Origin of the sequence: Klebsiella variicola (assembly GCF_000828055.2) — a bacterium.
Taxonomy (GTDB): Bacteria; Pseudomonadota; Gammaproteobacteria; order Enterobacterales; family Enterobacteriaceae; genus Klebsiella; species Klebsiella variicola.
Map to the genome: position 1 here is coordinate 1,362,154 of NZ_CP010523.2, position 111,839 is coordinate 1,473,992.

Genomic DNA, 111,839 nt, shown 5'->3' on the forward strand with positions numbered 1-111,839 from the left:
CATCTCATGCACCAGATCGTACTCGGCGTCACGGGTCATTTTCATCGAGTAGGCGTTCAGCGCATCGTAATCAAAGAAGCCTTTAAAGATATCATCCAGGCAGTAACGCAGGATGTTATCCAAGAGGATCATTGGCTTACGGCGGCGCGGCGCCTCCGGCGGCAGATTTACGAAGCGCGGCACTTTGTCTGACGGAATTTCCAGCAGGGCATAGTTGATGTTTTCCCCGCGGATAATCTCTACCGCCAGATAGGTGTAATCATCTTTCAGGAACTGCACGAGGTCCGTTTCGCGGTTAATCAGGATCGGCGAGATATGCTGACGCAAATACTGTTTGAAGTAGTTGCGCAGCCAGGCCTGCTGATTGACGGACAGCTGGCGCTCGTTGATGAGGAAGATCTGGTTGCGCGCCATCTCCAGCAGCAGTTCGTTATACAGACTATCGAATTCCTGATCGGCCTTCAGAACGCGGGCCTGGATTTTGCCTAACAGGTGGCGAGAATGGGCGGTACTGCCTTGTTCTTCACTGATAATAATCCGGCGCTTAAGCTCAGCGAAGCGCACTTTGTAAAACTCATCAAGGTTGTTGGAGTAGATCCCTAAGAAGCGCATGCGCTCAATCAGCGGGTTACTTTTGTCCGCCGCTTCCTGCAGCACGCGTTCGTTAAAAGACAACCAGCTGAGTTCTTTTTCGATGTATAGCTTTTCCTGGCCCATTACCGCTCACACTCCGTTTTACTCACAGGACGTAGACTATTATGACGAATTTTTCTGCATAGCGATTTACTGTGTCACAACAATATGACAGTAAGAAGAAATATTTCTGTGAGATGATTGATTAATAAACAATTTTAATTAAAAAAAAGCCCCGCGACAGGAAAAGGCGGGGCTGTTGTTCATTCTTCAGCGGCATAGCCCTGGGGCGGAAGTTGTCGTTCATCCAGCCAGGCGTGGTTGCCTGCCATGCGCAGACGCCCATCGACGAACCAGCTGATGACCAGCGGATAAATGGCATGTTCCTGGGCCTGAACCCGCGCCGTCACCTCATCTTCGCTGTCGCCAGCGAAGACCGGCACCTTGGCTTGCAGGATAACCGGACCGCCGTCCAGCTCATCAGTGACGAAGTGCACCGAGGTCCCATGTTCCTCATCACCGTTTTCCAGCACCTGACGATGAGTATGCAGGCCAGGATACTTCGGCAGTAACGAAGGATGGATGTTCAGCAGACGTCCCTGATAATGGCTGACGAACGCCGGGCTCAGGATACGCATATAGCCCGCCAGCACTACCAAATCCGGGGCGTAGGCGTCGATTTCATGCATCAGCTGACGATCGAATGCTTCCCGGTCAGCAAACTGACTTTGCGCCAGCGCGTGGGCCGGGATGCCGGCCGCGCGCGCGCGTTCAAGGCCGAACGCATCAGCCTTGTTACTGAATACCGCCCGCAGGGTGCCGTTTATCTGTTTCCGGCCGCAGGCGTCGATGATCGCCTGCAAATTGCTGCCGCTACCGGAAATCAGCACCACGATGTTTTTCATGCAATGACCACACGCTGTTCGGAATCGGAAGCTTTGATATACCCGATTTTCCACGCGTTTTCACCTTTCTCGTTCAGCAGGGCAATGGCCTTGTCTGCTTCTGCAGCCGGCAGGGCGATAACCATCCCCACGCCGCAGTTAAAGGTACGGTACATTTCATGCTGGCTGACGTTACCGGCGGTTTGCAGCCAGTTGAAGACGGACGGCCACTGCCAGGAGGACTCATCAATGATCGCCTGGGTGTTATCCGGCAGCACGCGCGGAATATTTTCCCAGAAACCGCCGCCGGTCAGGTGGGCGATAGCGTGGACGTCAACGCTGGCGATCAGATCGAGCACCGATTTCACATAGATGCGGGTTGGCGCCAGCAGATGGTCGGCCAGCGGTTTGCCGTCAAGGTTGGTGGTCTGCGGGTCAACGCCGCTAACCTCAATGATCTTACGCACCAGTGAATAGCCGTTAGAGTGCGGGCCGCTGGACGCCAGCGCCACCAGCACGTCGCCGTCGGCCACTTTGCTGCCGTCGATGATTTCTGATTTTTCCACCACCCCGACGCAGAAACCCGCTACGTCGTAATCTTCACCGTGATACATCCCCGGCATTTCTGCGGTTTCACCGCCCACCAGCGCGCAACCGGACTGCAGGCAGCCTTCGGCGATGCCGTTAATGACGCTGGCCGCGGTATCGACGTCCAGTTTACCGGTCGCGTAATAATCCAGGAAAAACAGCGGCTCAGCACCCTGAACCACCAGGTCGTTCACGCACATGGCGACCAGGTCGATGCCGATGGTGTCGTGACGCTTCAGATCCATTGCCAGACGCAGCTTGGTACCGACGCCGTCGGTGCCGGAGACCAGTACCGGCTCGCGGTATTTCTGCGGCAGTGCGCACAGCGCGCCGAATCCGCCCAGTCCCCCCATCACTTCCGGGCGACGGGTTTTCTTCACCACGCCCTTAATACGGTCGACGAGAGCGTTGCCTGCATCAATATCCACGCCGGCATCTTTATAGCTGAGAGAGGTTTTGTCGGTCACTGCGAAGTCTCCACGCGTTTGCGGTAAGCAAGAAAAATCGGCGCAATTCTAACAGGGAAAGCAAACGTTTGCGAGCCTGCTTTACAGTCGGCGTGAAACAGCGGATGGATGGTCAAATTTGATACTGCTCACGAAAATGAAACCGGGTACAGTCTTGTGCTTGCCTCAGCGTAAAGGAATCCTCATCATAAAACTGAAACCGGTTTCTGTGTTGGTTTGCCACGCATTTTGCCAGTGATTGACGCTGGTCAGGAGAGGGATGAATGAAAATTGCGGCATTTGATATCGGTGGCACCGCATTAAAGATGGGCGTGATGACCCGCGATGGCAGGCTACTGGAAAGCGCGAAGCAGTCGATCAATGACAGCGATGGCGATCATATCTTACAGGTAATGCTGTCATGGCTGGCGGCCCACCCGTCGTGTGAAGGGGTAGCCATCAGCGCGCCAGGCTATGTTGAGCCGCACAGCGGCTTTATCACCATGGGCGGCGCTATTCGTCGATTTGATAACTTCGCCATGAAAGCATGGCTTGAAGCCCGGACCGGACTGCCGGTCTCAGTTGAAAATGATGCCAACTGTGTGCTGCTGGCCGAGCGCTGGCAGGGCAAAGCGGCGGAAATGGCCAATTTTCTGGTACTCACCATTGGCACCGGCATTGGTGGGGCGATTTATTGCCATCATCAGTTGGTTCACGGGGCGCGTTTTCGCGCCGGTGAGTTCGGCTACATGCTCACCGACCGTCCCGGCGGACGCGATCCTCGTCGCTATTCGATGAATGAGAACTGCACCCTCAGAGTGCTGCGCCATCGCTATGCGGAACATATCGCTGCGCCGCTGGAGAGCGTGACAGGCGAAATGATTTTTGACCGCTATGACGCCGGCGACCCGGTTTGCCAGCGTCTGGTCGCCGAGTTCTTCAATGGCCTGGGCCATGGCCTTTATAACCTCGTTAATATCTTCGATCCGCAGACCATTTTTATCGGCGGCGGCATTGTGGAACGTCCAGGATTTCTGGCGCTGCTGCGCCAGCATCTGGCCTGGTTTGGCATTGCCGACTATCTCGATACCGTCAGTCACGGCAACGATGCCGGCCTGATTGGCGCGGTTTACCATTTCAATCAGCACTATCGTTCGCCTGGCGACGATCGACATTAGGGAGAGACTATGTCCGGATTTAAAGCAGATTTTCTGTGGGGCGGCGCGGTCGCCGCGCATCAGTTAGAGGGCGGCTGGCAGGAGGGCGGCAAGGGGATCAGCGTGGCGGATGTGATGACTGCCGGCGCCCACGGCGTGCCGCGTGAAATTACCGACGGCGTGGTGGCGGGGAAAAACTACCCGAACCATGAGGCGATCGATTTTTATCATCGTTATCCGGAGGACCTGGCGCTGTTTGCCGAGATGGGCTTCAAATGTTTTCGCACCTCGATTGCCTGGACGCGTATTTTCCCGCAGGGCGATGAGCTGGAGCCCAACGAGGCTGGCCTGCAGTTTTACGATGATCTGTTCGACGAATGCCTGAAGCACGGCATTGAGCCCGTGATTACGCTGTCGCATTTTGAAATGCCTTATCACCTGGTCACCGAGTATGGCGGCTGGCGCAACCGGAAGCTGATCGACTTTTTCGTGCGCTTTGCCAGGGTCGTCTTCACCCGCTATCAACATAAAGTGAAGTACTGGATGACCTTTAACGAGATCAACAACCAGGCCAACTTCCATGAGGACTTTGCCCCCTTCACCAACTCCGGTTTGAAATATTTGCCGGATGAAGACCGGGAACCGGTGATGTACCAGGCCGCGCACTATGAGCTGGTGGCCAGCGCCCTGGCGGTGAAAGCGGCGCGCGAGATCAACCCTGCACTGCAGATTGGCTGCATGATCGCTATGTGTCCGATCTATCCGCTGACCTGCGCGCCAGACGATATGATGATGGCGATGAACGCCATGCACCGCCGTTACTGGTTTACCGACGTTCATGTGCGCGGCCGCTATCCGCAGCATCTGCTCAACTATTTTGCCCGCCGCGGCTTTACCTTGGATATCACCGAAGCCGATCGTCAGGCGTTAACTGAGGGCTGTGTCGACTACATTGGCTTTAGCTACTATATGTCGTTCGCCACCAAAGCCACCGAAGATAACCCCTTGCTCGACTATGATGAAACCACCAGCCTGGTCTCCAACCCGTATGTGAAAAAGTCGGACTGGGGATGGCAGATTGACCCGGTTGGCCTGCGCTATTCGCTGAACTGGTTCTGGGATCACTACCAGTTGCCGCTGTTTATTGTCGAAAATGGTTTTGGCGCGATCGATGTCCGTGAAGCGGACGGCAGCGTCAATGACCAGTATCGTATCGATTATCTCTCCGCCCATATCGCGGAGATGAAAAAGGCGGTGGTCGAGGATGGCGTTGATCTGATGGGCTACACCCCGTGGGGCTGTATCGATCTGGTTTCCGCCGGCACAGGGGAAATGAAAAAACGCTACGGCTTCATTTATGTCGATAAAGATAATGAAGGCAATGGCTCGCTGGCTCGCAGCCGGAAAAAGTCCTTTGCCTGGTATCAACAGGTGATTGCCAGCAACGGGGAGAACCTGTCGTAGTCGGGTGGCGCTAACGCTTAACCGACCTACAATACACGTAGGCCCGCGTAAGCGTATGGACTGCACCCCGCACCCAAGCCGGAGCCTTGCCTCCGGTTTTTTTGTCTCTAAATCACTTTGCTTGATATACGTCAAGCAAGATGGGTATGGCACAATCCGCAAAAAGCGGTATAATCCCGCGATTTTTTTTGTGGCCGCCCCTCAGAGGAGAAAGAGAATGAAGATTGTGGAAGTCAAACACCCACTCGTCAAACACAAGCTGGGCCTGATGCGCGAGCACGACATCAGCACCAAACGCTTCCGTGAACTCGCCTCAGAAGTGGGCAGCTTACTGACTTATGAAGCCACCGCCGATCTGGCGACCGAGAAAGTGACCATCGAAGGCTGGAATGGCCCGGTGGAAGTTGAGCAGATCAAGGGCAAGAAAATTACCGTTGTGCCTATCCTCCGCGCAGGCCTTGGCATGATGGAAGGGGTACTGGAGCATGTCCCCAGCGCGCGTATCAGCGTGGTGGGTATCTATCGTAATGAAGAGACTCTCGAGCCGGTACCTTACTTCCAGAAGCTGGTGTCCAACATTGATGAGCGTATGGCGCTGGTGGTTGACCCGATGCTGGCCACCGGTGGGTCGATGATCGCCACTATCGATCTGCTGAAAAACGCTGGCTGCACCAGCATCAAGGTGCTGGTACTGGTGGCGGCGCCGGAAGGGATTGCCGCGCTGGAGAAAGCGCACCCGGACGTTGAGCTGTACACCGCCTCTGTCGATAAGGGGCTGAATGAACATGGGTACATCATTCCCGGTCTCGGCGATGCCGGCGACAAGATCTTTGGTACGAAATAATCGAATAACGATAAATAAGCCGACTTTGAAAGTCGGCTTTTTTTTGAATAAAACACACATAACTAACCATCTCAGAGGAAAACACTATGACGCGCCGTGCTATCGGGGTGAGTGAAAGACCGCCGCTTTTACAGACTATCCCGCTTAGTTTGCAGCACCTGTTTGCTATGTTTGGCGCAACGGTGCTGGTGCCAATCCTGTTCCACATCAACCCGGCCACCGTCCTGCTGTTTAACGGTATTGGTACGCTGTTGTACCTCTTTATCTGTAAAGGCAAAATCCCGGCGTATCTGGGATCGAGTTTCGCCTTTATTTCTCCAGTACTGCTGCTGTTGCCGCTGGGCTACGAAGTGGCGCTGGGTGGTTTTATTATGTGCGGCGTGCTGTTCTGCCTCGTCTCCTTTATTGTCAAAAAAGCCGGTACCGGCTGGCTGGATGTGATGTTCCCGCCGGCGGCGATGGGCGCCATCGTGGCGGTTATCGGCCTCGAACTGGCGGGTGTGGCGGCTAATATGGCCGGGCTGCTGCCAGCCGACGGTCAAGCCCCCGACAGCAAAACCATTATTATTTCGATGGTAACGCTGGCGGTGACGGTATTTGGTTCTGTGCTGTTCCGCGGCTTCCTGGCGATTATTCCAATCCTGATTGGCGTGCTGGTGGGCTATGCGTTGTCGTTTGTGATGGGCGTGGTCGATACCACCCCGATCGCCGAGGCGCACTGGTTCGCGCTGCCGACCTTCTACACGCCGCGCTTTGAGTGGTTTGCTATCTTCACCATTCTGCCCGCCGCGCTGGTGGTGATTGCTGAGCACGTCGGGCACCTGGTGGTGACCGCCAATATCGTTAAGCGCGATCTGATCCGCGACCCGGGTCTGCATCGTTCGATGTTTGCCAATGGCCTGTCGACGATCATCTCCGGCTTCTTCGGTTCGACGCCCAACACCACCTACGGTGAAAATATCGGCGTGATGGCGATTACCCGGGTTTACAGTACCTGGGTTATTGGCGGCGCGGCGATCATTGCGATTCTGCTCTCCTGCGTCGGCAAACTGGCGGCGGCTATCCAAATCATTCCGGTACCGGTGATGGGGGGCGTTTCGCTACTGCTGTACGGGGTGATCGGCGCCTCGGGGATCCGCGTACTGATTGAATCGAAGGTGGATTACAGTAAAGCGCAGAATCTGATCCTCACCTCCGTGATCCTGATCATCGGCGTCAGCGGCGCTAAAGTACACATTGGCGCCGCCGAGCTGAAAGGGATGGCGCTGGCGACCATCGTGGGCATCGCGCTGAGCCTGATTTTCAAGCTTATCAGCGTCCTGCGTCCGGAAGAGGTGGTCCTCGACGCGGCGGATAGCGAAGAGGTTAAATAACGATCTCCTGACCGGGCGGCGATCCCGCCCGGTTCTCTCCTGACCTAAATCTGTGGTAAACTCTCCGCGTTTTTCTGTAAGCCTATGTTGAGGTCCATCTGAACGCACCGGCACAGCTCTCTTTGCCACTGTATCTTCCTGACGACGAAACCTTCGCAAGTTTCTGGCCGGGTGATAATCCTTCCCTACTTGCTGCCCTCCAGAACGTACTGCGCCAGGAACACAGCGGGTACATTTATATCTGGTCACGTGAAGGGGCAGGTCGCAGCCACCTGTTACACGCCGCCTGCGCCGAGCTTTCCCAGCGCGGGGATGCGGTGGGCTACGTGCCGCTGGATAAACGGACGTGGTTTGTGCCCGAGGTACTGGAGGGGATGGAACAGCTGGCGCTGGTCTGCATTGATAATATTGAATGCGTCGCCGGGGATGAGCCCTGGGAAATGGCCATCTTTAATCTCTACAACCGGATCCTGGAATCAGGCAAAACCCGACTGCTGATCACCGGCGATCGGCCGCCGCGGCAGCTGAATCTTGGTCTGCCGGACCTCGCCTCACGGCTGGACTGGGGGCAGATCTATAAGCTGCAGCCGCTGTCGGATGAAGACAAACTGCAGGCGCTGCAGCTACGCGCCAGACTGCGCGGCTTCGAGATGCCGGAAGACGTGTGCCGCTTCCTGCTGAAGCGGCTGGATCGCGAGATGCGCTCGCTGTTTATGACCCTCGATCAGCTGGATCACGCCTCGATTACCGCCCAGCGCAAGCTGACGATCCCCTTCGTGAAAGAGATCCTTAAGCTCTAGTCCGCCAGTGGGGCCAGCTCCTGCTCCGTCAGTCCGGTCAGATGAGCGACCAGATCGCGCGCCAGGCCACTGTGTAGCATGGCGGCGGCGATACGCTGTGCCTCTTCTTTCCGGCCTTCCTGTCGCCCCTGCGCCAGTCCCCGCTCCAGTCCCTGTTGCTCGAGATATTCCGCAATCGTCATCAACGTCTCCTTATGTTGCGGCGTACGTAACGCCAGTTCGCGTATGAACTTGATCGGCTCGCGCGTATTGCCTGCCTGCACCAGATAGTGCATCAGGGCTTGTACCTGCGATTGTGTCGCCAGTCCAGTCAATAATAATTCGCTCAGCTTGTCGAGGAGCTGCGCCAGATCGCGTTGTCGAATATGTTTTTGCAGTAACTCCAGCGTTGCCATGCGCTGGTGAGTGGCAATGTCGTCATCCGGAATGATGGTAATGTCCGCCAGCGGAAACGCTTCGTGATAAAGACGGTTGGCCAGTTCCGGGGCGGCGAATTCATCGAGCCAGCGTAGAGAGTATGGGTAGGGGCTGGCCAGACCGTGGTAGAAGAGGACAGGGATCACCAGCGGTAGTTGATCGTGACCGGCATCGAGATGACGCTGCATGGCGGCGATGGCATAGCGCATCAGACGAAAGGCCATATGCCGGTCGGGCGTGCTCTGGTGTTCGATAAGCGCATAAATATAACCGTCTCCCGCCGTGGTTTTCAGGGAATACAAAATGTCGGCATAAAAGGGGCGCAGATCGTCTTCGACAAAATGCCCCGACTCGAGATGCAGCGTACGCAGATCGCATACTTTAAGCAGCGTTTCGGGCAGATACAGTTGCAGGAAATCGCGGGCGGTATCGGGATGGGAGAGGTAGGTTTTAAACACCGCGTCATGGGGCGTGGAGGTCGGTTTTTTCATGTTCATCCGTCCAGTGGATTGAGCGATAGATGAACAGTAGCATCGTCCGGCGGGCGGGAGGGATTGGCGTGGAAGATCTGGAATCGGCCACGTAAAAAAAGCGCCGCGAAAGCGCGGCGCAGGTGGGTTAGCTTACGATCTCAAGGACCTGCTCCGGCGGGCGGCCAATACGCGCCTGGCCGCGGCTGACGACGATAGGGCGTTCAATGAGCTTAGGATTGTCGACCATCGCCTGAATCAGCGCCGCGTCGCTAAGCGCCTGGTCGGCAAGATTGAGCGATTTGTACAGATCCTCCTTCTGGCGCATGAGCTCGCGGGGGCTCTCCATACCCAGCAGCTGCAGCAGCTCACGCAGCGTATCGGCATCCGGCGGTGTGTCGAGATAAAGCACCACCTGTGGATCGATGCCGCGGCTCTGCAGCAGGCTCAGCGTTTCGCGGCTCTTCGAGCAGCGTGGGTTATGGTAAATTGTTACCGCGTCGGTCATGGGGTCTCCTTACATTTTTTGATAGGGGCGGAAGCGGGCCTGCAGATCGCGTAGCTGGTCGATACGGGCATCGTAACGCGCCTGCTGCAGGCTACCAAGTTTCACCTGCGAGCTGGCGCTGCTGAGCAGGGAAATCGCCTGTTCCAGCTGACCGACGAGCGCCATGCTTTCTGCCCGCGCCGCCAGCTCCTGGTCGCGATTGCCCAGCGCACCTTCCGCCTGGGCCAGCAGATCCCAGCCGTTGCCATCCTCTTTATTGGTAAAGGTATACCGGTTCAGAATGGTCGCCGCTTCCCCGGGCTGTCCACCCTGCAGTAAGGCGTTGGCCAGGTTCAGCTGCAGTACCGGATTGGTGCGCAGCTCGCGGGCGTTTTTAAGGCGATTGATGGCGTCGCTGGTTTTCTTCTGCCCGAGGTCGATATCCGTGGCCAGGTCGAGATACCAGGCATTTTGCGGGTCGGCGCTGAGCAGCGGCTGCAGCGTTTTGCGTGCCTGGTCAAAGTTGTTGCTTTCCATCGCCAGCAGAGCGCGACCATACTGGGCGGCATGCTGTTGGCGAATATTGCCCTTATCCCAGGCGTTCAGCAGATCGGTGCCCAGCTTGTTGTCGCCGTTGGTGTACATCCCGAGGGTACGCGCCTTCGCCAGATAGAAGTCCGCTGAGGACTGTACCACCACCGGGCGCATCTGGTTGGCGCGGTTACGGGCATCGGCCAGTCGGCTTTCCGGCAGGGGGTGGGTGAGCAGCATTTCCGGCGGTCGCGTCGAGTAGCGCGACTCGTCAAGCAGTTTACCCATAAACATCGGCATAGCCTGTGGGTCGAATCCCGAGCGTTGCAGAACCTGAATGCCAATCCGGTCGGCCTCTTCTTCGTTCTGGCGGGTGAAGCTGATCATGCCCTGTTGGGTACCGGCCAGCGTCCCGGTCAGCGCCGCCATCCCGGCCTGCGGGCTGGCCATCGCCAGCAGAATCGAACCCAGGGCACCGACCCAGGTGAGCGGCGCATTGCGCTTCTGATCTTCCATCGCGCGGGCGAGATGCCGCTGCGTAACGTGGGAGATTTCGTGCGCCATGACAGAGGCCAGTTCGCTCTCATTATCAGAGTAGCGGAACAGGGCGGAGTGGAGGACCACGTTGCCGCCAAAGAAGGCGAAGGCGTTGATTTGGTCGTTATTAATCAAATAGAAATGGAACGGGGTGCGCACTGAGTTGGCGTGTGCCACCAGACGCATGCCCAGCCCGTTGATATATTGTACCAGCAGGGGATCGTTAATCAGCGGCGCACTGCCGCGCAGCTGGCGCACATAGTAATCCCCCATCTGCATTTCCTGACCAATCGACAGCGTGCTTCCTGCAGAGGTCCCCATGTCCGGCAGCGTATCTGCGGAGTCAGCAAAAGCAGGGCCTATCGAACCCAGCGTCAGCGAGGCGATGACGGTCGCCACCAGCGTTTTCTTCAACTGCCTGAACATAACCTCTGTCCTGTAATGTGGGTGTGCCAGTTTGACCGATTGTGCGACGCAATGTTCCCTGGCCGCATCCCAGCGAGTTTAGCTGGCGTTGGCCGCCTTGAAAATATGATCTTCACGGCGGAGAACGGTTTGTCTGCGGCGCATCAAAAAGCGAAGTCTTTTTTGTGACATTTCGATACAATTCCCCGGATTGTCGCCGCTTGGCCCTTCAGGGAAGGTTTTATGCTTGAGATGTTAATGCAGTGGTACCGCCGTCGATTCAGCGACCCTGAGGCGATAGCGCTGCTGGTTATTTTGCTTGCCGGTTTCGGCATCATGTTCTTTTTCAGCGGTCTGTTAGCGCCGTTACTGGTGGCTATCGTACTGGCCTATCTGCTGGAGTGGCCGACGGTTCGTCTGGAACGGATTGGCCTGTCGCGCACCTGGGCGACCTCGCTGGTGCTGATCCTCTTTGTGGGCATCCTGCTATTGCTGGCCTTTGTGGTGATGCCGGTGGCCTGGCAGCAGGGGATCTATCTCATCCGCGATATGCCGGGTATGCTCAACAAACTCTCTGATTTTGCCGCTACGCTGCCGCGGCGCTATCCGGCGTTAATGGATGCCGGCATCATCGATGCGATGGCGGAAAATATGCGCAATCGGATGTTGACGGTGGGCGACTCGGTAGTGAAGTACTCTCTGGCCTCGCTGGTGGGGCTGCTTACCCTGGCGGTCTATTTGGTGCTGGTGCCGCTGATGGTCTTCTTCCTGTTGAAGGATAAAGAGCAGATGCTCAACGCGGTGCGCCGCGTACTGCCGCGTAATCGTGGCCTTGCCGGGCAGGTCTGGAAGGAGATGAATCAGCAGATCACCAACTACATTCGCGGCAAGGTGCTGGAGATGATTGTTGTCAGCGTCGCCACCTGGATCGGCTTTATTCTCTTTGGCCTCAACTACTCGCTGCTGCTGGCGGTGCTGGTGGGCTTCTCGGTGCTGATCCCCTATATCGGCGCGTTTGTGGTGACCATTCCGGTGGTGGGGGTGGCGCTGTTTCAGTTTGGCGCTGGCACTGAGTTCTGGAGCCTGTTCGCGGTCTATCTGATTATTCAGGGGCTGGACGGCAACCTGCTGGTCCCGGTGCTGTTCTCGGAAGCGGTCAATTTACACCCGCTGGTGATTATCCTGTCGGTGGTGATCTTTGGCGGGTTGTGGGGGTTCTGGGGCGTCTTCTTCGCCATTCCGCTGGCCACGCTGATTAAAGCGGTAGTGCATGCCTGGCCGGATGGCCTGGTGGTTGACGACGACTGACGTGTTCGGGATAAAAAAGACGCCGGGTGAGGATCTCCTCCCCCGGCGTCTTGCTCTGCATCAGGCGTTTTCTTTCAGCCAGTTCAGCACCACGTCGTGGTGATTGCTGGTCTTGAAGTCATCAAAGACGTGTTCGATTTTGCCATCGGCATCGACGAGGAAACTAATACGGTGAATACCGTCGTAGGTTTTCCCCATGAAGGATTTTTCGCCCCAGACGCCAAACTGCTCGCAAACCTGATGGTTTTCATCAGACAGCAGCGTGAAGTTCAGCAGCTCTTTCTCGGCGAAACGGGAGAGCTTTTCCGGTTTATCGGTGCTGATGCCCAGCACTTCTACACCGGCTTTCTTCAGGTCGTCCATATTATCACGCAAGCCGCACGCCTGGACGGTGCAGCCCGGGGTCATGGCTTTCGGGTAAAAATAAACCAGGACACGTTGTCCCTGGAAGTCGGTTAAATTTACTTCCTCGCCGTCCTGGTCCGGTAAGCTAAATTTCGGTGCGATATCACCGGCTTTCAGTGGGGTCATGGGTTAAACTCCATCCTGTTCATCATGCTGTGAATAATTAACGATGTTAATACTGCCTTGTGCGTTCAGTTCTGTACATAGGGCTTTGAACGCTTGTTCGATATTTGCTGCATTTTGCGTCGCAGGACTGTGGGCAGTTATCTGGATAAAAAGCTGCGCGGAATCGCCGTCTCCCGGCTGAGTGCGGGACACCAGTTCCGCAATATTCATATTCCAGGTATCGCACAGGGCAGTGAAGCGCTCGATGATATGCGGTGAGTCCGGCACCTCAACCTGGACCCAAACGGTGTTTGGCATGGCCTGCGGCGGGCGCGCAGTGGTGCGTTTCATCACGATCAACAATTCCAGCTCCGCACCTTTCAGCGGCAGGGTTGATTCGATCAGGTTAATCGCATTCCACGACCCGGAAAGCAGCATGATAAACGTAAACTCATCACCGAGCATGGCCAGCCGGCTGTCTTCGATATTACAACCGCAGCTGCTGACGTGGCGAGTGATCGTATTCACGATGCCGGGACGGTCAGCCCCCAGGGCGGTAATAACCAGATAGTGTTGTAATGAGGCTGTCAAACCTGTTCTTCCTTTAAAAAGGTGAGGTAACATTAGGAAAGCATAAAAAAAACCGCCATACAACATCCCTGATGGCGTCGGGTCTCTTGCTTTTATTGCAGCTCCAAACGTAACATTGAGAATCTTGTCGCACTTCTGCTCTGAGGATGGCCCATGTTCACGGGAAGTATTGTAGCGCTTGTCACGCCGATGGATGAAAACGGTAATGTCTGCCGGACAAGCCTGAAAAAACTGATTGATTACCATGTCGCCAACGGAACCTCGGCGATCGTTTCGGTAGGGACTACCGGTGAATCCGCAACGCTGAGCCATGAAGAGCATGGCGACGTAGTGATGATGACGCTGGAACTGGCCGACGGGCGTATTCCAGTTATCGCTGGCACGGGAGCCAATGCAACCGCAGAGGCGATTAGCCTGACCAAACGTTTTAACGACAGCGGTGTTGTCGGCTGCCTGACGGTCACTCCTTATTATAACCGCCCGACCCAGGAAGGCCTGTTCCAGCACTTTAAAGCTATCGCTGAACATACTGACCTGCCGCAAATTCTGTATAATGTGCCGTCCCGTACCGGTTGCGATATGCTGCCGGAAACCGTTGGCCGTCTGGCGGAAATTAAAAATATTGTCGGTATTAAGGAAGCTACAGGGAACTTAAGTCGCGTTCACCAGATCAAAGAGCTGGTTTCAGACGACTTTATTCTGCTGAGCGGTGACGATGCGACCGGTATGGACTTCATGCAGCTCGGCGGCGTGGGCGTGATTTCCGTCACCGCCAACGTGGCGGCGCGCGAAATGGCCGACATGTGCCGTCTGGCGCTGGCGGGTCAATTTGCCGAAGCGCGTGCGATTAATCAGCGTCTGATGCCACTGCATACAAAATTATTTGTCGAACCCAATCCTATCCCGGTGAAATGGGGATGCAAGGCGTTGGGTCTTGTGGCGACCGATACGCTGCGCTTGCCGATGACGCCCATCACCGACCATGGTCGTGAAGCCGTCACCGCCGCGCTGAAGCATGCCGGTTTGCTGTAAAGTTTAGGGAGATTTGATGGCTTACTCAGTACAGAAGTCGCGCCTGGCGAAGGTTGCGGGTGTTTCGCTGGTTCTACTCCTCGCGGCCTGTAGTTCCGACTCGCGCTATAAGCGTCAGGTGAGCGGTGATGAGGCCTATTTACAGGCGTCACCGTTGAGCGAACTTCACGCGCCGGCGGGGATGATCCTGCCGATTCAGGTGGGCGATTACAACATTCCGGTGGCCAACAGCACCGGCGCGGTGGGCAAAGCGCTGGACATTCGCCCGCCGGCGCAGCCGCTGGCGTTGGTCAGCGGTGCGCGGACCCAGTTTAATGGCGATACCGCGACGCTGATGGTTGAGAACGGCCGCAGCGGCTCGCTGTGGGCGCAGGTCACCAGTATCCTTCAGTCGAAGAACTACGTTATCGCGAAACGCGATGATGCGAGCCAGACGCTGAACACCGACTGGGTTGAGTGGAACCGCCTTGATGAAGATCAGCAGTATCGCGGTCGTTATCAAATCTCCGTCAAACCGCAGGGCTATCAGCAAGCGGTGGTCGTTAAGCTGGTGAATCTGGAGCAGGCGGGTAAACCGGTTGCCGATCCGGCGTCACTGCAGCGCTACAGCACCGCCATGCTGAACGTCATTTCTGAAGGCCTTGATGCGAGCGCCACCAGCGCCCAGAACGCGGCCCAGCGCAGTGCTGGCGCCACCTTCGACGTGCAGAGCGCTGCCGATGACACCGGCCTGCCGATGCTTGTCGTTCGCGCGCCGTTTAACATGGTGTGGCAACGTCTGCCGGGCGCCCTCGAAAAAGTGGGAATGAAAGTGACCGACAGCACGCGCTCTCAGGGCAGCATGGCGCTGACCTACAAGCCGCTGTCTGACAGCAGCTGGCAGGAGCTGGGCGCACGTGACCCGCAGCTGGCCTCCGGTGACTACAAACTGCAGGTCGGTGACCTCGATAACCGCAGTAGCCTGCAGTTCATCGACCCGAAAGGTCACACTCTGACGCAGTCGCAAAATGACGCCCTGGTAGCCGTATTCCAGGCCGCATTTAACAAGTAATCAAAAGGGCTGGAGCAATCCGGCCCTTTTAATATATAGTGACGCAAACGTGTGCGTATACACATCATCCTTCAAATTGCCTCTTTGTTGGCCGCCTTCGTTCACCCCAGTCACTTACTTTTGTAAGCTCCTGGGGATTCGCTCAGTTGCCGCCTCGATGCACTTTGAATGATTTTGTGTATAGGTGGAAACGTATTTTTAGGCTCAATATCACTGGAGTAGTGAAAGATGAAAAAGCAAGCTGAGTTGTATCGTGGTAAGGCGAAGACAGTATACAGCACCGATAATCCGGACCTGCTGGTACTGGAATTCCGTAACGATACGTCAGCAGGTGATGGCGCGCGCATCGAGCAGTTCGATCGTAAAGGCATGGTGAATAACAAGTTCAACCATTTCATTATGAGCAAACTGGCAGAAGCGGGCATCCCTACCCAGATGGAAGCGCTGCTTTCCGATACCGAATGTCTGGTGAAAAAACTGGATATGGTGCCGGTAGAGTGCGTGGTGCGTAACCGTGCGGCAGGCTCGCTGGTAAAACGTTTAGGCATTGAAGAAGGTATCGAGCTGAACCCGCCGCTGTTCGACCTGTTCCTGAAAAACGATGCTATGCACGATCCGATGGTCAACGACTCCTACTGCGAAACCTTCGGCTGGGTGAGCAAAGAGAATCTGGCGCGGATGCGCGAGCTGACCTACAAAGCCAACGACGTGCTGAAAAAGCTGTTCGATGACGCCGGTCTGATTCTGGTGGACTTTAAGCTGGAGTTTGGTCTGTTCAAAGGCGAAGTGGTGCTGGGCGACGAGTTTTCGCCGGACGGCAGCCGTCTGTGGGATAAAAACACCCTCGATAAAATGGACAAAGACCGCTTCCGCCAGAGCCTTGGCGGCCTGATCGAAGCCTACGAAGAAGTGGCTCACCGCCTGGGCGTTAAGCTCGACTAACCCGCCCGCCGCCAGAAGATGGCCTCATCTTCTGGCGTCTCTTGCTGTTTCCTGTGGTAATCCTGCGCTGAACCGCCTACGATCTCTGCTATTGATACATAACAGGGAATGAGGTGCTTATGCGCTGGCAAGGGCGTCGCGAAAGCGACAATGTTGAAGATCGACGTGGTCAATCAGGCTCGCCGTTTGGCGGCAGCGGGGGCGGCGGTTTCCGTCTGCCGAGCGGGAAGGGCGGCATTGTACTGCTGATTATTGTGCTGGTGGCGGGCTACTACGGCGTGGATTTGACCGGCATGCTGACCGGGGAGCCGATGCCGCAGCAGCAGACCTCCACGCAGCGCTCCATCAGTCCGAAAGACGATGAAGCGGCGAAGTTTACTTCCGTCATTCTGGCCACCACCGAAGATACCTGGGGACCGATCTTTGAAAAGATGGGCCGCCAGTACCCCCAGCCAAAACTGGTGCTCTACCGCGGCGCGACCCGTACCGGCTGCGGCACCGGTCAGTCGGTGATGGGGCCGTTCTACTGTCCTGCCGACAGCACGGTCTATATCGACCTGTCCTTCTACGATGAGATGAAAAATAAACTGGGCGCCGACGGCGACTTTGCTCAGGGGTACGTCATTGCTCATGAGGTGGGCCACCACGTGCAAAAACTGCTGGGCATTGAGCCGAAAGTTCGCCAGCAACAGCAGCATGCCACCGAGGCCGAAGCCAACCGTCTGTCGGTGAAGATGGAGCTGCAGGCGGACTGCTTCGCCGGCGTCTGGGGCCATAATATGCAGCAGCAGGATATTCTGGAAACCGGCGATCTGCAGGAGGCGCTGAACGCTGCCGAAGCCATCGGCGACGACCGTCTGCAGCAGCAGAGCCAGGGGCGCGTGGTACCGGACAGCTTTACCCACGGCACGTCAAAACAGCGCTACACCTGGTTCAAACGCGGTTTCGACAGCGGCGATCCGGCGCAGTGCAATACCTTCGGCAGCGCGCTGTAATCGCCACCGATGATGGACGCGCTGCTTGACCTCACCGCGCAGATGGCGCGGGAGGGGATCCGTCGCCTGCTGGTGCTCAGCGGCGATGAGGCCTGGACGCTGCAGCAGGCGCAGGCGCTACGGGAGCGGCTCGGCGGCGATGGTCTGTGGGTAGGCTCCGATCCGGTTTCTGCGCCCTGCGTGGCGCCTGGCGCCCTGAAGACGCTGCTGGGGCGGGAAGTGATGCACGCCTTTTTCGATGCCCGGCGCGGGTGTGACGTGGCGGCCCTGGCGGCCCTGAGCGGTACGCTGCGGGCGGGAAGCTGGCTGGTGCTGCTGACGCCCCCCTTCGCCGACTGGCCGACCCGGGCGGATGAGGACTCCCTGCGCTGGAGCGATACTCCCGACCCTATCGTTACCCCCAACTTTGTTCACCGCTGCTGCCGGCAGTTTATCGCCGATCCGGAGGTGCTGCTCTGGCAGCAGTCGGACCGGCCGCGCTTCCCGCTGGCCGCCCCCCGCCCTGACTGGCATCCCGCCGATGGCCACCCCCAGGCCGAGCAGGCGCTAATCCTTGAGCAACTGTTGCGGCTGCCGCCCGGTATCGCGGCGGTGACGGCAGAGCGCGGGCGAGGGAAATCCGCTCTCGCGGGCATGCTGCTGCGCCAGCTTGGGGGCGAGGCCATCGTCACCGCCCCAACGCGTAGCGCCGTCGAGGTGCTGGCGAGCTTTGCCGGCGAGGCGTTCCGCTTTATGGCGCCCGATGCGCTGTTGGCGTCGCAAGAAACGGCGGCCTGGCTGATTGTCGATGAGGCCGCGTCGATCCCGGCTCCGCTTCTCCGGCAGCTGGTGAGCCGTTTTCCCCGCACGCTACTCACCACGACGGTGCAGGGTTATGAAGGCACCGGTCGCGGATTCCTGCTGAAATTTTGCGCCAGCCTGCCCCGTCTGCAGTCATTCAGCCTGAGCGCCCCGATCCGCTGGGCGGCGGGCTGTCCGCTGGAGTCAGCCATCCGTCAGTTGCTGATCTTTAACGATGAGGCATTTCGCGACGCGCCGACGGGGGAGGTGGTGCTGGAAGCGGTTAATCAGTCCTGCTGGCAATCGCAGCCAGCGCTACCGGAGGCGATGTACCAGCTATTGTCCGGGGCGCACTACCGGACTTCCCCGCTCGATCTGCGGCGCATGATGGATGCCCCCGGCCAGGCTTTTCGCTGCGCTCGCGCCAGCGGCGCGGTGGCGGGCGCGCTATGGCTGGTGGCCGAGGGGGGACTTTCTCCCGAACTTAGCCGGGCGGTGTGGGCAGGGTTTCGCCGGCCGCGCGGGAATCTGGTCGCCCAGTCGCTGGCGGCGCATGGCGGCAGTCCCCTGGCGGCGACGCTGTCCGGGCTGCGGGTCAGTCGGATCGCTGTCCATCCTGCCCGTCAGCGCGATGGTCTCGGGCAGAAGATGATCGCCAGTATCGCCGCCGATGCCGCAGGCTATGACTATCTGTCCGTCAGCTTCGGCTATACCCCTGAGCTGTGGCGCTTCTGGCAACGCTGCGGGTTTATCCTCGTGCGGCTGGGAACCCATCGCGAGGCCAGCAGCGGCTGCTATACCGCGATGGCTCTGTTCCCGCTGACTGCGGCGGGGCACCAGCTCGCGCAGCGGGAGACGCAGCGGCTGCTGCGGGATGAATATTGGCTTCGCCCGTGGCGGGACGAATCCGCGCCGCTGCCGGCCGTCGCAGACGCTATGCTTAGTGATGAGGACTGGCTGGAAGCGGCGAGCTTTGCTTTCGCCCATCGCCCGCTGGCCGCGGCGCTGGGCTGCCTCAACCGCCTGCTGATGCAGGCCGACATGCCGTTGCCGGCTCTGCGCGGACGTCTGCAGGGGGAAGAGGAAGCCGCGCTGTGTGCTGCGCTGCGGCTGACGGGGCGTAAAGCCCTGCTGGCGAGATGGCGTGTTGAGGCCGCTGACGCCTTGCGCTTCCTCGATGCAGCGCGTGCTGAGGCGCTGCGTCAGCAGGTGGCGCATCTGCAATTATTTTAACTAACTCATTCAGTTAAATGACATGGTCATATCTGGCGAGCGGCGTAAACTGCCCGCATACACTAAGGAGACAGCCATGAAACACGATCATTTTATTGTTCAAAGCCCTGCGACGCCTGCGCAACAGCTGTTGCTGCTGTTTCATGGTGTGGGTGATAACCCGGTCTCTATGGGGCAAATCGGCAGCTGGTTCGCGCCGCAGTTTCCCGATGCGCTAATTGTCAGCATCGGCGGGGTCGAACCTTGCGGTCCCAACGGTCGGCAGTGGTTTTCGGTGCAGGGAGTGACGGAAGAGAATCGTCAGCAGCGCATCGATGCCATTATGCCGACCTTCATTGACATTGTGCGCTACTGGCAGGAGAAAAGCGGCGTCAGTCCACTGGCCACCGCGCTGATCGGTTTCTCTCAGGGGGCGATTATGTCGCTGGAGAGTATCAAAGCGGCGCCAGATCTGGCTTCAAGAGTGATCGCCTTTAATGGCCGCTACGCGACGCTGCCGATGACGGCAACGACGGCCACCACCATTCATCTGATCCACGGGGGGGAAGATCGGGTTATCGACCTGGCGTGGGCGGTGTCGGCTCAGGAGGCATTACAGCAGGCGGGCGGCGACGTGACCTTAGATATTGTTGACGATCTGGGGCATGCCATTGACGATCGCAGCATGCAGTTTGCCATCGAGCGTCTGCGTTATACCGTGCCGAAGCACTATTTTGATGAGGCGCTGAGCGGCAGTACGCCAAAAGGGGACGATATCATCGAAATGCTGTAACCCCGGCGGACGGGGTTACAGGCGGGCAGTACCGCGATAAAGGCAAACTTACGGTTTCTTCGACTGGTCGTGCTTCGGCCAGTCGTCGTCATCGTCCCATTTATCGTTAAAATCGCGGTGCGGCGGCAGATCGGGTTTGTTGTTAAGGAATTTTTTGTGGTCAACGCGGTTCAGATCTTTGATCACGTTGATAATCACCCCCACCAAAAAGACCAGAACCAGAATCCACCAGTGTTTAATAAGCCATTCCATGCGCGCTTCCTCTTTACGTCAATTCGTCAGGCGACCAGCTGTTCCATTACGCGTTGATACATCCGTGCCAGCAGCTGCAGGTCGGCGGCGTTCACACATTCATTAATTTTGTGAATGGTTGCGTTCACGGGGCCCAACTCAACCACCTGCGCCCCCATGCGGGCGATAAACCGACCGTCAGAGGTGCCGCCGTTGGTCAACAGCTGCGGTTTGATCTCATTATAGTGCTCAATTGCGCTCACCACCGCATCCACCAGTTTACCGCGCCCGGTGAGGAACGGCTGGCCGGAGAGCCACCACTCCACGCTGTAACGCAGCTGGTATTTTTCCAGCAGGGAGACCACGCGGGCTTTGATCATCTCGTCCGTCAGTTCCGTACTGAAGCGGAAGTTGAACTGGACGAACATATCGCCGGGGATCACGTTGTTGCTGCCGGTACCGGACTGTACGTTGGCGATCTGCATGCTGGTTGGCGGGAAAAATTCATTGCCTTTATCCCACTCGATATTGACCAGCTCCGCCAGCATCGGCGCCGCGCGATGGACAGGGTTATCGGCAAGGTGCGGATAGGCAACATGGCCCTGCACGCCGTGAATGGTCAGGTTGCAGGTCAGCGAGCCGCGGCGGCCGTTTTTCACCACATCGCCGACCACCTCGGTACTGGAGGGTTCGCCGACCAGACAGTAGTCCAGACGTTCGTTACGCGCCATCAGAGTTTCCACCACTTTGACGGTGCCGTTTTTGGCGCTGGCCTCTTCATCTGAGGTGATCAAGAACGCCAGTCTGCCGCGATGATTCGGGTACTGCGCGACAAAACGTTCCGCCGCCACCACCATCGCCGCCAGCGAGCCTTTCATATCAGCTGCGCCGCGGCCGAACAGCATGCCGTCGCGGATGGTCGGTTCGAACGGGGGGTTGATCCAGCGGTCGGCGTCGCCTGCCGGGACCACGTCGGTGTGGCCGGCGAAGGCCAGCGTCTCGCCGTGGCCGCGCCAGGCCCAGAAATTCTGTGTATCGCCGAAATCCATCGGTTCAACGGTAAAGCCGATCGCACGCAGGCGTTCAATCATTAACGCCTGGCATCCCGCATCATCGGGGCTAAGGGAAGGGCGGCGAATAAGCTGCTGAGCCAGCTCAATGACCGGGCAAGACATAGACTATACCTCGTTAAACTGCTGATAACTTGCTTCACTAAAACCCAGCAGCATAGGACGACCGGGCGCACAGAGCAATGGGCGTTTGATAATCGCCGGCATTTCCAGCATCAATGCGGCGGCGGCGTCGGCATTATCGATGCTGTTGCGCAGCGACTCGTCGAGTTTGCGCCAGGTGGTGCCGCGGGTGTTCAGCAGCGCCTGCCAGCCCAGTTCGGCAATAAAGGTATCCAGTTGCGCGCGGTCAAGGCCATCGGCGCGGTAGTCATGAAACTGATACGCAATCTGATGCGCTTCCAGCCAGCGACGGGCTTTTTTAATGGTATCGCAGTTTTTAATTCCGTACATGGTGAGCATAGATAAACCTTTCACATTCAATTAAGCGGTTAACTCAGATATTTCCGAATATATAAGTCTTACTGAAATAATACGTGATTCAGATGAATAAATATAACTTTTTACCGGGTATCTCATTCAATTGACGGCGTGGTGAAATTTTGCTCATTCGCGGAAGTGATGTGAGGCTATTAACAATATTGCGAAAATGTTGCCTGAGAGTGCTCTGCGTCACATAATTTTTACATACGAAACGGCATAGTGGCGGCAACCAGAGGTTTTATCTCTGTCAGACGTCCACAAGACAATCAGAGCAATAGGGGAGCCCAACTTCCCATCAGCAATGAAGTTATATAGAATCGACCATAATAATAAGAGAGGCTATTATGATTGAACATGAACTGGGGAACTGGAAAGATTTTATTGAAGGCATGCTTCGTAAATAAATTTCCGCAATGTGAGCAGGGGAATAACGCGAAGTAAATAAGCGCGTCATGGTTCTGAACACATAAAGAAGGCGACCTTAAGGGTCGCCTTTTCTGTTATTAAGGCTCGCCGCCAACGCCCGACGGCTTATTGCGGACGCTCCTTCAGCGGAAAGCGACGGCGTACCAGCACAAAGAACAGCGGCACGAAAAAGATGGCCAGCACGGTGGCGGAGATCATCCCGCCCATCACCCCGGTACCGACCGCATGCTGGCTGCCGGAACCGGCCCCGGTGCTGGTCGCCATCGGCAGCACGCCGAAGATAAACGCCAGCGAGGTCATCAGGATGGGGCGCAGGCGCTGACGGCAGGCCGACAGCGTGGCGCTGAGCAGATCCTGGCCTTTCTCGTTCAGCTCGTTGGCGAACTCAACGATCAGAATGGCGTTTTTCGCCGACAGGCCGATCACCGTTAACAGGCCCACCTGGAAGTAAACATCATTCTCCAGGCCGCGCACCCAGGTCGCCAGCAGGGCGCCAATCACCCCGAGCGGGACCACCAGCATCACCGAGAACGGCACCGACCAGCTCTCGTACAGCGCCGCCAGGCACAGGAACACCACCAGCAGCGAAATCGCGTACAGTGCCGGCGCCTGAGCGCCAGAGAGGCGTTCCTGGTAGGACATGGCGGTCCATTCGAGGCCAAAGCCGGTTGGCAACTGCGCGGCCAGCTTCTCCATCATGTCCATCGCGGTGCCGGTACTGATACCCGGCGCCGCCTCACCAACGATCTCCACCGCCGAGTAGCCATTGTAGCGTTCCAGCCGCGGCGAGCCGGTCTCCCAGCGTGAGGTGGCGAAGGCCGAGAACGGCACCATCGTGCCGCTGCTGTTGCGGACATACCAGAGATTGATATCGTCTGGCAGCATCCGGTATTTCGCCGCTGCCTGGACGTAGACTTTCTTCACCCGGCCGCGATCCATAAAGTCGTTGACGTAGCTCGACCCCCACGCGGTTTGCAGCGTATCGTTGATGTCGTCAATGGAGACGCCCAGCGCCTGCGCTTTACGCTGATCGATATCGACCTGCAGCTGCGGACTGTCGTCGAGCCCGTTATGGCGGACCCGGGTCAACAGTGGGTTTTTGCCGGCCAGCTCAAGCAGCGTATCGCGTGCCGCCATCAGCGCATCGTGCCCCTTACCGGCGTGATCCTCAAGCTCCATATCGAAGCCTGCCGAACTGCCGAGGCCGCTGATGGCCGGCGGGCTGCTGGCGATGACCCGCGCTTCGTTGATCTGATTAAACGCTTTGGTGGCGCGTTCAATAATGGCAAAGGAGGAGCCGGTTTCCGGGTCGCGCTGGTCCCAGTCTTTGAGACGCACAAACATGCGGGCCACGTTCTGCCCGTTGCCGCCGGGGCCGGAACCGACGGTGGCAAATACCGATTCGACGTTCTGCTTCTCATTAGTGAGGAAGTAATCTTCCGCTTTTTGCACTACTTTCAGCGTCTGCTGCTGAGTAGCGCCGCTCGGCAACTGGACCGAGGTGGTGAACATCCCGCGATCTTCCAGCGGCAGGAACGAGGTGGGCAGATGCAGGAACAGGAACACCATCCCGCCGAGCAGGACGACGTAGATCAGCATCCAGCGCAGCGAGCGGTGAAGAATTTTGCCGACAAAGGTTTCGTAGCGGCTGGCGCTGCGGTTGAAGGTGCGGTTGAACCAGCCGAAGAAGCCTTTTCTTTCATGGGATTCACCTGGCTTAACCGGCTTGAGCAGCGTGGCGCAAAGGGCCGGGGTGAGGATCATGGCCACCAGCACCGAGAGGACCATCGCCGCGACGATAGTGATTGAGAACTGGCGATAGATGGCCCCGGTGGTGCCGCCGAAGAAGGCCATTGGCACAAACACCGCCGACAGCACCATGGCGATCCCCACCAGCGCGCCCTGAATTTGTCCCATCGATTTGCGGGTCGCCTCGCGTGGCGACAGGCCCTCCTCGCTCATGATGCGCTCGACGTTCTCCACCACCACGATGGCGTCATCCACCAGCAGGCCGATCGCCAGCACCATCGCGAACATCGTCAGGGTGTTGATGCTGTAGCCACAGGCATACAGCACCGCAAAGGTGCCCATCAGCACCACCGGCACGGCGATGGTCGGGATCAGGGTGGCGCGGAAGTTCTGCAGGAACAGATACATCACGAGGAAGACCAGCAGGATCGCCTCCAGCAGCGTTTTGACCACATCAGTGATGGAGGCCTTTACGAAGGAGGTCGTCTCGTAGGCGACTTTATATTCCAGACCGTGAGGAAAATACTGCGACAGCTCATTGAGGCGATTGATCACGCGCTCCGCCGTGGCCATTTCGTTGGCGCCGGAAGCAAGCTTAATTCCCAGGCCCGAAGCGGCCTGCCGGTTGTAGCGGCTGAGGTAGTCGTACTTCTCCGCCCCCATCTCGACGGTGGCGACATCGCCCAGCGTCACCTCTGAACCATCCTGATTGACGCGCAGGGTGATATTGCGGAACTGCTCCGGGGTTTGTAGCAGAGATTGCGAGTTGATGGTGGCGTTTAGCGCCTGCTTATCGACCGAAGGCGTCCCGCCAAGCTGGCCGACGGCAATCTGGGCGTTCTGCGAACTGATGGCGTCGGTCACATCCTTGGTGGTCAGCTGGTAGCTATTGAGCTTCGCCGGGTCGAGCCAGATGCGCATTGAGTATTGCGAGCCGTAGGCGTCGATATCCCCCACGCCGTTGACGCGGCTGAGCGGGTCCTGAATGTTACTGGCGACGTAGTCGGCAATATCTTGTTTATCCATGCTGCCGTCGGTGGAGACGAAGGCGAGGGTCAGGATATTGGTGTCGCCGGTTTTGCGCACCGTCACCCCCTGGTTTTGCACTGCCTGCGGCAGTTTACGCATCGCCGACTGCAGCTGGTTCTGAACCTGCTGCACGGCTTCGTCCGGGTCGGTACCGGCGGTGAAGCTCAGGGTGATCGTCGCCTGGCCAGTGGCGCTGCTCTGGGATGACATATACATCAGGTTATCGAGGCCGGTCATATTCTGTTCGATAACCTGGGTGACGGTATTCTCCAGGGTTTGCGCGGAGGCGCCGGGATAGTTGGCGGTGATCCGCACGTTCGGCGGGGCGAGGTCGGGATACTGTTCAACGGGAAGCGACAAAATGGCAAGGGTGCCCGTCAGACATAACAGGATTGCCAGCACCCACGCAAAAATGGGGCGATCGATAAAGAAATTCGCCATCAGAATAAAGACCTCATATGCACATTTTTTTGTTATTGCACAGCCTGTGCCACTTTAGCGCCAGCGCCTCCGGCAATCGTGGAGAAATTAAGGAGATAGTGTAATTTATCATGTTGCTTTTGCCGTATCGTAAAGAAACCTCGAACTTTCCTGCCAGCAGGCAGTGAGCCTGCTTAGCAGCCTCAGACAGGCGCATTATCCCTTGCCGGTGTGAAACCTCATTTCATTTAAGTCAAAAAAATTGATCCAAAACGGATTCTCTCCAGAAAAAGTTTATCCTGGGCATTTGGACATTGTTCCGGCGCCGTCTTGTCGGGTAATAAATAGTCATGCGCATTGAGGGGTTATTCACCAAGAAGACAAAAGGAAGCCATGAACCACTTTATTTTGAGCGATAGTCGAAAATGTATCGGCTGCCAGGCCTGCGAAGTGGCCTGCGTAATGGCGCATAACGAGGAGCAACACGTGCTGACCCCGCAGCGCTTTTTACCTCGTATCACCGTCATCAAAGCGGCGGGCCAGCGTAACGCTATCACCTGCCGCCACTGTGAAGACGCCCCCTGCGTCCGCAGTTGCCCCAACGACGCCATTGCCCAGTCCGGCGACAGCGTTCAGGTCAGTCAGGAGAAATGCATTGGCTGTAAATCCTGCATGGTGGCCTGCCCGTTCGGGGTGATGCAGGTGGTGGTGACGCCGCAGGCTGCGGGCCTGGTAAAGGCCAGCGCGCTGAAATGCGATCTGTGCCAGGGCCGCGAGGCGGGACCGGCCTGTGTGGAAAACTGTCCCGCGCAGGCACTGACCCTCGCCGACGATGAGACGTTGACCGCGCTGGCGAAGCAGCGGCGACTGCGCTCGGCATGCCAGGAGGTGCAGCCGTGGCAGCGCGGTACGCTGACCTGCAGCCAGCCCAATGTTGGCGCGAAGGTCAGGCAAATGGCGATGACGCCGCCGCGCGGGGAGCCGGATAAGCTGGCGGCGGAGGCGCGTAAGAGCCACTTTGAGGAGATCTATCAGCCGTTCACCCCGGCGCAGGCGCAGCAGCAGGCCGCCCGCTGCCTCACGTGTGGGGAACACAGTATTTGCGAATGGACCTGCCCGCTGCATAACCATATCCCGCAGTGGGTCGAGCTGGTTAAGGCGGGGGATATCGCCGCCGCGGTCGCGCTTTCCCATCAGACCAACTGCCTGCCGGAGATCACCGGTCGCGTCTGCCCCCAGGACCGGCTGTGTGAAGGTGCCTGCACCCTGCGCGATGAAAGCGGCGCAGTCACCATCGGCAACATTGAGCGCTATATTTCCGACCAGGCGCTGGCCAGCGGCTGGCGTCCGGACCTCTCGCAGGTTAAGCCGAGCGGTAAGCGGGTGGCGATTATCGGCGCCGGGCCGGCCGGGCTGGCCTGCGCCGATGTGCTGGTGCGTCACGGCGTCCAGCCGGTGGTTTTTGACCGTCATCCGGAGATTGGCGGTCTGCTGACCTTCGGCATCCCGGCGTTCAAGCTGGATAAATCGCTGCTGGCCCGGCGGCGGGCCATTTTCAGCGAGATGGGTATCCGCTTTGAGCTCAATTGCGAGGTGGGGAAAGATATCCCCATGGCGACGCTGCTGGCCGACTATGACGCGGTGTTCGTCGGCGCCGGAACCTATCGCTCCATGAAGGCGGGGTTGCCGAACGAAGAGGCCCCCGGCGTTTACGATGCGCTGCCGTTCCTCATTGCCAACACCAAACAGGTGATGGGGCTGGCGGCATCGGCTCAGGAGCCTTATATCAACACTGCCGGGCTGAACGTCGTCGTGCTGGGCGGCGGCGATACAGCGATGGACTGCGTGCGCACCGCGCTGCGTCACGGCGCCCGCCAGGTGACCTGCGCCTATCGGCGGGATGAAGCCAACATGCCGGGCTCGAAAAAAGAGGTCAAAAACGCCCGCGAAGAGGGGGCGGTCTTTGAGTTTAACGTCCAGCCGGTGACCCTGGAGCTGGACGAAAGCGGGCGAGTGAACGGGGTACGCTTTTTGCGCACCGAGCTGGGCGCCCCGGACGCGGGAGGAAGACGCCGCCCGACGCCGATCCCCGGCAGTGAGTTTGTTATGCCGGCGGATGCGGTGATCATGGCCTTTGGCTTCCACCCGCACCGCATGCCCTGGCTGGAAGCGGCGGGCGTGGCGCTGGACAGCCAGGGGCGCATCAAAGCCGGCGTCGAGAGCCGTTACCGTTACCAGACCAGTCAGGAGAAGATCTTTGCCGGCGGCGATGCCGTGCGCGGCGCAGACCTTGTAGTGACGGCGATGGCGGAAGGCCGTCACGCGGCGCAGGGGATTTTGGATTATCTGGCGCTGAAAACGACGCCGCTTCACTGACGACAAACCCGGCCCCGCAGCGTAGTATGAGGGCGTCCTTTTACGCTGTGGGGTCGGTATGTCACTCAATATTCACGTCATTAAAGATAAAATCCTCTCTGAGAACTGGTTCGTACTACGCAACATGACTTATGAGCTAACGCGGGCGGACGGCAGCGTCGTGCGCCATAAGCGCGAAGTCTACGATCGCGGCAATGGCGCCACCGTACTGCTGTATAACCGCCATAAGCAGACGGTGGTCCTGGTGCGGCAGTTCCGGGTCGCCACCTGGGTCAATGGCAATCATGACGGCATGCTGATTGAAACCTGCGCCGGGCTGCTGGACAACGACGAGCCGGAAGCCTGCATTCGTAAAGAGGCGGTGGAAGAGACCGGCTACGAAGTGGGCGAGGTGCGTAAGCTGTTTGAGCTGTTTATGTCGCCAGGGGGCGTCACCGAAGTGGTGCATTTCTTTATCGCCGAGTACAGCGACGCGCAGCGAACCACCAGCGGCGGCGGGGTGGATGATGAAGCCATCGAGGTGCTGGAGCTGCCTTTTAGCCAGGCGCTGCAGATGGTCGCTGACGGTGAGATCCGCGACGGTAAGGCGGTCATCCTGCTGCAGTATCTGCAAACCTCCGGCCTGATGTCGGGGAACTCTGACAAATCCGATTGAGTAAGCGGCTGCCGTTGTCCAGGATAGGCGCCGTGGTCGGGTTTATCTGGGGTCGGGCGGTTCATGCTTTTTCGCATCATTTTTTTCCTCTTTCTGGCGGTGCTGCCTTGCTCGCAGGCATGGTCGGCACCGACGCAGCAGCGCTTCAACGACTGGCAGGTCACCTGTAACAACCAAAATTTCTGCGTCACCCGTAACGTGGGGCTGCATTATGGGCTGGTGATGACCCTCAGCCGCAGCGCCGGAGCAGTGACTGACGCCAGCCTGCGTATCGAACTGGGGGGCACCGGTAATCCGGTGGCGACGCTAGCGCCGATAGCGCCGCGCCTGCTGCTGGATGGCAAACCGGTGTCCCTGACCGACAAGCGCTGGCACATTGAAGATAAGCTCATTAAAACCGCCGACAGCGTGACGATCGATGCATTTCTCCAGCAGGTTCAGGAGGGGAAAGCTCTCTCGCTGGCCAATGGCCTGCAGAGCATCTCCCTGCAGGGGTTGAAAGCGGCTCTGTTTTTTATCGACGATCGGCAAAAGCGGGTAGGCAGTGAAACGGCCTGGGTCGGCAAAGGGGAAGAGCCGCCGCTCAGCGTACCGCCGGCCCCGGCGCTGCGCGCAGTGGCGACCGCGGAAACAGCGCAGTCGCCGCTGGGGCGTGAGGAGCTCAACGATCTGATGGACTACGGTAATGAGCGGATGACCAACAGCAACTGCTCCCTCGATCCCTTCCGCCGTGAAATTCGCGTTACTGCGCTGACGGATGACAAAGTGCTGCTGATGACCAGCTGCGAATCCGGCGCGTACAACACCGTCTGGCTGGCCTGGCTGGTCTCCCGCCAGCGGCCCTATGTCGCCCGTCAGGTGCGGCTGACGCTGCCGTTTCAGCCACCGGGCGAGGCACCGCGGGAGATCGAGCTTATCAACGCCAGCTACGATGATCGCCGCCATGAGCTGGTGACCCTGGATAAAGGCCGTGAGGCCGGCGATTGCGGGATCCAGACCCGCTGGCGTTTTGACGGCCAGCGGTTCAGTCTCTCCCGCTACGCGCAGCAGCCGACGTGTGATAACTGGCAGGGGCCAGACGCCTGGCCCACGCTGTGGATCACCCGTTGAGCACCTGCTCCGCGGTGGCGACGATATGGTCGACCGTAAAGCCAAAGAACGGAAACAGCTGCTCTGCCGGGGCGGATTCGCCATAGCCGGTCATGCCGACGATCTTGCCTTTTAAGCCGACATATTTATACCAGTAGTCCGCTATCCCGGCCTCGACCGCCACCCGGGCGCTGACGTCCGACGGCAGCACCGACTCGCGCCAGGCCTCATCCTGGGCATCAAACACATCGGTGGAAGGGAGCGAGACGACCCGCACATTCACCCCGTTCGCCAACAGTTTTTCTGCGGCCAGCACAGTGATCTCCACTTCCGAGCCGGTGGCGATGAGGATCAGGTCGGGCTTCCCGCCGGCATCTTTCAGCACGTAGCCTCCCCGGGCAATAGCCTGCACCTGTTCCGGGGTGCGCGGCATCTGCGCCAGGTTTTGCCGCGACAGGATCAGCGCCGTTGGTCCGTTCTGGCGCGCAATGGCCGCCTGCCAGGCGACGGCGGTCTCCACCTGGTCGCAGGGGCGCCAGGTGCTGAAGTTGGGCGTCAGTCGCAGACTGGCCAGCTGTTCCACCGCCTGGTGCGTCGGGCCATCTTCCCCGAGACCGATGGAGTCATGGGTATAGACCATGATCTGCCGGGCCTTCATCAGGGCCGCCATGCGCGCGGCGTTGCGGGCGTATTCCACAAACATCAGGAAGGTCGAGGTATACGGAATGAAGCCCCCGTGCAGGGCGATGCCGTTGGCCACCGCGGTCATGCCAAATTCGCGCACGCCGTAGTGGATATAGTTGCCCGCAGGATCGGCTTTAATCGATGTCGAGCCAGACCAGATGGTCAGGTTACTCGGCGCAAGATCCGCCGAACCGCCCAGCAGTTCCGGGAGATGCGGGCCGTAGGCGTTCAGCGCGTTTTGCGAGGCCTTGCGGCTGGCGATTTTCGCCGGCTCGGCCTGCAGTTTCGCCACGTAGTCGCGGGCGGTCGCGGCAAAGTCTTCCGGCAGGGTGCCATCCATGCGGCGAGTCAGCTCAGCGGCCAGCTCCGGAAACTGCTGCTGGTAGGCGGCGAATTTCTCGTTCCAGGCGTGCTCGGCTTTTTCGCCGCGCGGACGCGCATCCCAGCCCTGATAGATCTCTTTCGGGATCTCGAAGGGCGGATATTTCCAGCCCAGCTGCTGGCGGGCCAGGGCCACCTCTTTTTCGCCCAGCGCCGCGCCGTGAGACTCTTCCGACCCCGCTTTGTTGGGCGAACCGAAGCCGATGATGGTCCGACAGATAATCAGCGACGGCTTATCTTTCACCGCCTGCGCTTCCGCAATGGCCTGTTTAATGGCCTGCGGATCGTGACCATCAATGTCACCGATCACATGCCAGTGATAGGCGCGGAAGCGTTCGGCCGTATCATCGGAAAACCAGCCTTCGGTTTTGCCGTCGATGGAGATGCCGTTGTGATCGTAAAAACCGATCAGCTTACCCAGTCCGAGCGTACCGGCCAGCGAACAGGCCTCATGGGAGATCCCCTCCATCAGGCAGCCATCGCCCATGAAAACCCAGGTGTGATGGTCGATAATCTCATGACCGGGGCGGTTAAACTGTGCCGCCAGGGTGCGTTCGGCGATGGCCATGCCGACGGCGTTCGCCAGCCCCTGGCCCAGCGGGCCGGTGGTGGTCTCCACCCCGGGGGTATAGCCATGCTCCGGGTGGCCCGGCGTTTTTGAGTGCAACTGACGGAACTGCTTGAGTTCTGACAGCGGCAGATCGTAGCCGGTCAGGTGCAACAGGCTGTAGAGCAGCATCGACGCGTGGCCGTTGGACAGAATAAAGCGGTCGCGGTCCACCCAGCCAGGGTTCTGCGGATTGTGCTTGAGAAAATCGTTCCACAGCACTTCGGCAATGTCTGCCATCCCCATTGGCGCACCGGGGTGGCCGGAATTGGCTTTCTGCACCGCGTCCATACTCAGGGCGCGGATGGCGTTGGCAAGCTCTCTTCGGGACATAGTTTTCTCCGTGAGACTAAAGTGACAGTTTGGCGGCAAGCAGATCTTCCAGTTTGCGCTGATCGACGGCGAACAGGCGGATCCCCTCCGCCAGCTTTTCGACCGCCATCGGGTCCTGATTATGTTCCCAGCGGAACTCCGCCTCGCTGAGCGGCACCGGGCGCGGCAGGATCTGGCTGGCAGGGATCAGTTTGCGCACCACCGGGGCGTCGCTGGCCTGCAGCTCTTTTAACAAGGGCGGGGCGATGGTCAGCCGGTCGCAGCCGACCAGGGCGAGGATCTGTTCGGTGCGGCGGAAGCTGGCGCCCATCACGATGGTGGTGTATTTATGCTGTTTGAAGTAGTCATAGATATTGCGCACCGATTTCACCCCCGGATCTTCCTCCACCACGTAAGGATCCAGCGGCTTACGCGCCTGATACCAGTCATAAATACGCCCGACGAAAGGGGAGATCAGATAGACCCCGGCTTCGGCGCAGGCCCGGGCCTGGGCGAAGGAAAACAGCAGCGTCAGGTTGCAGTGGATGCCTTCTTTTTCCAGCGTCTCGGCGGCGCGGATCCCCTCCCAGGTGGATGCCAGTTTGATCAGGATCCGCGACTTATCAATGCCCATCTCCTGATACAGCGCCACCAGATGGCGCGCCTTCTCGATGCTCTTCTCCCGGTTGAAGGAGAGCCGGGCGTCCACCTCGGTGGAGACCCGGCCCGGAATGCTTTTGAGGATCTCCGCGCCAAAATTGACCGCCAGCTTATCGCAGGCGTGAGTCACCTGCGCTTCACGGCCGCCTCCTTGCTTTTTCGCCCAGGCGATGGCGTCGTCAATGAGTCCGCTATAGGACGCCAGGCCGGCGGCCTTCAGCAGCAGGGAGGGGTTAGTGGTGGCATCTTCCGGATGATAGTGGCGAATGGATTCGATGTCGCCGCTGTCGGCGACCACGGTGGTGAACTGCTTGATGCTGTCTAGCTGATTCATAGATAAGTCCTCCTGGAACAAGGTGTTACATGAGTGCTTGCCGGTATGCGGTATAAATAGTGATGAGGTACATAACCAAAAAGCATAGCAGACGGGGCTATTATTGGCGGCGAATCCGGGTAACATAACCGCTATAAATTGATAACAACCAGATCATAGCGATGGCCAGAGTTTGGCGGTGTTCAAAGTTTATCGCCCCGCCAGGAGGGATACTGTCTGCCACTGAAAGGTGAACGACAGGATGGTCATCACGCTTTTCCCCTACGAACGATACGTGAAAGAAAGGAATAGAAAATGGATGAGCAGTTAAAACAGAGCGCCCTCGACTTCCACGAATTTCCGGTTCCCGGAAAAATCCAGGTCTCGCCGACCAAACCTCTCGCCACCCAGCGCGATTTGGCGCTGGCCTACTCGCCGGGCGTCGCGGCCCCCTGTCTGGAAATCGAAAAAGATCCGCTGGCCGCCTACAAATACACTGCCCGCGGCAACCTGGTGGCGGTCGTCTCCAACGGCACCGCGGTGCTGGGGCTGGGGAATATCGGCGCGCTGGCCGGCAAGCCGGTGATGGAGGGTAAAGGCGTCCTGTTTAAGAAATTCGCCGGCATCGATGTGTTTGATATCGAAGTCGATGAGCTGGATCCGGACAAATTCATTAACGTCGTCGCCGCCCTCGAGCCGACCTTCGGCGGTATCAACCTGGAAGATATTAAAGCGCCGGAGTGTTTCTACATCGAGCAGCAGCTGCGCGAGCGGATGAATATTCCGGTTTTCCATGACGATCAGCATGGCACGGCGATCATCAGCACCGCGGCGATCCTCAACGGTCTGCGCGTCGTCGAGAAGAATCTGTCCGACGTGCGGATGGTGGTCTCCGGCGCGGGCGCGGCGGCGATCGCCTGCATGAACCTGCTGGTGGCGCTGGGGATGCAAAAGCACAACATCGTGGTCTGCGATTCGAAAGGCGTCATCTATAAAGACCGTGAACCGAACATGGCGGAAACCAAAGCCGCCTACGCAGTGGAAGACGACGGCAAACGTACGCTTGATGATGTGATCGATGGCGCCGACATTTTCCTCGGCTGCTCTGGCCCGAAAGTGCTGACTCCGGAGATGGTGAAGAAGATGGCGCGCGCGCCGCTGATCCTTGCCCTGGCCAACCCGGAGCCGGAAATTCTGCCGCCGCTGGCGAAGCAGGTCCGCGATGACGCCATCATCTGTACCGGTCGCTCCGACTACCCTAACCAGGTCAACAACGTGCTCTGCTTCCCGTTCATCTTCCGCGGCGCGCTGGACGTCGGCGCGACGGCGATCAACGAAGAGATGAAGCTGGCGGCGGTGCACGCCATTGCCGAGCTGGCCCATGCCGAGCAGAGCGAAGTGGTGGCCTCCGCCTATGGCGATCAGGATTTAAGCTTTGGCCCGGACTACATCATTCCGAAACCGTTCGACCCGCGGCTGATCGTCAAGATTGCCCCTGCGGTGGCGAAGGCGGCAATGGATTCCGGCGTGGCAACGCGCCCCATCGCTGATTTTGACGCCTATATCGAGAAGCTGAGCGAGTTCGTCTATAAAACCAACCTGTTTATGAAGCCTATCTTCTCTCAGGCGCGCAAAGAGCCGAAGCGCGTGGTGTTGGCGGAAGGGGAGGAGACCCGGGTGCTGCACGCCACTCAGGAGCTGGTGTCGCTGGGGCTGGCCAAACCGATTCTGGTGGGGCGCCCTAGCGTGATTGAAATGCGCATCCAGAAGCTGGGTCTGCAGATCAAGGCCGGCGTTGACTTTGAGATCGTCAATAATGAATCCGACCCGCGGTTTAAAGAGTACTGGAGCGAGTACTACCAGCTGATGAAGCGCCGCGGCATTACCCAGGAGCAGGCGCAGCGGGCGGTGATTAGCAACACCACGGTGATTGGCGCCATCATGGTTCATCGCGGTGAAGCGGATGCGATGATCTGCGGGACTATCGGCGAGTACCACGACCACTACCGCGTGGTGCAGCCGCTGTTTGGCTATCGCGACGGCGTCAGCACCGCCGGGGCGATGAATGCGCTGCTGCTGCCGAGCGGCAACACCTTTATCGCCGACACCTATGTCAATCACGATCCCTCCCCGGAAGAGCTGGCGGAGATCACCCTGATGGCGGCGGAAAGCGTGCGTCGCTTCGGTATTGAGCCGCGGGTGGCATTGCTGTCGCACTCCAACTTTGGTTCCGCCGACTGCCCGTCAGCCAGCAAGATGCGCAAAACCCTTGAACTGGTGAAGGCGAGCGCCCCGGAGCTGATGATCGATGGCGAAATGCATGGCGACGCCGCGCTGGTGGAAAGCATCCGCAACGATCGCATGCCGGACAGCCCGCTGAAGGGATCGGCCAATATTCTGGTGATGCCGAATATGGAAGCCGCCCGGATCAGCTATAACCTGCTGCGTGTCTCCAGTTCGGAAGGGGTGACCGTCGGGCCAGTGCTGATGGGGGTGGCGAAGCCGGTGCATATTCTGACGCCGATCGCCTCCGTACGCCGCATTGTGAATATGGTGGCGCTGGCGGTTGTCGAAGCGCAAACCGAACCGCTGTAATCTCGTTTTTTTCCCATTAACGCGCGGAGAGTTTTTCGCGCACAATATCAGGCAGGCCGGCGAGTAAAAACGCTGAGCCTGCCTTTTTAATTCCGCCGAATTATTATTTTCTCTCCTGAGTGATCCACTTCACCTTTTAACCCCACTTGCCGAAATTTGTTATTTGCCGCGCTGAAATACCGTCACCATGAGGACAGATTTCAGGGGGGCAATCAGTCATGGATAAAGAACGCATTATTCAGGAATTCGTACCAGGCAAACAGGTCACACTGGCGCATCTGATTGCCCACCCGGGAGCGGAGCTGGCGAAAAAGATCGGCGTACCCGAATCCGGCGCGATCGGCATTATGACGCTGACACCGGGGGAAACAGCGATGATCGCCGGCGATCTGGCGATGAAGGCCGCCGATGTGCACATCGGTTTTCTCGACCGGTTTAGCGGCGCGCTGGTGATCTACGGTTCGGTCGGCGCGGTGGAGGAGGCGCTCCTGCAGACCATCGGCGGGTTAGGCCGCTTATTAAATTATACCTTGTGCGAATTAACGAAAAGTTAATTGAGAGCGACCATGAAGCGTATTGCCATTGTCGGCGCCGTCGGTGCAGGAAAAACCACGTTATTTAATGCCCTGCAGGGAAATTATTCCCTCGCCAGAAAAACGCAGGCGCTGGAATTTAACGATCGTGGCGACATCGATACACCCGGGGAATATTTCAGCCATCCGCGCTGGTATCACGCCTTAATTACAACCCTGCAGGATGTGGACACCCTGATTTATGTCCACGCGGCCAATGATACCGAAAGTCGCCTGCCTACCGGGTTACTGGATATTGGCAGCCGAAAGCACCTTATCGTGGCGATCAGTAAAACGGATCTGCCGGATGCCAACCTCGCCGCGGTGCGGCAGCTGCTGGACGGGATGGGGTTTCAGGCGCCGGTTTTCGCCCTCAACGGTTGCGATCCGCAAAGCGTCGCGTCGCTGGAAAATTATTTGAGTGAGCTCAGCCAAAAGGAGGAAGGGCCAGGTGAAGAAACTCATTACCGCTAACGATATTCGTGCCGCCCACGCGCGCGGCGAACAGGCGATGTCAGTTGTTCTGCGCGCCAGCATTATCACCCCGGAAGCGCGCGAAGTCGCCGAGCTGCTGGGATTCACTATCACCGAGGATGATGGCGCCGTGCCGGCGGCGACAGCGGCGGACAGCGACAAAACGGAAAGCCAGCGGATCCGCGAAACCATCCTGGCGCAGCTGCCGGAAGGCCAGTTTACCGAAAGCCTGGTGGCGCAGCTGATGGAAAAGGTGATGAAGGAGAAGCAGTCCCTGGAGCAGGAGGCGATGCAGCCAGGATTTGACTCCGTGACCGGCAAAGGCGGCATCAAAGTGATCGACGGCAGCAGCGTGAAGTTTGGCCGCTTCGACGGCGCCCAGCCGCACTGCGTTGGCTTAACGGACCTGGTGACCGACCAGGATGGCAGCAGCATGGCCGCCGGATTTATGCAGTGGGAGAACGCCTTCTTCCCGTGGACGCTGAACTACGACGAAATCGATATGGTGCTGGAGGGCGAGCTGCATGTGCGCCATCAGGGGGAAACGCTGATTGCCAAAGCAGGGGACGTCATGTTTATCCCGAAAGGCGCCAGCATCGAATTCGGTACCCCGTCGACGGTGCGCTTCCTGTACGTCGCCTGGCCGGCAAACTGGCAATCGCTATGAACGATTTCATTACCGAAGCGTGGCTCAGAGCGAATCATACGCTCAGCGAAGGCGGTGAAATCCATCTTCCTGCCAACGCTCGCCTGACGCCCTCGGCGAGGGAGCTGCTGGAAAGTCGGCATCTGCGGGTCAAATTTCTCGACCGCCAGGGGCGCCTGTTTGTCGAGGATGACGAACAGACGCCGCAGCCGGTGCATGTCCTGACCAGCCGCGACCATCCGCCCCAGGCCTGCTGCGAGCTCTGTCACCAGCCGGTGGATAAAAAGCCGGACACCCTGACCCACCTGACGGCCGATACCCTGGTGGCGAAAAACGATCCGCGGCTGGCCTTCCGTGCGGTGCTGGACAGCACCATCGCTCTGACGGTGTGGCTGCAAATTGAACTGGCGGAGTCCTGGCAGCCGTGGCTGATGGATATCCGTTCGCGGCTGGGCAACATCATGCGCGCCGACGCGCTGGAGGAGCCGCTGGCGGCGCAGTCGATAGCCGGATTCAGCGAGGGACAGTTACACCGTCTGTCCCATCAGCCGCTGCGCTTCCTGGGCCACGATCACCTGGTGCCGGAGGCCCGCCATGGGCGCGAGGTCGCGCTGCTTAATCTGCTGCGCGGCAAAGTCCGCGAGGCGGAGGTGACCGCGGCGCAGGTGTTTATCACGCCGCAATTTGCGGTCCGGCGCGCCGATATTATGCAAGCGCTCAACCGTCTCTCCAGCGCGGTCTACGTGATGATGATCCTGGGCGTGACGGATTCGCCGCCAACCCTCAGCCAGCTGCAGCAGCACCTGGGAGGTGAAGATGATCATTGACCAATGCCGCAAACTGGCGCTGCGCGCCCCCGCCCGAGTGGTGTTCCCGGATGCGCTGGACGTCCGTGTGCTGAAGGCGGCGCATTATCTGCAGCAGCAGGGCCTGGCGCGTCCGATCCTCGTCGCCAGTCCCTTCGCGCTGCGGCAGTTCGCCCTTGGCGAACGTCTGCCGCTGACCGGAGTGCAGATCATTGATCCGCACAGCAACCTGGCGATGCGCGAGGCGTTTGCCGCCGCCTGGCAGGCGCGCGCCGGCGATAAAGCGCCCGCTGACGCCGTCGACAAGCTGGCCGACCCGCTGATGTTCGCCGCGGCGATGGTCAGCGGCGGTGAGGCCGAGGTGTGTATCGCCGGGAATCTCTCGTCAACCGCCAGCGTGCTGCGCGCCGGTCTGCGCCTTATCGGCCTGCAGCCGGGGTGTAAAACGCTCTCTTCGCTGTTTCTGATGCTGCCGCAGTATGCCGGCCAGCCGCTGGGGTTTGCCGACTGCAGCGTGGTGCCGCAGCCGACGGCGGCGCAGCTGGCGGATATCGCGATTGCCAGCGCCGAGACCTGGCAAGCGATCGCTGGCGAAGCGCCGCGGGTGGCAATGCTGTCTTTCTCCACGCGCGGCAGCGCCCGGCATCCCTGTGTGGCTAACGTCCAGCAGGCCACGGAGATCGTGCGTCAGCGGGCGCCACAGCTGATGGTCGATGGCGAACTGCAGTTTGACGCCGCCTTTGTACCGGACGTCGCTGCGCACAAAGCGCCCGGCAGCCCGCTGCGGGGGCGGGCCAATGTGCTGGTCTTCCCATCGCTGGAGGCGGGCAACATCGGCTACAAAATCGCCCAGCGGTTGGGTGGATATCGCGCCATCGGGCCGCTGATCCAGGGCCTCGCCGCCCCGCTTCACGACCTCTCGCGAGGCTGTAGCGTAGAGGAAATTATCGAACTGGCGCTGGTGGCGTCGGTACCGCGCCAGACGGACGCAAGCCGGATCCCCGACTCGTCCACGCTGGTTGAATGAATGGTCCCCTTCAGGACCCCTTATGAGAGGAAAACACAATGGAAGCATTAGGAATGATTGAAACCCGGGGCCTGGTTGCACTGATTGAGGCCTCCGACGCCATGGTCAAAGCGGCCCGCGTCAAGCTGGTAGGCGTGAAACAGATCGGTGGCGGCCTGGTGACCGCCATGGTGCGCGGCGATGTCGCGGCGTGCAAAGCCGCCACGGATGCCGGGGCGGCGGCGGCTCAGCGTATCGGTGAGCTGGTCTCTGTACATGTCATCCCGCGCCCGCATGGTGATCTGGAAGAGGTCTTCCCGATCAGCTTCAAGGGCGACAGCAACATCTAACGGGGGAGGGGGTGCCGGAAAGTTCGGGCCGGATGAGACGTCAGCGCGTCGCTATCCGGCCATGAAAAGGCATGAATGCCGGATGGCGCTGCGCTTTTCCGGCCTGCACATCACACGCGGAGATGGACATGAAGCTGGCTGTCGTAACCGGATATGTGGTCTGCACCGTACGCCATGAAGGGCTGGCCCACGACAAACTGCTGATGGTGGAGATGCTCAATGCCCGCGGCGAACCCGACGGGCAATGCGCGGTCGCCATCGACAACATCGGCGCGGGATGCGGGGAGTGGGTGCTGCTGGTCAGCGGCAGCTCGGCGCGACAGGCGCACGCACAGGGCGCCTCTCCGGTCGATCTGTGCGTGATTGGCATCGTGGATGAGGCTGCGGCCGATGGTCAGGTGCTCTTCCATAAGTAGGGTGAAAAATCATGAATCAACAGGACATTGAACAGGTAGTGAAAGCGGTACTGCTGAAAATGAAAGACAGCAGTCAGCCTGCTGACGCCGTTCATGATAGGGGCGTTTTTGCCTCACTGGATGACGCTGTCGCGGCGGCAACGGCGGCCCAGCAGGGATTAAAGCGGGTGGCGATGCGTCAGCAGGTGATTCAGGCCATTCGTGAGGCGGGTGAAAAGCATGCCCGTGAACTGGCGGAGCTTGCGGTGACGGAGACCGGCATGGGACGCGTTGAAGATAAGTTTGCCAAAAACGTGGCGCAGGCACGGGGTACGCCAGGCGTGGAGTGTCTGACTCCGCAGGTGCTGACCGGCGATAACGGCCTGACGCTGATTGAAAACGCGCCCTGGGGGGTGGTGGCCTCGGTCACGCCCTCGACCAATCCGGCGGCGACGGTGATTAACAACGCCATCAGTCTGATTGCCGCCGGCAACAGCGTAGTCTTTGCCCCCCATCCGGCGGCGAAACAGGTCTCGCAGCGGGCGATCACCTTGCTTAACCAGGCGGTAGTGGCCGCCGGCGGCCCGGCCAACCTGCTGGTGACCGTGGCGAACCCGGATATCGACACCGCCCAGCGGCTGTTTAAGTACCCTGGTATCGGCCTGCTGGTGGTGACCGGCGGCGAAGCAGTGGTCGAGGCGGCGCGCAAACATACCAACAAACGCCTGATTGCCGCCGGGGCCGGCAACCCGCCGGTGGTGGTGGATGAGACCGCCGATCTGCCGCGCGCCGCGCAAGCGATCGTCAAAGGCGCCTCGTTTGATAACAACATCATCTGCGCCGACGAGAAGGTGCTGATCGTGGTCGATAGCGTCGCCGACGAACTGATGCGCCTGATGGAAGGCCAGCAGGCGGTGAAACTCACGGCGGCGCAGGCCGAACAGCTCCAGCCGCTGCTGCTGAAAAATATCGACGAGCGCGGCAAAGGCACGGTCAGCCGCGACTGGGTCGGCCGCGATGCGGGCAAAATCGCCGCGGCGATTGGCCTGCAGGTGCCGGCGCAAACCCGCCTGCTGTTCGTGGAAACCCCTGCCAGCCATCCGTTTGCGGTGACTGAACTGATGATGCCGGTGCTGCCGGTGGTGCGGGTGGCGAACGTCGAGGAGGCCATCGCCCTGGCGGTGCAACTGGAAGGCGGCTGCCACCATACGGCGGCGATGCACTCGCGCAACATCGACAACATGAACCAGATGGCGAATGCCATCGACACCAGCATCTTCGTCAAAAACGGGCCGTGCATCGCCGGGCTTGGGCTGGGCGGTGAGGGCTGGACCACCATGACCATCACCACCCCAACCGGGGAAGGGGTAACCAGCGCGCGGACCTTCGTTCGTCTGCGCCGCTGCGTGCTGGTGGATGCGTTTCGAATCGTATAAGGGATGAACATGGCGCACGACGAACAACGCTGGCTTTCGCCGAGACTGCAAAAAGCCGCTGCCCTGTGTAACCAGGCGCCCGCCGCCAGCGAGTCGCCGCTGTGGCTGGGCATCGATTTGGGCACCTGCGACGTGGTGTCGATGGTGGTCGACCGCGATGGCCAGCCGGTTGCGGTATGTCTTGACTGGGCCGATGTGGTGCGCGACGGCATCGTCTGGGACTTCTTCGGCGCCGTCACCCTCGTGCGCCGTCATCTCGCGACCCTCGAACAGCAGCTGGGCTGCCGCTTTGCGCATGCGGCGACCTCGTTTCCGCCCGGCACCGATCCGCGCATTTCGATCAACGTCCTGGAGTCCGCCGGGCTGGAGATCAGTCATGTGCTGGATGAGCCCACCGCGGTGGCGGATCTGCTGCAGCTCGATAATGCCGGGGTGGTGGACATCGGCGGCGGCACCACCGGGATCGCCATCGTTAAACAGGGCAGGGTGACGTATTCGGCGGATGAAGCCACCGGCGGACACCATATCTCCCTGACTCTGGCCGGGAATCGCGGCATCGGGCTGGAAGAGGCTGAGCAGTACAAGCGCCGCCATGCCGGAGAGATCTGGCCGGTAGTGAAACCGGTGTACGAGAAGATGGCTGAGATTGTCGCCCGACATATTACCGGACAAGGGATTGGTGATTTGTGGCTGGCAGGCGGCGCCTGCATGCAGCCGGGCGTCAGGGCGCTTTTTTGCCAATGTTTCCCGACGCTGAAGGTGCATTTACCCCGGCACAGCCTGTTTATGACCCCGCTGGCAATCGCCAACAGCGGGAGGGAAAAAGCGGAGGGGATCTATGCAAGCTGAACTGCAGACGGCGCTGTTCCACGCCTTCGATACGCTGAATCTTCAGCAAGTGAAAAGCTTCAACGTTCCGCCGGTGACGCTGCACGGCGTCGGCGCGCTGGCGGCCTGCGGCCCGCAAGCGCAGGCCCGGGGCCTGAAGCATCTGTTTGTCATGGTTGACCGTTTTCTCCATCAGGCGGGAATGACCGCCGGGCTGGAGCGTAGCCTGGCGATGAAAGGGGTTGCCATGACCCTCTGGCCCTGTCCCGCCGGCGAACCCTGCGTCACTGATGTCTGCGCTGCGGTCGCCCAGCTGCGGGACGCGCGCTGCGACGGCGTGGTGGCCTTCGGCGGCGGCTCGGTGCTGGATGCGGCGAAAGCGGTGGCGCTGCTGGTCGCCAACCCTGAGCAGACGCTGGGGGAGATGACGGAGCACAGCGAATTACAGCCACGTCTGCCGCTGATTGCGGTGCCGACCACCGCCGGCACCGGGTCAGAAACCACCAACGTGACGGTGATTATCGATGCGGTGAGTGGACGCAAACAGGTGCTGGCGCATGCCTCGCTGATGCCGGATGTGGCGATCCTCGACGCCGCCGTAACTGAGGGCGTTCCCCCGCCTGTCACGGCGATGACCGGGATTGATGCGCTGACCCACGCCGTCGAGGCCTACAGCGCCCGTCACGCCACGCCGTTTACCGACAGTCTGGCGATGGGGGCGATAGCCATGATCGGCGAAGCGCTGCCGAAAGCGGTGGGCTGCGGCCAGGAGCTGGCGGCGCGGGAGAACATGCTGCTGGCCTCCTGCATGGCGGGGATGGCGTTTTCCAGCGCCGGGCTGGGGCTATGCCATGCCATGGCGCATCAGCCGGGGGCGGCGCTGCATATTCCGCACGGTCTGGCCAACGCCATGCTGCTGCCAACGGTGATGGGCTTCAACCGTATGGTGTGCCGGGGGCGCTTCAGCCAGATCGGCCGGGCGCTGACCGGCAGGAAAACCGATGACCTTGAGGCAATCGCCGCCGTGCGCGAACTGATTGCGGAAGTCGGTCTGACGATGCGGCTGTCGGATGCCGGCGCGACGCCCGCGCACTACGCCACCTGGGCACAGGCGGCGCAGGACGACATCTGTCTGCGCACCAATCCACGCACCGCCACCCGGGAGCAGATTATCGAGCTGTACGCGGCGGCGCAATAAATGCGGATTTTCCCGGAGGCGTGTGGCTGTGGCTTTCCCGGCTCGCGCTGCGCTTAGCCGGGCTACAGGATCACAGCCGTCTGCTATGCCGTAGCCCGGGTAAGGCGTTCACGCCGCGACCCGGGAAAGTTCCCCGAGTGCGGCTAATGTTCCCGTATTCACAGTATCTACCAATCATAAATGACAGGGAGTAAGGGCTATGGGAATTAACGAAATCATCATGTACATCATGATGTTCTTTATGCTGATTGCCGCCGTGGACAGGATCCTGTCGCAGTTCGGCGGCTCGGCGCGCTTTCTCGGCAAACTGGGGAAAAGCATTGAGGGATCCGGCGGTCAGTTTGAAGAAGGGTTTATGGCGATGGGCGCGCTGGGCCTGGCGATGGTCGGGATGACCGCCCTGGCGCCGGTGCTGGCCCATCTGCTCGGTCCGGTGATTATCCCGCTGTATGAGATGCTCGGCGCCAACCCGTCGATGTTTGCCGGCACGCTGCTGGCGTGCGACATGGGCGGTTTCTTCCTCGCCAAAGAGCTGGCGGGCGGCGACGTGGCGGCCTGGATGTACTCGGGCCTGATCCTCGGCTCCATGATGGGGCCGACCATTGTGTTCTCCATTCCGGTGGCGCTCGGCATTATCGAACCTGCCGATCGCCGCTGGCTGGCGCTCGGCGTGCTGGCGGGCATTGTCACTATTCCTATCGGCTGTATCGCCGGCGGTCTGGTGGCGATGTATTCCGGGGTGGAGATCAACGGCCAGCCGGTAGCGTTTACCTTCGCGCTGATCCTGATGAATATGATCCCGGTGATCATCGTCGCCGTGCTGGTGGCGCTGGGGCTGAAGTTCATTCCGGAAAAAATGATCAACGGCTTCCAGATCTTCGCCAAATTCCTCGTGGCGCTGATCACCATCGGCCTGGCGGCGGCGGTGATCAAGTTCCTGCTCGGCTGGGAGCTGATCCCAGGACTCGACCCGATCTTTATGGCGCCTGGTGACCAGCCCGGCGAGGTGATGCGCGCCATCGAAGTCATTGGCTCTATCTCCTGCGTGCTGCTCGGCGCTTACCCGATGGTGCTCCTGCTGACCCGCTGGTTTGAAAAGCCGCTGATGCGTGTCGGTAATCTGCTCAAAATCAACAATATGGCTGCCGGCGGCATGGTCGCTACCCTCGCGAACAATATCCCGATGTTCGGCATGATGAAGCAGATGGATACACGTGGAAAAGTGATCAACTGCGCCTTCTCAGTGTCAGCGGCGTTCGCCCTCGGCGACCATCTCGGTTTTGCGGCGGCCAACATGAACGCCATGATCTTCCCGATGATCGTCGGCAAGCTGGTCGGCGGCGTTACCGCGATTGGCGTGGCGATGCTGCTGGTGCCAAAAGATGAAAACGTACCGGCGCCTGCCAACACCGAAGCGGAGGCGCACTCGTGAACACGCGCCAGCTGTTGAGCGTCGGTATTGATATCGGCACCACCACCACGCAGGTGATCTTCTCGCGCCTCGAGCTGGTGAACCGCGCGGCGGTCTCCCAGGTGCCGCGCTACGAATTCATCAAACGCGACATTAGCTGGCAAAGCCCGGTCTTTTTTACGCCGGTTGATAAGCAGGGAGAACTGAAAGAGGCCGAGCTTGAGGCGCTGATTCTGGCTCAGTACCGGGCCGCCGGGATTGCCCCGCAAGCGGTGGACTCCGGGGCGATCATCATCACTGGTGAAAGCGCGAAAACCCGCAATGCCCGCCCGGCGGTGATGGCGCTCTCGCAGTCGCTGGGCGATTTTGTCGTCGCCAGCGCCGGGCCGCACCTGGAGTCGGTCATTGCCGGACACGGCGCCGGGGCGCAGACCTTGTCCCGGCAGCGGATGTGCCGGGTGCTTAATATCGATATTGGCGGCGGTACCTCGAACTATGCCCTGTTTGACGCCGGTAACCTCAGCGCCACCGCCTGCCTCAACGTCGGCGGCCGCCTGCTGGAAACCGACGCTCAGAGGCGCGTGGTCCACGCGCACTCGCCAGGACAGCGGATTGTCGATGCGGTATTCGGCCCGGGAACCGATGCTTTATCGTTGACTGCGGGTCAGCTGGCGCAGGTGGCGCGCCGGATGGCGGGGCTGATCGTTGAGGTGATCGACGGCAGGCTCTCACCACTGGCGCAGGGGCTGATGCAAACCGAAGTACTGCCTGCGGGTGTTCAGCCGGAGGTGATTACTCTTTCCGGCGGAGTGGGGGAGTGCTACCGCCATCAACCCGCCGATCCTTTCTGTTTTTCCGATATCGGGCCGCTGCTGGCCACGGCCCTGCACGAGCATCCGCGCCTGCGTGAAATGAACGTGCAGTTTCCGACGCAAACCGTGCGCGCCACGGTGATTGGCGCCGGGGCGCATACGCTGTCCCTGTCCGGGAGCACCATCTGGCTGGAGAGGGTTCAACTGCCGCTGCGCAATCTGCCGGTGGCTATCCCGCAGGATGCCGCCGATCTGCCGAACGCCTGGCGGCAGGCGCTGACGCAGCTCGATCTGGCCCCCGAGGCGGACGCTTACGTGCTGGCGCTTCCCGCTTCACTTCCGGTGCGCTACGCCACCTTACTGACCGTAATTGACGCCCTGCTGGCGTTTGTCGCCCGCTTTCCCAATCCGCGTCCGCTGCTGCTGGTGGCCGAGCAGGATTTTGGCAAAGCGCTGGGCATGCTGTTGCGGCCGCAGCTTCCACACCTTCCGCTGGCGGTCATCGATGAGGTGAGCGTCCGGGCGGGGGACTATATCGACATTGGTACGCCTCTTTTTGGCGGATCGGTTGTGCCGGTGACGGTGAAATCACTCGCATTTCCTTCCTGAGGGAACGACTTATGAAACTAAAGACCACATTGTTCGGCAATGTTTATCAGTTTAAGGATGTTAAAGAGGTGCTGGCGAAAGCCAACGAACTGCGTTCGGGAGATGTGCTGGCGGGCGTGGCAGCGGAGAGTTCGCAGCAGCGCGTGGCCGCCAAGCAGGTGCTCTCTGATATGACGGTGGCCGATATCCGCAATAACCCGGTGATCCCCTATGAGGAGGATTGCGTGACGCGCCTGATCCAGGATGACGTGAACGAAACCGCCTATCAGCGGATCAAACACTGGACCATCAGCGACCTGCGCGAATACGTGCTCAACGACGAGGTCACCAGCGACGATATCGCCTTTGTCCGCAAAGGGCTGACCTCCGAGGTGGTGGCGGCGGTGGCCAAGATCTGCTCCAACGCCGATCTGATCTATGGCGGCAAAAAAATGCCGGTGATCAAAAAAGCCAATACCACCATCGGTCTGCCGGGGACCTTTAGCTGCCGCCTGCAGCCGAACGATACCCGCGACGACGTGCAGAGTATTGCCGCGCAAATCTACGAAGGGCTCTCCTTCGGTGCGGGCGACGCGGTGATTGGCGTCAACCCGGTCACTGACGACGTGGAGAACCTGAGTCGCGTGCTGGATACGGTGTACGGGGTGATCGACAAGTTTTCCATCCCGACCCAGGGCTGCGTGCTGGCGCACGTCACCACCCAGATCGAAGCTATCCGCCGCGGCGCGCCGGGGGGGCTTATCTTCCAGAGCATCTGCGGCAGCGAAAAAGGGCTAAAAGAGTTCGGCGTCGAACTGGCGATGCTCGATGAAGCGCGGGCGGTGGGAGCGGAGTTTAACCGCATCGCCGGGGAGAACTGTCTTTACTTTGAAACCGGGCAGGGCTCGGCGCTCTCCGCGGGCGCTAACTTCGGCGCCGACCAGGTGACGATGGAAGCGCGTAACTATGGCCTGGCGCGGCACTACGATCCGTTCCTCGTCAACACCGTGGTGGGCTTTATCGGGCCGGAGTACCTCTATAACGACCGACAAATTATTCGCGCCGGGCTGGAAGACCACTTTATGGGCAAGCTGAGCGGCATCTCGATGGGCTGCGACTGCTGCTACACCAACCATGCCGATGCCGATCAGAACCTCAACGAAAACCTGATGATCCTGCTGGCGACCGCTGGCTGCAACTACATCATGGGCATGCCGCTCGGCGACGACATCATGCTCAACTACCAGACTACCGCCTTCCACGATACCGCGACCGTGCGCCAGCTGCTGGGTCTGCGTCCGTCACCGGAGTTCGAAGGCTGGCTGGAACGGATGGGCATTATGGCAAATGGTCGTCTGACCAAACGGGCGGGCGATCCGTCACTGTTCTTCTGATGACGCGGGGATGACACATCATGGATCAAAAACAGATTGAAGACATTGTACGCAGCGTAATGGCGTCAATGGGACAGCCACAGACACAGCCAGAGGCCCCCGTAGCGACGACGCCGGCCTGCCACGCTGCCGCGTGCGCCACCGACGCAACAGTGGAAAGCTGCGCGCTGGATCTGGGCTCTGCGGAAGCGAAAGCCTGGATTGGCGTACAACATCCGCACCGCGCCGAAGTGCTGACCGAACTGAAACGCAGCACCGCAGCGCGCGTTTGCACCGGTCGCGCCGGTCCGCGTCCGCGCACCCTCGCGTTGCTGCGCTTCCTGGCGGATCACTCGCGCTCGAAAGATACGGTGCTCAAAGAGGTGCCGGAGGCGTGGGTGAAAGCGCAGGGGCTGCTGGAAGTGCGTTCGGAAATCAGCGACAAAAATCGCTACCTCACGCGCCCCGATCTGGGACGCCGTCTCAGTCCGGAGGCCATCGATGCGCTGAAGGCGCAGTGCGTGATGGATCCGGATGTGCAGGTGGTGGTGTCCGATGGCCTGTCGACGGATGCCATCACCGCCAACTACGAAGAGATCCTGCCGCCGCTGCTTGCCGGCCTGAAACAGGCGGGTCTGAAGGTCGGGACGCCGTTCTTCGTGCGCTATGGCCGCGTCAAGATTGAAGATCAGATCGGCGAGATCCTCGGCGCGAAGGTGGTGATCCTGCTGGTTGGCGAGCGCCCGGGACTTGGCCAGTCAGAGAGCCTCTCCTGCTACGCGGTGTACTCCCCGCGGGTGGCGACCACCGTCGAGGCCGACCGGACCTGTATCTCCAATATTCACCAGGGCGGCACCCCGCCGGTAGAAGCCGCCGCGGTGATCGTGGATTTAGCCAAACGCATGCTGGAGCAGAAAGCCTCCGGTATCAACATGAGCCGTTAAGGAGGCATCATGCCCGCATTAGATTTGATTCGACCCTCGGTCACTGCCATGCGCGTCATTGCCTCGGTGAATGACGGTTTTGCCCGGGAGCTTAAATTACCGCCACATATACGTAGCCTCGGACTCATCACGGCAGATTCTGATGACGTGACGTATATTGCCGCCGATGAAGCGACAAAGCAGGCGATGGTGGAGGTGGTCTATGGCCGCTCCCTGTATGCCGGAGCAGCTCACGGCCCGTCGCCCACCGCCGGTGAAGTGCTGATTATGCTCGGCGGCCCGAACCCGGCGGAAGTTCGCGCCGGGCTGGATGCCATGATGGCGCATATTGAAAGCGGGGCGGCGTTCCAGTGGGCTAACGACGCGCAAGATACCGCGTTTCTGGCGCACGTGGTGTCGCGTACCGGCTCTTATCTTTCATCCACCGCTGGCATCGCGTTGGGCGATCCGATCGCTTATCTGGTGGCGCCGCCGCTGGAGGCGACGTACGGCATCGATGCGGCGATGAAGTCTGCCGACGTTCAGCTGGTGACCTACGTCCCGCCGCCGTCGGAAACCAACTATTCGGCCGCCTTTTTGACGGGAAGTCAGGCCGCCTGTAAAGCCGCCTGCAACGCCTTTACCGATGCCGTTCTCGATATTGCCCGTCATCCTGTTCAGCGTGCGTAACGGAGGGAGCGATGATCAATGCGCTGGGATTGCTGGAAGTGGAGGGCATGGTCGCCGCTGTAGACGCCGCGGATGCCATGCTCAAGGCGGCCAATGTGCGCCTGCTCAGTCATGAAGTGCTCGACCCCGGCAGATTGACGCTGGTGGTGGAGGGGGATCTGGCGGCCTGTCGTGCCGCGCTGGATGCCGGAAGCGTAGCGGCGGAGCGAACCGGATGTGTGATCAGCCGTCGGGAAATCGGCCGTCCGGAAGAGGATACCCAGTGGCTGATCGGCGGCTTTCAGCCACCGCCGCCAGCGCCCCTGCCGCCTGCTGACCCGGCATCATCGGAAGCGTTACTGACGCTGCTGGCATCAGTTCGTCAGGGCATGACGGCCGGCGAGGTGGCCGCGCATTTTGCCTGGCCGCTGGATAAGGCCCGCCAGGCGCTGGATCAGCTCTTTTCCGCAGGGACGCTACGCAAACGCAGTAGCCGCTATCGTCTCAAAAATCCATAACCTGTCGGAGGTGCCGGGAGCGGCTTGCCCCCGGCTTTAACGATTATGAAAAAGCGTCGTTCTGCAAATTTGCACCATCTCTGTTGCGAGGCGTTGCCGGAAGACACCAGGCTGACGCCCCAGGTTGAAATTGACAATATTCATCAACGACACACAACCGATGTGTATGAGCACGCCCTGACCATTACCGCCTGGCAACAGATTTACGATCAGCTGCATCCGGGGCAGTTTCGCGGCGAGTTTACCGAAATTCTGCTCGATGAGATCCAGGTCTTTCGCGAATATACCGGGCTGGCGCTGCGCCAGTCCTGCGTGGTCTGGCCGAACTCCTTTTGGTTTGGTATTCCGGCGGCGCGGGGAGAGCAGGGGTTTATTGGTTCGCAGTGCCTGGGCCGGGCAGAAATCGCCACCCGTCCCGGCGGTACGGAGTTCGAGCTCAGCACGCCGGATGATTACACCATCCTCGGAGTAGTCATTTCCCAGGAGGTGATTTCTCGCCATGCCAGTTTCCTGCACCACCCGGAGCGAGTGCTGCATATGCTACGCAACCAGTCAGCGCTGGCAGTTCGGGAGCCGCATAAGGCCGCGCTGTGGGGGTTTGTGCAGCAGGCGCTGGCCACCTTCAGCGAGCATCCGGATACCCTTCATCAGCCGGCCGTGCGTAAAGTCCTGCGGGATAATCTGTTGCTGGCGATGGGGACGATGCTCGAAGAGGCGCAGCCGATGGTGAGCGCGGAGAGTATCAGCCACCAGAGCTACCGCCGTCTGCTGGCGCAGGCCCGCGAATATGTGCTGGAAAACAGCGCGGAGCCGCTAACCGTTCTCGACCTGTGCCAGCAGTTGTACGTCAGCCGTCGCACCCTGCAAAACGCCTTCCATGCGATTCTGGGGATTGGCCCCAACGCCTGGCTCAAACGGATCCGTCTGAACGCCGTACGCCGGGAGCTGATAAGTCCCTGGTCAGAGCGGGAGACGGTCAAGGAGGCGGCCATGCAGTGGGGATTCTGGCATCTGGGGCAGTTCGCCACCGACTATCAGCAGCTGTTTGCTGAGAAACCGTCGATGACGCTGCACCATCGCCTGCGCCAGTGGGTGTGAGCGAAGCGACGCCGCTGCCGGGTGGCCAGCCGCCATCCGGCCGTTACAGCCAGTCGCGCACCTGAATAAACTCGCTCAGCGCCGCCTCGGGACTGCCGGGCTCGGGCTGATAATCATATTCCCAGCGCACCAGCGGCGGCATCGACATCAGAATCGACTCCGTACGCCCGCCGGTCTGCAGGCCGAACAGGGTGCCGCGGTCCCAGACCAGATTGAACTCGACGTAGCGGCCGCGGCGATAGAGCTGAAAGTGGCGCTCGCGCTCGCCGTACGGCATGGCTTTTCGGCGTTCGACGATGGGTAAATAGGCGTCAGCATAGCCGTTCCCGACCGCCTGCATAAAGGCGAAGCAGTGGTCAAAATCCGGGGTATTCAGGTCGTCAAAGAACAGACCGCCGATACCGCGCTGCTCCTGGCGGTGCTTGAGATAGAAGTAATCATCGCACCATTTTTTATAGCGCGGATAGACTTCCTCGCCGAACGGCAGACACAGATCGCGGGCGGTACGATGCCAGTGGACGGCATCCTCTTCAAAGCCATAGTAAGGGGTTAAATCGAAGCCGCCGCCGAACCACCACACCGGGTCGGCGCCAGGCTTTTCGGCAATAAAGAACCGCACGTTGGCATGGCTGGTGGGCACATAGGGGTTAAGCGGATGAACCACCAGCGAGACGCCCATGGCTTCAAAGCTGCGTCCGGCCAGCTCCGGGCGATGGGCCGTTGCCGAGGCGGGCATCGCATCGCCATGGACGTGAGAAAAGTTAACCCCGGCCTGTTCGAACACGTTGCCGTCGCGCAACACCCGGCTGCGCCCGCCGCCACCGCCTTCCCGCTGCCAGGCGTCTTCAATAAACGGTGCGCCATCGACAGCGCTCAGCTGCTGGCAAAGGTTGTCCTGGAGCTGGAGCAGAAAAGTTTTAACCTGCGCGGCATCGGGTTTCATTAACGTCTCTTCGAATGGGCTTTCTGGTTATCGAACCAGTGGAAATAGCTGATAATGCCGTTGGCAATCGCGGTGGCGATTTTCTGCCGGAAAGCGGTGGTGCCGAGCAGTTTCTCCTCGTTCGGGTTGGTGATAAACGAGGTTTCCACCAGCACGGACGGAATGGACGGCGACTTCAGCACCACGAACGCCGCCTGCTCGGTATTGCGGCTGTGTAGCTTATGCACCGGTTTGATCTTTTTCAGGATATGCGAGCCCAGCGTCAGGCTGTTTTTAATGGTGTCGGTCTGCACCAGATCGAACAGCACCTGCTGCAGCAGATGATCTTTATCGGTCGCTTTCTTACCGGCAACTTCATCGGCGCGGTTTTCGCGGTCGGAGAGGTATTTTGCCATGGCGCTACTGGCGCCGCGGTTTGACAGCGCAAACACCGAGGCGCCGGCGGCGCTCGGGTTGGTGAAGCCGTCGGCATGGATCGACATAAACAGATCGGCGCCGTGCTGATGGGCAATCTCCACGCGGTCGTACAGCGGGATAAAGGTATCGCCGGTACGGGTCAGGCGGGCGTCGATGCCGTTGCTGCGCAAAATGCTGCGCACGTTCTTAGCGATCGCCAGCACCACATGCTTCTCTTTCGAACCGTTATGGCCGATAGCCCCGGTGTCGATACCGCCGTGGCCCGGGTCGAGCATCACAACGCGGCGGGCGCCGGCCTTTTTAGCGGCGGGTTTGCTGTGTCCATTTGATGTTTTCAGTGGCTGCTCTTTTGCGCTGACCTGTGCGGCGACGCCACTCAGCGTCATCGCAGCCAGCCCGGCTTTCAGCACCTGACGGCGCGAAGCAAGTATTTTTAAGGGTTTAAAAGTGCTCATTCGGCCTGAATTGTAAACAAGTGATGTCCAATGTTATATCGTATCGCGTTTGCCGTTACGACCATTCAAAATAAGAATTGTTTTACTTTTCATTTCAATACATGACAAAGTCATATTATGCCATTTTTTGTCGCTGATTTCGCCTGATATTGGCTATCAGTTATATTCGCGCCATAATCACTGTTTTTAACCGTCAATGGTGGGGAATACCATGGAGATTCGCGTTTTTCGCCAGCAGGATTTCGAAGAGGTTGTGACGCTGTGGGAGCGCTGCGATCTGCTGCGCCCGTGGAACGATCCGGAGATGGATATTGAGCGCAAGCTGAATCATGACGTCAGCCTGTTTCTGGTGGCGGAAGTGAATGGCGAAGTGGTCGGCACGGTGATGGGCGGATATGACGGTCATCGCGGATCGGCCTATTATCTCGGCGTCCATCCGGAATATCGCGGCCGGGGTATCGCGAACGCGCTGCTCAACCGGCTCGAGAAAAAGCTGATTGCCCGCGGCTGCCCGAAAATCAACATTATGGTCCGTGAAGACAACGACGTGGTGCAGGGAATGTACGAGCGGTTGGGCTATGAATACGCCGATGTCCTGACCCTGGGCAAGCGCCTGATCGAAGATGAAGAATACTGAGTTTATCCCCGCCGATTTTGATGCCCATGGCCGTCTGCGCCTGCCTTTGCTCTTCTGGTGCGTGCTGTTGTTGCAGGCCCGCACGTGGGTGCTGTTTTTGATGGCCGGCGCGTCGCGCCAGCAGGGCGACGCGATTCTTAATCTGTTCTATCCCGATCACGACCGCTTCTGGCTCGGTTTACTCCCCGGCGTGCCGGCGGTGCTGGCCTTTCTGCTTAGCGGCTACCGTCAGCGTCTGCCGCGCGCGTGGCGGGCGATGCGCTGGCTGCTGGTGCTATCGCAATTGCTGCTGTTGCTGTGGCAGCCGATGCTATGGCTGAGCGGCGAATCTCCCTCCTCGCTAACTATCGGGCTGCTGGTGGCGGATGGCTATGCCCTGTGGTGGCTGTTAACCAGCCGTCGCCTGGGCGCCTGTTTTCGCCAGACCACCTTTTAAGGGCACTTTTTGCCGATCGTGAACTCCAACATGCGTTGAATGACTCAGAAAGGATTGTGATATGAAATCGCTACGTTTAATGCTCTGTGCGCTTCCGCTGGCGCTGACCGGCTGCTCCACGATGAGCGCAGTCAACTGGTCGGCGGCCTATCCGTGGAACTGGTTTGGCGCTTCCACCGAGGTGACCGAGCAGGGAGTGGGTAAACTGACGGCTTCCACGCCGCTCAACGAACAGGCTATTAGCGATGCGCTGGGGAGCGACTACCGTTTACGCAGCGGGATGAAGACCGATAAGGGCAATATCGTCCACTATTTTGAAGCGCTGAAAGACAACAGCGTGGCGCTGACCATCAATGGCGACAACGGTACCATCAGCCGGATTGACGTGCGTGATGCCGAAATCAAAACCGCCAGCGGCGTGAAAATCGGCACACCGTTTAGCGACCTGTACAGCAAAGCCTTCGGCAACTGCCAGAAAGGCAGCAATGACAATGGCGCGGTCGTCGAGTGTCAGGCCGAGGGGAGCCAGCATATCAGCTATGCCTTTACCGGCCACTGGAGCGGCCCGGACGAACTGATGCCCTCCGACGATACGCTGAAAAACTGGAAGGTCAGCAAAATTATCTGGCGTCGCTAAATTGATCTGAAGAGACACGACGGCCCTGAAAAACGGTTACAATGGCGCGTTAGCAACGCGATAGCGTTGTGGTTGCATCATTTCAGGAGGAGCGATGTCTCAGGTTCAGAGCGGCATTTTGCCGGAACATTGCCGCGCGGCGATTTGGATTGAAGCCAATGTCAAAGGGGACGTTAACGCCCTGCGCGAAGCGAGCAAAAATTTTGTCGATAACGTGGCCACCTTCCAGGCTAAATTCCCTGACGCCAAACTCGGGGCAGTGGTGGCGTTCGGCAATAACGTCTGGCGTCAGCTGAGCGGCGGCGAAGGGGCGGAAGAGTTAAAAGATTTTCCGGTCTATGGCAAAGGGCTGGCGCCGTCCACCCAGTATGACCTGCTGATTCATATTTTATCCGCCCGCCATGAAGTTAACTTCTCGGTGGCGCAGGCCGCGATGGCCGCCTTTGGCGACGCTATCGACGTGAAAGAAGAGATCCACGGTTTCCGTTGGGTGGAAGAGCGTGACCTCAGCGGCTTCGTCGACGGCACCGAAAACCCGGCGGGGGAAGAAACCCGCCGCGAAGTGGCAGTCATTAAAGACGGTGTTGACGCGGGCGGCAGCTACGTGTTCGTCCAGCGCTGGGAGCATAATCTCAAACAGCTGAACCGCATGAGCGTACCGGATCAGGAGATGATGATCGGCCGTACCAAAGAAGCCAACGAAGAGATCGATGGCGACGAGCGTCCGGTCACGTCGCACCTGAGCCGCGTGGACTTAAAAGAAGATGGCAAAGGGCTGAAAATCGTCCGTCAGAGCCTGCCGTACGGCACCGCCAGCGGCACCCATGGTCTCTATTTCTGCGCCTACTGCGCGCGCCTGTATAACATCGAGCAGCAGCTGCTGAGCATGTTCGGCGATACCGACGGCAAACGCGACGCGATGCTGCGCTTCACTAAACCGGTGACCGGCGGCTATTACTTCGCGCCATCCCTGGAGCGTATTCAGGCGCTGTAATTTTTTCCCCTCACCCTAACCCTCTCCCCAAGGGGGAGAGGGAACCGTTCGGTGCGGTTATGGAATCTGCGTGCGGACTCTCTTTCTCCCTCTCCCTCAGGGAGAGGGGCGGGGTGAGGGCATCGGCGACTCAAGCGCTTCAAGTATTCTCTGCATCACCGCATCTTCATACTCTTCAAACTCATTATTCCAGAAGCGTAAAACCCGCCATCCCTGGCTCTGTAGCCAGCGGGTGCGGCGAACATCGTAGACGCGCCTCTCATCGTGTTGACCGCCGTCGAGTTCAATCGCCAGCCGTGTTGCGCAGCAGGCGAAATCGAGAATATAGGGGCCAACAGGATGCTGACGGCGAAACTTATAGCAAGCAAAATGGCGGTTGCGCAGTCAGTACCCTGGTCGACGTTCTGCGGGCGTTAAGCTACGTCTGAGCTGACGAGCAAATATCTGTGTGTTTTTCATATAAACACAGTGCACGCCTGGCTGCCGTTTGTCACAATGACACGTCTAATCTGCGAGCCGCTTTCAGCAAAGCTTTGCCAGTTGCTTATTCTCTTTTCGACTTCCAAATCGCCAAACGGTATATAAAACCGTTACTCCTTTCGTACCCGTTATAAATATGATGATCATCAGAAAATGTTCAACGTTGATAAGGGTGCGCAATGGCCGTTAAATCACTGAAAAAAGGATATCTGGCGCTGGCGGCTTCCATGCTGCTGGCCGCGCAGGCGCAGGCGACGGAGCTGCTGAACAGCTCCTATGATGTCTCCCGCGAGCTGTTTGCCGCCCTTAACCCGCCTTTTGAGCAGCAGTGGGCGAAGGACAATGGCGGGGACACGCTGACGATTAAGCAGTCGCATGCCGGTTCATCCAAGCAGGCGCTGGCTATTTTGCAGGGCCTGAAGGCGGACGTGGTCACCTACAACCAGGTGACGGACGTGCAGATCCTGCATGACAAAGGCAACCTGATCCCGGCCGACTGGCAAAGCCGCCTGCCGAACAACAGCTCACCGTTCTATTCGACGATGGGTTTCCTGGTGCGTAAAGGCAACCCGAAAAACATTCATGACTGGAACGATCTGGTTCGCTCTGACGTCAAGCTGATTTTCCCGAACCCGAAAACCTCGGGTAACGCCCGATACACCTACCTCGCGGCATGGGGCGCGGCAGATAAAGCCGACGGCGGCGATAAAGCCAAAACCGAACAGTTTATGACCCAGTTTCTGAAGAACGTCGAAGTCTTTGATACCGGCGGACGCGGGGCGACCACCACTTTTGCTGAACGCGGCCTGGGCGATGTGCTGATTAGCTTCGAATCGGAAGTGAACAATATTCGTAAGCAGTATGAGGCGCAGGGATTTGAAGTGGTGATCCCGAAAACCAACATTCTGGCGGAGTTCCCGGTGGCATGGGTGGATAAAAACGTCAAAGCCAATGGCACGGAAAAGGCGGCGAAAGCCTACCTGAACTGGCTCTACAGCCCGCAGGCGCAAACCATCATTACCGACTACTACTACCGGGTAAACAACCCGAAAGTGATGGACGCCCTGAAGGATAAATTCCCGCAGACCGAGCTGTTCCGCGTAGAGGACAAGTTTGGCTCCTGGCCTGAGGTGATGAAAACCCACTTCGCCAGCGGCGGCGAACTGGACAAACTGCTGGCGGCGGGGCGTAAGTAATGTTTGCTGTGTCGTCCAAGCGCGTGCTGCCGGGCTTTACCCTGAGCCTCGGCACCAGCCTGCTGTTTGTCTGTCTGATTTTGTTATTACCACTCAGCGCGCTGGTGATGCAGCTGGCGCAGATGAGCTGGGCGCAATACTGGGATGTGATCACCAATCCGCAGGTGGTGGCGGCCTATAAGGTGACGCTGCTGTCGGCGTTTGTGGCCTCGATTTTTAACGGCGTCTTTGGTCTGCTGATGGCCTGGATCCTCACTCGCTATCGTTTTCCTGGCCGCACGCTGCTGGATGCCTTAATGGATCTGCCGTTTGCGCTGCCGACGGCGGTGGCCGGCCTGACACTGGCTTCGCTGTTTTCGGTTAACGGAATTTACGGTGAATGGCTGGCGAAGTTCGATATTAAAGTGACCTATACCTGGCTCGGCATCGCCGTGGCGATGGCCTTCACCAGCATCCCGTTCGTGGTACGAACCGTGCAGCCGGTGCTGGAGGAGCTGGGACCCGAGTATGAGGAAGCGGCGGAAACGCTGGGCGCGACGCGCTGGCAGAGTTTCCGCAAAGTGGTGCTGCCGGAGCTGTCGCCGGCGCTGCTGGCGGGCATTGCCCTGTCGTTTACCCGTAGCCTCGGCGAGTTTGGCGCGGTGATTTTTATCGCTGGCAACATCGCGTGGAAGACAGAGGTGACCTCGCTGATGATCTTTATTCGTCTGCAGGAGTTTGACTATCCGGCGGCGAGCGCGATCGCCTCGGTGATCCTGGCCGCCTCACTGCTGCTGCTCTTTTCCATCAATACCCTGCAGAGTCGCTTTGGTCGACGCGTGGTAGGTCACTAATGGCGGAAGTTACTCAATTGAAACGCTACGACGCGCCCCGCATCAACTGGGGGAAATGGTTTCTGATTGGCGTCGGGATGGTGGTCTCCGCCTTCATCCTCGTCGTGCCGATGCTCTATATCTTTATCCAGGCCTTCAGCAAAGGGCTGATGCCGGTGCTGGAAAACCTGGCCAACCCGGACATGCTGCATGCCATCTGGCTGACAGTGATGATTGCGTTGATTACCGTACCGGTGAACCTGGTGTTCGGTACGCTGCTGGCCTGGCTGGTGACACGTTTTACTTTTCCCGGCCGCCAGCTGCTGCTGACGTTACTGGATATACCGTTCGCCGTCTCGCCGGTGGTGGCCGGTCTGGTGTATCTGCTGTTTTATGGCTCTAACGGCCCGCTGGGCGGTTGGCTTGATGCGCATAACCTGCAGATCATGTTCGCCTGGCCGGGCATGGTGCTGGCGACCATCTTTGTCACTTGTCCGTTTGTGGTGCGCGAGCTGGTGCCGGTGATGATGAGCCAGGGCAGTCATGAAGATGAAGCCGCGGTGCTGCTGGGCGCTTCCGGCTGGCAGATGTTCCGCCGGGTGACGTTGCCGAATATTCGCTGGGCGCTGCTGTACGGCGTGGTATTGACCAATGCCCGCGCCATCGGCGAATTTGGCGCAGTGTCGGTAGTCTCCGGTTCGATTCGTGGAGAAACGCTGTCGCTGCCGCTGCAAATTGAACTACTGGAGCAGGATTACAATACCGTCGGCTCGTTTACCGCTGCGGCCCTGCTGACGTTAATGGCTATTCTGACCCTGTTTTTAAAGAGTATGTTGCAATGGCGTCTGGCCAATCAGAAAGAACGCGCGCAACAGGAGGGAAATCATGAGCATTGAGATTGCCAATATTAAGAAATCGTTTGGTCGCACCCAGGTGCTGAATGATATCTCGCTGGATATCCCTTCCGGACAAATGGTTGCGCTGCTGGGGCCCTCGGGCTCCGGAAAAACCACCTTGCTGCGAATTATCGCCGGGCTGGAGCATCAGAGCAGCGGTCATATCCGCTTCCACGGCACCGACGTCAGCCGGATGCACGCCCGCGACCGTAAAGTGGGTTTCGTCTTCCAGCACTATGCGCTGTTCCGTCATATGACGGTGTTCGATAACATCGCCTTTGGCCTGACCGTGCTGCCGCGCCGTGAACGACCCAATGCGGCGGCGATTAAAGCCAAAGTGACCAAACTGCTGGAGATGGTGCAGCTAGCCCATCTGGCGGATCGCTATCCGGCGCAGCTGTCCGGCGGCCAGAAGCAGCGTGTGGCGCTGGCGCGCGCCCTGGCGGTGGAGCCGCAAATTCTGTTGCTGGATGAACCCTTCGGCGCGCTGGATGCTCAGGTGCGTAAAGAGCTGCGCCGCTGGCTGCGTCAGCTGCATGAAGAGTTAAAATTCACCAGCGTGTTCGTCACCCACGATCAGGAAGAGGCGCTGGAAGTCGCTGACCGGGTGGTGGTGATGAGCCAGGGCAACATCGAACAAGCTGATGCCCCTGAGCGCGTGTGGCGTGAACCGTCGACCCGTTTCGTGCTGGAGTTTATGGGCGAAGTAAACCGCCTGCAGGGCATCATCCGCGGTGGACAGTTCCACGTTGGCGCGCACCGCTGGCCGTTAGGCTATACCCCGACATATCAGGGGCCGGTGGATCTGTTCCTGCGTCCGTGGGAAGTGGACATCAGCCGCCGGACCAGCCTGGATTCCCCGCTGCCGGTGCAGGTCCTGGAAGCCAGCCCGAAAGGGCACTACACCCAATTAGTCGTTCAGCCTCTGGGGTGGTATGACGAACCGCTGAGCGTGGTGCTGGCAGGCGATGAGGCGCCGTCCCGCGGCGAACGGCTGTTCGTTGGCCTGCAAAACGCGCGCCTGTATAACGGTACCGAGCGTATCGAGCCGCGCGGCGAGCTTGCTCTGGCGGAGTCGGCCTGATAGCTTATTGAGCAGGTCTATCGCCCGGTAAGGCTACGCTTTCCGGGCCTGGAGTTTTTACGCGTCTTGTAGGCCGGGTAAGCGAAGCGCAACCCGGCTTTTTTATTGAGTAAAAATCGTGAATACACTCGAACACACCATCGGCAATACCCCTCTGGTCAAGCTTCAGCGTCTGGGTCCGGACAACGGCAGTGAAGTTTGGGTCAAACTCGAAGGCAATAATCCGGCCGGCTCGGTGAAAGACCGCGCCGCGCTGTCAATGATCGTCGAAGCGGAAAAGCGCGGCGAAATTCAGCCCGGCGACGTGCTGATCGAAGCGACCAGTGGTAACACCGGTATTGCGCTGGCGATGATCGCCGCGCTGAAAGGCTATCACATGAAGCTGCTGATGCCTGACAACATGAGCCAGGAGCGCCGGGCGGCGATGCGTGCCTACGGCGCCGAGCTGATTCTGGTCACCAAAGAGCAGGGAATGGAGGGGGCCCGTGACCTGGCCCTCGAGATGGCGCAACGCGGAGAGGGCAAACTGCTCGATCAGTTTAACAACCCGGATAACCCCTACGCCCACTACACTACCACCGGGCCGGAAATCTGGCAGCAGACCGCGGGACGTATCACCCACTTTGTCTCCAGCATGGGGACCACCGGCACCATTACCGGCGTATCGCGCTTTTTGCGCGAACAGAGTAAACCGGTGGCCATTGTCGGCCTGCAGCCGGAAGAGGGCAGCAGTATTCCCGGGATCCGTCGCTGGCCGGCAGAGTATATGCCGGGGATCTTTAACGCTTCGCTGGTGGATGCGGTGCTGGATATTCATCAGCAGGATGCCGAGAATACCATGCGTCAGCTGGCGGTGCGGGAAGGCATTTTCTGCGGGGTCAGTTCCGGCGGCGCGGTGGCGGGCGCGTTACGCATTGCCCGTGAAAATCCTGGCGCGGTGGTGGTGGCGATCGTCTGCGATCGCGGCGATCGTTACCTTTCCACCGGCGTGTTCGGCGAAGAACATTTTAGCCAGGGGGCTGGCATTTAATCATCAAGCAGGTCGGTGCCGTAGGAGTTATCGACCGTACACAGCCAGCGCTCGCCCTGCTTCTGAAAGACATAGGTGGCGCGCCGTGTGACCTGGGATATCCCGTCCGCCGTCGGGATATCCAGCCGGGTCTCCATAATCACCAGCGCATTGCCGCCGCCTTCAATAACCTCCATTTTCCCCTGAGTCACCACCAGTCGGTGCTGGAAATAGTCGGCAATGGCGATAAAGGCTTTGCGGATATTCTCTTTCCCTCTGACCACCATGCCCGGTTTGACGACCAGCGCGGCGTCTTCTGCGTAATAGGCCATCAGGGTATCGTAATCTTCCTGTGAGATAGCGCGGTCGCAGGCTTCAATGACCGCCTTCAGTGCCAGGTCAGTGTGATGCATCTCTGGTGCTCCTTCTTGTGAGCGATTTGTCCGCCGCCGGGACTGTTTTATTCGTCCGGGCGAGCAGGGTATGCAGGTAAGACTGTGCCTGCTTTCGTTTACTTTTTCATTAGTTTATCGGCAGCTGCCATCACTCACCTGTGCGGCAGATGCTTCAACATGCCGAATGATACGGCCTGCATCAGGGTTGGTTTAAGACCAGCGCAATATCAGCCGCCAGGCGGGAAATCTCAGCGTCACTCAGACGGCCCAGCGACAGGCGCAGCCCGTGCGCAGGCGTTCGGACACCAAATATTTCCCCCTCCCGGACCAGCCAGCCGGCGCGGGCCAGGCGTAAGGCGTAGGGCTGGCTCGCCGCTGGCAGCGGCAGCCAGAAATTGAGTCCATCGCCAGGCGTAGCATGGCTGTGGCCGTGCCGGGCCAGCGCCGCCGCCAGTTTCTCATTCTGCTGGCGATAATGACGACGGGTCTCCGTCATCGAGGCGATAAACGCCTCATCGGTCAGACAGGCCAGCGTCAGGTCCTGCAGCAGATGGCTGACCCACTGGCTGCCGGCGTTAAGCCGCAGGCGCAGCGCCGCTGAGGTATCGGCATCGCTGGCGATAAAGGCCAGCCGCAGGTCTGGCCCGAGGGTTTTTGACATTGAGCGCACCAGCGCCCAGCGTTGCGTACTTGCAGGAAGAGGGGAGTGCCATGGCGTGGCCGACAGCAGGGCAAAATGGTCATCAACAATCGCCAGTACCTGCGGATAGCGGGCCAGCACCTCCCGCAGGGCATGCGCCCGGGTTTCCGTCAGACTACAGCCGGTAGGATTGTGCGCGCGTGGGGTTAAGATCACTGCCCGCGCGCCGTTGCGTAACGCCTCCTCCAGCCCGTCAGGATCCATCCCCTCGGCATCCACCGCCACCGGGCAGGGGGTAAAGCCGGCGTAACGCACCATATTGATGCTGCTGAGAAAACAGGGATCTTCGACCACCACGCCGTCGCCGGGCAGCAGCAGAGCGCACAGCAGACGCTCCAGGGCGTCAATCGCTCCGCTGGCGAGATTCACCGCAAAGGGAACCACTATCTCTTTGGCAAACCACGCCTCGGCCCATTGACCAAGCCGCGGCTCGATGGGAGCATCGCCATACAGGCGTGGTGTGCGGGCAAGCTGGCCCAGATAACGGGTTAATTCAGGCAGTCTGGCGGGGTCCGGATTGCCGCTGGAGATATCGTTCAGCGGCGTCGTTGGGTCACCGCCCTCCAGCGCCGGCAGCGGATCCCGTGCTTTAATGGCCGTGCCGTTTCGTCCCTGGCTGACGGCCAGCCCGGAGGTGACCAGCCGTTTATAGGCGGCGGCGACGGTATTGCGATTCACCTCCAGCTGGCTGGCGAGCTCGCGTACCGGTGGCAGAACCTCTCCGGGCCGCAACCCACCGCTCTGCACCAGATGGCGGATATGATCGAAGATATCGCTGGCGGTTTTTCCGGTAAACATTATTGACCTATGACAAAATGAAATTTAGCATAGGACGAATCATAATCAGTGCGTGACCCGCTGTCCAGCGGGGGGAGAAAAGATGGGCCAGCAAGATGACATACAATCAGTGCTCTTTCACGACACAAGCCGGGCGTCGGAAGTCGATATCGTCGCTGTGCAGTCCCAGGTAGTCTATGGCAGCGTTGGCAACAGCATCGCGGTTCCGGCCATTAAACAGCACGGTTTGCGCGTGCTGGCGGTGCCGACGGTACTGTTCAGCAATACGCCCCATTATGAGACGTTCTATGGCGGCATTATTCCGGAGGAGTGGTTTGTTGGGTATCTGCAGGCGCTGGAGGAACGCGATGCGTTGCGCGAACTGCGTGCAGTGACCACCGGCTATATGGGCAACGCCGTGCAAATCGAACGTCTGGCGCAGTGGCTGACGCGGGTGCGGGCCCGCCATCCCGGGCTGTGCATTCTGGTGGATCCGGTCATCGGCGATGTCGACAGCGGCATCTACGTTAAGGCTGAGATCCCGGACGCCTATCGTCAGCATCTTCTGCCACTGGCGCAAGGGATCACCCCCAATCTGTTTGAGCTGGAAACGCTGAGCGGCCAGCGCTGTCGCAATCAGCAGGAGGCGGTCGCCGCGGCGCGAAGCCTGCTGTCAGATACCCTCAAATGGGTGGTGATCACCAGCGCGCCGGGAGAGGCGCGTTCGACGATAAATGTGCTGGTGGTGACGGCCGATGCGGTGGAGGTGGTGGCCCACCCGCGGGTGGAAACGGACCTGAAGGGAACGGGCGATCTGTTCTGTGCAGAGCTGGTGAGCGGTCTGCTCACCGGCCTGGCGCTGGGGGCGGCGACGCAGGCTGCCGCCCGGCGCGTGCTGGAGGTCATGAACTGGACTGCCGCGCAGGGGTGTGACGAACTGATCCTGCCGCCACGGGAGAAAAACTGATGAAAAGCTATCGGTTAGTGATCCGCCAACAGGGGCGCATTGTCGGTCATTTTGATACCACAGGGGAGGCGGCGCTGGAGGATGCCTGCGTAGCGCGGTCGCTGTTCGGCCTGGCCGGAGGGTACCAGTGCGATCTGCTGGTCTCTGACAGTGAGCGTCGTATTCTGGAGAGCACGCCGGAGGGATTGCGCATATTGTCCCGGGAGAAGTGCTATCAGCCGGTGACCAGCGCGATATAAAAAATGGCGCCTTTCGGCGCCATTTTTATGCAGCAAGCATTACTTCTTGATGCGGATAACCGGGGTTTCACCCACAGTCACGCTACCGGACAGTTTGATCAGCTCTTTGATCTCGTCCATGTTGGAGATAACCACCGGCGTCAGGGTAGACTTGGCTTTCTCTTCCAGCAGCGGCAGATCGAATTCGATAACCGGGTCACCGACTTTCACGCGCTGGCCTTCTTCAGCGATACGCTTGAAGCCTTCGCCTTTCAGTTCAACGGTATCAATACCGAAGTGAACGAACAGCTCGATGCCGCTATCAGATTCAATAGAGAACGCATGGTTGGTTTCGAAAATTTTACCAATGGTACCGTCTACCGGCGCGACCATTTTGTTGCCGGTCGGTTTGATGGCAATCCCATCGCCCACGATTTTTTCCGCAAAAACCACATCCGGCACGTCTTCGATGTTGACGATCTCACCGGAGAGGGGAGCAATAATCTCAATAGTTCCGGTGTCTTTCTTGTCATCAGAAACCAGAGATTTCAATTTATCAAACAAACCCATGATCTTCTCCTAAGCAGTAATTTGGGCCGCGCATCTCTTGGATTAGCAGATTGTTTTTTCTTCAATGAACTTGTTAACCAGCGTCATTAACTCGTCCGTTGTCGGTTGAGCAAGAGCCTGCTCTGCTAATACTTTCGCATCTTCGAAGTTCGTATTACGAATAATCTTCTTGATGCGCGGGATGGAAATGGCGCTCATAGAGAATTCGTCCAGCCCCATACCCAGCAACAGAAGTGTAGCACGTTCATCGCCCGCAAGCTCACCGCACATGCCAGTCCATTTACCTTCAGCGTGAGAAGCATCAATAACTTGCTTAATCAGATTCAGTACAGACGGTGACATCGGCTGGTAAAGATGTGAAATCATATCATTACCACGGTCAACTGCCAGAGTATATTGCGTTAAATCATTGGTGCCGATACTAAAGAAATCAACTTCTTTGGCCAGATGACGAGCAATGGTCGCCGCAGCCGGTGTTTCCACCATCACGCCGATCTCAATGGATTCGTCAAATGCTTTACCTTCGTCACGCAGTTCCTGTTTGTAGATTTCGATCTCTTTCTTCAGCGCACGCACTTCTTCAACAGAGATGATCATCGGGAACATAATGCGCAGTTTACCGAAAGCGGAGGCACGCAGGATGGCGCGCACCTGATCGCGCAGGATCTCTTTACGATCCATCGCGATACGCACGGCACGCCAGCCGAGGAACGGGTTCTCTTCTTTCGGGAAGTTCATGTATGGCAGCTCTTTATCGCCGCCAATATCCATGGTACGCACGATAACGGCCTGAGAGCCACAGGCTTCAGCCACCGCTTTATAGGCCGCAAACTGCTCTTCTTCAGTTGGCAGCGCGTCACGGTCCATGAACAGGAATTCGGTACGATACAGGCCTACGCCTTCGGCGCCGTTGCGCTCAGCACCTTCGACATCGCGAACGGTACCAATGTTTGCGCACACTTCAACCTGATGGCCGTCGAGGGTAATCGCCGGCAGATCTTTCAGTTTCGCCAGTTCGGCTTTTTCTTCCGCAACCTGAGCCTGCAGATTACGCAGCGCTTCAATTTGCTCGTTAGACGGGTTGACCAGAACCTGGTTGTTCACCGCGTCGAGAATCAGATAATCGCCGTTTTTCACCTGCGCCGTGATGCTACCGGTGCCCACGATGGCCGGCAGTTCCAGGGAACGCGCCATGATGGAGGTGTGAGAGGTACGGCCGCCCGCGTCGGTGATGAAGCCCAGCACTTTTTTCAGGTTCAGCTGTGCGGTTTCAGACGGGGTCAGATCGGCGGCGACGAGGATGACTTCATCCTGAATCGCGCTCAGATCGATAATCGACAGACCAAGGATGTTGCGCAGCAGGCGCTTACCGATGTCGCGTACGTCAGCCGCACGTTCTTTCAGGTATTCATCGTCCAGCTCTTCCAGGGCAGTGGCCTGACCTTCGATAACTTCATTGGCTGCCGCGTCGGCAGTCATGTGCTTATCTTTAATCAGGGCTATGATTTCCTGCTCAAGCTCCTCATCTTCCAGCAGCATGATATGCCCTTCGAAGATGGCTTCTTTTTCTTCACCGAAAGTTTCACCAGCTTTGGTTTTGATGACCTCCAGCTGGGCGGAGGCCTTGGCGCGGCCGCTCAGGAAACGTTCGACTTCCTGATCAACCTTATCGGCAGAAATTTTCTTCCGGTCGATGACAATTTCATCTTCCTTCAGCAGCAGTGCTTTGCCGAAGGCGATACCCGGGGATGCTAAAATGCCTGAAATCATAACCCTACCTTACTTGTGACTGATATGAAAAAGAACCCGTGAACTTACTCGAGTTCAGCCATCAGTTTAACCAGATGCTCAACAGCTTTCTGCTCATCTTCGCCTTCAGCGGAGAGGGTCACTACGGTGCCCTGGGTCAGGCCCAGAGTCTGCAGTTTGAACAGGCTTTTGGCGCTGGCGCTTTTGCCGTTGGAGGTTACAGTGATCTCAGAAGTGAAGCCTTTAGCTTCTTTAACAAACTGAGCAGCAGGGCGGGTGTGCAGACCGTTCGGAGCGGTAATGGTAACTTCTTGCTGGAACATTATATTTCCCCAACTTATAGGTTTAGTGTTGTGGACCTAAAGTCTAGTCTAACGACTCGACTTTAGCCTGTATTGTTAGCGCCGGCGTTACGTTTCCGGCCTTGGCGTCGGCAGCGCCTGGCGCTGCGAAGACCTGCGGGCCATTGACGTCTAGCACGTCATTAAACATTATGCCGCGAAAGGAAGACTTGAACCAAATCATAAAATCGATTCAGCTGGCGGAAATCCTCTTCTGAATAATTTCGCGCATCAAAATAAATGTGCTGGTTAAATACCAGACCCTACGAGGTGAATCAATGCCAGGAGGGGTAAAACTTTGACGTATGCCACAAAAAAGCACCTGAAAAGGTGCTTTTTTACACATTATTTACAAGCTGGCACTACTGTTGCAATTCTTTCTCAGTGAAGAGATCGGCGAACAGCGCGGTGCTTAAATAACGCTCACCTGAGGAAGGCAGGATAACCACAATATTCTTATTGGTAAAGGCCTCATCTTCCTGCAGCTTCAGCGCGGCGGCAACAGCGGCCCCGGAAGAGATACCCGCCAGGATGCCTTCTTCTTCCATCAGACGGCGCGCCGTGGAGATAGCTTCCTCGTTGGTAATGCCGATCACTTTGTCCACCAGCTTCAGATCCAGGTTGCCAGGAATGAAGCCGGCGCCGATGCCCTGAATTTTGTGCGGGCCCGGCTTGAGCTCTTCACCCGCCAGCGCCTGGGAGATGACCGGCGAATCGGTCGGTTCGACCGCGACGGTGATCAGATCTTTTTTGCCCTTGGTATTTTTAATGTAGCGGCTGACGCCGGTCAGCGTACCGCCGGTGCCTACGCCAGAGATAAAGACGTCCACCTGACCATCGGTGTCTTCCCAGATTTCCGGGCCGGTGGTCTTTTCGTGGATTTCCGGGTTAGCCGGGTTGCTGAACTGCTGCAGCAGCAGGAATTTTTCCGGGTTGCTGGCGACGATCTCTTCCGCTTTCTGAATAGCGCCTTTCATGCCTTTTGCGCCTTCGGTCAGTACCAGGTTGGCGCCCAGCGCTTTCAGCAGTTTGCGGCGCTCAATGCTCATGGTTTCCGGCATGGTTAGCGTTAGCTTGTAGCCGCGGGCCGCCGCCACGTAGGCGAGGGCGATACCGGTGTTGCCGCTGGTCGGTTCGACCAGTTCCACGCCAGGTTTCAGAACGCCGCGCTTTTCAGCATCCCAGATCATATTGGCGCCGATACGGCATTTTACGCTAAAGCTCGGGTTACGAGATTCTACCTTTGCCAGGATACGGCCGTTGCCAATGCGGTTCAGTCGTACCAGCGGCGTGTGACCGATAGTCAGGGAGTTGTCTTCAAAAATCTTACTCATGGCCCGTCCTTAACTGTATGAAATTTGGGGGTACGGCATCAGCATACCCGCTTAAAGAATATGCGGAAGTAAGGATTTAGCATATCTATATGCGGAAGGGAAATAATGATAAGCAGGAAGGAATAAGCGAGATATAAGGAGCGGCCTCAGCCGCTCCCGGGGTGAACATGTTGGGGCTATTTCCAGACCGCGTGTTTATCGCGATAACAATCGACCCACATTGCGGTGGCGCCGCAGATGGCCACTGGCAGGATCACCAGGTTTAACACCGGGATCATGGTAAACAGACTGGTGAGCGCCCCAAACTGCATATTCATCACTTTGCGGCTGCGCAGCGCTTCGCGCATGGTCCTGAAGGGGACCTTGTGATTATCAAAGGGGTAATCGCAGTATTGAATTGCCAGCATCCATGCGCTGAACAGGAACCAGAGTACCGGGGCCACCGTCTGGCCAACGCCGGGTATAAAGTAGAGCAGCAACAGCACGATGGCACGGGGCAGGTACCAGGCCAGCTTCTGCCACTCACGTTTCATGATGCGCGGAATATCCTTCATGATGCCAAAGACGCCGACATCCGGCGGGGTGGCGCCAGTCAGACGCGCTTCAAGTTGTTCCGCCAGCAGGCCGCTGAACGGCGCAGCTATCCAGTTGGCGATAGTCGAAAAGAAGTAACCAAACACCAGCAGAATCGAGAGCACCACTACCGGCCACAGCAGGTAATTCAGCCACTGCAACCAGTCCGGCACATGGCTCATCAGCGAGGGGATCCAGCTGTCGAGACGGGTAAACAGCCACCAGAAGGCTCCGCCCATCAGCAGCACGTTAACCAGCAAAGGCAAAAAGACATAACGCCGTATGCCAGGCAGCCCGATGAGTTTCCAGCCCTGCGAAAAATAATAAACGCCGCTACGCGGGGTCGGTGCGGATGATGAAACCATAGCCAGGCAATGCTCCTTTTTTAACATCCAGTGTGAATGCTCGCTTATTTTATCGGGTCGCCAGACAATAACCAGTTAGGAAATGTTCGAAAAAACAGCAAAAAGCACGATTTAGTTCATCTTTATGTGGTGAAAGCGACCGACGCACTTGCACTTGAGGTAATCGGCAAATACTCTTAGTGAGTAAATGTTTGCCGTGGTGGCAAGGTGTTAGAACAACAGAGAATATAATGATGCAGGATTTGCGTCTGATATTAATCATTGTTGGCGCGATCGCCATAATCGCTTTACTGGTACATGGTTTTTGGACCAGCCGTAAAGAACGTTCTTCGATGTTTCGCGATCGCCCACTGAAACGTATGAAGTCGCGCGACGATGAGTCGGAAAACGAAGACTTTGATGATAATGTTGAAGGCGTAGGTGAAGTCCGCGTTCATCCGGTCACTCACGCCCCGCACGGCGCGCATGGGGAGCATGAAGCCCCTCGTCAGGCGCCGCAGCACCAGTACCAGCCGCCTTACGAGCGCCAGATGCAGCAGCCTGTGCGTCCTGATGAACCGGTTCGCCAGCCGCAGCAATCGCCGCGCCAGGCCCCGGTTCAACCGCAGGGACAGCAGCCTGTGCCGCATGCGGCTCCGCAGCCTGGCTGGCAACAGCCGCAGCCCGCGCAGCCGTCCGTGCAACCCCAACATCAGCCGCAGCCCGTTGTGCAGCAGCCCGTCGCACCGCAGCCGGTGACGCCGACCGTTGCCCAGCCGCAGCCAGCCGCCCCGCAGCAGCCTGTGCCACAGCCTGTTGCCGCGCCGCAGCCCGCCGTGGTCGAGCCGCAGCCCGCCGTGGTCGAGCCGCAGCCGGTAGAGCCGCAGCAGCCTGCCGCGCCGCAGCCGAAAGAGCGTAAAGAGACGGTCATTGTGATGAACGTCGCCGCCCATCACGGCGCACAGCTTAACGGCGAGGTGCTGATCAACAGCATCCAGCAGGCCGGCTTCAAGTTTGGTGAAATGAATATTTTCCACCGCCATCTGAGTCCGGATGGCAGCGGCCCGGTACTGTTCAGTCTGGCCAACATGGTGAAGCCGGGGACCTTCAATCCGGACAGCATGGCGGATATGATGACCCCTGGGGTGACTATTTTTATGCAGGTCCCTTCCTACGGTGATGAACTGCAGAACTTCAAGCTGATGCTGCAGTCTGCGCAGTATATCGCCGATGAAGTGGGCGGTGTGGTGCTTGACGATCAGCGTCGCATGATGACGCCGCAAAAACTGCGTGAATACCAGGATCGTATTCGCGAAGTGAAAGACGCGAACGCCTGACGTCCCGCGTTATCTCAACTCCTTCTCAACCCCCGCCTGTCGGGGGTTTTTTATCATTGATGGTGTGATATGGAACCGATCGAACAACAACTGACTGAACTGCGAACCACGCTTCGCCATCATGAATATCTGTACCACGTTATGGACGCACCGGAAGTGCCCGATGCGGAATATGACCGCCTGATGCGCGAGCTGCGCGAGCTGGAGAGTCAACATCCGGAGCTGATTACCCCGGACTCGCCGACTCAGCGGGTGGGGGCGGCGCCACTAACTGCCTTCAGCCAGATCCGCCATGAAGTGCCGATGCTGTCGCTGGATAACGTGTTTGATGAAGAGAGCTTTCTCGCCTTCAACAAGCGGGTACAGGATCGCCTGAAAAGCACTGACGATCTCACCTACTGCTGCGAGCTTAAGCTCGACGGCCTCGCGGTGAGTATTCTCTACGAAAACGGCGTACTGATGCAGGCCGCGACCCGCGGCGACGGTACCACCGGCGAGGATATTACCTCCAATGTGCGAACCATTCGCACTATCCCCCTCAAGCTGCATGGCGAGAATATCCCGGCACGTCTTGAGGTGCGTGGTGAGGTTTTCCTTCCGCAGGCCGGGTTTGAAAAAATCAATGAAGAAGCGCGCCGCACCGGCGGAAAAGTGTTTGCTAACCCGCGTAATGCGGCGGCGGGTTCGCTGCGCCAGCTCGATCCGCGCATCACGGCGAAGCGACCGCTTACTTTCTTCTGCTACGGCGTTGGCGTGCTGGAGGGCGGTGAGCTGCCGGCCAGCCACTCGGCCCGTTTGCAGCAGTTCAAAGCATGGGGACTGCCGGTGAGCGATCGCGTCACCCTGTGTCATACTCCCGAGGAAGTGCTCACTTACTATCGTAAAGTCGAGGAAGATCGTCCTCATCTGGGCTTTGACATTGATGGCGTGGTGATCAAAGTCGATTCGCTGGCGCTGCAGGAGCAGTTGGGTTTTGTGGCCCGCGCGCCGCGCTGGGCCGTGGCCTTTAAGTTCCCGGCACAGGAGCAGATGACTTTCGTCCGGGATGTGGAGTTCCAGGTAGGGCGCACCGGGGCGATCACGCCAGTGGCGCGCCTGGAGCCGGTCCATGTCGCCGGCGTGCTGGTGAGCAATGCCACCCTACATAACGCCGATGAAATCGAACGCTTAGGTCTGAAAATCGGCGACAAGGTAGTGATTCGTCGGGCAGGCGATGTGATCCCGCAGGTGGTCAATGTGGTGCTTTCCGAGCGTCCGGCGGATGCCCGGGATGTTGTCTTCCCGACCCACTGCCCGGTATGTCAGTCCGACGTTGAGCGAGTGGAGGGCGAGGCGGTAGCCCGCTGTACAGGCGGCCTTATCTGCGGCGCGCAGCGTAAAGAGTCGCTTAAGCACTTCGTCTCCCGTCGCGCGCTCGACGTTGACGGCATGGGTGACAAGATCATCGACCAACTGGTGGAGAAAGAGTATGTCCATACGCCGGCGGATCTGTTCCGCCTGAGCGCCGGGAAACTCACCGGGCTGGATCGGATGGGGCCGAAGTCCGCGCAAAATGTGGTCAATGCTTTGGAAAAAGCCAAAGAGACGACCTTCGCACGCTTCCTCTACGCTCTGGGTATTCGCGAGGTAGGCGAAGCGACAGCGGCGGCCCTGGCGGCGCATTTCGGCACTCTTGAAGCCCTGGAGCAGGCTTCCATTGAGGAGCTGCAAAAGGTCCCTGATGTTGGCATCGTGGTTGCCACCCATACCTTCAACTTCTTTGCCGAAGAGAGTAACCGCGATGTCATCGCGCAGCTGCTGGCCGAAGGCGTTCACTGGCCGGCGCCAGTCGTGGTGAAGGCGGAAGAGATTGATAGCCCGTTTGCGGGTAAAACCGTGGTCCTGACCGGCAGCCTGAGTCAGCTATCGCGGGATGACGCCAAAGCGCGTCTCGTCGCGCTGGGGGCGAAGGTGGCAGGCAGTGTGTCGAAGAAAACTGACCTGGTGATTGCCGGCGAAGCGGCGGGTTCTAAGCTGGCGAAAGCGCAGGAGCTGGGCATTGAGGTGATTGACGAAGCCGAAATGATGCGTCTGCTGGGAGAATAACGTGGATAAAGCGCAGCTGGTCGAAATAGCCAATACTGAGATGCCGTTCGGTAAATACAAGGGACGTCGTTTAATCGATGTCCCGGAAGAGTATTTACTGTGGTTTGCGCGTAAGGATCAGTTTCCTGCCGGCCATCTCGGCGAGCTGATGGCGTTGACCCTGCTGATTAAAACCGAGGGGCTGAGCGATCTGGTTCAGCCCCTGAAGAAAGCGCGTTAAGCTTTGGCGGCGTTGGCCTTTTCCTCAGCGAGACGCGCATCGGTTTGCTGCTTGTAGCGCCGCGCCAGCACCGCGCAGACCATCAGCTGGATTTGGTGGAAGATCATCAGCGGCAGCACCATGATGCCGAGGATGGAGGTCGGGAAGAGAATATTGGCCATCGGGATGCCGTTGGCCAGACTCTTTTTCGAACCGCAAAAGACGATGGTAATCTCATCGGCTTTGTTAAAGCCGCAGCGGCGGGCGACGAACACGTTAACGGCGATGACAATGGCCAGCAGCACCAGGCTGACCACCACGATAAACAGCAGCGATCCCAGACCGACTTTATGCCAGATGCCATTCACCACTGCCTCGCTAAAGGCGGAGTAAACCACCAGCAGAATCGAGGTCTGGTCGGTCTTACCAATCCACTTCTTATGCTTCGCCACCCAGTTGCCGATCCACGGCCGTGATAAGTGACCGAGTACGAAAGGCAGCAGCAGCTGCAGCATGATTTTACCGACCTGCTCGAGGCTGCCGCCTGCGCCATGAAGGTTCATCAGGACGCCAACCAGCAGGGGTGAAACAAAGATCCCCAGCAGGCTGGAGGCCGAGGCTGAGCACACCGCCGCCGCGACGTTGCCTCCGGCCAGTGAGGTAAAGGCGATAGCGGATTGCACGGTGGCCGGCAGAATGCACAGATAGATAAAGCCGCTGTAGAGCATCGGATCGACATTCACCGGCGCCCACCAGGCAAACAGAACCCCGAGTACCGGGAAGAGAATAAAGGTGCTGCACATCACCCACAGATGCAAACGCCAGTGGCTGCCGCCGGCGATAATCGCTTCCCGGGAGAGTTTAGCGCCGTGCATAAAAAACAGCAGGGCAATGGCGGCGGTGGTCAGATGTTCAAAGAAGGGAACGAAAGCGCCACGGGCGGGGAAGAATGAGGCCAGCAGGACAACGGTGACCAGGGTTGCCGTAAACGGATCGAGAATGCGGAAAAGTTTCATAAACGCTCCTGAAAAGAGATGCGCTATTGTGCTTTTTTTCATTTGAGAAATAAAATTGATTTATTGCATCTATTCATGAATAAAAAAGATGAATTACTCTCTGCGTCAGTTAAAAGTATTCGTCACCGTCGCCCGGGCCAGAAGCTTCAGCCGGGCAGGGGAGATGATTGGCTTAAGTCAGTCGGCCGTCAGCCATAGCGTCAAAGAGCTGGAGCATCAGACCGGCGTCCGGCTACTCGACCGTACCACTCGCGAAGTCGTGCTCACCGAAGCGGGTCAGCAGCTGGCGGGGCGGCTGGAGCGTTTGCTCGATGAGTTGACGATTACCCTGCGCGACGCCGGGCGCGTCGGCCAGCAGATGAGCGGTACCGTCAAGGTCGCCGCCAGTCAGACGATTTCCGCCCACCTGATTCCGCAGTGTATTGCTCACAGCAACCGTCGTTATCCAGATATCGATTTTGTGTTGCACGATCGGCCCCAGCAGTGGGTGCTGGAGAGTATTCGCCATGGGGAAGTGGATTTCGGCATTGTGATCGACCCCGGCCCGGCGGCAGATCTGCAGTGTGAAGTGGTCCTGGCGGAACCTTTTTTGCTGCTCTGCCGGGAGGATCATCCTTTTGCCGGCCTGACGGAGGTGCCGTGGCAAGCGCTGCAGGATGAGAGACTGATCCTGCAGGACTATGCCTCCGGCAGCCGTCCGCTGATTGATGCGGCCCTTAGCCGGCTGGCTATCCGGGCGAACATTGTGCAGGAGATTGGTCACCCGGCAACGCTGTTTCCGATGGTAGAGTCGGGAATTGGCATCAGCGTTCTGCCGGCGCTGGCGCTGCCGTTACCGCAGGGGAGCCATCTGACGGTGAAGCGGCTGACCCCGGTGATGGAGCGGCAGTTGATGCTGGCATGCCGGAAAAATCGCTCGCTGTCGACCGCCGCTCAGGCGTTATGGGAAATTGTGCGTGAAGAAGGGGCAAATTTAACCGCTGCGAGGGTGGAAGATCCGCTGTATCAGCGCTGACAGGGGGAGTGCTGCGGGGGAACTCGCGGCAAGACCGCAAACTGCGCATAGCAAAAAGGCGCCTTTAGGGCGCCTTTTTACATTGGTGGGTCGTGCAGGATGACTCGGCTTGGCCTCGCCCTTCGGGCCATCGCCGCAAGCGGCTCCGTTGTCTCACTGCGTTCGACCCGAACCTGCTGCAGAGAAACTCGTCTCATCCTGAGACTCGCCCTGCGGGCCAACGCTGCCGCGTTGTTCAAAATTGTTCCCGACAATTTTGTCGAATCGTTGAGTTCGGCGCATAGCAAAAAGGCGCCTTTAGGGCGCCTTTTTACATTGGTGGGTCGTGCAGGATGACTCGGCTTGGCCTCGCCCTTCGGGCCGTCGCCGCAAGCGGCTCCGTTGTCTCACTGCGTTCGACCCGAACCTGCTGCAGGTTCGAATCGTTGAGTTCGGCGCATAGCAAAAAGGCGCCTTTAGGGCGCCTTTTTACATTGGTGGGTCGTGCAGGATTCGAACCTGCGACCAATTGATTAAAAGTCAACTGCTCTACCAACTGAGCTAACGACCCGAAGTGGTGGGTGATGACGGGATCGAACCGCCGACCCCCTCCTTGTAAGGGAGGTGCTCTCCCAGCTGAGCTAATCACCCACTTCGGTACTTCACATTTTGACAGAAAATCCAGCTGGCGAGAAAGTGGTGGGTGATGACGGGATCGAACCGCCGACCCCCTCCTTGTAAGGGAGGTGCTCTCCCAGCTGAGCTAATCACCCACTTCTCAATTTTCTGTTCTACACGGCGGAGACTACGTTAAGTAGTGGTGGGTGATGACGGGATCGAACCGCCGACCCCCTCCTTGTAAGGGAGGTGCTCTCCCAGCTGAGCTAATCACCCCCGCTGTGTGGAGTCGCATTATAGGGAGAGTTGAAAATGAGTCAACGCCTTTTCTAAAGAATTCGTTCGTTCGTCGTAAAATTAAACAAAGCGATCGTAAAACCGGCGGCGTAGCATGATTTATAAACAAAAATGGCAAACCGTGACGTTCCGACGGGATCAACATTGAGGAATCAGCCCACGGTGTTAGAATATTGACCCATAATTTCCACCGGACATTGCCGGCTATCGGCATCTTTATTAAACGTAAGGCCAATTCATGAAAATCAAAACTCGCTTCGCGCCAAGCCCAACAGGCTATCTGCACGTTGGCGGTGCGCGTACTGCTCTCTATTCCTGGCTTTTTGCTCGTAACCACGGCGGTGAGTTTGTGCTGCGTATTGAAGACACCGATCTCGAACGCTCCACCCCGGAAGCAATTGAAGCCATCATGGATGGCATGAACTGGCTGAATCTGCAATGGGATGAGGGCCCTTATTACCAGACCAAACGTTTCGACCGTTATAACAACGTGATCGATGAGATGCTGGAAGCTGGCACCGCTTATAAATGTTATTGCTCGAAAGAGCGTCTGGAAGCGCTGCGCGAAGAGCAAATGGCGAACGGTGAGAAGCCGCGTTACGATGGCCGCTGCCGCCATAGCCACGAGCATCATGCCGACGATGAGCCGTGCGTGGTGCGTTTCGCCAACCCGCAGGAAGGGTCGGTGATCTTTGACGATCAGATCCGCGGACCTATCGAGTTCAGCAACCAGGAGCTGGACGATCTGATCATTCGTCGTACCGATGGTTCCCCGACCTATAACTTCTGCGTGGTGGTAGATGACTGGGATATGGCGATCACCCATGTGATCCGTGGTGAAGATCATATCAACAACACACCGCGCCAGATCAACATCCTCAAAGCGCTGAATGCGCCGGTGCCGGTTTACGCCCACGTGTCGATGATCAACGGCGATGACGGTAAAAAACTGTCCAAACGCCACGGTGCGGTGAGCGTGATGCAGTATCGTGACGACGGCTACCTGCCGGAAGCGCTGCTTAACTATCTGGTACGTCTGGGGTGGTCCCATGGCGATCAGGAGATCTTCACCCGCGAAGAGATGATCGAGTTCTTTTCGCTGGGGGCGGTCAGCAAATCCGCGAGTGCGTTCAACACCGACAAACTGCTGTGGCTGAACCATCACTACATCAATACGCTGCCGGCGGAATACGTGGCGACGCATCTGCAGTGGCACATCGAGCAGGAAAATATCGATACCCGTAATGGCCCACAGCTGGCCGAGCTGGTGAAACTGCTGGGCGAGCGTTGCAAAACGCTGAAAGAGATTGCTCAGAGCTGCCGCTACTTCTATGAAGAGTTCGCTGAGTTCGACGCCGATGCGGCGAAGAAACATCTGCGTCCGGTGGCGCGTCAGCCGCTGGAAGTGGTTCGCGACAAGCTGGCGGCGATCGGCGACTGGACAGCGGAAAACGTCCACCATGCAATTCAGGCAACCGCTGATGAGCTGGAAGTCGGCATGGGTAAAGTCGGCATGCCGCTGCGCGTGGCGGTTACCGGGGCAGGGCAGTCTCCTGCGCTTGACGTCACCGTCCACGCTATCGGTAAATCCCGTAGCGTTGAGCGTATCAACAAAGCGCTGGCTTTTATCGCTGAACGTGAAGGTCAGGCGTCCTGATTGGGACGTGGATGAAACAACGGCAGGGTTACCCCTGCCGTTTTTTTTGTCTGTTACACCGGGCTGGCGATGCCGAGGCGGGCAAGAAAGCCGCTAATCCCTTCCCGGGCCAGCAGATCGCGAAGCTGTAGCTGTTCGGCCGGAGTCATCAGTTGCAGGGTTTCCGTGATTTGCCGCCAGACCACGTCAGCCTCATTGACCAGATAAGCGCCGGGCGATTCCGCCAAATGATTGTCGGTAAACAGATGGCGCCTGGCAGGCGCATTGGTCAGAAATTCGAGCACCGGTTTGTCGATGACCACCAGTCGCGCGCGTCCTCCTTTGACGCCGGGTATCGCTTCCGTGCGCCATTTTTGCTGGCGAACCCAGCGATTGATCGTTTGTCTGGCCAGTCCCAGGCAGTCGGCGAGCTCTGCGGGTGTCATTTTATCTTTCAGTTTCATCATGCTTTACCGATCGCGGATCCCTAACCGAAGCAGTAACCCGGTGATCCCTTCGCGCAGCAACAGCGACATCAGCTGCTTCTGCTCGCTGGGAGTGAGCTCTTTGCTAAGGGTCAGCAGCAGCGATTCCAGATCGCTGTCGTGGGTAGAATAGGCGCCTGGTGTCTCTGCCACGCGCTGAGCGCTGCGGATAAACTCCCTGACTTGCTCATTGACATGGACCAGCCGCGCTTTGCCACCCTGGACGCCAGGCCGCGGAGAGGTTTGCCAGCCTTCTTTCCGCACCCATTTATTGATGGTTTGCCGACTATAGCCGGTCAGGTGGGCGATTTCTTCAGGTGTCATTCGTTCCTTGAGCATACTATTTCCTGAGTAAATGTATGGGAATTAGCTGCACATGTTATAGCATCCTTTTACGTGAAAAAGTGACCTGTTTAACTTCTGGCTGCGATAAGGCTCGCAATGTCAGCAAGTTGCCTGCTTTTTCAGCGATTGAATTGCGAAGGATAATTTTGCCGTTGACACCTGAGCGAGGAATTCATATTATGCCGCCCGTCAACACGACACGCTTTACGTTACGGGGCTATAGCTCAGCTGGGAGAGCGCTTGCATGGCATGCAAGAGGTCAGCGGTTCGATCCCGCTTAGCTCCACCAAATTCTGCACCCAGCAGATTTGGTTCGTAAAGAGGTCCTGTGGGGCTATAGCTCAGCTGGGAGAGCGCTTGCATGGCATGCAAGAGGTCAGCGGTTCGATCCCGCTTAGCTCCACCAAAATTCAGAACCCTCGCCTCGGCGGGGGTTTTTGTTTTTAGCTGTTTTCATGTAAAGCACTTTCTGGTTAAGTCAGTTAATCTCCAGCTATTAAAATCGAAAGTAATTTCAGACTTTTTCCTGATAATTCACCTTGCCTGCCCTAAATAAGCAACATAACATTTCCCCCATTAAACGTAATGAGGTTGCCGGAGTTTTAATTAACAATAATGCTTGATAAAATTAACATTAATATCAAAAAAACTCTGTTGGCCTTTCTCGTCAGTTTAGTCGCTATTCCGCTGGCTCGTTTTATTTCACCGCAAACGGTTATTGATGGCAATCTTATTTATATTGCCTGGCTGCCAATCAGCGTGATGTTTTCTGTTATTTTTATCTTTGGCCGCTATGCGATCGCACCATTAATTCTCGCGTTTGCCATTACCAATAGCTTTCTCATTGAATTAACGCTGTCACAGGCGCTTATTCTGCTCTTTTGTCAGCTGTTTGCTGTGTTTGTCTCCTGCGCTGTTTTACGCCTGATGGTGGGCAAGCGCTGGCGGTGTGGCCCCACGGCGAAACATATGGGGGCGCGGATCTTCTGGGGCGGCTTCTTCGCGCCGGTGCTGTTGAAAATCACCATGTACCTTGCCGGGCAATATTTTGCGTTTCCATTATCTATTACCAGTTACTTTGGTAGTATGCCGTTGATTTATACCGTAATAGATATCCAAAGTTTAATCAGCGCGGCATTAATTTTTACGACGTTTCTTTATTATCCAATGCGGATGATTATCAGTCCGCACTATGCCCGACGTTTCTGGCGTCAGGAATGTTTACCATGGCTGGCACCCAAACATCGTTCTTTTACCCTATATTGGTTTATCTCGCTGGCGCTTTTATTAACTTTACTGTGTGCGCCGTATCAGTCTGAATTTATTGCCGGTTATTTAGTTCCGGTGATATTTATTGTCTACTTTATCGGGATTAGCCGGATTGGTCATGCGCTGCTGCGTATTTCATGGTCTGTCTCAGCCTTTTTGCTGGTGGTGTATAATAAAAACTTTCTCCAGGGCGTCCAGAGCGAGTATTCATTATCCTTTGTGCTGTCAGTCCTGATCTCCTTCACTATCTGTTTGTTTTATATGGCAGACACCTATGCCCGCAGCGATCGCAATAAACGCCGCTGGCGTAGCCAGGCGGAAGAGGATCCGCTGACGGGCTTACCTAATCTGCGCGCGCTGGTGAGCCATTTACAGAGCAGTCCTCTGCAGGCTATCTGCAGCTTGCGTATCGATAATCTCGATTTTCTTAGCCGACATTATGGGCTAATGATGGGCGTGGACTGTAAACGGCAAATCATCCGGGCGCTTCAGCCGCTGTTGGGGGCAACGGATAAAGTCTTCCAGGTTCCCGGCAGCGAATTGATCCTCGTGCTTGACGGGCCGGACCCTGCGGCGCGGCTAAACCATATGGTCGCCATCCTCAACCACAAAAAGTTCAGCTGGCATAATCAGCCGCTGGATCTTGAGTTTGGCGCGGCATGGAGCCGTGATGACGGTCAGGGTGAGACGCTGCACCAGATGCTGGGCCAGCTCAGCTGGCTTTCCGAACAGGCGGGCAGTGAACGCCGGGTACTGGCGTTGGATGAGGAGCAGGAGCTGGTGGTGGATCAAACCACCGAGCAGGTACGCCTCCTGATGCGCGTCAAGCAGGTTCTCAAAGAGCGGGCGCTGGTGCTCTATGCGCAACCGATTCAAAACGCGGAGGGGGAGGGCTATCATGAGATCCTCACGCGCATGCGCTGTGGTGACGGCGTCATTATGCCGGATCAGTTTATTCCGCTGATTGTGCAGTTTAACCTCAGCCAGCGTTTTGACATGCTGGTGCTGGAGACCCTGTTCAGTTCGCTCCATCAGCATCCCGGCCAGCGGTTCTCGGTCAATCTGCTGCCTTCAACCCTGATGCAAAAAGACAGCGCGGCGCAGATTATCGCGCTGTTTCAACGCTATCGCATTTCGCCAGATCTTATCACCATTGAGGTGACCGAAGAGCAGGCCTTCTCCAATGCCGACACCAGCCAGCAAAATCTCGACGCGCTGCGCGCGTTTGGCTGCGCCATCGCCATTGATGACTTTGGCACCGGTTATGCGAACTATGAACGACTGAAGCATCTGCAGGCCGATATCATTAAGATTGACGGCTGCTTCGTCCGCGACATTCTGACGGACCCGCTGGATGCCATTATGGTGAAATCGATTGTCGAAATGGCGCGGGCGAAACAGATGAGCGTGGTGGCGGAATATGTCGAAAGCGAACCGCAAAAAGCGCGCTTGCTGGAACTGGGCGTGAATTATCTGCAGGGTTACCTGGTCGGTAAGCCTCAGCCGTTGGGCGAATGACGGGTAAAAAAAAGCCGGGCATTGCCCGGCTCAGATGATAGGCGCCTGTTACAGAACCAGTGCCGCAATCGAAGCGGACAGCACGCTAACCAGCGTGGAGCCGTAGACCAGCTTCAGACCGAAGCGAGAAACCACGTTACCCTGTTCTTCGTTCAAGCCTTTGATCGCCCCGGCGATGATGCCGATAGATGAGAAGTTGGCGAAGGAGACCAGGAAGATAGAGATAATGCCTTCCGCACGCGGAGAGAGCGTCGAGGCGATTTTCTGCAGATCCATCATGGCGACGAATTCGTTGGAGACCAGCTTGGTGGCCATAATACTGCCCACCTGCAGCGCTTCGCTTGCCGGCACACCCATCACCCAGGCAACCGGGTAGAAGATATAGCCGAGGATCCCCTGGAAGGAGATGCTGTAGCCGAACCAGCCGGTCACGGTGGCGAACAGGGCGTTCAGGGCCGAGATCAGCGCGATGAAGCCGATCAGCATCGCCGCCACGATAATCGCGACTTTAAAGCCCGCCAGAATGTACTCGCCCAGCATTTCGAAGAAGCTCTGGCCTTCGTGCAGATTCGACATCTGCAGATTTTCTTCGCTCTCTTCCACGCGGTACGGGTTAATCAATGACAGAACGATAAAGGTGCTGAACATGTTGAGCACCAGCGCCGCGACGACATACTTCGGCTGCAGCATGGTCATGTACGCGCCTACGATCGACATCGACACGGTGGACATCGCCGTCGCCGCCATGGTGTACATGCGGTTGCGCGACATTTTGCCGAGAATATCTTTATAGGCGATAAAGTTTTCCGACTGACCGAGGATCAGCGAGCTCACGGCGTTGAAGGATTCCAGCTTGCCCATGCCGTTGATTTTCGACAGAACGGTACCGATGGCACGGATGACAATCGGCAGAATACGAATATGCTGCAAAATACCGATCAACGCGGAAATGAAGACGATAGGGCACAGAACCTTAAGGAAGAAGAAGGCCAGACCTTTATCGTTCATGCTGCCGAACACGAAGTTTGTCCCTTCGTTGGCAAACCCGAGAAGCTTTTCAAACATCTCAGAGAAGCCTTTCACAAAACCCAGACCAATATCGGAGTTCAGGAAGAACCAGGCCAGCAGGACTTCGATGACAAGCAGTTGAACAACATAACGAATACGGATCTTTTTACGGTCGTGACTGACCAACAGGGCCAGTATAGCCACCACAACGATCGCGAGGACAAAATGCAAGACGCGGTCCATAGTTGCTCCAAATATGAGGCAGGTTAAATTTCCGTGCACATTCTATGCAACGGCTTTAAAGAAAACGAGATCAATTGCACACTATTGCAAGGAACTGTGACCAATGGCAAAAATAGTGATCAAACATCCACTTTTGTTATGTTACGTAAAGGTTTTAAAAGTTGCATTCTTGTACTACTCTTAGTACTGGGCACGCTCTCGTGTTCTAACGCCCGTTTTTCATTTCCGGCCAGCTATTGTTCCCGCCTATCACAGCAATCATTATCTCCATTTTAAATGAACTTGATAATCATTCGCATTTTGATAGCATGAAACATAGCAAAGGCTATATTTCCAGAGGCAGAAGATGACTAGCAGTCGCGTTGAGAATAGCAGTAGTCGCGCCGCGCGCAAGGTGAAGCTCGCCCTCATGGGGCCCGCTTTCGTCGCTGCCATTGGCTATATCGACCCCGGTAATTTCGCCACTAACATTCAGGCTGGCGCCAGCTTTGGCTATCAGCTGCTGTGGGTCGTGGTATGGGCCAACCTGATGGCGATGCTGATCCAGGTGCTCTCTGCCAAACTGGGCATTGCCACCGGCAAAAATCTGGCCGAGCAGATCCGTGACCATTACCCGCGCCCGGTGGTGTGGTTCTATTGGGTGCAGGCGGAAATCATTGCGATGGCCACCGACCTGGCTGAATTTATCGGCGCCGCGATTGGCTTTAAGCTGGTACTGGGCGTGTCGCTTCTGCAGGGGGCGGTGCTGACCGGGGTGGCGACCTTCCTGATCCTGATGCTGCAGCGGCGCGGGCAAAAGCCGCTGGAGAAGGTGATCGGCGGGCTGCTGTTGTTTGTCGCTGTGGCCTATGTCGTGGAGTTGATCTTTTCTCAGCCCGCGCTGGCCCCCCTGACAAAAGGGCTGGTGATCCCTACGCTGCCCAACGGCGAGGCGGTATTCTTAGCCGCCGGGGTACTGGGGGCGACCATTATGCCGCACGTTATCTACTTACATTCCTCGCTTACCCAGCATCTGCACGGCGGTACGCGGAAAGAACGCTATAACGCGACCCGCTGGGATGTGGCGATCGCCATGACCATTGCCGGGTTTGTCAACCTGGCGATGATGGCGACCGCCGCGGCGGCATTCCATTTCAACGGCCATACCGGCGTCGCCGATCTCGATCAGGCTTACAGAACGCTGGAGCCACTGCTGAGCCACGCGGCGGCGACCATCTTTGGTCTGAGCCTGGTCGCTGCAGGTTTATCATCGACGGTAGTGGGTACCCTGGCAGGGCAGGTCGTCATGCAGGGGTTTATCCGCTTTCATATTCCGCTGTGGTTTCGCCGGGCGGTCACCATGCTGCCGTCGTTTGTGGTGATCCTGCTGGGGCTGGATCCTACGCGTATCCTGGTGATGAGTCAGGTGCTGCTGAGCTTTGGTATTGCGCTTGCTCTGGTGCCGCTGCTGATATTTACCAGCAATGCGCAACTGATGGGCGACCTGGTGAATACCCGCTGGGTGAGAGTCACTGGCTGGGTGATTGTCGCCATTGTGGTGAGTCTGAACGGCTGGTTAATTGTGGGATCGCTGCTCGGCGTGGCGTAGTTCTTGACCCGCGCTGGTTAAAGCAAAGGGGAGCCAATGGGCTCCCCTTTTCGTCTGTTAGTGATGACCATGGCCATGGCCACGTCCGCCCGGGCCTCGTCCCCAGCCGCCGCGGTGGTCGTCGCGGTCGCTCCAGCCAGCACGATAGCCGCGCTCCCAGGCTTTATTTTTACCCTTGTCCCAGCCGCGGTGCCAGCCGTTGTCATGTCGATGCCAACGGTTATCACGCCATTCATAGTGACGACGCCAGTAATCACGGTCGCGCCAGCCGCCACCGTCCCAGTAGTTACCGTAATTGTCACGATCGCCTATTTGTAATTTTACCGATGGCAGCAGGGTGATTTCACCAGCGTTAGCGACTAGTGGCGCTGCGGCCAGCAGTACTGCTGCCAGAATCAGTGACCTGAACATACTCTTCTCCTTCACGATCGGGGCCGTAAGCGGCCTGTTAACCTGATATTACGGGCCGGTAAAGACCCGCCGCATCGGACGAACTCCGAAAGCGCAGAAAAGAGCACTTTTTGCTAAAGTAACATTTGCTTTACAGCGCAAGGATGGCGTCGATGGCCGCGCACTCTTCGGTGCTGAAATGGCGATTCTGCAGCATGCCGACGGCATCATCCAGCTGCGTGGTTTTGCTGGCGCCGATCAGCACGGAGGTCACTTTCTCCTCGCGCAGAACCCAGGCCAGCGCCATCTGCGACAGCTTCTGCCCGCGCTCTTCCGCTATCGTATTTAGCTGACGAATTTTTTCTAATCGCGCGGCGGTCAGTTGCTCCGGCTGCAGAAAACGACTGCTGCTGGCGGCGCGAGAGTCGGCCGGGATACCGTTCAGATAGCGATCGGTAAGCTGTCCGCCCGCCAGCGGTGAAAACGCTATACTTCCCACCCCTTCCGTCTGCAGAAAATCCAGCAGCCCCTCTTCCGCACTGCGTTCGAACATCGAATAGCGGGGCTGGTGAATGACGCAGGGCGTACCGAGGTCGTTAAGGATCTTCACCGCCTCCTGCGCCTGGGCCAGCGGATAGTTGGAGATCCCGACGTACAGCGCTTTACCCTGACGGACAAGATGATCGAGCGCACGCATTGTTTCCATCAGTGGGGTCTGCGGGTCCGGGCGGTGATGATAAAAAATATCGACATACTCCAGCCCCATGCGCTGCAGGCTCTGGTTAAGACTGGCCACCAGATATTTGCGTGAGCCCCAGTCGCCGTACGGGCCGTCCCACATGGTGTAGCCCGCTTTGGTGGAGATGATCAACTCATCGCGATAGGGCTGGAGCGCCTCTTTCAGAATGCGGCCAAAATTGCTCTCTGCTGAACCCGGCGGCGGCCCATAGTTGTTGGCGAGGTCGAAATGAGTTATGCCAAGGTCAAACGCGTGCAGGAGCATCTGCCGGCTGATCTCCACGCGCGTTTCGTCGCCAAAGTTGTGCCACAGGCCGAGAGAAATCGCCGGGAGCTGAAGGCCGCTGCGACCGCAGCGACGATATTCCATCGTTTGATATCGCGTGGTGCTTGCCTGGTAAACCATTCTTCCTCCGCAGATAAAACAGGGTGTGTATGCGTTTACACTAATCAATGTTTTGCGTGGAGTACACCGCTTTTTGGGCGTAACTATTGCTTTACACCGGCTTTATCGTCCCCCTTCTGGACAGGCGGATCGCTTATTCAATACTCAAATTACACCTGCACCAAAATGAGGATAATGGACATGCAACCGACCTACACTATTGGGGATTATCTGCTGGATCGCCTCGTTGACTGCGGTATTGACCGCTTGTTCGGCGTACCAGGGGATTACAACTTACAGTTTCTCGATCGCGTCATCGCGCACAGCGCATTAGGCTGGGTCGGCTGCGCCAACGAGCTGAATGCGGCCTATGCCGCTGACGGATATGCGCGCATCAAAGGGGCCGGTGCGCTGCTGACCACCTACGGCGTCGGCGAACTGAGCGCGCTGAACGGCATTGCGGGTAGCTATGCGGAACATATTCCGGTATTGCATATCGTCGGCGCGCCCTCTACCGGCGCTCAGCAGCGTGGCGAACTGCTGCACCATACCCTCGGCGATGGCGATTTTCGCCATTTCGCCCGCATGAGCGAGCAGATCACCTGCAGCCAGGCGCTGCTGACCGCCGGCAACGCCTGCCATGAGATCGACCGTGTCCTGCGCGATATGCTGACGCATCATCGGCCCGGCTATCTGATGCTGCCGGCCGATGTCGCCAGAGCAGCAGCGATTGCCCCAGCCCAGCGCTTACTGGTGGAGCCCGCTCCGGCGGATGAAAACCAGCTCGCCGGGTTCCGCGAACATGCCAGCCGCCTGCTGCGGGGCAGCCGACGCATTTCTCTGCTGGCGGATTTCCTGGCGCAACGCTATGGTCTGCAGAACACGCTCCGGGAGTGGGTGGCGAAAACCCCCATCGCTCACGCCACCATGCTAATGGGCAAGGGGTTGTTCGATGAGCAGCTGAGCGGGTTTGTCGGGACCTATAGCGGGATCGCCAGCGCCCCGCAGACCCGGGAGGCGATTGAAAACGCCGACACCATCATCTGCATTGGTACGCGCTTCACCGACACTATCACCGCGGGATTCACCCAGCATCTGGCGCGGGAGAAGACCATTGAGATCCAGCCCTTCGCCGTCAGGGTGGGCGACCACTGGTTCAGCGGCGTGCCGATGGATCAAGCTCTGGCTGCATTAATGACGCTTTCCGCCCCGCTGGCGGCGGAGTGGGCGGCGCCTCAGGTCGTGGCGCCGGAAGTGGAAGAGGAGGGCGAAGGCGAGTTAACCCAGAAGAATTTCTGGTCGACAGTGCAGGATGCGCTGCGCCCCGGCGATATTATCCTCGCCGATCAGGGGACGGCGGCGTTTGGCATCGCGGCGCTTAAGCTCCCCTCTGAGGCATCGCTGATCGTCCAGCCGCTGTGGGGATCGATTGGTTTTACCCTCCCGGCGGCCTATGGCGCGCAAACCGCGGCGGCAGAGCGGCGGGTGGTGCTGATTGTCGGCGATGGCGCTGCCCAACTCACGATTCAGGAGATGGGCTCTATGCTTCGCGATAAGCAAAAACCGCTTATTCTGTTGCTGAATAACGAAGGGTATACCGTGGAGCGGGCGATTCATGGCCCTGAGCAGCGCTACAATGACATCGCCCTGTGGGACTGGCAGCGGCTGCCGGAAGCTTTCGCCCCGGACGTTGTTTCTCGCTGCTGGCGGGTCACGCACACGGCTGAGCTACGGGAAGCGATGGCGGAAAGCATCACCTCCGATACCCTTACCCTGGTCGAAGTGATGCTACCGAAAATGGATATCCCCGATTTCCTGCGTGCGGTGACGCAGGCGCTGGAGGAACGAAACAGCCGCGTTTAGTCGGTATGTCGTTTGGCAATCATCAACGGCCTCCCGGCCAGCAGCAGCCAGGCCGGGAGCATCACAATGCACAGCAGCGGTAGCAGCGTCGTATCCGGGACCACCACGGCGGCCATAAACAGGCTAAGCCAGCCGTCGCGGGTGACGACCAGCACCATGCCGAGGATCGCGCAGGAGACGGTGATCGCCGCTGGCACGGCATCCACGTGGGCATGCAGCATCAGCCCCAGCGCCACCCCGACGAAGACCGCCGGGAAAATCCGCCCACCGCGGAAACCGCTGGCGGAGGCGAGCACCAGGGCAGCCAGTTTGACCAGCGCGATGAGCAGAAAATCCGCGGCGGTTAGCGTCTGGCTGAAAGCCAGCTGCTGCATCTCATCCAGCCCCTTAAACAGCGTTAAGGGCCCGCCAATAGTCCCCAGGATCCCCAGCAGCAGCCCGCCGATGCCCAGCGTCAGGATGGGATGTCTCAGGCGATGCATCAGGGCGTGCAGGCGCGGCAGACACCAGACGGCCACCATGCCGACGGCGATAGCAATCAGAGCGACGATCATGCCGCTGATGATATCGACGAAGTGCATCTGGCCATAATGGGGGATCGGCAGCGTGAAATGTGGGTGGAAAAACAGCCCGGTCGTCAGCGCGCCCGCGGCGGCGGCAAGCAGCGGCGCAAAAAGACGATCCCACAGCGGCGACTCGTTGCTGCTGTTGAGGGTTTGCGAAAAAATCAGCGCGGCGGCCACCGGGGTGCCGAAGAGGGCGCCGATGGTGCCTGAGGCCGCGAGGATGGTCCAGTCCAGCGAGCTGACGCGCGGAAACAGCCGTGAACCGACGGCGACGGCCAGCGCAATATTCACCACCATAATCGGATGCTCCGGGCCGAGACTGACGCCGCCGGCAAGGCCGAGGATCAGCGCGGCCAGCAGCCCGGGCAGCGCGCCGGTGGCAATGGGGGCGCCAATGAGCGATTCGGTCGCCGGATCCGGCCCGGCGTGTCCCGGGCTGTAGCGGACGACCAGGCCCACGGCGATCCCTGTCGCCGTGAGCATGGCGATAATCCATAGCGGGCTGTCAGCGCTGATCCCCAACTGGGTGGGCAGATTGCTCCACAGCACGCGCTGTAGCAGCGCGGCAACCTTCATCGCGCCGATCAGGATCAGACTGCAGGCGATACCTATCAGGATGGCCGGCACCGACAGGATCAGCATTGTTCTGGCGCGAGGATGGAGCATGAAAATGTCCTTGTCAAAGTTCTGAAGCACTACTTTGCCTTCGTCGGTAGGGGCCGTCGATGCAAATGGTGCTGAAACGATAAAGTTAAGGCGGCGTCTGATTCCCGCGGCGTCGTTTACCGACTACCTTGCATAGATTACAAACTAAATGTGACCTGTGTCGCTAAACAAGGGGCGTCTGCGCGTTGGACGTTGTTGTTAAGCCGCCATGAATTTACAGTGTGCCAAAAGAATTATTTTGACTTTAGCGGAGCCGTAACGGAATGACAAAATTTGCTTTAGTAGGAGATGTCGGGGGGACCAACGCCCGCCTGGCGCTATGTGATCTGGCGAGCGGAGAGATCTCTCGTGCTAAGACCTATTCCGGGCTCGATTATCCCAGTCTGGAGGCGGTGGTGCGCGTCTATCTGGAGGAGCACCAGGTGACCGTCAACGAAGGCTGTATCGCCATTGCCTGCCCGATCACCGGCGACTGGGTAGCGATGACCAACCATACCTGGGCCTTCTCCATCGCTGAAATGAAGCGCAACCTTGGCTTTGCCCATCTGGAGATAATTAACGATTTTACCGCCGTTTCCATGGCCATCCCGATGCTGAAAGCCGAGCACCTCATTCAGTTTGGCGGCAGCGCTCCGGTAGCGGGCAAACCGATCGCCGTTTATGGCGCCGGAACCGGGCTTGGCGTGGCGCATCTGGTGCACGTTGACAAGCGCTGGGTCAGCCTGCCGGGCGAAGGCGGTCATGTCGATTTTGCGCCGAACAGCGAAGAAGAGGGGATTATTCTGGAAGAGCTGCGCGCCGAGCTGGGGCATGTTTCCGCAGAACGCGTGCTCTCGGGTCCCGGACTGGTCAATTTGTACCGCGCGATTGTGAAGTCTGATGGCCGCCTGCCGGAAAACCTGCAGCCACGCGAGGTCACCGAGCGAGCGCTGGCGGACAGTTGTACCGACTGTCGCCGGGCGCTATCGCTGTTCTGCGTCATTATGGGCCGCTTCGGCGGAAACCTGGCGCTGACTCTCGGGACCTTTGGCGGCGTGTATATCGCCGGGGGCATCGTACCGCGCTTCCTGGAGTTCTTTAAAGCCTCCGGCTTCCGCGGCGGTTTTGAAGACAAAGGCCGTTTCAAAGCTTATGTTCAGGATATTCCGGTTTACCTGATCGTGCATGAAAACCCGGGCCTGCTGGGCTCTGGCGCGCATCTGCGTCAGACGCTGGGCCAGGTGTTATAAGCGCATCCCTCCCGGGCTACCGTCGTAGCCCGGATGGCGGGACTTCCCGCCTCTACAGATTCATCAGCTGGCGAAACTCTTTCACTTTACTGCGGCTCACCGGCACCTGAAATTCAAGGTCGCGCAGGCGCAGCACATAGGTATTGTTAAACCACGGCTCAATTTCGCGGATCTTGCTGAGATTCACGCAGTACGAGCGGTGGCAGCGAAAGAAATGTGCGGTGGGCAGTTTGCTGCAGAATTCGGTGATGTTCATCGGCATGACGAATGACTCCCGGCGGGTATAGACGAACGTCATCTTTTCATGCGCCTCGGCATAATAAATATCATGAATGCTGGTGACGATTATTCGTTCATCTTTTATCAGATTGATGGTGTCGTTTTCTCGTGGCGCCGCGCTGGTCGCTCCCGCAGCGACGTTATTTTGCTGCTGCCAGGCGGCGGTTAGCTTTTGTAGCATATTGATGATGCGTGACTCCTGGTAGGGCTTCAGGATGTAGTCAAACGCCTCCAGCTCAAAGGCTTCCACGGCGTGCTCTTTCCACGCGGTGATAAAAACGATAAAAGGCTTATGGGCAAACTGGCTGATGTTTTGCGCCAGCAAAACCCCGTCCAGCGACGGAATATTGATATCGAGAAAAATGGCATCGACCTTGTTGTGCTGGAGAAACTTCAGTACGTCCAGGCCATCGTCAAAGCTGCCGACGATCTCCATCTGGCTGTGGGTGTTGATAAGCCAGGAGAGCTCCTGCTGAGCCAGAAACTCATCTTCCACAATAATAACTTTCATCTTTTCTCCGCTCATGACAACAGAGACTCCGTCAGCGCCTGCGGCGTGTGTTGATTGGGGACATAAAAGGCGATTTCTGTTCCTGGCGTCAGGGTGCGGATATGCAACCCCTCGCCGTAGAGGAGCTTCACCCGGTGATGAACGTTAAGCAGGCCGATTTTATTTCCCGGCATTTCGTCGGCTTCCACGCGAGCGACCACGGCGGGATCGATGCCGTTGCCGGTGTCGCGAACGCTGATGCGAACCCGATTGCCGCACTCGTTAATGCCGATCGTCACCACCCCCTTGCCTTTACAGGGCTGGATACCATGAACGATGGCATTTTCCACCAGCGGCTGGATAAGCAGGCTCGGGATCACGCAGCTGACGTCGTCGTCAATATCATAGATGACCGTCAGCTTGTCGCCGAATCGCGCCTGTTCAATGGCGATATAATCTTTGATCTGATACAGCTCTCGTTTGATATCAATCTGCTCATCGTCTTTTAATTCGATGTTATAGCGCAGGTAGCGTGACAGATTAAAAATGAGCTGGCGCGCGGTGTCTGGATTAAGGCGAATCGAGGAGGAGATCGCGTTCAGGGCATTGAATAAAAAATGCGGGTTAATTTTGCTTTGCAGGGCGCGCAGCTCCGCTTTGTTGGCCATCTCGCGCAGCTGTTCGGCGCGGGAGACTTCCAGCTGGGTGGAGATTATTTGCGACAGGCCAATCGCCATCTCCTGCAGCGTCGAAGTGATGCGATGGGCGTGGCAGTAATAGATTTTTAGCGTGCCGGTCACCACCCCTTTTTCCCACAGCGGGATCACCATCAAGGAGTGGATCTCCGGCGTGCGGTGGGCTTCATCATTGTTTTTTATAATGATTTTTCCATAACGAATCGCTTGTCGGGTGGTAGGGCTGATGACATCGTCGTGGTGTTGATAGTTGGCCTCCCCCACGCCCACGTAGGCCAGTACATGTTCGGTATTAGTGATCGCCACCGCGTCAGCGGTAATGTCGCGGCGGATAATCTCGCATACCTGGCGCAGAGAATCGCTGTTAACGTGACGAAACAGCGGCAGGGTTTTGTTAGCGATATCGAGCGCCAGTTTTGCCTGCCGCGCCGCGCTGGCCTCCTTTTCCCCTTCCACGCTCTGCACCAGCAGCACGATAAAACCGATGCAGACGCTGCCGAGGATCATCGGGATACCAATTTTAGAGACGATATCCAGGCCGAGGCTCAGGGAAGGCGCCCAGACCACCACCAGGATCATGGTCAGGGTCTCACACACCATGCCGGCCAGAATGCCGATTTTCCACCGTTGATCGCGGGCCACTTTACGGTTAATCAATCCTGACAGCAGGCCTGCGACAATGCTGGTGATAAAGCAGGGCACGGCGGTGACGCCATCGATATCAATCAGGTAGCGGTGTACGCCGGCAATCACCCCGACAATTGCCCCTACCCACGGACCAAACAGAATCCCGCCGGACATGACGGCGATAATGCGCACATTCACCAGCGAACCTTCCACCGGGACGCCGGACCAGGTGCTGAACAGGGCAAACAGCGAGAAAATGGCGGTCACGGCCAGCAGCTCTTTCGGCGTATGGGCCGACTTGTGCAACAGTTCGCGGAACAGGCGCAGGCGAATGAGGAAAAACAGGCAAATAAGCATCAGGGCCGCACGATCATAGACCGCCAGCATCATCGTAAAAATTTCGTGCATGGGTGTGCCGCGTCAGTGGCCAGAAAAGAACATGATAAAAAACCTGACGGCAGAAGACCAGCCGCAGAAATATAATGAGGAAAAGGCATGCTTTTTAAAGGGGATTGATGGGACGCCACCGCGAGAGCGGTGGCCCAGGCTTTTAACGATAAAATTCTGTGTTAAGAAAGATATCAATATGTTACCACTCTTTATACAACTCTGGACTATTCCGGCGATGAACTGCCGTATTTAGCGCCGTCGATACCCGTTTTATATGCCAGGGAATATTTTTTACCGGCCCTCTCGACAACATGTTTTTTTTCAGGTTATTTTCTAAACGAGCCGCAACAGCGGCAGCGTCGCTCGGACGGTCCGGGCGCTAACGTTAATCAGAGGAACCTATGGCTGAATCCAGTCCTGAACGCCGTTTTACGCGTATCGATCGTCTCCCCCCGTACGTTTTTAATATTACTGCTGAACTGAAAATGGCTGCGCGCCGGCGCGGCGAGGATATTATTGATTTCAGTATGGGCAATCCCGATGGCGCGACGCCGCCGCATATCGTGGAAAAACTTTGCACCGTTGCCCAACGGCCTGACACCCATGGTTACTCTACGTCGCGGGGGATCCCGCGCCTGCGTCGCGCCATTTCACGCTGGTATGAAGAACGCTATAACGTTGACATCGATCCGGAATCGGAAGCGATCGTCACCATTGGTTCGAAAGAGGGGCTGGCGCACCTGATGCTGGCGACTCTGGATCATGGCGACACGGTGCTGGTGCCAAACCCCAGCTATCCGATTCACATCTATGGCGCGGTGATTGCCGGGGCGCAGGTGCGCTCAGTGCCGCTGGTGGAAGGTGTGGATTTCTTTAACGAGCTGGAACGCGCCATCCGCGAGAGTTACCCGAAGCCGAAGATGATGATCCTTGGCTTTCCCTCGAATCCAACGGCGCAGTGTGTGGAGCTGGACTTTTTTGAAAAGGTCGTCGCCCTGGCGAAGCAGTATGACATCCTGGTCGTCCACGATCTGGCCTATGCCGATATCGTGTATGACGGCTGGAAAGCGCCCTCCATTATGCAGGTGCCCGGCGCGCGTGATGTCGCCGTCGAGTTCTTTACCCTGTCGAAAAGCTATAACATGGCCGGCTGGCGCATTGGCTTTATGGTCGGCAATAAGACCCTGGTGAATGCCCTCGCTCGCATCAAAAGCTATCACGACTATGGCACGTTTACGCCGCTGCAGGTGGCGGCGATCGCTGCCCTTGAGGGCGATCAGCAGTGCGTGCGTGAAATTGCCGAACAATATAAGCGCCGTCGCGATGTGCTGGTGAAAGGGCTCCACGAAGCCGGCTGGATGGTGGAATGTCCGAAAGCGTCCATGTACGTCTGGGCAAAAATACCGGAACCTTACGCTGCCATGGGCTCGCTGGAGTTTGCGAAAAAGTTGCTTAATGAAGCGAAGGTCTGCGTCTCGCCGGGGATAGGCTTTGGCGACTATGGCGATACTCACGTCCGCTTCGCGCTGATCGAAAACCGGGACCGTACGCGCCAGGCGATCCGTGGCATCAAGGCGATGTTCCGCGCCGATGGCTTGCTGCCCGCCGCGAGCTAGCGCTTCGGCGAATACGCCATAACAAAAACGGGAGCCAGTGGGCTCCCGTTTTTTTTGACACCGCTGCAGTCTAGATCATCAGGGCAAAAGTACCGGCCCAAACGATGACCATAAAAGAGAGGCCCATAAAGAAGTATTTCACGATTCATCACTCCACGCGCTTGTGCGACGTTCAAATGAATTAATTGTTCTGTTATTCCTGGGCTGTCGCAGGTGAAAAATCACGTTGCGGCAGCTCGCAATTCTGTGCGCTTTGTGCTCCAGATGGCGCTAATGTACGCCTAAAAAATGAGGGAAACAAGGGGCATTTTTTTATTAATTTTTAGTTACTTAGGAGTGTCGTGATTCGGCGACACATTAATTTCACCCGGTAATAAATTTCACGCCAGCGACGCTGTTAAAACGGATTTTGGCGATGGGCAAAATGGAGGACGGCCAGCGAGGGCGCGCGCAATTTCTTTGCTACGCGCCGCCGCCGATTTAATGCTGGTCAGAGGCGCGCGGCCGCCACTCGGCCGGGTAGTGAGCCGGGATAAAGCGCAGTGTGAGCGCCATGAGTAGCAGGACGCAGAGCGCATGCCAGGACCAGTCAAGCGTGTAGTTCCCGCTCAGGCTACGCAACAGGCCGGAAAGCCAGGGGGAGAGGCCTGCGATGATAAATCCGATACCCTGCATAAACGCCACCAGCCGGCCGGCTACCGCCGGTTGTCCGGCGTGATCCAGCGCCAGCACCAGGCACAGGGGAAAGGCGCCACCCAGACCCACTCCACAGGCGATGGCCCACAGCGCTGGGACGTGCTGCGGCAGCCAGATGAAGCCGCAGAAGCCAATGAGCTGTAGCGCCAGCGCGAACAGCAGAAGCTGGCGTCGGTCATCCTGGCGAGCCAGCGCCGGGAGCAGCAGCGCCCCCGCGGTTTGCCCGACGGTCAGCAGCGCCAGCAGTGAGCCGCTGTACTGGGCGCTATCGCCAAGCTGGATATAGTAGGGCGGCAGCCAGGCGATCAGACTGGCGTAACCGGCATTGATCAGTCCGAAATAGAGTCCCAGCGTCCAGGCGCGGCGCTGGCCAATAATCGCGACCCGGGGGGAAGCGCTGGTCTGATGCGGTGCGCGAGGCAATTGCCGGCAAATCGCCAGCCAGCCGAGCAGGGCCAGCAGGGCAGGGAGCGCCCACCAGGCCAGCGCCTGGTGCCAGACCGTACTGCGTGACGCCAGCCATGGCGTGAACGCAGCGCCTAACCCGCCGCCGCCCATCAGCGCCGCCGACCATAGTCCCATCACCAGCGGCGTACGCCGGGCGAACAGCCGCTTTATCACCGCCGGGATGGCGGCCTGGATAATGCCGATGCCAATTCCCCCCGCAAGGGCGCTGCTGAGCAGCAAACCGCTATGTGGGGCGCTTTCCCGCAGCAGGGCACCCGCCGCGATAATCAGCAGGCTCAGCGCAATGCTGCAGTTTTGACCAACAGTGCGATCGACCCAGCCGCCGGCCAGCGCGAGCACGCCCATCGCGATGACCGGCAGGGCGGTGAGGAGCGCGACCAGGGTATAGCTCATCCCGCTGGCGGCGCGGATATCCGGCAGCAAGGGACCTATCGAGGTGAGCAGCGGACGCATGTTTATCCCGATGAGAACCAGGACACACAGCGTCAGATTCTGTCGCAGCATGGGCGTCATGGTTGCTGTTCCGCCCAGCGCTGATAAAGTGCCGGCCCCTCCGGCTGCGGGCAGTGGTGGATTGGCAGCGTCTGCCGGGACAGCGGCTGCTGCAGCTGCTGATAAATCGCGGTGGTTGAGAGCTGAAAGGGCTCGCCATCCTGATTACTGTTGGCGAAAAATACTTCCCGCACGCCGGTTAAATAGAGTGCGCTCAGGCACATAGGACAAGGTTGCCCGCTGGCATAGATAACGCATTCGCGCAGCACCTCGCTTCCCAGTCTGGCGGCAAGATCGCGAACGGCATTCAGTTCGGCATGCGCCGTTGGGTCACCGTTCAGATGAAAGGTATTGACGGCTTCGGCGACAATCTCATCATGCCGCACCAGAACGGCGCCGAAGGGGCGGCCACCGTCAGCAATATTTTGTTTTGCCAGCGCTAATGCGCGCTGGAGATAGCGATCGTCAGCGGACATAGTCACTCCTGCATAAGATGATGTTGATGGTGAAAAACGCAGAGGATGGTAGGTAGAGAGTACGTATCTTGTTTCATAAGTTAAAAGACTTATTTATGATGAACCCTATTTGAATTGCTTATAGGTAAGCGGATGCTCCTGCGCCATCTTTCCTACTTTATCGCCGTGGCAGAACATCGTGGATTTACCCGCGCCGCCGCGGCGCTCCATGTCTCCCAGCCTGCGCTGTCACAGCAGATCCGCCAGCTGGAAGCGATGCTGGAGGTTCAGCTCTTTGACCGCTCTGGTCGTTATACCCGCCTGACCGATGCCGGAGAGATCTGGCTGGAGTATGCCCGCCGCGTGTTACGCGATCTTGAGGAGGGGCGGCGCGCCCTGCACGACGCAGAAGATCTGCAGCGTGGTAAACTCCGCATCGCCATGACGCCGACCTTTACCACTTACATGCTGGGGCCGCTGGTGGAGGCGTACTATCGACGCTACCCCGGAGTGAAATTGCTTATCCAGGAGATGAACCAGGAGCGGATGGAAACGATGCTTCTGGAGGATGAACTGGATGTGGGAATTGCCTTTGGCGAGAGCCTCTCGCGGGATATTGTGGTTCAGCCGCTGCTGACGGAAACCCTCGCGCTGGTGGTGAGCCGCGCGCATCCGCTGGCTCATGAGAGCCACCTGCAGCTACAGGCTCTCGACGCGCAGCCCCTGATCCTGCTGAGCAGCGAGTTTGCCACCCGGGAGCAGATCGACCGCTATTGTCGCCGCCATCGGCTCGAACCTGACGTGCGGATGGAGGCCAACTCCATCGGCGCCGTACTAACGGTTATTCGCGGCACGCCGCTTGCGACGCTGCTGCCAGCGGCGATCGCCGGACAGTATGATGACCTCGTGGCCATTGAGCTTAAGCCCGCGCTGCTGCAGCGCACGGCCTGTTTGCTGCAGCGTCAGGGCGCATGGCAGAGCGCTGCGGCGCGCGAATTCATTGCGCTGGCGCGGGAAATCGCGGTAACGCTTGAGCAGGAAAACGGCCAGGCCCTGTATGAGGACCTGCGTCACTTGCCGACGAGCCTGGACTAACGATCGGCTTCGCTGAGGATATCGGCCTCATCGGGCAGGGTATTCTCCCGGAGCATGCCCTCTTCTTTGAGCCTTTCCAGTACGTGATGAAAGAGTTGAGTCTTGTCTGGCTCGGCCATATTCTGTAATTTCTCATTAAATACGGTATGGGACTGAATAAGGTAATGGATAAATTCCAGCAATACCTCATTTTGCGGCAGGACGGTTAATTCCTGATGGATGTAACTGGTTTGTTCCAGCAGCGAATTTTTTGTCACGTCCATAGGCCGGGCGCTAATACTGTGAGCGTATATTTTCTCAATGGCCTGGCTGGTGATATAGATGCGGTTCAATGATATAGCAGAGTATTCGTCTTCATCCGGAATGAAATGACAATAGACAAACGGTTTGTCGGGCAGCATCATGCTGAGTCTGTTTTCGTAAAGAATATCATCAGGCGCCTCCAGTAGCGCCATTAAATTCCGACTGTGTGGGTGCCAGAGTCCGGATGCGGACACTTTTACGTTAAACTGCGTCACCGTATTTCCGCGTAATGTTTCCACAATCGGAATATCGCCATCAAGCCGCAGAATGCTGCGGATATGGGAGTGGGGTGACCAGAAAGTCTCCACTTCCTCGGCAGAGGCAAGCGGATTAAGCGCGGTGGTCACGTCTTTTTCCTGATGAGAAAGGACGGCTATTTTTAATGTTCCCCGCGTCGGATTAAGCTTCAGACAGAGATTGATCGCACCAATATCATGCCAGTGAAGAATGTCTTCAAGTTCGCAGTTTAATAATTTTTGCGCCCGCGCCAGAGAGCAATACTCCATTGGCGGTAAATTATTTAGCTTCCAGATATTCCGTTCTGTAATATTCATAAGAATTGTACGTCGATGAAAAAATAAATCGCCATGGTGAGCAAAAAGCATCGATGACAAGGATTTATTCTTCCCGCTGACTTCCTTTACCTGATTAACAAAACCCATTCACATTGAGAATAATATGTCGATAAGTTGGCTGTTTTTATTGTTTTGCTGCCGCGTATTTACTTTATCCCGTTATCTTATCATCTCTTATTCGTAGAGAAAAATAGTTTGCTCAATATAAGCATTTCTTTCTGGCAGGAATCTTTTTGCAGGAATGTTGAAGGCGAGCACGAGCGGAGTACGAAGAAAGGGACAGTCAATTGGCGACCTTCGTGGTCGGCAGGGGGGGCAAACAGACGCCAGTCGCGTCTGTTTGGTGTAGCTGTTGTTATTGTGGCGTCGACAGAAAACGGTCACCCGGCTGCGCGATGGCATACCATGCCATCATCTCTGCGGTGCCCGGTTGGCCTTCGGCAGGCGCCCAGGCCATGGTGTCAACTTCGGCAAGCGGCTGATAAGCACCTTGCTTAACTTCAAAAACCATCCCGCCCGGGTCGAGCGAGAGCACCGTATGCCAGGTACCGGCTTCCATTTCCAGCGCCGTGCAGGTTTCACCCAGCACCACCCGGCGGGTGACTACGCCATTGTCATCAAAATTCAGTACCACAAAGCGGCCTTTCAGGGGCAGCAAAAGTTCGAAGGTATGTCTGTGCCGGTGCGGACGGATATAGGTGCCGGGTTCCATCGCAATGGCGAGGCGCTGTACCGGGTCGCTTAGTTCGGGATGAAAATTGCGATGGGCACGCAAGCGCGGTGCACTGGCTGCCGCTTCGCTCTGCTGCTGCATATCGCTGAGGGTGATCTGTTTCATATCAACGCCTGGCTCCTGTATCGTCCAGAGAAGGTTGCACTGGGGTAGTGGCTTATGACTGTTTAAGCCAAGGGGCATTGTACGCGGAATGCGCGTTTTTGTCGGTTTATTGTCTGTGCGATTGACTGGGGCGCCCCTTCCTGTCCTGGCTAATCCACTCGCGGATAATTTCGGCAAATTATGATGGCGAGAAGAATATGCCATGGCTGGCGTTTAGGTAATGGTGGGAAATAGCGGTCAACGTTTATATGGTGTCCCCTGCAGGAATCGAACCTGCAACTAGCCCTTAGGAGGGGCTCGTTATATCCATTTAACTAAGGGGACAAGGCGGTGCGAGTATAGCGTTTTTTGCCCGCCTGAGTAAGAGCCATACCGTCTGACTGCTTAAACCCTCGCCACTCACGGCGCTTTTTTTATGCCCGGTCGGCGTTTTTGGCTTTCTCCGCGGCCTGGGCGCGGGCTTCCGCTTTTCGCTTGCTGCTCATATCGTTACGGATCTGCGCATGGCTCAGCAGCGCGAAGATGAAGGTCCCTCCGCAGATATTTCCCGCCAGCGTCGGCAGGGCGAACGGCCAGATAAAGTCGCTCCAGGGCAGGCTTCCGTTAAACACCAGATAAAGGATCTCGACCGATCCCACCACGATATGAGTCGTATCCGCCAGGGCGATAAGCCAGGTCATGAGAATAATCACCACGATCTTGGCCGCACCGGCGACAGGAAACATCCAGACCATGGTGGCGACCAGCCATCCGGAAATAATCGCATTAGCGAACATCTCCGTCGGGCTGTTTTTCATTACGTCTTCGGCGATGCTGACAAAGGCCTGACGAGTTGGTTCATCAAAGACGGGCATAAAATTGAAGGCCCATGCGGCCACTGCGGTACCGATGAGGTTGCCAGCCAGCACCACCGACCACAACCGCATCAGCAAACCGATGTTACCTGGGGTGGGATTGTGCATCACCGGCAGAACGGCGGTAACCGTATTTTCCGTGAACAGCTGCTGGCGGGCCATGATCACGATAATAAAGCCGAAGGTATACCCGAGATTTTCCAGTAAAAACCCGCCCGGGATCCCCTCCAGTTTGACGTGAAAAATCCCTTTTGCCAGCAGGGAGGCGCCCATTGACAGGCCGGCCGCAATGGCTGACCACAGCAGGGCCAGCGCATCGCGTTCCATCTCTTTTTCCCCTTCCTGGCGAATATGTTCATGGATGGCCATCGCCCGCGAGGGCAGGCGATCTTCATCCACTTCTATTTCCTCTCCGCGCTGTTTTTCTTCACTTTCGACTTCTCGCTCGTCATCCGCTGGTTTTAATTTGTTATTGTCTAGTTCATCCATTTCGTGGCCCTCGCTATCAATCTATATAGATATAGCGTAGCGGCTTTCCCTGCCGTCTGGCTGGGTATACTCTGAAATCGCAAAAATGGTAACGTCAGATTTTTGTTGCTCCGGTAGAATAGGAGCCCCGCGATCTCGTTATTCCCAGGCTATGATCAAATCAACAACTTGGGTGATATAGACATCGTTCAACGTGCTGTTACAATCGCTCACATCTATACGGGCGGAAACGTTGTCTTTCCGTCATGGATGGCAACTCGCGATAGCCATAAAAACCAGGGAGACACCTATGAATTATCGCCTGTCGGCGCTTGCGCTTGGCGCCACATTGCTGGTGGGATGTGCCAGTTCCAGCTCTGGCGATCAGCCGCAGGGGCGTTCAGACCCGTTAGAAGGGTTTAACCGCACGATGTTCAATTTCAACTTTAACGTGGTCGACCCTTACGTGCTTCGCCCGGTGGCGGTGGCATGGCGTGACTACGTCCCGCAGCCGGCGCGCAATGGTTTGAGCAACTTCACCAGCAACCTTGAAGAGCCGGCGGTAATGGTGAACTCCTTCCTGCAGGGCGACCCCTATAAAGGTATGGTGCACTTTACCCGTTTCTTCCTGAACACCATCCTCGGGATGGGCGGTCTGATCGATGTCGCGGGCATGGCGAATCCGCAGCTGCAGCGCGTTGAACCGCATCGTTTCGGCAGCACGCTCGGCCATTATGGCGTCGGCTATGGTCCGTATGTGCAACTGCCATTCTACGGTAGCTTTACGCTGCGCGATGAAGGCGGTGATATGGCCGATGGCCTCTACCCGGTACTCTCCTGGTTGACCTGGCCGATGTCGATTGGTAAATGGGCTGTCGAAGGGATTGAAACTCGTGCCCAGCTGCTGGATTCCGACGGCCTGCTCCGTCAGTCTTCCGATCCTTACATTTTGATGCGTGAAGCTTATTTCCAGCGCCATGACTTTATCGCCAACGGCGGTAAGCTGACCCCGGCGGACAACCCGAATGCCCAGGCTATTCAGGATGAACTGAAAGACATTGATTCACAGTAATCTGCGAACGATAAAAAAAGGGTGAACATGTTGTTCACCCTTTTTTGTTGCGCGCGGCTTATCAGAAGCGGTAGTTGAAGTTGGCGCCGTACAGCCAGGCGGTCCCTTCGGAACGGAAGGTATACGGGCCTTCCTTAATTTCTACGTGCTGGCCGTGCATATAGGAAAGACCGACGTCAACCGACGCATCCTTGTTAAACGCGTAAGTGGTACCCGCGCTCAGCCACAGGCGATCCTGGTCAGGAATGGAGATGGAGCGGTTGTTGGCCGGCACCGGGCTGTCATCGAAAGCGATACCGGTGCGGAAGGTCCAGTTATCGTCGTAATAATACGTGGTCCCCAGCGCAAGACGGTAGGCATCTTTGAAGCCTTCCTCTTTATAGAACAGCGTCTGGCCGTTGCTGCCGGTGGCTTTCAGCTCCTGGAACTGACTCCAGCTGGTGTAGGTCAGGCTATAGTGGACCGCCCACTGCGGTGCCACGCGGTTATAGCCCGACAGCTCCCACATTTCCGGCAGGTTAAGGGTCAGTGAACCGCCGGTGGTCTGGCCGTTAGTGCCCGCTGGCAGACCGAAGTTGCCGAGGATTTGGTTATAGGCCGCCGGCAGGCTGCTGCGGTAGTTACCGTCGAAGTCGATCTTCACCTCGGAACGGTACGTAAAACCGTAGCGGTTGTTCTTATCCAGCTCATAGAGGATACCGGCATTCCAGCCAAAGCCCCAGGCGTTGCCGTTAAGATGGGCGATCTGCGTGTCGGCAGGGATCTTCGCCACCTGGCCTGCCAGCGCCGGCGGCAGTGCGCCAGAACCAGCGACAATCTGACCCAGGTCACCCGCATAGCGCTCGATCTTCGCCTTGGCGTAGACCGCGTCAAAACCTAAGCCAAAGCTCCAGTTGCTGTCGAGACGGTAGGCGCCGCTCAGGTTGAAGTTCGCGGTGGTCAGGTCGGTTTTACCGCCCATGCTGCCAGCCGCATAGTCATCGTTGTATTCCGTTGCCAGGCCGTAGTTAGAGGTAATGGATGCCCCCCAACCGAATTGATCGTTAATCGGCGCGACAAAGTGGAAGTTGGGAACCCACGCCGTCGGGGCGATATTGTCCGCATTCAGGCTCTTGCCGGTGGGAGAGGTGCCGGAGACATTGACACCCGGGTCAACAAAAACGGCGCCCGCCGACATAGTTGGACGGTCAAACATCATAATTAATGCCGGGTTACGACTGGCATTGCCTGCATCGTCTGCGATAGCCCCTTCACCGGAATAGGCCCGACCCAGCCCTGATGAAGAGAATTCGTTGAGCTGGAAGCCTGCTGACCAGGCCTGGGTGGAAACAAGTGCTACAGCCACTGCAAGGGCAGATTGGGTAAAGCGGGTTTTCTGGCTCATGCCCATAACCTCATTGAGTTATTTTTTTTTAAACTATGTTACATGCCGTAACAGAAGCGCGGAAGTGTAGGGTCTGTGGTACAACAGAGAAATCAGACCAGTGCGCTGAGTATAGGTCTGACCAGATGAGTTGTTGCAAGTTTGTTTATGAAGTTTTTCAATTGTGATAACAGAAACGCGATCCAGCTGGCAAAATTGTCGGGGGGAGTAAGAGGCAGAAAAGCTGATTTTTGTTTTAGATCATTTTTAAGTGTGATTTCTGTCACTTAACGCGGTGATGGCGATTCTCGGCTGGAGGCTCACCGGGGGCAGGGCGTAAAATAGGCACATTATTTGTCTGGCACCGAAGGTGCCTATACAGAGGAAATCTACGATGAGTAAATGTAGCGCTGATGAAACCCCGGTATGCTGCTGTATGGATGTTGGCACCATTGTGGACAACACCGACTGCACCGCCTCATACAGCCGCGTGTTCGCCAACCGCGCTGAAGCGGAGCAAACGCTCGCTGCGCTGAGCGAGAAAGCGCGTAATGTGCAATCTGAACCGTGCAAAATCAACCCGACCTTCACCGATGTTGACGGCGGCGTACAGCTGGATATCGATTTTATTTTTAGCTGCGAAGCCGAATCGCTGATCTTCCAGTTAGGATTACGTTAATCCCTCCGTTTAACGCCCCGTAGAAGGGGCGTTACCTTTCTGTTCAATGTGTTTTGGCTCGCAATTTTTCGCTTCCCCGATTGGCTTAATGTAAAAAATTAGTTAAGACTGTTATCAGGTCAGACCACTTGGTTGTTTTGCTTAACAGGGGAGCGTTATGAGTCAGGCATTACCGCTTATCACCCGTCAGGGCGATCGCATTGCCATTGTCAGGGGTTTACGCACGCCATTTGCGCGCCAGGCGACGGTTTTTCATGGCGTTCCGGCCGTTGATTTAGGGAAAATGGTGGTTGGCGAAATGCTCGCCCGGAGTGACATTCCCGCGGACGTCATTGAGCAACTGGTTTTTGGCCAGGTGGTGCAGATGCCGGAAGCGCCGAATATCGCCCGGGAAATCGTGCTCGGCACTGGAATGAGCGTGCACACCGATGCCTATAGCGTCAGTCGCGCCTGCGCCACCAGCTTCCAGGCCGTGGCGAATGTTGCTGAAAGCCTGATGGCCGGCACCATCCGCGCCGGTATTGCCGGCGGCGCCGACTCCTCTTCTGTATTGCCCATTGGGGTCAGTAAAACACTGGCCCGCACGCTGGTGGATGCCAATAAAGCCCGCACGCTGAGCCAAAAGCTGAAGCTGTTTTCCCGTCTGCGGCCGCGCGACCTGCTGCCGGTCCCCCCGGCGGTGGCGGAATATTCAACCGGTTTGCGGATGGGCGATACCGCGGAACAGATGGCGAAAAGTTGGGGCATCACCCGGGAACAACAGGATGCGCTGGCGCATCGTTCGCACCAGCTGGCGGCCAAAGCCTGGGAAGAGGGAAAGTTGTCAGCTGAGGTGATGACGGCCTACGCGCCCCCTTTCCGCGAGCCGCTGGAGCAGGACAACAATATTCGTAAAAATTCAACCCTCGCAGATTACCAAAAGTTACGCCCTGCCTTTGACCGCAAGCATGGCACCGTCACCGCTGCCAACAGCACGCCGCTGACGGACGGCGCGGCGGCGGTGATCCTGATGACCGAGTCCAGGGCCAAAGAGCTGGGTCTGACGCCGCTGGGTTATCTGCGCAGCTATGCCTTTACCGCCATCGACGTCTGGCAGGATATGCTGCTGGGGCCCGCATGGTCCACGCCGCTGGCGCTGGAGCGGGCAGGTCTGACGCTGGCGGATCTGACGCTTATTGATATGCACGAAGCTTTTGCTGCGCAGACGCTGGCCAATCTCCAGTGTCTGGCAAGCGAGCGCTTTGCCCGTGAAGTGCTGGGACGCTCGCAGGCCACCGGTGAGGTGGATGAGAGCAAGTTTAACGTCCTCGGCGGATCTATTGCTTATGGCCATCCTTTTGCTGCCACCGGCGCGCGGATGATCACCCAGACGCTGCATGAGCTACGGCGACGGGGCGGGGGATTCGGTCTGGTGACGGCCTGCGCGGCAGGTGGTCTGGGTGCGGCGATGATCGTGGAGGCTGAATAATGGATGCTGTTTCCGCTTTTAAGCTTGAGGTCCGTGCGGACAAGATCGCGGTGATCACCATCGATGCCCCGGGTGAGAAAATGAATACCCTGAAAGCTGAGTTCGGCAATCAGGTGCGGGGGCTGATACGTCGGGTTCGTGATGATAAGTCGGTGCGCGGCGTGGTGTTTATCTCCGCCAAAGCGGATAACTTTATCGCCGGCGCAGACATTAACATGATTGCCCGCTGCCGCAGCGCGCAGGAAGCGGAAGCGCTGGCGCGCCAGGGACAGCAGATTATGGCTGAGATCCATGGCTTGTCGATCCCGGTGATTGCCGCCATCCACGGCGCCTGCCTTGGCGGCGGTCTGGAACTGGCGCTGGCCTGCCATGGCCGTATCTGTAGCGATGACGAAAAAACCCGTCTCGGTTTGCCGGAAGTGCAGCTTGGCCTGCTGCCGGGCTCCGGGGGAACGCAGCGTTTACCGCGGCTGATTGGCGTCAGTACAGCGCTGGATATGATGCTTACCGGCAGGCAGCTGCGTGCGCGCCAGGCGCTGAAGGCCGGTCTGGTAGACGAGGTGGTTCCGCAGGCGATTTTATTGCAGGCGGCGGTGGAGCTGGCGCTGAAGGGGCGACCGGCCAGTCGGGATATGCCCGTACGCGAACGCGTGCTGGCGGGGCCTTTGGGCCGCCATCTGTTATTCCATTTCGTCGGCAAACAAACGCAGCGCAAGACCCAGGGGAACTATCCGGCGGTGAAGCGAATTCTGCAGGTTGTCGAGAATGGCCTGGCCCACGGTTGCAGCAGCGGTTACGCCGAAGAAGCTCGCGCGTTTGGCGAACTGGCGATGACCCCGCAGTCGCAAGCGCTGCGTTCGATCTTCTTTGCCAGTACCGATCTGAAAAAAGACCGTGGCGCTGAAGCCGAGCCCGGACCGCTGACAAGCATTGCGGTGCTGGGCGGCGGCCTGATGGGCGGGGGGATCGCCTATGTGACCGCCTGTAAGGGCGGGCTGCCGGTGCGCATTAAAGATATCCAGCCGCGTGGGATTAACCATGCCTTAAAGTACAGCTGGGATCTACTGAATAAACAGGTCCGCCAGCGTCGTCTGCGCCCCAGCGAGCGCGATCGCCAGATGATGCTGATCTCCGGCGCCACCGACTATCAGGGCTTTGCTCATCGCGACGTGGTGATCGAGGCGGTATTTGAGGACCTGGCCCTGAAGCAGCGGATGGTCAACGAAGTGGAGCAATACTGTGGGCCGCAGACCATCTTTGCGTCGAACACCTCATCGTTACCGATAGGCGATATTGCCGCCCAGGCCCGTCGCCCCGGGCGGGTGATCGGCCTGCATTTCTTCAGTCCGGTGGAAAAAATGCCGCTGGTTGAAGTGATCCCGCATAAGGGAACCGATCCGCAGGCTATCGCCACCGTGGTGCAACTGGCTAAACGTCAGGGGAAAACGCCTATTGTGGTGGCGGATAAAGCGGGCTTCTATGTGAACCGCATCCTCGCGCCCTATATCAATGAAGCGATGCGCCTGCTGGTGGAGGGCGAACCGGTTGAAGAGATTGATAAGGCCCTGGTTAAATTCGGTTTCCCGGTAGGGCCAATCCAGCTACTGGATGAGGTTGGCATCGATACCGGCACCAAAATTATCCCCGTGCTGGAGAGCGCGTTTGGAGAACGTTTTAGCCCACCTGCAAACATCATTGACGCGATTTTGAAGGACGATCGCAAAGGTAGAAAAAATAATCGTGGTTTCTATCTTTATGAGACAAAAGGGCGTAAAAGCAAAAAACGGCCCGACCCGGCAGTCTATCCGCTGCTCGACATCGACCGCCCCCAGTCGCGGCTCTCCGCGCAGCAGGTGGCGGAACGCTGTGTGATGATGATGCTTAACGAGGCGGCGCGCTGCTTTGATGAGCAGATTATCCGTAGCGCGCGCGATGGCGATATCGGCGCCGTCTTTGGTATAGGGTTTCCGCCATTTCTTGGCGGCCCGTTCCGGTATATGGATACTATCGGCGCGGGTGAAGTTGCCGCGATCCTGCAGCGCCTGGCCGCCCAGTACGGCCCACGTTTTACACCCTGTGACACTTTATTACGCATGGCCGAACAGGGGACAACCTTTTGGCCAGCGGATGAACGGCTGACCTAAGTTGTGGTCAAAGAAGATAAATCCGGCTGCGGATGACGCTGTTGATTGGCTGTTTTGTAAACAATGATTGACTATACTTACGCCATTGAGGTAAAAAACAGCGTTTCATTCGTTGAATGGATCAGGCACAATGCCCGGCCACCGGGTCACCTGCGTATTGTCTTCGCAGGCCAAACTACGGTGCTTCTGGTTAACAAAAGCGGTGCAATATGCAAGTTTTTATTATGCGTCACGGCGACGCTGCCCTCGATGCAGCCAGCGACTCAGTTCGTCCATTAACCGTATGCGGTTGTGATGAGTCTCGTCAGATGGCAACCTGGCTGAAAGGTCAAAAAGTGGATATTGAGCGCGTTCTTGTCAGTCCCTATCTGCGTGCAGAACAGACGCTGGATATTGTTGGGGAGTGCATGAACCTGCCGAAACATGTCGACGTGATGCCGGAACTCACGCCGTGCGGCGACGTAGGCCTGGTTAGCGCCTATCTGCAGGCGCTGGCGAATGAAGGCGTGGCGACGGCGCTGGTCGTCTCCCACCTGCCGCTGGTGGGGTACCTGGTCTCAGAGCTGTGTCCGGGGGAAACGCCTCCGATGTTCACCACCTCGGCTATCGCCTGCGTGACGCTGGACGCCGACGGCAAGGGTGAATACCTCTGGCAGAAAAGCCCCTGCAATCTCAAGATGGCCAACGCCATCTGACGGCCCCGGAGCCCGCCGTTAAGGCAGCTCCGGCGGTTGCCACTCCTCTACCTCAATCAGTATCAGCAGTGCGGCGTCACCGCCGTACTCTTTTGGTGCCTGGTGAAACGCCATAATATGCGGGTGTTGCGCCAGCCACAGCGGGGTTTGCTGTTTGAGAATATGTTTGCCGTGCCCGTGCATCACACAGGCGCAAAACACATGTTCGCGGCGGCAGGCGGCAATCAGCGCGCCCAGTTCCTGTTTGGCCTGCTGCTGGGTGAGCCCATGCAGATCGAGAAACAGTTCCGGCGAATAATCCCCACGGCGCAGCTTTTTCAGCTCAAAATGGCTGACGTCGGCGCGGACATATTTCATCGAGCCTTCAGTATTCAGTAGCGGCTGAAACTCATCAGAGAAATAGTGGCTGTTATCGGCCTGTTCCTGCAGCAAACGCTTCGGAGCAACCTCAGTGACTTTCTTGCGCTGCGGACGGTGAACGATGGTGTCCTGCTTGATCTTCCGCGTGCCGGTCATTAACTGACGGAACAGCGCCTGATCCTCCTCGCTTAGCGATGTCTTCTTTTTCATTGTCCACTCTCATTAATACTTTGCGCTAGTTTACCCGACTCAATATCCCTTCGGGCAAGGAAAACCTGTTTTTTCCCCGGTCACCCCACGCAAGAATGCTGATTTATCGCCGTCTTCATGGCACACTAGCCGCCGAATTTATAGCAGAGTGTGCCCTGGAGGTTGTCGTGGATAAAATTTTTGTTGATGAGGCAGTCAATGAGCTGCATACCATTCAGGACATGCTGCGCTGGGCGGTAAGCCGTTTCAGCGCTGCTAATATCTGGTACGGTCACGGGACTGATAACCCGTGGGACGAGGCAGTACAGCTGGTGCTGCCGTCGCTCTACCTACCGCTGGATATCCCGGAAGATATGCGGACTGCGCGTCTGACCTCCAGCGAGAAACACCGCATCGTTGAGCGGGTGATCCGCCGCGTGAACGAGCGCATTCCCGTCGCCTATCTGACCAACAAAGCGTGGTTCTGCGGGCATGAGTTTTACGTCGATGAGCGGGTGCTGGTCCCGCGCTCCCCGATTGGCGAACTGATCAACAATCAGTTTGCCGGGCTGATTAACCATAAGCCGCAGCATATCCTTGATATGTGCACCGGCAGCGGCTGCATCGCCATCGCCTGCGCCTATGCTTTCCCGGAAGCCGAAGTCGACGCCGTGGATATCTCCCCGGACGCGCTGGCCGTCGCCGAGCACAACGTGGAGTCCCATGGCCTGATCCATCACGTGACGCCGATCCGCTCCGACCTGTTCCGCGATCTGCCGAAGCTGCAGTACGATCTGATCGTCACCAATCCGCCGTATGTCGATGAAGAGGACATGGCCGATCTGCCGGAAGAGTATGAGCATGAGCCGGTGCTGGGTCTGGCCTCCGGTAGCGACGGCCTGAAGCTGACGCGCCGCATCCTCGGTAACGCGCCGGATTATCTCAGCGATGACGGGATTCTGATTTGTGAAGTCGGTAACAGCATGGTACATCTGATGGAGCAATATCCGGACGTGCCGTTTACCTGGCTTGAGTTTGATAACGGCGGCGACGGTGTCTTCATGCTGACCAAACAGCAGCTGATTGACGCCCGCGCGCACTTCGGTATTTATAAAGACTAAAAAAAACAACACGCCAACATAACGAAAAAGATTGGAGCCGTGATGGCAGGAAATACAATTGGACAACTCTTTCGCGTCACTACCTTCGGCGAATCGCACGGCCTGGCGCTGGGCTGCATCGTCGACGGCGTGCCGCCGGGCATCCCGCTGACCGAAGCCGACCTGCAGCACGACCTCGATCGTCGTCGCCCGGGCACCTCGCGTTACACCACGCAGCGTCGCGAGCCGGATCAGGTCAAAATTCTTTCCGGCGTCTTCGAAGGCGTTACTACCGGGACCAGTATCGGTCTGCTGATTGAGAACACCGATCAGCGTTCGCAGGATTACGGCGCAATCAAAGATCTGTTCCGTCCGGGCCACGCCGATTACACCTACGAGCAAAAGTATGGTCTGCGCGACTATCGCGGCGGCGGTCGTTCTTCTGCGCGCGAAACCGCGATGCGCGTAGCGGCCGGGGCGATTGCCAAAAAATACCTTGCCGCGAAGTTCGGCATCGTCATTCGCGGCTGCCTGACGCAGATGGGCGATATTCCGCTGGCCATCAAAGACTGGAATCAGGTCGAGCAGAACCCGTTCTTCTGCCCGGACCCGGATAAAATCGACGCTCTGGATGAACTGATGCGCGGCCTGAAGAAAGAGGGTGACTCCATTGGCGCGAAAGTGACGGTGGTGGCTGACGGCGTACCGCCGGGCCTCGGCGAGCCGGTCTTCGATCGCCTGGATGCCGATATCGCCCACGCGCTGATGAGCATCAACGCCGTGAAAGGGGTGGAAATTGGCGACGGCTTTGAAGTGGTGAAGCTGCGCGGCAGCGAAAACCGCGATGAAATCACCAAAGACGGATTCCAGAGCAACCACGCCGGCGGCATTCTTGGCGGCATCAGCAGCGGCCAGCAGATCGTTGCCAACATCGCGCTGAAGCCTACCTCCAGTATTACCGTTCCCGGTCATACGATTAACCGCTTTGGCGAAGAAGTGGAGATGATCACCAAAGGGCGTCACGATCCGTGCGTCGGCATTCGCGCCGTACCGATCGCTGAGGCGATGCTGGCGATCGTCCTGATGGATCACTTTATGCGTCAGCGCGCGCAGAATGGCGATGTGACGACGACAATTCCACGCTGGTAACCATGAAAAACACCGTTATCGCACTGCTCGCGCTGCTGGCCAGCGCCGGTAGCCTGGCCGCGACGCCGTGGCAGAAAATATCCCAGCCGATCGGCGGCAGCGCCCAGTCAATCGGCGCATTTTCCAATGGCTGTATCGTGGGCGCCGAGGCGCTCCCTCTGAGCGCCACCGGCTATCAGGTGATGCGTACCGATCAGCGTCGCTACTTCGGTCATCCGGATCTGGTTCAGTTTATTCAGCGCCTGAGTAATCAGGTGCACAATAAAGGAATGGGAACCGTGCTGATTGGCGACATGGGGATGCCGGCAGGCGGGCGCTTTAACGGCGGTCACGCCAGTCACCAGACGGGCCTGGATGTCGATATTTTCCTCCAGCTGCCGCAAACGCGCTGGACATCGTCTCAGCTGTTGAAGCCGCAGGCGCTGGATCTGGTCGCCAGCGACGGCAAGCACGTGGTGCCGTCGCTGTGGAGCCCGCAAATCAGCCAGCTGATCAAGCTGGCGGCGGAAGATAGCGAGGTCACCCGTATTTTCGTCAACCCGGCGATTAAACAGCAACTGTGCCTGGACGCGGGCAGCGACCGCCAGTGGCTGCGTAAAGTCCGTCCCTGGTTCCAGCATCGCGCTCATATGCACGTCCGACTGCGTTGCCCGGCGGGAAGTCTGGAGTGCGAGGATCAGGCGCCACCGCCGCCCGGCGATGGCTGCGGAGCGGAGCTGCAGAGCTGGTTCGAACCACCTAAACCCGGGTCTACCCCCCCTGTGAAGAAGACGCCGCCGCCGCTGCCGCCTTCCTGCCAGGCGCTACTGGATGAGCATGTGCTGTAATGGATAGTTTTATCGAGTTGTTTGCCGTATCGCCGTTGGTGCTGGTGGTACTCTTCTTTGTCGCCATCCTGGCCGGTTTTATTGACTCACTGGCCGGAGGCGGGGTTTACTGACCGTTCCGGCGTTGATGGCGGCAGGAATGCCACCGGCGCAGGCGCTGGCGACCAATAAGCTGCAGGCCTGCGGCGGGTCGCTATCGGCGACCCTCTATTTTGTCCGCCGTAAGGTGGTCAGCCTCGCCGATCAGAAGCTGAATATTCTGATGACCTTTATTGGCTCAACCGCTGGTGCGCTGCTGGTCCAGCACGTCCAGTCCGATATTCTTAAGCAGATCCTGCCGTTGCTGGTGATCGGCATCGGTCTCTATTTTCTGCTGATGCCGAAACTGGGTGAAGCGGACCGGCAGCGTCGGCTGTACGGTCTGCCGTTTGCGCTGGTTGCTGGCGGCAGCGTAGGATTCTACGACGGCTTTTTTGGCCCCGGCGCCGGTTCGTTTTATGCACTGGCTTTTGTCACCCTGGCCGGATTTAACCTGGCGAAGTCGACGGCCCATGCCAAGCTGCTGAACGCGACCTCAAACGTCGGCGGTCTGCTGCTGTTTATCATCGGCGGGAAGGTCATCTGGGCCACCGGCTTTGTGATGATGGCCGGCCAGTTTATTGGCGCTCGCGCCGGCTCCCGGCTGGTGCTGAGTAAAGGGCAGTCGCTGATCCGGCCGATGATCGTTATCGTCTCGGCGGTGATGAGCGCGAAGCTTCTCTATGACAGCCACGGGGCTGAGATTTTGCAGTGGTTGGGAATTCATTAATGCAACAGCAACACCATTATCAGCAGCTGATTGACCTTTTCGACAGCTGCTTTGCCGAAGAATTTAATACTCGCCTGGTAAAAGGCGACGATGAGCCGATCTACCTTCCGGCCGATGACGACACGCCCTATCACCGTATCGTGTTTGCGCACGGGTTTTTTGCCAGCGCCCTGCACGAGATTTCTCACTGGTGTGTCGCCGGCAAAGCGCGCCGCGAACGAGTCGATTTTGGCTACTGGTACTGCCCGGATGGCCGCGATGCGATGACTCAAAGCCAGTTTGAGGACGTCGAGGTGAAACCGCAGGCCTATGAGTGGCTGTTCTGCGTGGCGGCGGGATTTCCGTTTAACGTCAGCTGTGACAATCTGGAAGGAGACGTTGAGCCCGATCGCATCGCCTTCCAGCGCCGGGTTCATGCTCGGGTAATGACTTTGCTTGAACAAGGGATCCCCGAACGTCCGGCGCGTTTTATTCGCGCATTGCAACATTATTATCAAACGCCGACATTGACGGCGGAACACTTTCCGTGGCCGGAAGACCTGCACTAAGGCCACACATTACATGACAAGAGGTAAGATGATGATCGCGGAGTTTGAATCACGCATTCTGGCGCTGATTGACAACATGGTAGACCACGCCAGTGATGATGAACTGTTTGCCGGCGGTTATCTGCGCGGCCACCTGACGCTGGCGGTGGCTGAGCTGGAAGGTGAGGGCGAGCATTCTGCTGAAGCGGTAAACAGTAAGGTCAGCCAGAGCCTGGAGAAGGCCA

At 58.0% G+C, this 111,839-nt stretch carries 107 protein-coding genes, 7 tRNA genes, 2 other RNA genes and 3 pseudogenes (2 of these 119 only partly in view); 70 read left to right on the top strand and 49 right to left on the bottom strand.

Annotated elements, in window-relative coordinates; translation table 11 throughout:
• The 3 genes from ppk1 to purM all read right to left on the bottom strand — a co-directional run.
• Positions 1 to 717, bottom strand: the 5' portion of a protein-coding gene (gene ppk1, locus SP68_RS06505; RefSeq protein ID WP_004890441.1) for a polyphosphate kinase 1. Its footprint begins 1,344 nt before the window's first position; 717 of the gene's 2,061 nt are visible here — the first part of the coding sequence; its start codon is at positions 715 to 717; its stop codon lies beyond the left edge, outside the window.
• A gap of 179 nt (positions 718 to 896) precedes the next feature.
• The gene (gene purN / locus SP68_RS06510; protein WP_012540904.1) at positions 897 to 1,538 is read right to left on the bottom strand and encodes a phosphoribosylglycinamide formyltransferase; all 642 of its coding nucleotides are present in this window, start codon (positions 1,536 to 1,538) and stop codon (positions 897 to 899) included.
• A complete protein-coding gene (gene purM, locus SP68_RS06515; protein ID WP_022064639.1) occupies positions 1,535 to 2,572 on the bottom strand; it encodes a phosphoribosylformylglycinamidine cyclo-ligase in 1,038 nt (345 codons plus the stop codon). Before purM ends, purN begins: the two co-directional genes overlap by 4 nt.
• A gap of 263 nt (positions 2,573 to 2,835) precedes the next feature.
• Here purM and bglK point away from each other — a divergent pair, with 263 nt between their 5' ends.
• The 5 genes from bglK to SP68_RS06540 all read left to right on the top strand — a co-directional run bounded on the left by bglK (position 2,836) and on the right by SP68_RS06540 (position 8,189).
• On the top strand, positions 2,836 to 3,729 hold the full coding sequence (gene bglK / locus SP68_RS06520; protein ID WP_022064638.1) for a beta-glucoside kinase BglK: 894 nt from the start codon (positions 2,836 to 2,838) through the stop codon (positions 3,727 to 3,729).
• A 9-nt stretch (positions 3,730 to 3,738) separates the two neighbouring features.
• The gene (locus SP68_RS06525; protein ID WP_022064637.1) at positions 3,739 to 5,172 is read left to right on the top strand and encodes a 6-phospho-beta-glucosidase; all 1,434 of its coding nucleotides are present in this window, start codon (positions 3,739 to 3,741) and stop codon (positions 5,170 to 5,172) included.
• Positions 5,173 to 5,389: 217 nt separating this feature from the next.
• Positions 5,390 to 6,016, top strand: coding sequence for a uracil phosphoribosyltransferase (gene upp / locus SP68_RS06530; RefSeq protein ID WP_004201927.1), 627 nt, complete (start codon positions 5,390 to 5,392; stop codon positions 6,014 to 6,016).
• A gap of 86 nt (positions 6,017 to 6,102) precedes the next feature.
• Positions 6,103 to 7,389, top strand: a complete 1,287-nt coding sequence (gene uraA / locus SP68_RS06535) for a uracil permease (RefSeq protein WP_012540908.1) — start codon at positions 6,103 to 6,105, stop codon at positions 7,387 to 7,389.
• Positions 7,390 to 7,487: 98 nt separating this feature from the next.
• A complete protein-coding gene (locus SP68_RS06540; RefSeq protein ID WP_020947395.1) occupies positions 7,488 to 8,189 on the top strand; it encodes a DnaA inactivator Hda in 702 nt (233 codons plus the stop codon).
• Here SP68_RS06540 and SP68_RS06545 read toward each other — a convergent pair.
• From SP68_RS06545 to bepA, 3 genes are all read right to left on the bottom strand, one after another.
• Entirely contained in the window at positions 8,186 to 9,097 is a 912-nt protein-coding gene (locus SP68_RS06545) for an Rpn family recombination-promoting nuclease/putative transposase (protein ID WP_022064636.1), read from the bottom strand. The genes SP68_RS06540 and SP68_RS06545 overlap by 4 nt on opposite strands.
• A gap of 127 nt (positions 9,098 to 9,224) precedes the next feature.
• Positions 9,225 to 9,584 (bottom strand): arsenate reductase (glutaredoxin), encoded by a 360-nt coding sequence (gene arsC, locus SP68_RS06550; RefSeq protein WP_008803830.1) that lies wholly within the window; start codon positions 9,582 to 9,584, stop codon positions 9,225 to 9,227.
• A gap of 9 nt (positions 9,585 to 9,593) precedes the next feature.
• Positions 9,594 to 11,057, bottom strand: a complete 1,464-nt coding sequence (bepA, locus tag SP68_RS06555) for a beta-barrel assembly-enhancing protease (RefSeq protein ID WP_008803831.1) — start codon at positions 11,055 to 11,057, stop codon at positions 9,594 to 9,596.
• 51 nt (positions 11,058 to 11,108) lie between these two features.
• Here bepA and SP68_RS28195 point away from each other — a divergent pair, with 51 nt between their 5' ends.
• The gene (locus tag SP68_RS28195; RefSeq protein WP_012540910.1) at positions 11,109 to 11,225 is read left to right on the top strand and encodes a hypothetical protein; all 117 of its coding nucleotides are present in this window, start codon (positions 11,109 to 11,111) and stop codon (positions 11,223 to 11,225) included.
• A 54-nt stretch (positions 11,226 to 11,279) separates the two neighbouring features.
• Positions 11,280 to 12,344 (top strand): AI-2E family transporter, encoded by a 1,065-nt coding sequence (locus tag SP68_RS06560; RefSeq protein WP_012540911.1) that lies wholly within the window; start codon positions 11,280 to 11,282, stop codon positions 12,342 to 12,344.
• A 60-nt stretch (positions 12,345 to 12,404) separates the two neighbouring features.
• Here SP68_RS06560 and bcp read toward each other — a convergent pair whose 3' ends face one another.
• Positions 12,405 to 12,875 (bottom strand): thioredoxin-dependent thiol peroxidase, encoded by a 471-nt coding sequence (gene bcp / locus SP68_RS06565; protein WP_008803833.1) that lies wholly within the window; start codon positions 12,873 to 12,875, stop codon positions 12,405 to 12,407.
• Between the two features lie 3 nt (positions 12,876 to 12,878).
• On the bottom strand, positions 12,879 to 13,445 hold the full coding sequence (locus SP68_RS06570) for a glycine cleavage system transcriptional repressor (RefSeq protein ID WP_002913804.1): 567 nt from the start codon (positions 13,443 to 13,445) through the stop codon (positions 12,879 to 12,881).
• A gap of 153 nt (positions 13,446 to 13,598) precedes the next feature.
• Between SP68_RS06570 and dapA the strand changes: the two genes are divergently transcribed.
• The 6 genes from dapA (at position 13,599) to ypfH (ending at position 20,250) form a co-directional block, all read left to right on the top strand.
• Complete coding sequence (dapA, locus tag SP68_RS06575; RefSeq protein ID WP_002913803.1) at positions 13,599 to 14,477, top strand: 4-hydroxy-tetrahydrodipicolinate synthase; 879 nt, start codon at positions 13,599 to 13,601, stop codon at positions 14,475 to 14,477.
• 16 nt (positions 14,478 to 14,493) lie between these two features.
• Positions 14,494 to 15,528, top strand: a complete 1,035-nt coding sequence (gene bamC, locus SP68_RS06580) for an outer membrane protein assembly factor BamC (RefSeq protein WP_008803834.1) — start codon at positions 14,494 to 14,496, stop codon at positions 15,526 to 15,528.
• 228 nt (positions 15,529 to 15,756) lie between these two features.
• The gene (purC, locus tag SP68_RS06585; RefSeq protein ID WP_002913801.1) at positions 15,757 to 16,470 is read left to right on the top strand and encodes a phosphoribosylaminoimidazolesuccinocarboxamide synthase; all 714 of its coding nucleotides are present in this window, start codon (positions 15,757 to 15,759) and stop codon (positions 16,468 to 16,470) included.
• 119 nt (positions 16,471 to 16,589) lie between these two features.
• Entirely contained in the window at positions 16,590 to 17,465 is an 876-nt protein-coding gene (ypfJ, locus tag SP68_RS06590) for a KPN_02809 family neutral zinc metallopeptidase (protein WP_012540912.1), read from the top strand.
• A 9-nt stretch (positions 17,466 to 17,474) separates the two neighbouring features.
• Complete coding sequence (locus SP68_RS06595) at positions 17,475 to 19,478, top strand: tRNA(Met) cytidine acetyltransferase TmcA (protein ID WP_022064635.1); 2,004 nt, start codon at positions 17,475 to 17,477, stop codon at positions 19,476 to 19,478.
• A 76-nt stretch (positions 19,479 to 19,554) separates the two neighbouring features.
• Positions 19,555 to 20,250: an esterase gene (ypfH, locus tag SP68_RS06600; protein WP_008803836.1), complete on the top strand. Its 696-nt coding sequence runs from the start codon at positions 19,555 to 19,557 to the stop codon at positions 20,248 to 20,250.
• Positions 20,251 to 20,298: 48 nt separating this feature from the next.
• Here ypfH and SP68_RS06605 read toward each other — a convergent pair whose 3' ends face one another.
• Genes SP68_RS06605 through SP68_RS06615 form a run of 3 tightly spaced genes read right to left on the bottom strand, consistent with a single transcriptional unit; the run spans position 20,299 to position 22,013 of the window.
• Positions 20,299 to 20,502: a YpfN family protein gene (locus tag SP68_RS06605; protein WP_002913768.1), complete on the bottom strand. Its 204-nt coding sequence runs from the start codon at positions 20,500 to 20,502 to the stop codon at positions 20,299 to 20,301.
• 26 nt (positions 20,503 to 20,528) lie between these two features.
• The gene (dapE, locus tag SP68_RS06610) at positions 20,529 to 21,656 is read right to left on the bottom strand and encodes a succinyl-diaminopimelate desuccinylase (RefSeq protein ID WP_012540914.1); all 1,128 of its coding nucleotides are present in this window, start codon (positions 21,654 to 21,656) and stop codon (positions 20,529 to 20,531) included.
• A 3-nt stretch (positions 21,657 to 21,659) separates the two neighbouring features.
• Positions 21,660 to 22,013 carry an ArsC family reductase gene (locus SP68_RS06615; RefSeq protein WP_008803838.1) on the bottom strand — a complete coding sequence of 118 codons (354 nt, stop codon included), beginning with the start codon at positions 22,011 to 22,013 and terminating at the stop codon, positions 21,660 to 21,662.
• Between the two features lie 365 nt (positions 22,014 to 22,378).
• On the opposite strand from SP68_RS06615, the gene ypfM reads away from it, so the two are divergent.
• Positions 22,379 to 22,438, top strand: coding sequence for a protein YpfM (ypfM, locus tag SP68_RS27740; RefSeq protein WP_100181659.1), 60 nt, complete (start codon positions 22,379 to 22,381; stop codon positions 22,436 to 22,438).
• A 127-nt stretch (positions 22,439 to 22,565) separates the two neighbouring features.
• Here ypfM and acrD read toward each other — a convergent pair whose 3' ends face one another.
• Positions 22,566 to 25,679 carry a multidrug efflux RND transporter permease AcrD gene (gene acrD, locus SP68_RS06620; RefSeq protein ID WP_022064634.1) on the bottom strand — a complete coding sequence of 1,038 codons (3,114 nt, stop codon included), beginning with the start codon at positions 25,677 to 25,679 and terminating at the stop codon, positions 22,566 to 22,568.
• A 372-nt stretch (positions 25,680 to 26,051) separates the two neighbouring features.
• Between acrD and aegA the strand changes: the two genes are divergently transcribed.
• The 3 genes from aegA (at position 26,052) to SP68_RS06635 (ending at position 29,799) form a co-directional block, all read left to right on the top strand.
• Entirely contained in the window at positions 26,052 to 28,034 is a 1,983-nt protein-coding gene (gene aegA, locus SP68_RS06625) for a formate-dependent uric acid utilization protein AegA (protein WP_008803840.1), read from the top strand.
• 58 nt (positions 28,035 to 28,092) lie between these two features.
• A complete protein-coding gene (gene nudK, locus SP68_RS06630; protein WP_002913754.1) occupies positions 28,093 to 28,689 on the top strand; it encodes a GDP-mannose pyrophosphatase NudK in 597 nt (198 codons plus the stop codon).
• A 63-nt stretch (positions 28,690 to 28,752) separates the two neighbouring features.
• Positions 28,753 to 29,799, top strand: coding sequence for a DUF1176 domain-containing protein (locus tag SP68_RS06635; protein WP_008803841.1), 1,047 nt, complete (start codon positions 28,753 to 28,755; stop codon positions 29,797 to 29,799).
• Here SP68_RS06635 and tkt read toward each other — a convergent pair.
• On the bottom strand, positions 29,789 to 31,783 hold the full coding sequence (gene tkt, locus SP68_RS06640; RefSeq protein ID WP_040968773.1) for a transketolase: 1,995 nt from the start codon (positions 31,781 to 31,783) through the stop codon (positions 29,789 to 29,791). The genes SP68_RS06635 and tkt overlap by 11 nt on opposite strands.
• A 16-nt stretch (positions 31,784 to 31,799) precedes the next feature.
• Positions 31,800 to 32,756 (bottom strand): transaldolase, encoded by a 957-nt coding sequence (gene tal, locus SP68_RS06645; protein WP_008803843.1) that lies wholly within the window; start codon positions 32,754 to 32,756, stop codon positions 31,800 to 31,802.
• Positions 32,757 to 33,050: 294 nt separating this feature from the next.
• Between tal and maeB the strand changes: the two genes are divergently transcribed.
• From maeB to eutR, 18 genes are all read left to right on the top strand, one after another.
• On the top strand, positions 33,051 to 35,330 hold the full coding sequence (maeB, locus tag SP68_RS06650; RefSeq protein WP_008803844.1) for an NADP-dependent oxaloacetate-decarboxylating malate dehydrogenase: 2,280 nt from the start codon (positions 33,051 to 33,053) through the stop codon (positions 35,328 to 35,330).
• 218 nt (positions 35,331 to 35,548) lie between these two features.
• Entirely contained in the window at positions 35,549 to 35,884 is a 336-nt protein-coding gene (gene eutS / locus SP68_RS06655) for an ethanolamine utilization microcompartment protein EutS (RefSeq protein WP_002913729.1), read from the top strand.
• Positions 35,885 to 35,896: 12 nt separating this feature from the next.
• Positions 35,897 to 36,376 carry an ethanolamine utilization acetate kinase EutP gene (gene eutP / locus SP68_RS06660; RefSeq protein WP_040968772.1) on the top strand — a complete coding sequence of 160 codons (480 nt, stop codon included), beginning with the start codon at positions 35,897 to 35,899 and terminating at the stop codon, positions 36,374 to 36,376.
• A complete protein-coding gene (gene eutQ / locus SP68_RS06665) occupies positions 36,354 to 37,043 on the top strand; it encodes an ethanolamine utilization acetate kinase EutQ (RefSeq protein ID WP_040968771.1) in 690 nt (229 codons plus the stop codon). The genes eutP and eutQ overlap by 23 nt, the downstream gene beginning before the upstream one ends.
• Positions 37,040 to 37,849 carry an ethanolamine utilization cob(I)yrinic acid a,c-diamide adenosyltransferase EutT gene (gene eutT, locus SP68_RS06670; RefSeq protein ID WP_012540922.1) on the top strand — a complete coding sequence of 270 codons (810 nt, stop codon included), beginning with the start codon at positions 37,040 to 37,042 and terminating at the stop codon, positions 37,847 to 37,849. Before eutQ ends, eutT begins: the two co-directional genes overlap by 4 nt.
• The gene (pta, locus tag SP68_RS06675) at positions 37,839 to 38,855 is read left to right on the top strand and encodes a phosphate acetyltransferase (protein ID WP_040968770.1); all 1,017 of its coding nucleotides are present in this window, start codon (positions 37,839 to 37,841) and stop codon (positions 38,853 to 38,855) included. Before eutT ends, pta begins: the two co-directional genes overlap by 11 nt.
• 38 nt (positions 38,856 to 38,893) lie before the next feature.
• A complete protein-coding gene (eutM, locus tag SP68_RS06680) occupies positions 38,894 to 39,184 on the top strand; it encodes an ethanolamine utilization microcompartment protein EutM (protein ID WP_000387720.1) in 291 nt (96 codons plus the stop codon).
• 128 nt (positions 39,185 to 39,312) lie between these two features.
• Positions 39,313 to 39,600 carry an ethanolamine utilization microcompartment protein EutN gene (gene eutN, locus SP68_RS06685; RefSeq protein WP_012540924.1) on the top strand — a complete coding sequence of 96 codons (288 nt, stop codon included), beginning with the start codon at positions 39,313 to 39,315 and terminating at the stop codon, positions 39,598 to 39,600.
• Positions 39,601 to 39,611: 11 nt separating this feature from the next.
• On the top strand, positions 39,612 to 41,015 hold the full coding sequence (locus SP68_RS06690; protein WP_016161620.1) for an aldehyde dehydrogenase family protein: 1,404 nt from the start codon (positions 39,612 to 39,614) through the stop codon (positions 41,013 to 41,015).
• 9 nt (positions 41,016 to 41,024) lie between these two features.
• Positions 41,025 to 41,864, top strand: a complete 840-nt coding sequence (gene eutJ / locus SP68_RS06695) for an ethanolamine utilization protein EutJ (RefSeq protein ID WP_008803851.1) — start codon at positions 41,025 to 41,027, stop codon at positions 41,862 to 41,864.
• Positions 41,854 to 43,041: an ethanolamine utilization ethanol dehydrogenase EutG gene (gene eutG, locus SP68_RS06700; protein ID WP_040968769.1), complete on the top strand. Its 1,188-nt coding sequence runs from the start codon at positions 41,854 to 41,856 to the stop codon at positions 43,039 to 43,041. Before eutJ ends, eutG begins: the two co-directional genes overlap by 11 nt.
• Before the next feature lie 199 nt (positions 43,042 to 43,240).
• A complete protein-coding gene (eutH, locus tag SP68_RS06705) occupies positions 43,241 to 44,473 on the top strand; it encodes an ethanolamine utilization protein EutH (protein ID WP_008803853.1) in 1,233 nt (410 codons plus the stop codon).
• Positions 44,470 to 45,873 (top strand): ethanolamine ammonia-lyase reactivating factor EutA, encoded by a 1,404-nt coding sequence (gene eutA, locus SP68_RS06710; protein WP_040968768.1) that lies wholly within the window; start codon positions 44,470 to 44,472, stop codon positions 45,871 to 45,873. The genes eutH and eutA overlap by 4 nt, the downstream gene beginning before the upstream one ends.
• A gap of 11 nt (positions 45,874 to 45,884) precedes the next feature.
• Positions 45,885 to 47,246, top strand: coding sequence for an ethanolamine ammonia-lyase subunit alpha (gene eutB, locus SP68_RS06715; RefSeq protein WP_012967470.1), 1,362 nt, complete (start codon positions 45,885 to 45,887; stop codon positions 47,244 to 47,246).
• Between the two features lie 20 nt (positions 47,247 to 47,266).
• A complete protein-coding gene (gene eutC / locus SP68_RS06720) occupies positions 47,267 to 48,169 on the top strand; it encodes an ethanolamine ammonia-lyase subunit EutC (RefSeq protein WP_012967471.1) in 903 nt (300 codons plus the stop codon).
• A 9-nt stretch (positions 48,170 to 48,178) separates the two neighbouring features.
• Positions 48,179 to 48,838, top strand: a complete 660-nt coding sequence (gene eutL / locus SP68_RS06725) for an ethanolamine utilization microcompartment protein EutL (protein WP_008803857.1) — start codon at positions 48,179 to 48,181, stop codon at positions 48,836 to 48,838.
• 11 nt (positions 48,839 to 48,849) lie between these two features.
• Positions 48,850 to 49,335, top strand: coding sequence for an ethanolamine utilization microcompartment protein EutK (eutK, locus tag SP68_RS06730; RefSeq protein ID WP_008803858.1), 486 nt, complete (start codon positions 48,850 to 48,852; stop codon positions 49,333 to 49,335).
• A gap of 45 nt (positions 49,336 to 49,380) precedes the next feature.
• Positions 49,381 to 50,433, top strand: coding sequence for an HTH-type transcriptional regulator EutR (gene eutR, locus SP68_RS06735; RefSeq protein ID WP_022065643.1), 1,053 nt, complete (start codon positions 49,381 to 49,383; stop codon positions 50,431 to 50,433).
• 43 nt (positions 50,434 to 50,476) lie between these two features.
• Here the strand turns inward: eutR and hemF are convergent, their stop codons facing one another.
• Complete coding sequence (gene hemF, locus SP68_RS06740) at positions 50,477 to 51,376, bottom strand: oxygen-dependent coproporphyrinogen oxidase (protein ID WP_022065644.1); 900 nt, start codon at positions 51,374 to 51,376, stop codon at positions 50,477 to 50,479.
• A complete protein-coding gene (gene amiA / locus SP68_RS06745) occupies positions 51,376 to 52,248 on the bottom strand; it encodes an N-acetylmuramoyl-L-alanine amidase AmiA (RefSeq protein WP_008803861.1) in 873 nt (290 codons plus the stop codon). Before amiA ends, hemF begins: the two co-directional genes overlap by 1 nt.
• Positions 52,249 to 52,459: 211 nt before the next feature.
• On the opposite strand from amiA, the gene SP68_RS06750 reads away from it, so the two are divergent.
• The 4 genes from SP68_RS06750 to SP68_RS06765 all read left to right on the top strand — a co-directional run bounded on the left by SP68_RS06750 (position 52,460) and on the right by SP68_RS06765 (position 54,952).
• Positions 52,460 to 52,885, top strand: coding sequence for a GNAT family acetyltransferase (locus tag SP68_RS06750; RefSeq protein ID WP_002913637.1), 426 nt, complete (start codon positions 52,460 to 52,462; stop codon positions 52,883 to 52,885).
• On the top strand, positions 52,872 to 53,321 hold the full coding sequence (locus tag SP68_RS06755) for a DUF2919 domain-containing protein (protein WP_008803862.1): 450 nt from the start codon (positions 52,872 to 52,874) through the stop codon (positions 53,319 to 53,321). The genes SP68_RS06750 and SP68_RS06755 overlap by 14 nt, the downstream gene beginning before the upstream one ends.
• A gap of 61 nt (positions 53,322 to 53,382) precedes the next feature.
• A complete protein-coding gene (locus SP68_RS06760) occupies positions 53,383 to 53,958 on the top strand; it encodes an RpoE-regulated lipoprotein (protein ID WP_008803863.1) in 576 nt (191 codons plus the stop codon).
• Between the two features lie 94 nt (positions 53,959 to 54,052).
• Positions 54,053 to 54,952, top strand: a complete 900-nt coding sequence (locus tag SP68_RS06765) for a Dyp-type peroxidase (RefSeq protein ID WP_008803864.1) — start codon at positions 54,053 to 54,055, stop codon at positions 54,950 to 54,952.
• A gap of 96 nt (positions 54,953 to 55,048) precedes the next feature.
• Here SP68_RS06765 and SP68_RS26140 read toward each other — a convergent pair.
• Positions 55,049 to 55,411: pseudogene (locus tag SP68_RS26140) on the bottom strand (endonuclease domain-containing protein).
• A gap of 200 nt (positions 55,412 to 55,611) precedes the next feature.
• On the opposite strand from SP68_RS26140, the gene cysP reads away from it, so the two are divergent.
• From cysP to cysM, 5 genes are all read left to right on the top strand, one after another.
• A complete protein-coding gene (gene cysP / locus SP68_RS06770) occupies positions 55,612 to 56,628 on the top strand; it encodes a thiosulfate/sulfate ABC transporter substrate-binding protein CysP (protein ID WP_008803866.1) in 1,017 nt (338 codons plus the stop codon).
• Positions 56,628 to 57,461, top strand: a complete 834-nt coding sequence (cysT, locus tag SP68_RS06775) for a sulfate/thiosulfate ABC transporter permease CysT (RefSeq protein WP_002913626.1) — start codon at positions 56,628 to 56,630, stop codon at positions 57,459 to 57,461. Before cysP ends, cysT begins: the two co-directional genes overlap by 1 nt.
• Positions 57,461 to 58,336, top strand: coding sequence for a sulfate/thiosulfate ABC transporter permease CysW (cysW, locus tag SP68_RS06780; RefSeq protein ID WP_008803867.1), 876 nt, complete (start codon positions 57,461 to 57,463; stop codon positions 58,334 to 58,336). Before cysT ends, cysW begins: the two co-directional genes overlap by 1 nt.
• A complete protein-coding gene (gene cysA / locus SP68_RS06785) occupies positions 58,326 to 59,420 on the top strand; it encodes a sulfate/thiosulfate ABC transporter ATP-binding protein CysA (protein ID WP_022065646.1) in 1,095 nt (364 codons plus the stop codon). Before cysW ends, cysA begins: the two co-directional genes overlap by 11 nt.
• Positions 59,421 to 59,538: 118 nt before the next feature.
• Positions 59,539 to 60,450 (top strand): cysteine synthase CysM, encoded by a 912-nt coding sequence (gene cysM, locus SP68_RS06790; protein WP_012540938.1) that lies wholly within the window; start codon positions 59,539 to 59,541, stop codon positions 60,448 to 60,450.
• Here the strand turns inward: cysM and SP68_RS06795 are convergent.
• Together SP68_RS06795 and ptsJ are read right to left on the bottom strand one after the other, a co-directional pair.
• Complete coding sequence (locus SP68_RS06795; protein ID WP_008803870.1) at positions 60,447 to 60,842, bottom strand: YybH family protein; 396 nt, start codon at positions 60,840 to 60,842, stop codon at positions 60,447 to 60,449. The genes cysM and SP68_RS06795 overlap by 4 nt on opposite strands.
• Before the next feature lie 181 nt (positions 60,843 to 61,023).
• Complete coding sequence (gene ptsJ, locus SP68_RS06800; RefSeq protein ID WP_040968767.1) at positions 61,024 to 62,322, bottom strand: MocR-like B6 salvage transcription factor PtsJ; 1,299 nt, start codon at positions 62,320 to 62,322, stop codon at positions 61,024 to 61,026.
• A gap of 82 nt (positions 62,323 to 62,404) precedes the next feature.
• Here ptsJ and pdxK point away from each other — a divergent pair, with 82 nt between their 5' ends.
• Positions 62,405 to 63,268 carry a pyridoxine/pyridoxal/pyridoxamine kinase gene (gene pdxK, locus SP68_RS06805; RefSeq protein ID WP_012540940.1) on the top strand — a complete coding sequence of 288 codons (864 nt, stop codon included), beginning with the start codon at positions 62,405 to 62,407 and terminating at the stop codon, positions 63,266 to 63,268.
• Positions 63,268 to 63,507 (top strand): hypothetical protein, encoded by a 240-nt coding sequence (locus SP68_RS06810; protein ID WP_012540941.1) that lies wholly within the window; start codon positions 63,268 to 63,270, stop codon positions 63,505 to 63,507. The genes pdxK and SP68_RS06810 overlap by 1 nt, the downstream gene beginning before the upstream one ends.
• Positions 63,508 to 63,546: 39 nt before the next feature.
• Here SP68_RS06810 and crr read toward each other — a convergent pair whose 3' ends face one another.
• From crr to cysZ, 5 genes are all read right to left on the bottom strand, one after another.
• Positions 63,547 to 64,056 (bottom strand): PTS glucose transporter subunit IIA, encoded by a 510-nt coding sequence (crr, locus tag SP68_RS06815; RefSeq protein WP_008803873.1) that lies wholly within the window; start codon positions 64,054 to 64,056, stop codon positions 63,547 to 63,549.
• A gap of 42 nt (positions 64,057 to 64,098) precedes the next feature.
• Positions 64,099 to 65,826: a phosphoenolpyruvate-protein phosphotransferase PtsI gene (gene ptsI / locus SP68_RS06820; RefSeq protein WP_008803874.1), complete on the bottom strand. Its 1,728-nt coding sequence runs from the start codon at positions 65,824 to 65,826 to the stop codon at positions 64,099 to 64,101.
• A 44-nt stretch (positions 65,827 to 65,870) separates the two neighbouring features.
• Positions 65,871 to 66,128, bottom strand: a complete 258-nt coding sequence (ptsH, locus tag SP68_RS06825) for a phosphocarrier protein Hpr (RefSeq protein WP_002913505.1) — start codon at positions 66,126 to 66,128, stop codon at positions 65,871 to 65,873.
• A 380-nt stretch (positions 66,129 to 66,508) separates the two neighbouring features.
• A complete protein-coding gene (gene cysK, locus SP68_RS06830; RefSeq protein WP_012540942.1) occupies positions 66,509 to 67,480 on the bottom strand; it encodes a cysteine synthase A in 972 nt (323 codons plus the stop codon).
• A gap of 176 nt (positions 67,481 to 67,656) precedes the next feature.
• Positions 67,657 to 68,418 carry a sulfate transporter CysZ gene (cysZ, locus tag SP68_RS06835; RefSeq protein ID WP_008803876.1) on the bottom strand — a complete coding sequence of 254 codons (762 nt, stop codon included), beginning with the start codon at positions 68,416 to 68,418 and terminating at the stop codon, positions 67,657 to 67,659.
• A 230-nt stretch (positions 68,419 to 68,648) separates the two neighbouring features.
• Here cysZ and zipA point away from each other — a divergent pair, with 230 nt between their 5' ends.
• The 3 genes from zipA to SP68_RS06850 all read left to right on the top strand — a co-directional run bounded on the left by zipA (position 68,649) and on the right by SP68_RS06850 (position 72,039).
• Positions 68,649 to 69,734, top strand: coding sequence for a cell division protein ZipA (gene zipA, locus SP68_RS06840; RefSeq protein ID WP_040968765.1), 1,086 nt, complete (start codon positions 68,649 to 68,651; stop codon positions 69,732 to 69,734).
• A 69-nt stretch (positions 69,735 to 69,803) separates the two neighbouring features.
• Positions 69,804 to 71,819 carry an NAD-dependent DNA ligase LigA gene (ligA, locus tag SP68_RS06845; protein WP_012540946.1) on the top strand — a complete coding sequence of 672 codons (2,016 nt, stop codon included), beginning with the start codon at positions 69,804 to 69,806 and terminating at the stop codon, positions 71,817 to 71,819.
• A gap of 1 nt (position 71,820) precedes the next feature.
• The gene (locus tag SP68_RS06850; RefSeq protein ID WP_002913440.1) at positions 71,821 to 72,039 is read left to right on the top strand and encodes a DUF3820 family protein; all 219 of its coding nucleotides are present in this window, start codon (positions 71,821 to 71,823) and stop codon (positions 72,037 to 72,039) included.
• Here SP68_RS06850 and SP68_RS06855 read toward each other — a convergent pair.
• A complete protein-coding gene (locus tag SP68_RS06855) occupies positions 72,036 to 73,034 on the bottom strand; it encodes a bile acid:sodium symporter family protein (protein ID WP_008803879.1) in 999 nt (332 codons plus the stop codon). The two genes, SP68_RS06850 and SP68_RS06855, sit on opposite strands and share 4 nt — an antisense overlap.
• An 88-nt stretch (positions 73,035 to 73,122) precedes the next feature.
• Between SP68_RS06855 and SP68_RS06860 the strand changes: the two genes are divergently transcribed.
• Positions 73,123 to 74,049 (top strand): LysR family transcriptional regulator, encoded by a 927-nt coding sequence (locus SP68_RS06860; RefSeq protein ID WP_008803880.1) that lies wholly within the window; start codon positions 73,123 to 73,125, stop codon positions 74,047 to 74,049.
• Positions 74,050 to 74,132: 83 nt separating this feature from the next.
• Here the strand turns inward: SP68_RS06860 and SP68_RS06865 are convergent.
• The 6 genes from SP68_RS06865 to SP68_RS06890 all read right to left on the bottom strand — a co-directional run bounded on the left by SP68_RS06865 (position 74,133) and on the right by SP68_RS06890 (position 74,922).
• A non-coding RNA gene (locus tag SP68_RS06865) (RtT sRNA) lies at positions 74,133 to 74,270 on the bottom strand.
• A gap of 95 nt (positions 74,271 to 74,365) precedes the next feature.
• Positions 74,366 to 74,501, bottom strand: a non-coding RNA gene (locus SP68_RS06870) — RtT sRNA.
• Between the two features lie 22 nt (positions 74,502 to 74,523).
• Positions 74,524 to 74,599 (bottom strand) — tRNA-Lys (locus SP68_RS06875).
• Positions 74,600 to 74,603: 4 nt separating this feature from the next.
• Positions 74,604 to 74,679: transfer RNA gene (locus SP68_RS06880), tRNA-Val, on the bottom strand.
• Between the two features lie 46 nt (positions 74,680 to 74,725).
• Positions 74,726 to 74,801, bottom strand: a tRNA-Val gene (locus SP68_RS06885).
• A gap of 45 nt (positions 74,802 to 74,846) precedes the next feature.
• Positions 74,847 to 74,922, bottom strand: a tRNA-Val gene (locus SP68_RS06890).
• Between the two features lie 259 nt (positions 74,923 to 75,181).
• Here SP68_RS06890 and gltX point away from each other — a divergent pair.
• The gene (gltX, locus tag SP68_RS06895; RefSeq protein ID WP_008803881.1) at positions 75,182 to 76,600 is read left to right on the top strand and encodes a glutamate--tRNA ligase; all 1,419 of its coding nucleotides are present in this window, start codon (positions 75,182 to 75,184) and stop codon (positions 76,598 to 76,600) included.
• 53 nt (positions 76,601 to 76,653) lie between these two features.
• On the opposite strand, the gene SP68_RS06900 is transcribed toward gltX, so the two are convergent.
• Positions 76,654 to 77,046 carry a MerR family transcriptional regulator gene (locus SP68_RS06900; protein ID WP_012967480.1) on the bottom strand — a complete coding sequence of 131 codons (393 nt, stop codon included), beginning with the start codon at positions 77,044 to 77,046 and terminating at the stop codon, positions 76,654 to 76,656.
• A gap of 3 nt (positions 77,047 to 77,049) precedes the next feature.
• Positions 77,050 to 77,403 (bottom strand): YfeC-like transcriptional regulator, encoded by a 354-nt coding sequence (locus SP68_RS06905; RefSeq protein ID WP_008803883.1) that lies wholly within the window; start codon positions 77,401 to 77,403, stop codon positions 77,050 to 77,052.
• 219 nt (positions 77,404 to 77,622) lie between these two features.
• On the opposite strand from SP68_RS06905, the gene SP68_RS06910 reads away from it, so the two are divergent.
• From SP68_RS06910 to SP68_RS06920, 3 genes are all read left to right on the top strand, one after another.
• A tRNA-Ala gene (locus SP68_RS06910) sits at positions 77,623 to 77,698 on the top strand.
• A 41-nt stretch (positions 77,699 to 77,739) separates the two neighbouring features.
• Positions 77,740 to 77,815 (top strand) — tRNA-Ala (locus SP68_RS06915).
• A 209-nt stretch (positions 77,816 to 78,024) separates the two neighbouring features.
• Positions 78,025 to 80,196, top strand: a complete 2,172-nt coding sequence (locus SP68_RS06920) for an EAL domain-containing protein (protein WP_012967481.1) — start codon at positions 78,025 to 78,027, stop codon at positions 80,194 to 80,196.
• 48 nt (positions 80,197 to 80,244) lie between these two features.
• Here the strand turns inward: SP68_RS06920 and nupC are convergent, their stop codons facing one another.
• Positions 80,245 to 81,447 (bottom strand): nucleoside permease NupC, encoded by a 1,203-nt coding sequence (gene nupC, locus SP68_RS06925; protein ID WP_012540950.1) that lies wholly within the window; start codon positions 81,445 to 81,447, stop codon positions 80,245 to 80,247.
• Positions 81,448 to 81,793: 346 nt separating this feature from the next.
• Between nupC and SP68_RS06930 the strand changes: the two genes are divergently transcribed.
• Positions 81,794 to 83,035, top strand: coding sequence for an Nramp family divalent metal transporter (locus tag SP68_RS06930; RefSeq protein ID WP_012540951.1), 1,242 nt, complete (start codon positions 81,794 to 81,796; stop codon positions 83,033 to 83,035).
• 57 nt (positions 83,036 to 83,092) lie between these two features.
• On the opposite strand, the gene SP68_RS06935 is transcribed toward SP68_RS06930, so the two are convergent.
• Positions 83,093 to 83,446 carry a DUF2502 domain-containing protein gene (locus tag SP68_RS06935; RefSeq protein WP_008803887.1) on the bottom strand — a complete coding sequence of 118 codons (354 nt, stop codon included), beginning with the start codon at positions 83,444 to 83,446 and terminating at the stop codon, positions 83,093 to 83,095.
• A gap of 130 nt (positions 83,447 to 83,576) precedes the next feature.
• Positions 83,577 to 84,569, bottom strand: a complete 993-nt coding sequence (mgrA, locus tag SP68_RS06940) for an L-glyceraldehyde 3-phosphate reductase (protein WP_032730868.1) — start codon at positions 84,567 to 84,569, stop codon at positions 83,577 to 83,579.
• Positions 84,570 to 84,749: 180 nt separating this feature from the next.
• On the opposite strand from mgrA, the gene SP68_RS06945 reads away from it, so the two are divergent.
• Positions 84,750 to 86,411, top strand: coding sequence for an alpha-keto acid decarboxylase family protein (locus SP68_RS06945; protein ID WP_022066013.1), 1,662 nt, complete (start codon positions 84,750 to 84,752; stop codon positions 86,409 to 86,411).
• Here SP68_RS06945 and SP68_RS06950 read toward each other — a convergent pair.
• The gene (locus SP68_RS06950) at positions 86,408 to 87,643 is read right to left on the bottom strand and encodes an ion channel protein (RefSeq protein ID WP_022066014.1); all 1,236 of its coding nucleotides are present in this window, start codon (positions 87,641 to 87,643) and stop codon (positions 86,408 to 86,410) included. The genes SP68_RS06945 and SP68_RS06950 overlap by 4 nt on opposite strands.
• 263 nt (positions 87,644 to 87,906) lie before the next feature.
• Between SP68_RS06950 and glk the strand changes: the two genes are divergently transcribed.
• Complete coding sequence (glk, locus tag SP68_RS06955) at positions 87,907 to 88,872, top strand: glucokinase (protein ID WP_012540954.1); 966 nt, start codon at positions 87,907 to 87,909, stop codon at positions 88,870 to 88,872.
• Positions 88,873 to 88,924: 52 nt separating this feature from the next.
• Here glk and SP68_RS06960 read toward each other — a convergent pair whose 3' ends face one another.
• From SP68_RS06960 to SP68_RS26150, 3 genes and pseudogenes are all read right to left on the bottom strand, one after another.
• Positions 88,925 to 89,662 carry a LytR/AlgR family response regulator transcription factor gene (locus tag SP68_RS06960; protein ID WP_012967486.1) on the bottom strand — a complete coding sequence of 246 codons (738 nt, stop codon included), beginning with the start codon at positions 89,660 to 89,662 and terminating at the stop codon, positions 88,925 to 88,927.
• Between the two features lie 11 nt (positions 89,663 to 89,673).
• On the bottom strand, positions 89,674 to 91,371 hold the full coding sequence (locus SP68_RS06965; RefSeq protein ID WP_012540955.1) for a sensor histidine kinase: 1,698 nt from the start codon (positions 91,369 to 91,371) through the stop codon (positions 89,674 to 89,676).
• Positions 91,372 to 91,491: 120 nt separating this feature from the next.
• Positions 91,492 to 91,666: pseudogene (locus SP68_RS26150) on the bottom strand (phytanoyl-CoA dioxygenase); the annotation flags it as partial.
• Positions 91,667 to 91,754: 88 nt separating this feature from the next.
• Here SP68_RS26150 and alaC point away from each other — a divergent pair.
• Positions 91,755 to 92,969 (top strand): alanine transaminase, encoded by a 1,215-nt coding sequence (gene alaC / locus SP68_RS06975; RefSeq protein WP_008803894.1) that lies wholly within the window; start codon positions 91,755 to 91,757, stop codon positions 92,967 to 92,969.
• Between the two features lie 70 nt (positions 92,970 to 93,039).
• On the opposite strand, the gene ypdK is transcribed toward alaC, so the two are convergent.
• The 3 genes from ypdK to SP68_RS06985 form a co-directional block, all read right to left on the bottom strand.
• On the bottom strand, positions 93,040 to 93,111 hold the full coding sequence (gene ypdK / locus SP68_RS27745) for a membrane protein YpdK (RefSeq protein WP_099119320.1): 72 nt from the start codon (positions 93,109 to 93,111) through the stop codon (positions 93,040 to 93,042).
• 338 nt (positions 93,112 to 93,449) lie between these two features.
• Entirely contained in the window at positions 93,450 to 94,646 is a 1,197-nt protein-coding gene (locus SP68_RS06980; RefSeq protein WP_040968763.1) for a cyanate transporter, read from the bottom strand.
• Positions 94,643 to 95,101: a nucleoside deaminase gene (locus SP68_RS06985; RefSeq protein WP_016161607.1), complete on the bottom strand. Its 459-nt coding sequence runs from the start codon at positions 95,099 to 95,101 to the stop codon at positions 94,643 to 94,645. The genes SP68_RS06980 and SP68_RS06985 overlap by 4 nt, the downstream gene beginning before the upstream one ends.
• 132 nt (positions 95,102 to 95,233) lie before the next feature.
• Here SP68_RS06985 and cynR point away from each other — a divergent pair, with 132 nt between their 5' ends.
• The gene (cynR, locus tag SP68_RS06990; protein ID WP_022066017.1) at positions 95,234 to 96,175 is read left to right on the top strand and encodes a transcriptional regulator CynR; all 942 of its coding nucleotides are present in this window, start codon (positions 95,234 to 95,236) and stop codon (positions 96,173 to 96,175) included.
• Here the strand turns inward: cynR and SP68_RS06995 are convergent.
• The 4 genes from SP68_RS06995 to SP68_RS07010 all read right to left on the bottom strand — a co-directional run bounded on the left by SP68_RS06995 (position 96,172) and on the right by SP68_RS07010 (position 99,234).
• Positions 96,172 to 97,032, bottom strand: a complete 861-nt coding sequence (locus tag SP68_RS06995; protein ID WP_012967487.1) for a hypothetical protein — start codon at positions 97,030 to 97,032, stop codon at positions 96,172 to 96,174. The two genes, cynR and SP68_RS06995, sit on opposite strands and share 4 nt — an antisense overlap.
• 376 nt (positions 97,033 to 97,408) lie before the next feature.
• The gene (locus SP68_RS07000; protein WP_008803899.1) at positions 97,409 to 97,891 is read right to left on the bottom strand and encodes a WbuC family cupin fold metalloprotein; all 483 of its coding nucleotides are present in this window, start codon (positions 97,889 to 97,891) and stop codon (positions 97,409 to 97,411) included.
• Between the two features lie 249 nt (positions 97,892 to 98,140).
• Positions 98,141 to 98,215, bottom strand: a tRNA-Arg gene (locus SP68_RS07005).
• 89 nt (positions 98,216 to 98,304) lie between these two features.
• Positions 98,305 to 99,234 (bottom strand): formate/nitrite transporter family protein, encoded by a 930-nt coding sequence (locus tag SP68_RS07010; protein ID WP_008803900.1) that lies wholly within the window; start codon positions 99,232 to 99,234, stop codon positions 98,305 to 98,307.
• Positions 99,235 to 99,523: 289 nt separating this feature from the next.
• Between SP68_RS07010 and mlaA the strand changes: the two genes are divergently transcribed.
• Entirely contained in the window at positions 99,524 to 100,285 is a 762-nt protein-coding gene (gene mlaA / locus SP68_RS07015; RefSeq protein WP_012967489.1) for a phospholipid-binding lipoprotein MlaA, read from the top strand.
• A gap of 61 nt (positions 100,286 to 100,346) precedes the next feature.
• On the opposite strand, the gene fadL is transcribed toward mlaA, so the two are convergent.
• Entirely contained in the window at positions 100,347 to 101,669 is a 1,323-nt protein-coding gene (fadL, locus tag SP68_RS07020; protein ID WP_012967490.1) for a long-chain fatty acid transporter FadL, read from the bottom strand.
• A 373-nt stretch (positions 101,670 to 102,042) separates the two neighbouring features.
• Here fadL and SP68_RS07025 point away from each other — a divergent pair, with 373 nt between their 5' ends.
• From SP68_RS07025 to sixA, 4 genes are all read left to right on the top strand, one after another.
• A complete protein-coding gene (locus tag SP68_RS07025; RefSeq protein ID WP_012967491.1) occupies positions 102,043 to 102,327 on the top strand; it encodes a YfcZ/YiiS family protein in 285 nt (94 codons plus the stop codon).
• 157 nt (positions 102,328 to 102,484) lie between these two features.
• The gene (gene fadI / locus SP68_RS07030) at positions 102,485 to 103,795 is read left to right on the top strand and encodes an acetyl-CoA C-acyltransferase FadI (RefSeq protein WP_008803904.1); all 1,311 of its coding nucleotides are present in this window, start codon (positions 102,485 to 102,487) and stop codon (positions 103,793 to 103,795) included.
• Complete coding sequence (gene fadJ / locus SP68_RS07035) at positions 103,795 to 105,939, top strand: fatty acid oxidation complex subunit alpha FadJ (protein WP_022066019.1); 2,145 nt, start codon at positions 103,795 to 103,797, stop codon at positions 105,937 to 105,939. The genes fadI and fadJ overlap by 1 nt, the downstream gene beginning before the upstream one ends.
• A gap of 209 nt (positions 105,940 to 106,148) precedes the next feature.
• Positions 106,149 to 106,634, top strand: a complete 486-nt coding sequence (sixA, locus tag SP68_RS07040) for a phosphohistidine phosphatase SixA (RefSeq protein ID WP_008803906.1) — start codon at positions 106,149 to 106,151, stop codon at positions 106,632 to 106,634.
• An 18-nt stretch (positions 106,635 to 106,652) separates the two neighbouring features.
• Here the strand turns inward: sixA and smrB are convergent, their stop codons facing one another.
• Complete coding sequence (gene smrB, locus SP68_RS07045; protein ID WP_022066020.1) at positions 106,653 to 107,204, bottom strand: endonuclease SmrB; 552 nt, start codon at positions 107,202 to 107,204, stop codon at positions 106,653 to 106,655.
• Positions 107,205 to 107,371: 167 nt separating this feature from the next.
• Between smrB and prmB the strand changes: the two genes are divergently transcribed.
• From prmB to SP68_RS07075, 6 genes and pseudogenes are all read left to right on the top strand, one after another.
• On the top strand, positions 107,372 to 108,304 hold the full coding sequence (gene prmB / locus SP68_RS07050) for a 50S ribosomal protein L3 N(5)-glutamine methyltransferase (protein ID WP_002913346.1): 933 nt from the start codon (positions 107,372 to 107,374) through the stop codon (positions 108,302 to 108,304).
• A gap of 42 nt (positions 108,305 to 108,346) precedes the next feature.
• Positions 108,347 to 109,432 carry a chorismate synthase gene (aroC, locus tag SP68_RS07055; protein ID WP_012540962.1) on the top strand — a complete coding sequence of 362 codons (1,086 nt, stop codon included), beginning with the start codon at positions 108,347 to 108,349 and terminating at the stop codon, positions 109,430 to 109,432.
• A gap of 2 nt (positions 109,433 to 109,434) precedes the next feature.
• Positions 109,435 to 110,259: a penicillin-insensitive murein endopeptidase gene (gene mepA / locus SP68_RS07060; RefSeq protein ID WP_008803910.1), complete on the top strand. Its 825-nt coding sequence runs from the start codon at positions 109,435 to 109,437 to the stop codon at positions 110,257 to 110,259.
• Positions 110,259 to 111,067: pseudogene (locus SP68_RS07065) on the top strand (sulfite exporter TauE/SafE family protein). Before mepA ends, SP68_RS07065 begins: the two are co-directional and overlap by 1 nt.
• Positions 111,067 to 111,615, top strand: a complete 549-nt coding sequence (locus SP68_RS07070; protein WP_012540963.1) for an elongation factor P hydroxylase — start codon at positions 111,067 to 111,069, stop codon at positions 111,613 to 111,615. The pseudogene SP68_RS07065 and the gene SP68_RS07070 overlap by 1 nt, the downstream one beginning before the upstream one ends.
• 31 nt (positions 111,616 to 111,646) lie before the next feature.
• A protein-coding gene (locus tag SP68_RS07075) for a YfcL family protein (RefSeq protein ID WP_008803913.1) crosses the window boundary here: on the top strand, positions 111,647 to 111,839 show its 5' portion. The gene runs 89 nt beyond the window's last position; only the first 193 of its 282 coding nucleotides appear in the window; the start codon lies at positions 111,647 to 111,649; its stop codon lies beyond the right edge, outside the window.

Excerpts from the sequence above, each read along its gene's own strand:
- cynR (WP_022066017.1), top strand. The coding sequence starts at position 95,234 with ATGCTCCTGCGCCATCTTTCCTACTTTATCGCCGTGGCAGAACATCGT.
- ypfH (WP_008803836.1), top strand. The coding sequence starts at position 19,555 with ATGAAACACGATCATTTTATTGTTCAAAGCCCTGCGACGCCTGCGCAA.
- mlaA (WP_012967489.1), top strand. The coding sequence starts at position 99,524 with ATGAATTATCGCCTGTCGGCGCTTGCGCTTGGCGCCACATTGCTGGTG.
- purC (WP_002913801.1), top strand. The coding sequence starts at position 15,757 with ATGAAAAAGCAAGCTGAGTTGTATCGTGGTAAGGCGAAGACAGTATAC.
- ptsJ (WP_040968767.1), bottom strand. The coding sequence starts at position 62,322 with ATGTTTACCGGAAAAACCGCCAGCGATATCTTCGATCATATCCGCCAT.
- mgrA (WP_032730868.1), bottom strand. The coding sequence starts at position 84,569 with ATGGTTTACCAGGCAAGCACCACGCGATATCAAACGATGGAATATCGT.
- bglK (WP_022064638.1), top strand. The coding sequence starts at position 2,836 with ATGAAAATTGCGGCATTTGATATCGGTGGCACCGCATTAAAGATGGGC.
- SP68_RS06965 (WP_012540955.1), bottom strand. The coding sequence starts at position 91,371 with ATGCACGAAATTTTTACGATGATGCTGGCGGTCTATGATCGTGCGGCC.
- dapE (WP_012540914.1), bottom strand. The coding sequence starts at position 21,656 with ATGTCTTGCCCGGTCATTGAGCTGGCTCAGCAGCTTATTCGCCGCCCT.
- ptsI (WP_008803874.1), bottom strand. The coding sequence starts at position 65,826 with ATGATTTCAGGCATTTTAGCATCCCCGGGTATCGCCTTCGGCAAAGCA.
- aegA (WP_008803840.1), top strand. The coding sequence starts at position 26,052 with ATGAACCACTTTATTTTGAGCGATAGTCGAAAATGTATCGGCTGCCAG.
- SP68_RS06855 (WP_008803879.1), bottom strand. The coding sequence starts at position 73,034 with ATGAAACTTTTCCGCATTCTCGATCCGTTTACGGCAACCCTGGTCACC.
- eutM (WP_000387720.1), top strand. The coding sequence starts at position 38,894 with ATGGAAGCATTAGGAATGATTGAAACCCGGGGCCTGGTTGCACTGATT.
- SP68_RS06930 (WP_012540951.1), top strand. The coding sequence starts at position 81,794 with ATGACTAGCAGTCGCGTTGAGAATAGCAGTAGTCGCGCCGCGCGCAAG.
- SP68_RS07010 (WP_008803900.1), bottom strand. The coding sequence starts at position 99,234 with ATGGATGAACTAGACAATAACAAATTAAAACCAGCGGATGACGAGCGA.
- eutH (WP_008803853.1), top strand. The coding sequence starts at position 43,241 with ATGGGAATTAACGAAATCATCATGTACATCATGATGTTCTTTATGCTG.
- SP68_RS06920 (WP_012967481.1), top strand. The coding sequence starts at position 78,025 with ATGCTTGATAAAATTAACATTAATATCAAAAAAACTCTGTTGGCCTTT.
- cysZ (WP_008803876.1), bottom strand. The coding sequence starts at position 68,418 with ATGGTTTCATCATCCGCACCGACCCCGCGTAGCGGCGTTTATTATTTT.
- SP68_RS06560 (WP_012540911.1), top strand. The coding sequence starts at position 11,280 with ATGCTTGAGATGTTAATGCAGTGGTACCGCCGTCGATTCAGCGACCCT.
- SP68_RS06905 (WP_008803883.1), bottom strand. The coding sequence starts at position 77,403 with ATGCTCAAGGAACGAATGACACCTGAAGAAATCGCCCACCTGACCGGC.
- SP68_RS06525 (WP_022064637.1), top strand. The coding sequence starts at position 3,739 with ATGTCCGGATTTAAAGCAGATTTTCTGTGGGGCGGCGCGGTCGCCGCG.
- nupC (WP_012540950.1), bottom strand. The coding sequence starts at position 81,447 with ATGGACCGCGTCTTGCATTTTGTCCTCGCGATCGTTGTGGTGGCTATA.
- uraA (WP_012540908.1), top strand. The coding sequence starts at position 6,103 with ATGACGCGCCGTGCTATCGGGGTGAGTGAAAGACCGCCGCTTTTACAG.
- amiA (WP_008803861.1), bottom strand. The coding sequence starts at position 52,248 with ATGAGCACTTTTAAACCCTTAAAAATACTTGCTTCGCGCCGTCAGGTG.
- cysK (WP_012540942.1), bottom strand. The coding sequence starts at position 67,480 with ATGAGTAAGATTTTTGAAGACAACTCCCTGACTATCGGTCACACGCCG.
- SP68_RS06615 (WP_008803838.1), bottom strand. The coding sequence starts at position 22,013 with ATGCTCACCATGTACGGAATTAAAAACTGCGATACCATTAAAAAAGCC.
- SP68_RS06935 (WP_008803887.1), bottom strand. The coding sequence starts at position 83,446 with ATGTTCAGGTCACTGATTCTGGCAGCAGTACTGCTGGCCGCAGCGCCA.
- SP68_RS06810 (WP_012540941.1), top strand. The coding sequence starts at position 63,268 with ATGAAAAGCTATCGGTTAGTGATCCGCCAACAGGGGCGCATTGTCGGT.
- crr (WP_008803873.1), bottom strand. The coding sequence starts at position 64,056 with ATGGGTTTGTTTGATAAATTGAAATCTCTGGTTTCTGATGACAAGAAA.
- SP68_RS07000 (WP_008803899.1), bottom strand. The coding sequence starts at position 97,891 with ATGAAACAGATCACCCTCAGCGATATGCAGCAGCAGAGCGAAGCGGCA.
- eutL (WP_008803857.1), top strand. The coding sequence starts at position 48,179 with ATGCCCGCATTAGATTTGATTCGACCCTCGGTCACTGCCATGCGCGTC.
- purN (WP_012540904.1), bottom strand. The coding sequence starts at position 1,538 with ATGAAAAACATCGTGGTGCTGATTTCCGGTAGCGGCAGCAATTTGCAG.
- SP68_RS07025 (WP_012967491.1), top strand. The coding sequence starts at position 102,043 with ATGAGTAAATGTAGCGCTGATGAAACCCCGGTATGCTGCTGTATGGAT.
- eutP (WP_040968772.1), top strand. The coding sequence starts at position 35,897 with ATGAAGCGTATTGCCATTGTCGGCGCCGTCGGTGCAGGAAAAACCACG.
- eutS (WP_002913729.1), top strand. The coding sequence starts at position 35,549 with ATGGATAAAGAACGCATTATTCAGGAATTCGTACCAGGCAAACAGGTC.
- tal (WP_008803843.1), bottom strand. The coding sequence starts at position 32,756 with ATGAATCAGCTAGACAGCATCAAGCAGTTCACCACCGTGGTCGCCGAC.
- cysT (WP_002913626.1), top strand. The coding sequence starts at position 56,628 with ATGTTTGCTGTGTCGTCCAAGCGCGTGCTGCCGGGCTTTACCCTGAGC.
- ptsH (WP_002913505.1), bottom strand. The coding sequence starts at position 66,128 with ATGTTCCAGCAAGAAGTTACCATTACCGCTCCGAACGGTCTGCACACC.
- SP68_RS06860 (WP_008803880.1), top strand. The coding sequence starts at position 73,123 with ATGAATTACTCTCTGCGTCAGTTAAAAGTATTCGTCACCGTCGCCCGG.
- SP68_RS06980 (WP_040968763.1), bottom strand. The coding sequence starts at position 94,646 with ATGACGCCCATGCTGCGACAGAATCTGACGCTGTGTGTCCTGGTTCTC.
- eutR (WP_022065643.1), top strand. The coding sequence starts at position 49,381 with ATGAAAAAGCGTCGTTCTGCAAATTTGCACCATCTCTGTTGCGAGGCG.
- SP68_RS06545 (WP_022064636.1), bottom strand. The coding sequence starts at position 9,097 with ATGAAAAAACCGACCTCCACGCCCCATGACGCGGTGTTTAAAACCTAC.
- mepA (WP_008803910.1), top strand. The coding sequence starts at position 109,435 with ATGAAAAACACCGTTATCGCACTGCTCGCGCTGCTGGCCAGCGCCGGT.
- SP68_RS06605 (WP_002913768.1), bottom strand. The coding sequence starts at position 20,502 with ATGGAATGGCTTATTAAACACTGGTGGATTCTGGTTCTGGTCTTTTTG.
- eutC (WP_012967471.1), top strand. The coding sequence starts at position 47,267 with ATGGATCAAAAACAGATTGAAGACATTGTACGCAGCGTAATGGCGTCA.
- hemF (WP_022065644.1), bottom strand. The coding sequence starts at position 51,376 with ATGAAACCCGATGCCGCGCAGGTTAAAACTTTTCTGCTCCAGCTCCAG.
- SP68_RS06950 (WP_022066014.1), bottom strand. The coding sequence starts at position 87,643 with ATGCTCCATCCTCGCGCCAGAACAATGCTGATCCTGTCGGTGCCGGCC.
- SP68_RS06690 (WP_016161620.1), top strand. The coding sequence starts at position 39,612 with ATGAATCAACAGGACATTGAACAGGTAGTGAAAGCGGTACTGCTGAAA.
- SP68_RS28195 (WP_012540910.1), top strand. The coding sequence starts at position 11,109 with ATGTTCCCTGGCCGCATCCCAGCGAGTTTAGCTGGCGTTGGCCGCCTT.
- tkt (WP_040968773.1), bottom strand. The coding sequence starts at position 31,783 with ATGTCCCGAAGAGAGCTTGCCAACGCCATCCGCGCCCTGAGTATGGAC.
- SP68_RS06595 (WP_022064635.1), top strand. The coding sequence starts at position 17,475 with ATGATGGACGCGCTGCTTGACCTCACCGCGCAGATGGCGCGGGAGGGG.
- eutJ (WP_008803851.1), top strand. The coding sequence starts at position 41,025 with ATGGCGCACGACGAACAACGCTGGCTTTCGCCGAGACTGCAAAAAGCC.
- cysA (WP_022065646.1), top strand. The coding sequence starts at position 58,326 with ATGAGCATTGAGATTGCCAATATTAAGAAATCGTTTGGTCGCACCCAG.
- fadJ (WP_022066019.1), top strand. The coding sequence starts at position 103,795 with ATGGATGCTGTTTCCGCTTTTAAGCTTGAGGTCCGTGCGGACAAGATC.
- gltX (WP_008803881.1), top strand. The coding sequence starts at position 75,182 with ATGAAAATCAAAACTCGCTTCGCGCCAAGCCCAACAGGCTATCTGCAC.
- pta (WP_040968770.1), top strand. The coding sequence starts at position 37,839 with ATGATCATTGACCAATGCCGCAAACTGGCGCTGCGCGCCCCCGCCCGA.
- SP68_RS06985 (WP_016161607.1), bottom strand. The coding sequence starts at position 95,101 with ATGTCCGCTGACGATCGCTATCTCCAGCGCGCATTAGCGCTGGCAAAA.
- SP68_RS06995 (WP_012967487.1), bottom strand. The coding sequence starts at position 97,032 with ATGAATATTACAGAACGGAATATCTGGAAGCTAAATAATTTACCGCCA.
- sixA (WP_008803906.1), top strand. The coding sequence starts at position 106,149 with ATGCAAGTTTTTATTATGCGTCACGGCGACGCTGCCCTCGATGCAGCC.
- SP68_RS06750 (WP_002913637.1), top strand. The coding sequence starts at position 52,460 with ATGGAGATTCGCGTTTTTCGCCAGCAGGATTTCGAAGAGGTTGTGACG.
- cysW (WP_008803867.1), top strand. The coding sequence starts at position 57,461 with ATGGCGGAAGTTACTCAATTGAAACGCTACGACGCGCCCCGCATCAAC.
- upp (WP_004201927.1), top strand. The coding sequence starts at position 5,390 with ATGAAGATTGTGGAAGTCAAACACCCACTCGTCAAACACAAGCTGGGC.
- SP68_RS06795 (WP_008803870.1), bottom strand. The coding sequence starts at position 60,842 with ATGCATCACACTGACCTGGCACTGAAGGCGGTCATTGAAGCCTGCGAC.
- cysP (WP_008803866.1), top strand. The coding sequence starts at position 55,612 with ATGGCCGTTAAATCACTGAAAAAAGGATATCTGGCGCTGGCGGCTTCC.
- eutK (WP_008803858.1), top strand. The coding sequence starts at position 48,850 with ATGATCAATGCGCTGGGATTGCTGGAAGTGGAGGGCATGGTCGCCGCT.
- glk (WP_012540954.1), top strand. The coding sequence starts at position 87,907 with ATGACAAAATTTGCTTTAGTAGGAGATGTCGGGGGGACCAACGCCCGC.
- SP68_RS06765 (WP_008803864.1), top strand. The coding sequence starts at position 54,053 with ATGTCTCAGGTTCAGAGCGGCATTTTGCCGGAACATTGCCGCGCGGCG.
- eutG (WP_040968769.1), top strand. The coding sequence starts at position 41,854 with ATGCAAGCTGAACTGCAGACGGCGCTGTTCCACGCCTTCGATACGCTG.
- smrB (WP_022066020.1), bottom strand. The coding sequence starts at position 107,204 with ATGAAAAAGAAGACATCGCTAAGCGAGGAGGATCAGGCGCTGTTCCGT.
- fadL (WP_012967490.1), bottom strand. The coding sequence starts at position 101,669 with ATGAGCCAGAAAACCCGCTTTACCCAATCTGCCCTTGCAGTGGCTGTA.
- eutN (WP_012540924.1), top strand. The coding sequence starts at position 39,313 with ATGAAGCTGGCTGTCGTAACCGGATATGTGGTCTGCACCGTACGCCAT.
- aroC (WP_012540962.1), top strand. The coding sequence starts at position 108,347 with ATGGCAGGAAATACAATTGGACAACTCTTTCGCGTCACTACCTTCGGC.
- SP68_RS06945 (WP_022066013.1), top strand. The coding sequence starts at position 84,750 with ATGCAACCGACCTACACTATTGGGGATTATCTGCTGGATCGCCTCGTT.
- maeB (WP_008803844.1), top strand. The coding sequence starts at position 33,051 with ATGGATGAGCAGTTAAAACAGAGCGCCCTCGACTTCCACGAATTTCCG.
- SP68_RS06755 (WP_008803862.1), top strand. The coding sequence starts at position 52,872 with ATGAAGAATACTGAGTTTATCCCCGCCGATTTTGATGCCCATGGCCGT.
- bcp (WP_008803833.1), bottom strand. The coding sequence starts at position 12,875 with ATGACCCCACTGAAAGCCGGTGATATCGCACCGAAATTTAGCTTACCG.
- dapA (WP_002913803.1), top strand. The coding sequence starts at position 13,599 with ATGTTCACGGGAAGTATTGTAGCGCTTGTCACGCCGATGGATGAAAAC.
- fadI (WP_008803904.1), top strand. The coding sequence starts at position 102,485 with ATGAGTCAGGCATTACCGCTTATCACCCGTCAGGGCGATCGCATTGCC.
- nudK (WP_002913754.1), top strand. The coding sequence starts at position 28,093 with ATGTCACTCAATATTCACGTCATTAAAGATAAAATCCTCTCTGAGAAC.
- ypfJ (WP_012540912.1), top strand. The coding sequence starts at position 16,590 with ATGCGCTGGCAAGGGCGTCGCGAAAGCGACAATGTTGAAGATCGACGT.
- SP68_RS06900 (WP_012967480.1), bottom strand. The coding sequence starts at position 77,046 with ATGATGAAACTGAAAGATAAAATGACACCCGCAGAGCTCGCCGACTGC.
- SP68_RS06635 (WP_008803841.1), top strand. The coding sequence starts at position 28,753 with ATGCTTTTTCGCATCATTTTTTTCCTCTTTCTGGCGGTGCTGCCTTGC.
- SP68_RS06960 (WP_012967486.1), bottom strand. The coding sequence starts at position 89,662 with ATGAAAGTTATTATTGTGGAAGATGAGTTTCTGGCTCAGCAGGAGCTC.
- bepA (WP_008803831.1), bottom strand. The coding sequence starts at position 11,057 with ATGTTCAGGCAGTTGAAGAAAACGCTGGTGGCGACCGTCATCGCCTCG.
- arsC (WP_008803830.1), bottom strand. The coding sequence starts at position 9,584 with ATGACCGACGCGGTAACAATTTACCATAACCCACGCTGCTCGAAGAGC.
- zipA (WP_040968765.1), top strand. The coding sequence starts at position 68,649 with ATGATGCAGGATTTGCGTCTGATATTAATCATTGTTGGCGCGATCGCC.
- eutB (WP_012967470.1), top strand. The coding sequence starts at position 45,885 with ATGAAACTAAAGACCACATTGTTCGGCAATGTTTATCAGTTTAAGGAT.
- SP68_RS06760 (WP_008803863.1), top strand. The coding sequence starts at position 53,383 with ATGAAATCGCTACGTTTAATGCTCTGTGCGCTTCCGCTGGCGCTGACC.
- acrD (WP_022064634.1), bottom strand. The coding sequence starts at position 25,679 with ATGGCGAATTTCTTTATCGATCGCCCCATTTTTGCGTGGGTGCTGGCA.
- SP68_RS07070 (WP_012540963.1), top strand. The coding sequence starts at position 111,067 with ATGCAACAGCAACACCATTATCAGCAGCTGATTGACCTTTTCGACAGC.
- ligA (WP_012540946.1), top strand. The coding sequence starts at position 69,804 with ATGGAACCGATCGAACAACAACTGACTGAACTGCGAACCACGCTTCGC.
- eutT (WP_012540922.1), top strand. The coding sequence starts at position 37,040 with ATGAACGATTTCATTACCGAAGCGTGGCTCAGAGCGAATCATACGCTC.
- pdxK (WP_012540940.1), top strand. The coding sequence starts at position 62,405 with ATGGGCCAGCAAGATGACATACAATCAGTGCTCTTTCACGACACAAGC.
- bamC (WP_008803834.1), top strand. The coding sequence starts at position 14,494 with ATGGCTTACTCAGTACAGAAGTCGCGCCTGGCGAAGGTTGCGGGTGTT.
- alaC (WP_008803894.1), top strand. The coding sequence starts at position 91,755 with ATGGCTGAATCCAGTCCTGAACGCCGTTTTACGCGTATCGATCGTCTC.